This is a genomic window from Paraburkholderia sp. BL18I3N2, from assembly GCF_003001875.1.
Classification (GTDB): Bacteria; Pseudomonadota; Gammaproteobacteria; order Burkholderiales; family Burkholderiaceae; genus Paraburkholderia; species Paraburkholderia phytofirmans.
The window spans coordinates 1-115,343 of sequence record NZ_PVNC01000009.1 but is presented as its reverse complement, the minus strand read 5'-3'; the positions used below and the strand labels follow the sequence as shown (position 1 = coordinate 115,343).

The following is a 115,343-nucleotide window of genomic DNA, read 5'->3' as shown; positions in this document are numbered from 1 at the left end:
ATAGAGGCGTTTGAATGCGTAGTCCTGCTGGCCGCGCAACTGGAAGCCGCAAGCGGTCAACATCAATACGCTGCAAGCCAGCGTCAAAAACGATCTGCGAGTCACATTGGCTCCTGGTTCGCAGTAGATTCCGCAGCGCGGACAAGCGCCGCCATGCGCGGCGGCGTCCTGCCTGCTGTCATGTCTTCGTCGAAGCTCACACGACCACGTTTACGAGGCGACCCGGCACCACGACGATCTTCTTCGGCGCCTTGCCTTCGCTGAACTTCGCGACCATCTCATGTGCGGCCGCGAGCTGTTCGATCGCTTCGCGCGAGGCTTCTTTCGCCACCGTGATCGCGCCGCGCACCTTGCCGTTCACCTGCAGCACGAGTTCGATTTCGGACTGCTCCAGCGCTTTCTCGTCGACCTTCGGCCACGGCGCGTCGAGCAGCGAGCCGAGTTCGTCGGCGTAACCGAGTTCCTGCCACAACTGGAACGTGAGATGCGGCACGACCGGATACAGCACGCGCAGCAGCACGCTGTGGGCTTCGCGCAGCACCGCCGGGCGGGCGCCCTTCGCGCTGTCGAGCGCGTTGAGCATCTTCATGGCGGCCGATACCACGGTGTTGTACTGCAGACGCTGGTAATCGAAGTCGGCCTGCTTCAGCACGCTGTAGATCTCGCGGCGCAGCGTCTTCTCGACGTCGCTGAGTTGCGCGGCGTCGAACGTGCCGCCTTCGCGCAACGCAGCTTCGTTCGCCTGGCTGAAGCTCCACACGCGGCGCAGGAAGCGGCTCGCGCCTTCCACACCCGAGCCTGACCATTCGAGCGACTGCTCGGGCGGTGCGGCGAACATCACGAACAGACGCGCGGTGTCCGCGCCGTGCTGATCGATCAGCAATTGCGGATCGACGCCGTTGTTCTTCGACTTCGACATCTTCTCGACGCCGCCGAGCACCACGGGCTGACCGTCCTCATTCAGGACTGCGCCGACCGGGCGGCCCTTGTCGTCGAACGAAACGGTCACGTCGGCCGGGTTGTACCAGGTCTTTTTGCCCGCTTCGTTTTCGCGGTAATACGTTTCGTTGAGCACCATACCCTGCGTGAGCAGGTTCCTGGCCGGCTCGCTGAATTTGACGAGGCCCATGTCACGCATCACCTTCGCCCAGAAACGCGAGTACAAGAGGTGAAGAATGGCGTGCTCGATCCCGCCGATGTACTGATCCATCGGCGCCCAATAGTCGGTGCGCTCGTCGACCATGGTCTTCGCATCCGGCGACGCATAGCGGTAGAAGTACCACGACGAATCGACGAACGTGTCCATCGTGTCGGTTTCGCGTTTGGCCGCGCCGCCGCAGGTCGGGCAGGTGCAATTCACGAACGCTTCGGACTTGGCGAGCGGATTGCCCGTGCCGTCCGGCACGAGGTCTTCCGGCAGCACCACCGGCAGGTCTTTTTCCGGCACCGGCACGTCGCCGCAAGTCGGGCAGTGGATGATCGGAATCGGCGTGCCCCAGTAACGCTGGCGCGACACGCCCCAGTCACGCAGACGCCACGTGATCTGCTTGTCGCCGAGGCCGAGTTCTTTCAGGTCCGCGGCGATCTGGTCCACCGCTGCTTCGTAGCCAAGGCCGTCGTATTTACCACTGTTGATCAGCGTGCCGTTCTTGTCGGCGTACCATTCTTGCCAGACATCGGTCGAGTATTCCTTGCCCTCAACAGCGACTACCTGCTTGATCGGCAGCCCGTATTTCTTCACGAACGCGAAGTCGCGCTCGTCGTGCGCCGGCACGCCCATCACGGCGCCTTCGCCGTAGCTCATCAGCACGTAGTTGCCGATCCACACTTCGACCTGTTCCTGCGTCAGCGGATGCGTGACGTAGAAGCCGGTCGCCATGCCCTTCTTTTCCATGGTCGCGACGTCGGCTTCAGCCACGCCGCCGCGCTTGCATTCCTCGATGAAGGCCTGTAATTCCGGCTTGTCTTTCGCGAGACGCGTGGCGAGCGGATGCTCGGCGGCGATTGCGCAGAACGTGACGCCCATGATCGTGTCGGCGCGCGTGGTGAACACGCGCAGCAGCTTCTGTTCGCCGTCGATCTCGTACGGGAAGCCGAAGTTCACGCCGAAGCTCTTGCCGATCCAGTTCTGCTGCATGATCTTGACGCGCTCGGGCCACCCGAGGCCTTCGAGGTCGTTCAGCAGTTCGTCCGCGTACTGCGTGATGCGCATGTAGTACATCGGGATTTCGCGCTTTTCGACGAGCGCGCCCGAGCGCCAGCCGCGGCCGTCGATCACCTGCTCGTTGGCGAGCACGGTCTGATCGACCGGATCCCAGTTGACGGTGCCGGTTTTCTTGTACGCGATGCCCTTTTCCAGCATCTTCAGGAACAGCCACTGATTCCACTTGTAGTAGTCCGGGCTGCACGTTGCGACTTCGCGCGACCAGTCGATCGCGAGGCCCATGGACTGCATCTGCTTCTTCATGTAAGCGATGTTGTCGTAGGTCCACTTGGCCGGCGGCACATTGTTGGCCATTGCGGCGTTTTCCGCCGGCATGCCGAACGCGTCCCAACCCATCGGCATCAGCACGTTGTAGCCGTTCATCCGCAGATAGCGGTACATCACGTCGTTGATCGTGTAGTTGCGCACGTGACCCATGTGCAGCTTGCCCGACGGGTACGGCAGCATCGAGACGCAATAGAACTTGGGCTTGTCGGTGGTTTCCGTCGACTTGTACGCGTCGATGGCGCGCCATTGCCCTTGCGCGGCGGATTCGACGTCGGAGGGAACGTATTTTTCGTGCATGGTGTGATGGAGTCGCTGGGTCGGTGCTTTCGCACCGGCCGCTTTGGTGCTCTGCTGGATGAAATGGCGTCGTTTCCCCGTCGGCTGGGGAAAGGGCTGATTATACCGTCCGCGGACGGGTCCGCCGCGCGGCGTGCTGCATGCGACGGCGGGGAACCGGCTCGGCTTGGCTTGGCTCGGCTCGGCTCGGCTCGGCTCGGCTCGGCTCGGCTCGGCTCGGCTCGGCTCGGAAAGTGTTTGCGTCGCGCGGTGCGAAAGCAACTCGCACGCGACGCGGAAGCGCAACGGCCACACTAGCCGCCCGCTCCGAAGATTTCGGCGCTGCTACGGCTTTGCAGCCGGCGGAGGCGGATCCGTCACGAAACCGATCCGCTCGAGACCGGCCTGCTGCGCCGCGCCCATCACCTGCGCGATCACCTCGTAGCGCGTGGAGCGCTCGGCGCGCAGCTGGATTTCCGGCTGGTCGCTCTGCTTGCCCGCTTGCGCGAAACGCGCGCGCATCTGCTCGAGCATGATCGCGCTGCCGTCCCAATAGAGCTTGCCGGCGGCGTCGATGGAAAGGGAAATGGTTTGCGGCGTCTGGCGCGCGGGCGCGGCCGCCACTTTCGGCAAATCGAGCCGAATCGCGTGCGTGAATAAAGGCGCGGTAATGATAAAAATCACCAGCAGCACCAGCATGACGTCGATCAGCGGCGTCATGTTGATCTCGGCCATGGGCGCGGCCGTCTGCTTTTTCTCGAGTCCGCCGAATGCCATATCGCCTCCTTCCGCCCGAGCGCGCTTAGTGGGTCGGGGCCTGCTGGGCCCGCGCCGGCGCCTGCGCATGGCCCTGCTCCGCCGGCGCGCACACGTAGGCGTGCAGGTCGTGCGCGAAGCCGTCGAGTTCCTCCGACAACTGCCGCACCATCCGCCCGAGCACGTTGTAGGCAAGCACGGCCGGAATCGCCACCACGAGGCCGAAGGCGGTCATGATGAGCGCCTCGCCCACCGGTCCGGCGACGTTTTCGATCTGCGCCTGACCGCTCGCCGCGATGCTGCCGAGCGCGTGATAAATGCCCCACACGGTGCCGAGCAGGCCGACGAACGGCGCGGTGCTGCCCACCGACGCCAGCAACACCTGACCGAATTCGAGCCGCCGCTGCGACGCGCTGAGCGCCTGACGCAGCGCCCGCAGCACCCGCTCGCCGCGGTCGACACGAGCGAGCAGCGCGCCCGGAATGTCCACTTCAGACGCATGCAGCGCCGCTTCGGCCAGCGGCGTGAAGACGCGCTCGCGGTCCGCGCGCTTTAACGCCGCGACGCCTTCGGATAGCGTCGGCGCCTGCCAGAACAGCGCAATGGCGCTCGTGGCCTGGCGCTTGGCACGCGTAAGAACCCAGCTCTTGACGATCAGAAAGCACCAGCTCGCAATCGACATGGCCAGCAGCACGTACGCGACGCCATGCGTGATGGCATCGCTGGTTTGCAGGTAATGGATGATGCCGCTGCTGCCTGCCATCTGACCTCGCCGTGGAGTTGTGATTTCAGGGGCGCGAACACGGGGCGCGATGCCCCGTCGGTTCGCTCAGGACACGCTCAACGCAGGCCGAGCACGTCCTGCATGTCGAAGAGCCCGGTTGCGTGGCCTTCGAGGAAACGCACAGCACGAAGCGCGCCTTGCGCGTACGACAGACGGCTCGCCGATTTGTGCGTGATTTCGATGCGCTCGCCGACGCCCGCGAACAGCACCGTATGGTCGCCGACAATGTCGCCACCGCGAATCGCCGAAAAACCGATCGTGGACGGGTCGCGTTCGCCGGTCACGCCTTCGCGGCTGTAGACCGCGCAGTCGTCGAGATTGCGGCCGAGCGCGTTGGCGATCACCTCGCCCATGACCAGCGCTGTGCCGGACGGCGCGTCGACCTTGTGACGATGATGCGCCTCGATGATTTCAATGTCGTAGCCGGTCGCGAAATGCTTGGCCGCGAATTCGAGCAGCTTCAGCGTGACGTTCACGCCCACGCTCATGTTCGCCGAGAACATGATGGCGATCTTGTCCGCCGCGGCGCGCAGTTGCGCCTTCTGCTCGTTGTCGAAGCCGGTCGTGCCGATCACCATTTTCACGTTGTGACGCTGGGCCGCTTCGAGATGCATCAGCGTGCCTTCGGGCCGCGTGAAGTCGATCAGGTAATCGGATCCGGCGAACACGCGCTCGACGTCGTCGGTCAGCACGACGCCCGTCTGTTTGCCCAGAAATGCGCCGGCGTCCTGACCGAGTTGCGGGGAGCCCGCGCGGTCGAGCGCGCCGGACAACGTGGCGTCGGAATCGTTGAGGACTGTTTCGATGAGCATGCGGCCCATACGGCCCGATGCGCCAGCAATGGCAATTTTCATGGCTACGAGGGTTCGAAAGGCAAAACCCGGCAAAGGCGGGCAAAAGCGGCGGCGGGCAGCACACCCGGGCGCCGCGCATGACTGAAAAAACGAAGAACCGGACCGACGCTTTGCACGGTGCGGTTGCCCGCGCGCAGCGCCCGTCTTAACACACGGACAGCGAGATTAGCCGCCCGTTCCCGAAGCCGGAGTAGAGGTCAGCGGCGCGTTGTGCGTCGGGCCGCCGTTGCTGCTTTGCGGGCCCGTCGGTCCAACCGGATTGCTGTTGTCCGTACCCGGATTTTGCGGCGGCGGCGGACGGTGGAACTGGAACTGCGGCTGACCCGCGGCGGTCGGGCTTTGCTGCGGAATGCCGCCGCCGTTGGCGGTCGGCGCGCTCGGCACGCTCGGGCGCACATTGGGCGACAACTGCACGGCATTGGTCGCACGATTGGCGGCTTGCGCGGCTTCGGCGTTGGCGTCCGTGGACGGAACGCCTGCTGCGGCAGCGCCGGCAACGGTTGGCGAACGCGTGGTGTCCGGCGTAGCCGGCGCGGCAACGGCCTCCGGCGCGCTTGCCGCGCTCGCACCACTTGCCACGGCCGCTGCGGCCTTCTTCTTGCCCAGCTTGTCGCCGTCGATTTCAGCCAGCAACTCGAGGTTGGACGGCAGATCTTCGCCACCCGACCAGCTGGCGACGCGGTCGCCCGCGAACATGACTACAAAGTCGCGCTGCTGCACGACGCTAGTCGAGCCGCGCTTGAAATAGAACACGTAGTCCCAGCGATCCGCGTGGAACATGTCGGTCAGGAGCGGCGTGCCGAGCAGTTGTTTGACCTGCGCGCGGGACAAGCCGACCTGCATCTGTGCAGCCGCTTCTTTCGAGACGAAATTGCCTTGCACCACTGTAATGCGGTACGGCGTGATGCTTTGGGCAATACGCTGCGTCAGGCTGTCGTAAGTGGAACATCCGGCAAGAACCGCGACAGTCGCAACAGCGATCAAGGTACCCCGCATGCGGCTCCCCCGGTAGATCAATTGAGATTTTGAAATCATTTCACTCACCGTGCGGGCCCGCTGACGAGCCGCGCGAGTTTCATTCCATCGAAGATGACCAGAACGGCAAAAACACATTACTATGAGAGCCCAGCATTGTACTCTAGGGATCCCTTGTCATGACCAATCCAACCGATCTCAAGAATATCGGGCTCAAGGCGACCCTTCCGCGCCTCAAAATCCTTGAGATTTTCCAGCACAGCCCGGTGCGCCACCTGACGGCCGAAGACGTGTATCGCAACCTGCTGCACGAAGAACTCGATATCGGTCTTGCAACCGTGTATCGCGTGCTGACGCAATTCGAGCAGGCGGGCCTGCTCTCGCGCAGCAATTTCGAGTCGGGTAAGGCGGTGTTCGAACTGAACGAAGGGTCGCACCACGACCACCTCGTGTGCCTCGATTGCGGACTCGTCGAAGAATTTTTCGACTCGGAGATCGAGAGCCGTCAGCAGTCCATCGCGAAGGAACGCGGCTTCAAGCTGCAGGAACACGCTTTGGCGCTGTACGGCGCCTGCACCAAGGAAAACTGCCCGCATCGCAAGCATTAACGCGGTGTCGGCCGCGCTGGGGTGCGCGGTCAGGCGGGCAAAAAAAGGACCCGGCCGATGCGAATCGGCCGGGTCTTTTTGCATCCGCGGCGGTGTTTTTGCGGCAGCGGTTGCGACCTATTCCACCAACTCAGCGCCGGCTTCGAACGTCAGCCGCCACGGCTCCGCCAATGACAATTCGTCGCAATTAGGCTGCTCGCCGCCACGATCGACCACCACGAAATCGCTCACCCGATCGAGCGCGAGCAACGGGTGATGCCAGACGCCTTTCGCGTAGTTCACGCCCTGCCACGCGTCGGTCCAGAAGGCACGCATCTGCGCCGGATCGAACTCGCCGGCCGGCGCGACTACCACCAGATAACGCCCCGCAGTTAAGGGAATGAAAGCCTGGCTGCCGAGCGGATGCCGCTCCATCATCGTGATCTCGACCGGCAGCGCGCGCGGCTGCGCGCGGAACAGGTTGATCAGCGGCCGGCCGCCGTTCTCCGTCACGTCGACGCTAGCCAGGTCGTGATAGCGCTCGGTCGTGCCGCCGTTGATGGCGAAATGCCGCGCGCCGTCCAGTTCGATCACGTCGCCGAACGGCGCGAAGGCCGCGCGCGTGAGGCGTTCCATCTGCAATGCCTTCATCGACGCCACTCCGCTATGCGATTTCGCCCCACAGGCGCAGGCGCGACACGCCGCCGTCAGGAAAGATATTGAAACGAACGTGCGTAACCGGGCCCAGCGCAGCGAGGTTGTCCGCGAAGGTGTGGACGTGGTCCATCTGCAGTTTCTGTTCATCGAGCAGCACCGGCCAGAACATTGCCTGCGTGATGAGCGAATCGTCCGTGCCGCCGGTCACCGACGCGGCTTGCAGCGAACAGCGGTCCGGGAAGTTGCCCTTGAAGTGCGCCGTATCCACTTCGATCTTGCGGATCACGCCCGGCCGCGCCAACGCGACGATCGCCCAGTCGTTGCCCGGCTCGCGACGGCGCCGGGTTTCCCAGCCGTCGCCCATGTTGACGCCGCGGCCCGGCATCAGCATCTGCGAGGCCGGCCCGAAGTGCTGGTTGTTCGCCGCAACCAGATACGCGCCGTTCTCGATCGCCGCCAGATCCAGCAGCGTGCCGCGCTCCACGCGCTCCCAATCGCGCTTGGGCTGGCCGTACACGCGCAAGCGCGCGAGGCCGCCGTCCGGATACAGATTCACGCGCAAATGCGTGAAAGCGCGCGCGTCGCTCACGTCGACGTAGTGGTGCTGGTTGCCCTGCAGTGTGGTGGCCGGCACGAGGGTTTGCCAGTCGGCGTTATCCGGTGGCACGTCGCCGTCCGCGTAGCAGGCGTCGATCGACGCCGCCGGTGGGAAGTTGCCGGTGAAGTGGCTCGTATCGAGATCCACGCCATGCACGACGCCCGGGTGCGCGAGGCGGATCACACAGTAGTCGTGGCCGGTGGTGCGTTTGCGGCGGGTTTCCCAGCCGTCCATCCACTTGCCGTGGTCGTCGTATTTGCCGGGGATGAACACCGCCGGCTGCGGCTCCAGCATGCGTTCTTTCGGCGCGAAGAATTCGTCGCTGGCGAAGAGCGCCTTCGCGCCCAGACGCGGGTCGGCGAGGTTCATGTAGCGGCGCGTGAAAGCGGGAGCGTTGGGGTCGAGGATCGGATTAGCCATAGTCTCTAGTCTCGGTCAGGCAGCGAAAAAGTGAGGGAGAGCCGGCATTCTTCGGATCTGCCGGCGCTGGGAGCGCGCTGCAACGGCGCGCGGTTTCTAATGAGGTTTCTCAGGATCAGACAGCCGGAGCGTGCTCGCCGGCGGCACCGGGTTCGGCATCTTCGCCGGCCGGGACGTAACGTAACGCCGCGTCGCGATTCAGCACGCGGTGGGCGCGCGCCCGGTCGATATCGTTTTCCCACACGGCGACCACCACCGTCGCCACGCAGTTGCCGATCAGGTTGGTCAGCGCGCGGGCAATGCCGACGAACCAGTCGACCGGCAGGATCAGCACGAGGCCGAGTACGGGGATCGCCGGAATCGCGGACAACGTGGCAGCCAGAATCACGATCGCCGAGCCGGGAATGCCGTGCGCGCCCTTCGACGTCACCAGCGACACCAGCACCACCACGATCAGGTCATGCACCGACAACGGCGTATTGGTGGCCTGCGCGATGAAAATGACGGCCAGCGTGAGATAGATGGAGAAGCCATCGAGATTGAACGAGTAGCCGGTTGGGATAACGAGCCCGACGGTCGAATCCTTGACGCCCATCCATTCGAGCTTGCGCATGATCTGCGGCAACACGGCATCCGACGAAGCGGTGCCGAGCACGATCGACAGCTCTTCGCGCAGGTACCGAATCAGTTTGAAGACGCTGAAGCCGGCGAGCCGCATGACGACGCCCAGCACGACGACCACGAACACGATGCAGCTCAGATAGAACACGAGCACCAGCATGCCGAGCTGCTTGAGCGACTCGACGCCGTACGTGCCGGTGGTGAACGCGATCGCGCCGAGCACGCCCAGCGGCGCGAGCTTGATGATGAAGCCCATCACGCGGAAAAACACTTGCGACAGTTCGTCGATCAGGCTGCTCACGCGTTGCGCCTTATTGCCGAGTAGCGACAGCGCCGAGCCGAACAGCACCGAAAACACCAGGATTTGCAGAATGTCGCCGGTGGCGAACGCGTTGATCGCCGTATCGGGGATGATCTTCAGCAGAAAGCCGGCGGTATCCTTGAGGCTCTTCGCGTGCTCGGTGTAGGTCGAGAGCGAGGCCGGATCCAGCGAGTGCAGATCGATGTTCATGCCGACGCCCGGACGCGTGACGTACGCCAGGACCGCGCCGATTACGAGCGCGATCGTCGTCATCACCTCGAAGTAGATCACGGCCTTCAGACCGACGCGCCCCACCTTGCGCAAGTCGCCGGCATGCGCCATGCCGCTGACCACCACGCAAAAGACGATGGGCCCGATCACCATCTTGATCAGCTTGAGAAAGCCGTCGCCGAGCGGGCGCAGCGATTGGGCGAAATGCGGAAAAACGGCGCCGACCACGATGCCCGCCACCAGCGCTATGACGACCCGGCCAAACAGCGAATTGAAAAATTTCAACACGGCTTCCTCCTGGTTACGATTCACATCTGTTCAGACTGGTCCGACCAGTACTGTTATCTCGAATAGTAGGAAGCCGATATACTGACGTCAAGGACTCATAGAACGGTGTTTACCCGCTATTTTCATAGCGGTTTCGGGCCGGATCAGCGGCGGCGCGCAGCAAGCTACACGAGGGTTCAGAGCGCGTACTACAATGCTGGTCAGACCGCGCCACCACAGTGAGACAACGATGAAAAACGTCCCGCATACCGTTACCGACGCCGCCATCGCGACCATCCGCGAACGGATCGAAGCGGGCGCCTATCCCGTGGGCAGTTTGCTGCCGGCGCAGCGTCAACTCTCCGAAGAACTCGCGATCAGCCGCGCGTCGTTGCGCGAGGCGCTCTCGACGCTCGAAGCGCTCGGTCTGCTGGTGATCAGGCCCGGCAAGGGCGTGTACGTGGAAAGCGCGCAGGCCTCGGCCGCGCATGCATGGCGGTTTGCAGAGCAGTCGTCGTTGCCGGACACTTATCAGATGCGCTTCGCGCTGGAAGGCTTTATCGCGCGCATGGCGGCGCTGGCGGTCAGCGATTCCGACCTCGCCTGGCTCGAAGACAACATCACAGCCATGCAAACAGCGCTCGCCTGCGACGAACTCGACGAAGCCGCCCGCCTCGACTACGACTTCCACATGCGGATCGTCAACATCGCCGGCAACGCGGCGATCGAATCGATTCTGAGCAGCAGCGCCGAAATCATGAAGGAAAGCCAGCGCATGCCGTTCTACCGGCGCGAACTGGTGCTGTCCACGTACAACGAGCATCGCGTGATTCTGGATGCGCTCAAGGCGCGCGATTCCGCGGCGGCCGGCAAAGCCATCGAGACGCATATATCGAACGCCGCGCAGCGCGCCGGCGTCTATTTCCCGACACCGCAAGTGCCGGCGTAGGCGTAAGCGCACGCGCGGGCGAAAAAAAACCGCTCCGAGGAGCGGTTTTTCTTTGCCCAACCATCGCCGGCTCGACGCCGGCTTTGCAGGGCGTAATGCGCGCGAGGCGCAGTCGGTTACTTCGCGTTGGCCAGCGCCACAGCCGTGTCCAGCATGCGGTTCGAGAAGCCCCACTCATTGTCGTACCAGCTCGACACCTTCACCAGACGGCCCGACACCTTGGTCAGCGTAGCGTCGAACGTCGACGAAGCCGGGTTGTGGTTGAAGTCGATCGACACCAGCGGTGCCTCGTTGTAGCCGAGAATGCCCTTCAGCGAGCCTTCCGACGCTTCCTTCATGATCGCGTTGACTTCTTCGACCGTCGTGTCGCGTGCGGCGATGAACGACAGATCGACCACCGACACGTTGATCGTCGGAACACGAATCGCGTAGCCGTCCAGCTTGCCGTTCAGTTCCGGCAGCACCAGGCCAACAGCCGAAGCCGCGCCGGTCTTGGTCGGGATCTGGCTGTGCGTGGCCGAACGCGCGCGGCGCAGGTCTTCGTGATACACGTCCGTCAGAACCTGGTCGTTCGTGTAAGCGTGGATCGTGGTCATCAGACCGTTCACCAGGCCGATCTTGTCGTTCAGCGGCTTGACGAGCGGTGCCAGGCAGTTCGTCGTGCACGATGCGTTCGAGATCACCGTGTCCGATGCCTTCAGCACGTTGTGGTTCACGCCGTAGACGATCGTGGCATCGACGTCTTTACCGCCCGGCGCCGAGATGATCACCTTCTTCGCGCCGCCCTTGATGTGCGCGCTCGCCTTTTCCTTGGTCGTGAAAAAGCCCGTGCATTCCAGCACGACGTCCACATTCAGCTCGCCCCACGGCAGTTCAGCCGGGTTGCGGTTAGCCAGCACGCGGATCTTGTCGCCGTTGACAACGAGGTAGTCGCCGTCAACCGACACTTCGCCCGGGAACTTGCCGTGCGCCGTGTCGTATTGCGTCAGGTGAGCGTTGGTCTTGGCATCGCCGAGATCGTTGATGGCGATGATTTCGATATCATGCTTCTTGCCGTTTTCATAGAAGGCGCGCAGCGTGTTGCGGCCGATCCGGCCGTAGCCGTTGATTGCGACGCGAATCGTCATGGTCTATCTCCTGAGGGCTGAAAAAATACGTCCAGGTTCGTCTGACTGACAGCGTCGCCGCGCGTTCGCACGCCAGCGGCAACGCTTGATCAGGATCAGCCGAGGGCGGCTTTTGCCGTCTCTACCACGTGCTCGACGGTGAAGCCGAAATGCTTGAACAGCACGCCCGCCGGGGCCGATTCGCCGAACGTGTCGATGCCGACCACGCCGCCTTCCAGACCCACGTACTTGCGCCAGAAATCCGTTACGCCCGCTTCGATCGCGACGCGGCGCACGCCTTGCGGCAGCACGCGTTCACGGTACTCGGCGTCCTGCTTGTCGAACACGGTGGTCGACGGCATGGACACGACGCGCGCCGCAATGCCTTCGCGCGCCAGCGGCTCGACCGCGTTCAGCGCCAGTTCGACTTCCGAACCGGTGGCGATCAGGATGACCTTGCGCGCGACGATTTCGTCGTTCCAGTCGCGCAGCACGTAACCACCCTTCTCGATGTTGGCGATCTGCGCGTCCGTGCGTTCCGAGAACGGCAGATTCTGACGGCTGAAGATCAGGGCCGACGGACCATGATGCTCGACCGCGTGGGTCCAGGCCACCGCAGTCTCAACGGTATCAGCCGGACGCCACACTTGCAGGTGCGGAATCAGACGCAGGCTGGCAACGTGTTCGATCGACTGGTGAGTCGGACCGTCTTCGCCGAGACCGATCGAGTCGTGCGTGAACACGAAGATCGACGGCGCTTTCATCAGAGCGGCCACGCGCAGCGCGTTGCGGCTATAGTCCGAGAACGTCAGGAACGTGCCGCCGAACGCCTTGAAGCCGCCGTGCAGCGCGACGCCGTTGATCGCGGCACTCATGCCGAATTCGCGCACCCCGTAGTTGACGTAGTTGCCGGCAGCCTGGCCTTCGGCGTTCACACGCACCGGCTTGGCGGCCTTCCAGTTGGTCAGGTTCGAACCGGTCAGGTCGGCGGAGCCGCCCAGCAGTTCCGGCAGCACGGCCGACAAAGCTTCGATAGCCTGCTGCGACGCCTTGCGAGTCGCGACGGTTTCAGCCCGTTCGTTCGCTCCGGCGATGATCGCCTTGGCCTTTTCTTTCCAGTCGGCGGGCAATTGCTTCGCGTCGCGGCGCTTGAATTCAGCAGCTTCCTGCGGGTATTTGGCTGCGTACGCGGCAAACGCCTTGTCCCAGTCGGATTCGTTGCGCGCGCCGGCTTCTTTCGCGTCCCACGCTGCGTAGACTTCCTGCGGGATCACGAACGGCTCCCACTTCCAGCCGATCTTTTCGCGCGTGGCCGCGACTTCCTTGTCGCCGAGCGCCGCGCCGTGCGAATCGTGGCTGCCGGCTTTGTTCGGCGAGCCTTCGCCGATCACCGTCTTGCAGCAGATCAGCGTGGGCTTGTCGGATTGCTTGGCTTGCTTGATCGCCGCGTCGACCGCTTCGACGTCGTGGCCGACCACGTTCGGGATCACGTTCCAGCCGTACGCTTCGAAGCGCTTGGGCGTGTCGTCGTGGAACCAGTGCACCACTTCGCCGTCGATCGAGATGCCGTTGTCGTCGTAGAACGCGATCAGCTTGTTCAGCTTCAGCACGCCCGCCAGCGAGCAGGCTTCGTGCGAGATGCCTTCCATCAGGCAGCCGTCGCCGACGAACACGTACGTGTGGTGGTCGACGATCTTCGCATCAGGCTTGTTGAATTCGGTAGCGAGCAGCGACTCGGCGAGCGCCATGCCGACCGCATTCGCCAGACCCTGGCCGAGCGGGCCGGTGGTCGTCTCGACGCCCGGCGTGATGCCGTATTCCGGGTGGCCCGGCGTCTTGGAATGCATCTGGCGGAAATTCTTCAGCTCGTCGATCGGCAGATCGTAGCCGGTCAGGTGCAGCAGCGAGTACAGCAGCATCGAGCCGTGACCGTTCGACAGCACGAAACGGTCGCGATCGGCCCATTGCGGGTTCTTCGGATTGTGGCGCAGATGACGCGACCACAAAGCCACGCCGATTTCGGCCATGCCCATCGGCATGCCGGGGTGGCCGGAATTCGCTTTTTGAACGGCGTCCATGGACAACGCGCGGATTGCGTTGGCCATCAAGGAGGTGGGTGCGGGAGACGGGGTCGTCATGTCGAGTCCGGAGACAGAGTCAGAAAGCGGTGCGCGCTTGAGGCCCGGATGCTCGAATGCCGGTTCACTTTGGCGCACGGTGCGGCGCCAGGAGACGCGAAACGGGCAGAGCAAACGGACAAGGCTGAAAGCGTGACATTCTAACAGAACGTTGCCCGCGCCCCGCTCCGAAGGCCGTCCGGTCATGTGGCTCGATGCGCCCGCCCAACCGCGCCGCGCTTCGGCCTTTACAATTGCGCAATCTCGACCTACCGCGCTCCGGACGGAGCCCGCCATCCGTGAGCGCTCCACTGCTGTTCCAGCCGAGTCCCGACGCCGTCTACGGATTTCCGCATGCGAAACGCCTCGCGCGCGTCGATTCGCCTTATCAGCGGATCGAGGTTTGGGACACACCGCAACTCGGCCGGCTTTTCACCCTCGACGGCCGCCCGATGACGTCCACCGGCGACGAGTTCATCTACCACGAATGCATGGTGCATCCGGCCGCGCTCGCGCATCCGTCGCCGCAAACGGCGCTCGTGCTGGGCGGCGGCGACGGCGGGGCCGCGCGGCAATTGCTGAGGCATGCTGGAATCGGACGGATCGTGGTGGCGGAGTTGGACGCGCAAGTCGTACGTCTGACACGCGAACACTTGCCGGAGGTGCACGGCGGCGCATTCGACGATCCACGCGTCGAACTGATAATCGGCGACGCCGCGCAATACGTCGGGGCAGCCGCGCCGGCGCAGTTCGATCTCGTCGTGTTCGACCTGACGCCGCCGGATTCACCCGCCGCTGGCCTCTACACGCAAGCCTTCTACCAGCGGCTCAAACGCGTCATGAGCCCGACCGCGGCGCTCTCGGTGCATCTCGGCTCGCCGTATTTTCATGCCGAACGCGTCGCGCGCCTGCTCCACGACCTGAGAGCGGCATTCGCCATCGTCCGCACCATGAGCACTTTCGTGCCGCTGTACGGCTCGCTGTGGATGATGGCGACCGCCAGCGACACGCTCGACCCAGCGGCCCTGACCATCGATACGCTCGCGCACCGCCTGGCCGCCCGGGGAATCGACACCCTGATGCACTACGACGCGCTCATGCACGCCGGACTGTTCTCGGCATCCCGCTCAGTGCGCGATAAACTAAGTCAATTCTTAAAGCCAGCAAGCTAACGCGTGGGCAAAATGCACGGCTCCGTCGGATTGCGCGATTGCAATAGCGATACGCAAATTTCCGCCTGGACTCGCACCACGTGCCCCGCCAACCCCATCGATCCGGAGAATCGCATGACCGCCTCCCGCCCAGCCGGTGTGCCCTGGTTGACCCCCTATCTGACGGTGCGCGACGCACGTGCCGCGTCCGCGTTCTTCACAGCGGCGTTCGGCTTCGAAGTGCGTGACAGTGTCCAGGACGACGGTGTCGTCATGCATGTCGAGATGACCTATCAAGGCCAGTTGATTGTGATGTTCGCTCCGGAAGGCGCGTTCGGCTCGGCGGCGAAAACACCCAAAAGCGCGGGCGCAATCGCACCGCAATCGTTCTATGTCTATGTCGACGATGTCGACGCGATCTATGCGCGGGCGCTGGCCGCCGGCGCAAAGTCGCTGAGCGAGCCACAGGATCAGTTCTGGGGCGATCGCTTCGCCCAGGTCGAAGATCTGGACGGCTATCGCTGGGCGCTCGCTCGCCACCTTTCGTGAACCAATGAGTATTTTTCTGATGCCTCGCTTTTTCGTCGGTACGCCTCTGCAGCCCGGGGACGTCTTGCCGCTTCCCGATGACGTCGTTCGGCACGTGCTCGTGCTGCGCCTGCAGCCAGGCGATTCGATCGTCCTTTTCAACGGTGAAGGCGGCGAATACAGCGCCGAACTCGTCGAAGTCGAAAGGCGCTCGGCCATGGTGAAAATCCGCGAATTCCGCGATATCGAGGTCGAGGCGCCCTATCGCCTCACGCTCGCGCAGGGCATTGCCGGCGGCGACAAAATGGACTGGCTGATCGAAAAAGCCGTCGAACTGGGTGCGTCCAGCTTCGTGCCGTTGACCACCACGCGCAGCGTCGTGCGCCTCTCCGGCGAACGTGCGCAGCGGCGCCACGCGCATTGGCAAGGCATCGTGCGGGCGTCGTGTGAACAGTGCGGGCGCAATCGCCTGCCGGAAGTGATGCCGGTGCGCGAGATCGCCACCTGGCTCGGCTCGATGCCCCGCACGCCCGAGGAAGGCGACCTGCGCATTCTGCTTTCGCCGCGCGCGAGCATCAGCTTTTCCGCGTTGCCCTCCGAACCGCCGAAAGGACGCGTAACGGTGCTTGTGGGTCCGGAAGGCGGCTTTTCAGCGACGGAGGAAGCCGCCGCAGCCGCGCACGGTTTCACCGCCGTCGGCCTCGGCCCGCGTGTGATGCGCACCGAAACTGCCGGCATCGCCGTTCTCTCGGCGCTGGCGGCCGGCTGGGGCGGCTGGTAAGCCGCTGGCGTGACGCGCTGGTCGTCTTGCTTAAGGGCGGCAAGCCCATGCCGACATTCGCACTGAAAGCAAAAGGCCCGCCGATCGGCGGGCCTTTCTCACTTAGCCCAAGCGCGCAACGCGCGGGCAAAAACTCAAGCGAACGAGTAAAACACGCGGAACGCCACTTTGCGCTCGGCCCAGAACTCGGCCGCTTCGCGGAACACGTCCAGCAGCGTCTCGCGCCCTTCCTTGTCGAACTTCTGGGCGACCGGCAACTGCTCGAGCACGATCACGAAGCCCGGCTGAGCACCCGCCTTCTGAACCAGATCGGTCAGGCAGTCGTATAGCGCGTCGTAATTCTTGCCGAAATGTTTCGGAAACAGGAACGAGGTCGCGATAGTTTCGAGCACTTCCTGCTTCGACTGCGCGTTGGCGCAATACGCATAGAGGAAGTGCTGGCCGAGCTGGCTGGCCTCGTCGGCGAGATCCTGCACGCGGAACGCGCGGATCGACTGTACGATGTTCGGTCGTACGGTCTTGAAAAGACTCATGGGCTCCTCATTCGATGAAACCACAGTGCCTGCTTCGCTCTGGTTCTCGCGGCCCTGATCGCCGGCGCGCATCTGCATGACGCGTTGGAACAAATTGCCGTCGCCGGCCGCGAAAAGATCCGTCGCGACTCCGGAGTCGTGCGCGTAGACGTTGTCGCTCATGCCGTTCATCCCGATGTCATTCAACAATACGATTAAAACTGGTGTAGTGGTCGTCCGAGTAGTAACAATTGTCGGTTCGCTTCAGCGGACCTCCGCAGACGATGCGACGCGCCCCGCGATTACGTGAGCGAGGCGTGGGAACGGTGTATTCGTGGTAATAGCCGCGCCGATGGGCCGGCAGCAACCGTTCGCGATTGCCGAATACGATGCCGTCCTTCTCATACGGGTAAGGCCCGCCTGCGGCAATCAAGTTCAATGTATTGACCGCTTCGCGCGGCAACTGCGCCAGCGCGATGGTGCCCTGCAACTGCGCGTTCGCGTCGACGGGTGCCGTGGAGTCGCGCGCGAACGCGCCTGGCACGGGGCCGGATAAAACGCACAGCGTAATAGCACCGATCAGCACGCCTTTCATGCGTTGCCACTTGCGTGCCATGTATCAGGGTTCCCCGCTGTTAGATCACGAGTTTGACGACCATGAAAGTCGTAAGGGTATCGCTAATGGCCCCCGGAATCAACGCTCGCCGGGCAGGCGAAATCCTCAGATGGGGCGCGAAACGGCCACCGGCGCGGCTTTGACGAGTTTTGACAGAATGTTTAGCTTAGGCAAGCTAAACTTAGCTCAACGGTGCGAATCGAAGTGAGGGCGGGCAAGTGCGGAGCGGTCGGCAAGCCGCTTTGTACGAATCTGCAGACAGTTCGATTTCGTGCGGGAAGGGCAACGAGCCCTTTGAGCGTTCCGAGGCGGAATTTTCTGACTTGCCGTTTTTCTTGGGTGGCAATCCCCAGTTCACCCTAAGGCGCGCCCGTTGCAGGCGCGCCTTTTTTTTGCATGGCACACGGCATTCAAACCGGCACCATGCTTCGGCTGGACCGCAGATTAACGGGCCGCGATCACATCCGCCACCAGCAGCGCCGTCATGTTGACGATCCGGCGCACCGTTGCCGAAGCCGTCAGCACGTGCACCGGCTTGGCCGCGCCGAGCAGCATCGGACCAATCGCGATGTTGTTGCCCGCGGCGGTCTTCAGCAGGTTGTACGAGATGTTGGCGGCGTCGATGTTGGGCAGCACCAGCAGATTCGCGTCGCCTTCGAGCGTCGAGTCGGGCATCACTTCGCGGCGCAGATTCGCGTCGAGCGCGATGTCGCCGTGCATTTCGCCGTCCACCTGCAGGTCCGGCGCGCGTTCGCGCAGGATCGCCAGCGTGTCGCGCATCTTCTGCGCGGTCGGTGCGTTGCTCGTGCCGAAGTTCGAATGCGACAGCAGCGCGATCTTCGGCTCGATACCGAAACGGCGCACTTCTTCAGCCGCCATGATCGTGATTTCAGCCAGTTGCTCCGGCGTCGGATCGACGTTCACGTGCGTATCCACCAGGAAAATCTGGCGGTTCGGCAACACCAGCGCGTTCATCGCCGCGTAGACCTTCGCGCCTTCCTTCTTGCCGATCACCTGATCGATGAAGTGCAGGTGGCGATGCGTGGTCGACACCGTGCCGCAGATCATGCCGTCGGCCTCGCCCTTTTCGACCAGCATCGCGCCGATCAGCGTGGTGCGGCGGCGCATTTCGAGCTTCGCCATCTGCGCGCTGATGCCCTTGCGCGACATCATCTTGTGATATTCCTGCCAGAAATCACGATAACGCTCGTCGTGATCGGTGTTGACGACCGTGTAGTCCTGCCCTGCGATGAGACGCAGACCGTAGCGTGCAATACGCTGCTCGATCACGGCCGGACGGCCAATCAGGATCGGCTTGGCCAGCTTTTCGTCGACGATGATCTGCATCGCGCGCAGCACGCGCTCTTCTTCGCCTTCCGCGAACACGATGCGCTTCTTCTCCGGCTCGACGCCGCGCGCGAGCTGGAAAATCGGCTTCATGGTCGTGCCGCTGTGATACACGAACTGCTGCAGATGCTGTTCGTAGGCTTCCATGTCCTCGATCGGACGCTCGGCGACGCCCGAATCCATCGCGGCCTTCGCCACGGCCGGCGCGACCTTGACGATCAGGCGCGGGTCGAACGGCTTCGGAATCAGGTATTCCGGCCCGAACGAGAGATCCTGAATGCCATACGCCGTCGCGACGATGTCGCTCTGTTCCTGGCGCGCCAGCTCGGCGATCGCGTTGACCGCCGCGATTTCCATTTCCCGCGTCACCGTCGTCGCGCCAGCATCCAGCGCGCCGCGGAACAGGAACGGAAACACCAGCACGTTGTTCACCTGGTTCGGGTAGTCGGTACGGCCGGTGCACAGCACGGCGTCCGGACGCACTTCCAGCGCCAGTTCCGGCAGGATTTCCGGCGTCGGGTTGGCCAGCGCCAGAATCAGCGGCTTGTCCGCCATCTGCTTGACCATGTCCTGCTTGAGCACGCCACCGGCCGACAGACCGAGGAACACGTCCGCGCCGCCAATCGCTTCAGCGAGCGTACGGGCGTCGGTTTCACGCGCGAAGCGCTCCTTGTCCGGGTCCATCAGTTCGACGCGGCCCTTGTAGACCACGCCGGCCAGATCGGTCACGGTGATGTTTTCGAGCGGCAGGCCGATATCGACCAGCAGATCCAGACAGGCCAGCGCCGCCGCGCCCGCGCCCGAGGAGACCAGCTTCACCTCTTTAATGTCCTTGCCGACCACCTTCAAACCGTTGGTGATGGCCGCCGCGACGACGATGGCCGTACCGTGCTGGTCGTCGTGGAAGACCGGAATCTTCATGCGTTTGCGGCATTCGCGTTCGACGATAAAGCAGTCCGGCGCCTTGATGTCTTCGAGGTTGATACCGCCGAAGGTCGGCTCCAGCGCCGCGATTACGTCGACCAGCTTGTGCGGATCGGACTCGTTCAGCTCGATATCGAACACGTCGATGCCGGCGAACTTCTTGAACAGGACGGCCTTGCCTTCCATGACCGGCTTCGACGCGAGCGGTCCGATGTTGCCGAGACCGAGCACCGCGGTGCCGTTCGTGACGACGCCGACCAGGTTGCTACGCGCGGTAAAGCGCGCGGCGTTCAACGGGTTCTCGACGATTTCCTCGCACGCGAACGCGACGCCAGGCGAGTACGCCAGCGCGAGGTCGCGCTGGTTGATCATCTGCTTGGTCGGGGCGATCGCGATCTTCCCGGGGGTGGGGAACTCGTGGTAATCGAGGGCGGCTTCGCGGAGTTTGCTATTGACGGGAGTCGACATAAGGCGGGCTTCGGAGGGCAGATTAGAATAGACGTTCGACGGCATTGTAGCCCTAATTGCCGGCCCAATTCCTTCAATACGGGTACAACTGCCGCGACTGAAACATAGCGAAAGGCCGACGTGGCATGCTGTGGGCGGAATGCGACCCGAATCGGAGTCGCGGACGGATCGAATGTTTACCCTTTGTTCGCTCCGTACAATGCGCGCCGTTAGCCGAACTTCACGGCACTTGATCGTTCACCCTCGCGTCCACCCATCGCCACCATGCTCTCCGAGTTTTCGCTGATCGACCGTTTCTTTGCCCGCCGCGCCGCTGCCCGGCCATCCGATACCGCCGCCGGCACGCTCGGCATCGGCGACGACTGCGCGCTCCTCGCGCCGCGCGCCGGCGAAATGCTGGCGATATCGACGGACATGCTGGTCGAAGGCCGCCACTTTTTCGCCGATGTCGATCCCGAGGCACTGGGTCACAAAGCGCTCGCGGTGAATCTGTCGGACCTCGCCGCAATGGGCGCGCAACCGCAGGCGTTCACGCTGGCGTTTTCCTTGCCGAAGGCCGAGGAAGCCTGGCTCGCCGCGTTCAGCGAAGGGCTGTTCGCGCTGGCCGAACGGTACGGTTGCGAGCTGATCGGCGGCGATACGACTGGCGGCCCGCTCAATCTGTGCATCACGGTGTTTGGCAGCGTCCCACCGCAAGCGGCACTGCGCCGCGACGCCGCGCAGCCGGGCGACGACATCTGGATTTCCGGCACGCTCGGGGACGCACGCGCCAGTCTCGGCGTGCAGCGCGGCGAATGGACCGCGGATGCCAGCGACACTGCGACGTTTCGTCGCGCCCTCGAACGCCCGGAGCCGCGGATCGCGCTCGGCTTGGCCCTGCGCGGCATCGCCCACGCGGCACTCGACCTCTCGGACGGCCTTGCCGGCGATCTACTGCACATTCTGGAACGCTCGAACCTGCGGGCCACGGTCGACGTCGACGCCGTACCGCGTTCCGCCGCGCTACGCCGCCTTGCTCCCGAAGTCCAGCGACGCTGCACGCTGGCCGGCGGCGACGATTACGAACTCTGTTTCACCGCGCCAGTTGCGGCGCGTGCCGAAGTCGAAAAGGCCGGCCGCGCGGTGGGCATCCAGCTCACGCGCATCGGTACAATAAGCGCTCTCGAAACGGCGGCCGACCACCCGGCGATCGGCTGGCGCGATGCCGCCGGCGCGCCGCTCACTCTGACGTTGCAAGGCTTCGACCACTTTCATGCAGACTGATCCCCCGCTCGGCCCGGCCGACAAACTCATCGCTGCCGAGCCGTCCCCGGTGCCGCGCGCGCCCGATCCGCGCCCGCCTGGCCGTCAGCCGCGCCGCGCCACCGCGCGCTTCATGCTTTCGCATCCGCTGCACATTCTGTCGTTGGGGTTCGGCAGCGGCTTGTCGCCGGTTGCGCCTGGCACGATCGGCACGTTGTTCGCGTGGGCATCCTTCGCTGTGCTCAGCCGTTATCTGACCGTGATCGAGTGGGGGGTGCTGATCGTCGCGGGCTTTATCGGCGGCATTGCGATTTGCGGGTTCACCGCGAAGAAACTCGGCATCGACGATCCGTCGCCGGTCGTGTGGGACGAAATCATCGCGTTCTGGCTGGTGCTGCTGATGGTCACGCCGGTTACGCTGACCGGCCAGTTCTGGGCGTTCATCGTGTTCCGCTTTTTCGACATGGTGAAGCCGCCGCCCATCGGCTATTTCGATCGCCGTCTGAAGGGTGGCTTTGGCATCATGTTCGATGACCTTGTTGCCGCGTTTTTCACGCTGCTCGTGATCGCGCTCTGGCGCATGTCCGTTTGATTGCCGCCCGGCGCCCGCTGCGGCGCCGGGCATTCATCGCCAGCCCACGTTTTCCGGATTGACGCCATGCCTACCGATTCCGTCGTTCACCAGCTTGCGATTCGCGTGAGCAACCGTCTGCGCGACGAGCGCCTCATGCTCGTCACCGCCGAGTCCTGCACGGGCGGCATGGTGGCGACCGCGATCACCGATATTTCCGGCAGCAGCGGCTGGTTCGAGCGCGGCTTCGTCACGTATTCGAATCAGGCGAAGAGCGAGATGATCGGCGTGCCGGCCGAGCTGATCGACAAACATGGCGCGGTCAGCGAGCAGGTGGCGCGCGCCATGGCCGAAGGCGCGCTGCGCAACAGCCGCGCGCAAGTCTCGCTGTCGATTACCGGCGTGGCCGGACCGGGCGGCGGCACGGAGACCAAACCGGTCGGCATGGTCTCGTTCGGCTGGAGCAACCGGCTGCATACGTCGGTGGAAACGAAGGTTTTCAAGGGCGACCGCGAGAAGATCCGCGTGCAGGCTGCCGCGCACGCACTGCGCGGTGTGCTCGCCTTACTCGACGAACGCGAGCACTAAGCTTTATTCGAAGCGGGAAGCCCATGCCTGATTCGCACGCAGTCAAAGACGAACTGATCCGCCGGCTCGATCTCAAGCCGCATCCCGAGGGCGGATTTTTCAGCGAGACATACCGCTCAGTGGAGCGCGTGTTCCGCGACAAAGACGTCAGCGGTTCCGCGGAAACGCGCTCGGCGTCGACCGCGATTTATTACCTGCTTTGCGACGGCGCGCATTCGGCGTGGCATCGGATCAAATCCGACGAGGTCTGGCATTTCTACGCGGGCGAACCGCTGAACGTCCACGTGCTCGACGAAACGGGCGCGCTGGTGACGCATAAGCTGGGCAATGCGCTGACGCACCCGGATGCCGTGTTTCAGGCGGTGGTGCCGGCAGGTTTGTGGTTCGCGGCGGAATGCGCCGGCCCGGAGACCTTCGCGTTGGTCGGTTGCACGGTGGCGCCGGGTTTTGAATTCAGCGAATTCGAGCTGGCGGAAGTCGGCACGTTGAAAGCACGGCACCCGCAGCATGCAGCGTTGATCGAGCGGCTGGGGCCAACTTGAGTCCCAAGCGCTCATAGGCGGTCTTCAATGAAGGTTGCCTGCGCTTATGCGGACCTCGCAAATATCAACGTGTCGAAAGCGCGGCAAGCCGCAGTATGATGCGTTGATCGAGCGGCTGGGCCCAACCTGAATCCCAAGCGTTCCCAGGCAGACAGTCTTCACTGAAGGCTACCTGCGCTTATGCGGACCTCGCAAATATCGACGTGTCGAAAGCGCGCGTGCCGCGTCAATCGAGCCGTCAAGCCCAAACCGACCTCAACACGTTCGCGAACAACAACAGCCCGCAGATTACCTGAACGCGTTGATCCGATCCCGCGTTTCCATCGCGGCCTTCGCCGCGGCTTCGGCGAAATCGTTGCCCTTGCCCGCGTAAATAATCGCCCGCGACGAGTTGATCAGCATGCCCGTGCCGTTCGCGGTGCGGCCGGCGTTGACGGTCGCTTGCACGTCGCCGCCTTGCGCGCCGATGCCCGGAATCAGCAGCGGCATATCGCCGACGATCCCCCGCACAACTTCGATTTCCTTCGGGAAAGTCGCGCCGACCACCAGACTCAGTTGGCCGCTCGCATTCCATTTCTCCGCCGCCAGTTGCGCGACGACCTGATACAGCGGACGGCCACCCGTCTCCAGAAATTGCAGATCGGAGCCGCCCGGGTTCGACGTGCGGCACAGCACGATCACGCCCTTGCCTGCATGCTCCAGATACGGCTGGATCGAGTCGAAACCCATGTACGGATTCACCGTCACCGCGTCCGCCTGATAGCGCTCGAACGCCTCGCGCGCATATTGTTCGGCGGTGCTGCCAATGTCGCCGCGCTTCGCATCCAGAATCACCGGCAGACCCGGATGATTCGCGTGAATGTGAGCGATCAGCTGCTCGAGCTGGTCTTCCGCGCGATGCGCCGCGAAGTAGGCGATCTGCGGTTTAAACGACGACGCATACGGCGCGGTAGCATCGACGATCGTGCGGCAGAAGTCGAAGATCGCCTCGGGACGGCCCGCGAACGCGCCGGGGAATTTGCTCGGCTCGGGATCGAGGCCGACGCACAGCAGCGAGTTGGTGCGCTGCCAGGCGTCGTTGAGTGTCTGGGTGAAATTGGGCATGGTGGGTCTCGCGGCGAGCGGGAAAACGGAAGAGGCGCGTATTTTACCCGTCCCGCGCGGCGGGCCGCGGGAGCGTGCGGCAGCGGTGGTCCGGCGAGATGCGGACAGGCGCGGCGACCGCCCGCAACGCGCCCCTGAGCGTGCAGATGCATTGGTCAGGCGCTCGCGAAGCGTTTGAGCTGATCGTCCGCAGCGCACCAGGCCACGCACGCGTTCGCCCTGTCGCGCCACCCTCGCCCGCTACTGCCGCCGCTTTGAGCCGCGCGCGCCCGGCATCGAGCGCAAACCCGTGCGTTCCACGGTGAAGCGGAACGTGCGCGTCAGTCGCTCGCCACGTCCCAGCAAAGTCATGCCGTTTTCGCTCGCGCCGCCGGCCAGGTTCATCGCGTTGATCGGATGATCCACCGGTTCGAAGCAGAAAAAGTCTTCGCCCGGCGGCGTGTACAGCACGTAGTAATCGGTGTCGGCGGCAATGTTCAGCGACAGGCGGCGCTTCGGCCACACCACCGCCGCTTGCCCGCTCCAGCCGGTAAAAGCATGATTGACCATGGTTTCCGGCAGCGGATACGCCACGCCGAATTGCCAGGCGGGCGGCGCGGGCACATGCCGTACCGGCAGCCAGTCGTCGCCGGAGAGCCACAAACCGCCGGCCGCGGCAGATAACTCGGTGTCCGCGTCGCGCACGAAGAAGGGATGCACGCCCAGCCCGAAAGGCAGCGCCTCACGGCCGGCATTTTCGATTTCGAGCGCGACGACGAGCGTCGGGCCGTCCAGCGTATAAATTTGCGTCGCACGGTACGCGTACGGCTTGCCGTCGCGGCGGTCGAGCGTGAGGCGGACCTTTTCACGATCCGACTCCGCGACCTGCCAGGCCGATTGCCAGCCGTCGCCGTGAATCGGCAAGGGTTCGTCGGCGCGATTGCGCGGCACGTCGACGCGCCGTCCCGCCACGTTGAATTGCCCGCCGCCGATGCGATTCGAATACGGCAGCAGCGGATAACAGGCCAACTGGTTCGGTTGCGTATCGGCCGCGACGTGGCGGCAGCGGCGGAAGATCGGCGTGAGTGCGCCGTCGTTGCGCCAGTCGAAACGGGTGACACCGCCGCCGAGCGTCGGCGCGACGTCGAGCCGCAAATGCGCGTTGGCGAGCGTGATGCATGCGACATCGCCGCCGCTGTCTTCGCCGACGGCCACCGCCGACGTGCTGGGACCCGGCAGCACCGGATTGGCCGCCGCGGCGAGCCGCGAGCGTCGACTCTGTGAGGTCTGAGGGGAGGAGGAAACAAGATTCGCAACAGTCATATCTGGCTCCATCGAGAGGCTTGGGACGTTGCCGTCATTGCTGACGGATAGTGTTGGGCGATTTTTTTTAAACGGGTCGCCTCTGGGTCCGAACTGCATGCTGCCGATTTGCTGCCACTGGGATTGCACCATCAACTTGCGATTCACTTTCTGATTCACTGCCCGACCGTGCTTCATTGCTTCATGGCTGCCTCGGGAGCGAGGCAGCGTCATTCTGCGCTAAGCCGGCGCGCCTTGGAACACCGGCTCCGGCAAACCTTGCCGTCCGAGCGTGGCGATAAACACGCCGCCTGCATGCGGATCGTTGGCGAGTGCCGCTGCATCGAGATCACAGCGCGCGCTCGTAATGTACAGCGTGTCCAGCTGCGTGCCGCCCAGCGCGACGCAACTCGGCTGCGCGGTCGGCACGTCGACGCGCTCCGTTTCCACGCCGTCCGGGCCATAACGCACCACGCGCCGGCCGCCCCATTGCGCGTTCCACAGGCCGCCGTCGCGATCCACGGTGGAGCCGTCGGGTTCGCCGGTGGCGTCGGTGAGCCGCGTGAACAGGCGGTCGTTGGCGATGCCGCCGTCCGCGCGATAGTCGCACGCGCGGATTTCGCGTGTCGGCGAATCGCAGTAGTACATGGTCGCGCCGTCGGGACTGAAAGCGATGCTGTTCGAGATCGCCGGCGCGGGCAACGGCAAACGCTCCAGCGACAAATCGTGACCGAGACGGTAGAAGCCGCCGATTGCCTGCAACGGCGCGCCCTCATCTTTGGTGCCGAACACGAAGCGGCCCTGACGGTCGCAGCGGCCGTCGTTCACGCGAGTGTTCAAGCCGGCTTCGACGTCGATGATGCGCCGCGTCTCGCCGGTGGCCAGCTCGAAAAACGCCAGATGCGTGGCCAGGCCGAGCAACAGGTAACGCGGATCCGCGCACAACGCGAAGGTGGCGAGGCGTTCGGGCATGTGCCAGGACATGTTGCTACAGTCCCGCGGGTCGTAGCGCCACAGACGCGCGCCTTCGATATCCGTCCAGTAGAAACGGCCGGTCTGCGCGCACCACGTCGCACCCTCGCCGAGCGTGCATTTCGTATCGAGCAGCAGCGCGGCCGCGCCTGGTGAACCGCTCGCGCTCACGCCCAGCCTCCGTCAACGATGATGTCCTGCGCGGTGATCATTCTGCTGTCGTCGGCGGCGAGGAAGAGCGCCATGCGCGCGAGGTCGGCCGGTTCCAGCTCGGCGTCGATGCACTGCCCTTCCTTGATCGAACGACGGCCCGCGTCGTCGAGCCACAAGCGCTTCTGCTTCTCGGTCATCACCCAGCCCGGTACCAGCGTATTGACGCGAATATTGAAGTGACCGAGGTCGCGCGCGAGACCGCGCGTCAAACCCTGCACCGCGGATTTCGACATCACATAGACCGGATACCCGCCGTTCTTCAGCATCCAGCTGATCGAACCGAGATTGATGATCGAGCCGCTGTTGGCGGCTTTCATGTCGTCCATCACCGCTTGCGCCGCGAAGAACTGGTGACGGATATTCACCGCGATGCCCGCGTCGAACGACTCGCGCGTGACTTCGCCGATCGTATGGCGCTTGTCGTTCGCGGCGTTGTTCACCAGCACCTGGATCGGACCCAGCGCGGCCTTCACGTCGGCGATCGCTTTTTGCAGCGCGTCGATATCGGTCAGATCGCACGACAGGAACAGCGGCTTGTGCTTCGAATCGCCGAGCTCGTCGGCGAGCGCTTCACCGGCGCTCGCGTCGATATCGAAAAACGCGACGCGTGCGCCTTGCGCCGCGAAATGCTCGACGAACGATGCGCCGATGCCGGTCGCGCCGCCCGTGATCAACACCGTGCGGTCAACGAGGCTCGGATAACGTGCGAAGGCGCTGTCCGCGAGACGGACGTTTGCATTGGCCGGAGACGACATCGTTCGATTCCTTTTAGAGCAAGTGAGTGGGTCGCGGGTTTAATCGCGCGAGCCGCGGTTCTTCAACTGGTCGAGCAGCACGGCGGCGAGCAGGATCGCGCCACGCACGAGGTACTGATAGAACGCGTCGATGTTCATCAGGTTCATCACGTTCTCGACCGTGCCCATGATCAGCACGCCGATCACCACGCCGGAAATCGTCGCGCGGCCGCCGAGCAGCGACACGCCGCCCAGCACGCACGCCGAGATCACGTTCAGCTCGAAGCCCTGCGCGGCGTTCGGCTGACCCGACGTGATACGCGAAGCCAGAATCACACCGGCCAGCGCCGTCACCGCGCCCTGAATCAAAAAGATGTAGACGCGCGTGCGTTCCACGTTAATACCGGCCAGACGCGACGCTTCCGGATTGCCGCCGATGGCGAGCGTATTGCGACCATAAACGGTCTGATTGAGCATCACGCCGAACACGATGAAGCAGAGCAACGTGACCCAGATCGGCAGCGACACGCCGAAGAAGCTCAAACCGCCGAGCGCGATAAACGTATCCGACGACACGCCCACCGCCTGACCATGCGAGACGATAAAACCGAGGCCGCGGACGATTTCCATCGTGGCAAGGGTCGTAATCAGCGCGTTGATGCGCAGATACGCGATCACCGCGCCGTTGACGAAACCGATCACGCCGCCCGCCGCCACCGCCGCGACGATCGCGATGAAGGTGTTACCGGTCGCGTTGAGCACCATCGCGCACAGCACGCCGGCGAACGCGACCGTCGAACCGACCGACAAGTCGAAGTCGCGCGAGGCGAGACAGAACATCATCGTGCACGCGACCATGCCGATCTGCGAGATCGACAGCGCGAGACCGAGCATGTTCTCGATCGAGAAGAAGTGATCGACGGTGAGGGACATCGTGACGAACATCACGACGAAGATCACGATCAGGCTGTATTCGGTGATCTGCTGCCACCATTTGGCCTTGTCGTTCGACTGCGGAATCAGCGCGTCGGCGGCGCTCTTGGCGGCCTGTTGCGCGAGGTTTTCTCTGGCTTGCATGTTGAAGACTCCTCCCGTTCCCCACGGGTTGCCGGACTTTCGTCCGAATGATGTTCAGGCCGCCTGTTGGGCAGCGGTTTCCGTTCCGGGCAGTGCGGTCGAGCTTCGCGGCAACGCAAGGCTCAACACCGATTGTTCCGTCGCATCTTTGCGCGCCAGCTCGCCGGAAATCCGGCCCTGGCGCATCACGACGATGCGGTCGGACACGCCGAGCACTTCCGGCAGTTCCGACGAAATCATCACGATCGCGCAGCCGCGTTCGGCAAGCTGATAGATCACGTTGTAAATTTCGTGCTTCGCGCCGACGTCGATACCGCGCGTCGGCTCGTCGAGAATCACCACTTTCAGATCCGGCTCGGCCAACCAGCGCGACAGAATCGCTTTCTGCTGATTGCCGCCTGACAGGAAGCGGATTTTCTGGCGGCGGCTCGGCGTCTTGATCTTGAGCAGCTTGATGAAACGGTCGGCGGTTTCCGCTTCCTTCTTGCGGTCGAGGAACATCCCCGCGCGCAGAAAGTGACGGCGGCAACTGATATTGATGTTCTCCGACACGGTCGCCATCGCGACGATGCCCTCTTCCTTGCGATCTTCCGGGCACAGCACGATGCCGTGCCTGATCGCTTCGCCCGCGCTGCGCACCTTGATCGGCTTGCCGTCGAGCAGCAACTCGCCGCCCTTCTTGTGATCGGCGCCGTACACCAGATGCATCAGTTCGCTACGGCCCGCACCCACCAGACCGAAGAAGCCGACAATCTCGCCGCGCCGCACCTCGAAGCTGGCCGGCTGTGCGAGCGCATGGCCTTCGATTCCTTTCGCGGCGAAGCGCACTTCGCCGATCGGGCGCGCCGAGTAGTTGTAGATGTCCGAAATTTCCCGCCCCACCATCTCGCTGACGATGGTGTCGCGCGACACGCCTTCGAGCGTCGGATGCGAGGCGATCTTGCGGCCATCGCGGAAGATCGTGCAGGCGTCGCACAACTCGTAGATCTCGTCCATGCGGTGCGAGATATAGATCATCGCGCGATTGTCGGCGCGCAAGTCGCGCACCAGCTTGAACAGCACTTCGGTCTCACGGTGCGACAGCGAGCTGGTCGGCTCGTCCAGAGCGATCACGCGCGCGTTGCGCAGCAGCGCCTTGCAGATTTCGACCATTTGCCGTTGCGCAATCGAGAGCTTGCGCAGTTTCGCGTTCGGGTCGAGCGCCACGCCCATCGCTTCGAGGCGTTCGCGCACGAAGCGTTTGGCTTCGCGCTTGTTGACCCAGCCGAGCGAGTTCGGCAGTTGTCCGAGCAGCAGGTTTTCCGCGACCGTCAGATCGGGCACGTATTGCAGTTCCTGGTGAATCACCGCGATGCCCGCCGCGATCGACGACGCCGCGCTCGTGAAGCGCACCTCGTTGCCGTCGATCATCACGCGGCCCGAGTCGGGCTGATATTCACCACCGAGAATCTTCAGCAGGGTGGATTTCCCCGCGCCGTTTTCGCCCATCAGGCCGTGCACCTGGCCGACGTTGACGTCGAAGGACACACCGTCGAGCGCGCGCACGCCTGGAAAGACTTTGCCGATATTGTCAAAACGTAGCGTCGCTGACACTTCGCCTCCTAATGCTTCGAATGAACCGTCTGTCTCAACTGCTGATCTTTTATTGCTGCTGCCGGTGCGCCGATCTTTGGCAAAAGGCGCGCCGGCAGTTCACTTCATTGCGCAGCGTACTGAATCACCCCGCTCAATTCGCCGCGAGGCCCATCTTCTGGCGCACATCGGCGACGTTGTCACGCGTGGCCAGCATGCCGGTCGTGAGCGTGAGCGGCGGCGGTGCCTTGCCTTGCGTGATCCAGTCGTACATCAGCGTCGAAGTTTCTTCGCCGTGGCGCTTCGGGCTGATGATGACCGTGCCGTAGAAACCCGTCGGCGACGGCTTCTTGAACTCGTTGAGCGCCGAGTCCGAACCGCCGATGCCGATACCGATCATGTTGTCCGCCTTGAAGCCGCGGCCTTCCGCTGCGCGCACGGCGCCGAGCACGGCTTCGTCGTTCAGGCCGTAAGCGACCCAGTGCTTGAAGTTCGGATTCTTCGTCAGCGCGATGTTGGCGGCGTTGAACGCATTTTCCGTGTCGGTCTTCGCTTGCGGCGCGGCGATGATGTTCGCCTTCGGGAAGCCGGCGGCGATCAGTGCATCGGTTGCGCCGCTGGTGCGGTCATGCGCGGTCGGCAGTTGTTCGTAGGTCACGTCGATCGCGCCCACGTCTTTCATGTCCCAGCCGCGCTTCTTGATTTCCGCAGCCAGGCCATCACCGACCTGCTTGCCGATGTTGTACGCCGAGATACCCATATGCGGCACCGACGCGATCGGCTTGCCCGCGCCGTCCACCAGACGATCGTCCACCGTCATCATCTTCAGGCCATCGGCTTTCGCCTTCGCGACGATGCCCGGTCCGAGCTTGACGTCAGGCGTGCAGATCACGAAGCCCTGCGCCTTTTGCGCCGACAGATTGTCGATTGCGCTCATCACCTTCTCGCCCGACGGCGCGCCGATCTTCACCAGCGTGAAGCCCTTTTCCTTGGCGGCGATTTCGGCGAACTTCCACTCGTCCTGGAACCACGGCTCTTCCGGCTGCTTCACGAGGAAGCCGATCTTCACCGGATCGGCGGCTTGCGCGACCGGTGCGTTGAAGAGCACACCCGTCGCCGCTGCTGCCAGCGTGAGGAAAATTCTACGTTTCATGATGCGTGTCTCCTGACTAATTGATAACGAGAAGGTATTGGCCGCGTCTTCTTGTACCGGGTCTGACACACGCGGCCAGCGCGTCGTCCGGTGTACTCATTGCGCCCCTTCGCAATCCGAGTTCTGTAAATCAGTCGTGATACAGCGCCGAGCGTCCGCCATCCACGGTGATGCAGGTGGCGTTGATGAACGGCGCTTCGTCCGAGGCGAGAAACACCGCCGTCATCGCCACTTCTTCCGGGCGGCCAATGCGTTTCATCGGCTGCAGATCGAGCGTCGCCTGTTGCGCGGCGGCCGGATCGGCCTGCTCGTTCCACCAGTCGTGCGTCAATTGCGTTTCGATGTAACCCGGCGCGATCGCGTTGACCCGCACATTGCGCGGCGCGTATTCGATGCCGAGCGCGCGCGTCAGTCCGATCACGCCGTGCTTTGCAACCGGGTACGGAAAGCAGCCCGGAATGATCTTGAACGAATGCGTCGAGGCGATATTCACGATGCTGCCCGCGCCGCGTTCGACCATGCCCGGCAACGCCGCGCGGCAACCGTTCCACACGCCGTCGAGATCGACTGCGAAGCAGCGGCGCCAGTCGTCGTCGGTCATCGTGAGCGGGTCGCAGAACACGTTGATGCCGGCGTTGTTCACCAGCACGTCGAGCGAGCCGAATGCGCGTTCGGCTTCGCTCACCGCGTGCTGAACCGACGCGGACTGCGTCACGTCCGTGTGCACCGCGAGCACGCGCGCGCCGGTCTGCGCCTTGATGTGCTCCGCCGTCTGCTGCGCGGTCTCGATATCCAGTTCAGCCAGCACGACCGCCGCGCCTTCACGCGCGAAAGCATGCGCGATCGCCGAGCCGATGCCGCGTCCGGCGCCGGTGACAAGAGCGACTTTGCCGGCGAGCCGCTTCATTTCTTCGCACCCGCGCGAGCGATGCGCAAACCGTTGATGTACGCCTTCGCGTGCGAAGCCGTCACTGCCGCGCTCTGACCCGGCTTATACAGCGCCGAGCCGAGGCCGAAGCCGTTTGCACCCGCGCTCAGAAACGGGCCCATGTTGTCGGGGGTGATGCCACCGACCGGCACCAGCGGCACTTCCGCCGCGATCACCGCGCGCCATGCTTTCACGACCTGGCAGCCGAGTTGTTCGGCGGGGAACATCTTCAACACGTCCGCGCCGTTCTTCAGCGCGATAAACGCTTCGTTGGGCGTCGCGACGCCCGGCGCGCAGGCCATGCCTCGCGCCTTCGCCGCGCTGACGACTTCCGGATCGCTATGCGGCATGACAATCAGTTCGCCGCCCGCCGACTTCACGTCGTCGACGAAACTTGGATGTAGCACCGTACCCGCGCCGACGATCGCATCCGCCGGCAACACCTTGCGGATCGCCGCGATGCTGTCGAAAGGCTGCGGCGAATTGAGCGGCACTTCGACGATCCGGAAGCCGGCTTCGTACAGCGCCTGGCCGTGCTCGGCGGCATCGGCGGGCGTCACGCCGCGCATGATGGCGATCAGCGGACACACCTCGAAAGCCGCGATTAAACCGGCGTGCGGCATGTACGGAGCGGGCAGATTGATGTGAGGTTGCATGTCGGTTCCTTGTTTCGTGGGCGGCGGCGCTGCCGGTCAGGCGCGCGCCGTCTTGGCGGCCGGTTTGACGAGTCCCGCCTGCGAGGCGACGCGCCACAGGCCGCGCTCGGTGGCGTGCTTGACCGGCTCCGCCTGCGTGCAGCCGAATTGCGCGAGCGCGAGCCGATAGCGCTCGCACAGCGCTTCGTTGCCGATCAGGCGCAGGCTCTGCCCGGCGAGCGCGCTTTGCTGTTGTGCAAGCACGGCGTCGAGGCCGGCAAGTTCGTGGCCGATCAGCAACCCTGACAGATAGTCCGGTTGCTGTTCGCGGGAAAGTTGTCCGGTGAGGCCGAGCGTGCGCGAACTGAACACGGTCGCGAGCACACCCGCCTGGCCTTTTTCCCGCGCGATGTTCACGCCATGCAGGAAGGCGCTGGTGTCCGGGCTATCGGGCGTGAGCATCGTGCGGCCGAGGATCGTGTGTTCGCGCAGTGCCGCAAATACTTCGCCGGTCATGAAGGTATGAAAACGTTCGATGCGGTCCGCCTGCACAACCGCCCATTTCGCGTGGGTGCCGGGCAGGCCGATCAAGGAGCACTTGCCGCTGTCGGCGGTGTTCGTTTCTTCGCCGAGTGCGCCGAAGATTTGCGTTTCTTCGCCGCGCATGACGTTGGGCAATTCGCCGCGTTGCAGGACGCCCGGCACGATATGCAGCGTCACGCCGCACGCAGCCTTTACGCGGACGATGCCGGCCACCAGCGCATCGGCGCTCGCAGGTGTGTCCACATACGGCGCTTCCAGCCAGCCTTGCGCGCTGCCGACCATGCCTGCGGCGATCACCGGGGCGGCGGGCGCGTGTTCGAGCCAGGCGCCGCAGGTGTCGTCGAAGGCCGCGTCGAAGCCGCCCTGCTCCGCGCTGCGCGGCAGATTCATGATGCCCGCCGTCGATGCGCGCGTCGCCAGCACGTTGCCGGACGCGTCGTACAGATAGGCGCGCAGCGACGTCGTGCCCCAGTCGAGCGCGATCAGCGCGGCGTGCTCGTGGCTCGCGTCGACCGCAACGGCTGCGGCATGGCCGGCCGCCTGGGTGGGAGAACCCGCTCGCTTCATCGTTTGATCCTGCGGGTTGCCGGCTGCGGAGCGCGCCAGCCGAGTTCTTCCGAGATCGCGCGCGCTTCGCGCTGCACGACCGGAATCAGTTCGTCCATGCGTTCGAGCGACATGTACGGAATCGTGCTCGCCACCGACAACGCCGCCACGACCGCGCCCGACGCATCGCGCACGGGTGCCGCGACGCAGCGGATCGACGCTTCGTTTTCTTCGAGGTCGAAGGTGTAGCCGCCGGCCGCGTAGTTGGTCATGCGCTGCATGAAGGTCTGTGCATCCGGGCGGTTGTCCGGCTTGAAGCTGACGCTGGCGAGCGCGCGGCGCGAGGCGTCGAAGAGCGACTGCCAGACGTCCGGCGTGAGGTCGAGCATCATGGCTTTGCCGATCCCCGTTGACGCCAGCGGCATGCGGTGACCGACGCGCGAGCGCATTTCGAGGCCACGGGTGCCGGGGATTTTGTCGATGTACAGGACGTCGTCGCCGTCGCGCACGCCGAGGTGGATCGTGTCGAGCGTTTGCTCCGCGAGCGATTCGAGATGCTGGCGGGCGACCGCGGTAAGCGGCATCTGTTCGAGCGCGATGGTGCCGAGTTCGATCAGCTTCGGGCCGAGCAGGTAGCCGCCTTGCACCTGGCGCAGGTAGCGGGCTTGCACGAGGCTGCTTACCAGACGATGCGTGGTGCTGCGGGTCGTGCCGAGCGCGGCGCCGAAAGTGCGCAGGTCGCGCACGCCTGCTGCTGCGGCTTCGAGGATCGCCAGGCCACGCAGGAGCGTTTGCGTGCCGGCTTGTTGCGGGGTGATGTCGAGCAGCGTGCTGGGGAGCGCGATTCCGTCCACCGGGGCCGGGTGGATGCTGGCGTTCGCGCGCGGTGTTTTGGCGGCGGGGGACAACGGACGCGGCGGCGTGGCGCTAGTCGCGTGGTCGACGGATGGCGGCTGGTCGGCTTCGGATTCGGCTTCGCTCGCGGCGTGAGTAGGCATCGCTTTGTTCATGGCGATTCGCTTTTCGGTGGTTTTTTGCGCTTACAGCGCGGGGCCGGAGAGTGGGCCTGGGTTGCTCGCCGTGCTGCGGGCGTGGGGGTGCTGCCTCTGGTTTTTAGGCATGGTTGGGCGTTGTCTCCGGTTTTTTTTGCTGTCGCAGGTGACGCCTTGCGGTGGGTGAGTCCCTTTGCTCGCGCGGCGCTTTGTGCGTGTTGGTGTGGATTGTAGGGCGGTTTTTGAGAAAGCTCCAATATGTGAGTTTTTGATTCATATAATGGGATTTTGGGCTGGCGCGGGGTTTTGGGGCTGTGTTCTGTCGGTGGTTGGCCTTTCCTTGAATTCACGGTGGTCTATTGGCGTTGCCCCTGTGCGGGGCGGCACCTACTTTCTTTGCCGCGGCAAAGAAAGTAGGCAAAGAAAGCCGCTTCACACCGCTAGCTCAGAAGCGGGGCCCCTGGCTTGGAGGGGGTAGTGGTCCATCTGGAATCTGTCCTATCGCACATTCAGCGCGAGTGACAAGGCCGTCATACTTCCCGCCTCACGCTGCGCGTTCGCCGGAAGGGTCTGCTTCCACCAGTGTTTTTTTTGTTTGCGGTGGGCCGTCGGCTTTGCCTCGGCGCGGCGCTGAAGTGCCGTGCTTGAAGAGTCATTTGAGGTGTAGTCGTCGACAGTGTCGCGGGTTCTTTCAACTCCGCGACGCGGATTCCCGTCCAGCAGTTGCTCGCGCGTCCTCTTCTGAGCGCGGCCGTCGAATATGCGAACTCGGGTTTGCGAATATTCTGAATTGATTCCGGCACACACCTTTTAGCCTGCGCAGGTGCTCGCTTCGGGGAGACACGCATTAAACTTCTTTTGTCGTGCGTTGCACGACATACAGGTTTAACAGCCTATTAGCGTAGTACCCCGTACGATTACTCAAACAACCGTGCGGCTGCCTTTGCACGTCTTTTTACAATGGGCGGGCCTTGGCGGGGGAGCCTCACGGCTCGCCGGTTTTTGGTACTGCGCTCCGGTCTGTTAACCCCGTCAGTGTGCCCGCTCACCCACCTTGCAAATGCGTGTCGGGCGCCCCCAGTCAGCAACCGGAGATCGCGCCATGAGTAAATCTGTCAAAAGCTCTCGAATCACGTCGCGCCCATCCGTTGACGCTCTTCAATACGAAAAACTTGCCCTGTCTGCTTTCGGATTGGTCGAACGGCAATTGAGTCAACTCGACAAGTTGATCACACTCACGGCCTCGATAGTTAGGAGTCCAGCTGTGACGCTCGAGGAAAGACATCGCCAGCGGAAATTACTGGAACTGCTGCTCGACACGGCCGAGGATTACCAACGCGAAGTCAAGACGGACCGCGAGTTGTATCAGGTAATCGCGCTTGACGCGAAGGGAATTCCGCAGAGCCGCATTACAGCGCGCCACGCAGCAGACCTTCTGGCAAAGGCCACAAAGACGGCATCAGAAGACCGTGAGCGCATCGGCGCAAAAAGAATGATGCAGAACAGGCAACCTCGCTTTAGAACCATCACGCGAGCAACGACAGCAGCGCATTGACAAAGCTCCACGTCGATATACGGCGCTTCGAAGAAGCTCCGAACCGAAGCGCAGCAAATACAGAAAGTCGTTACGGCCCAAAGCCGAGGCGAAGCCGACGGCCCCACAGCGCACAGAGAAACCCATTGCTTAGGAGCGGACCCTTCCGGCGAGCGCGTAGCGCGAGGCGGGAAGTATGACGGCCTTGTCACTAGCGCCGAACGTGCGAGAACACGGATTCCAGATGCACCACTACTGCGACTGCGCGAGGGGCCCGCTTAAAGGCTGGCGGTGTGAAGCGGCTTTCTTTGCCTACTTTCTTTGCCGCGGCAAAGAAAGTAGGTGCCGCCCCGCACAGGGGCAACGCTAATAGACCACAAAGAATTCAAGGAAAGGCCAACACCTAAATCCAAACCAACCAAACCACCACGCAGCGCGAAAAACCCGCATTAATCGGGCAACTCAGCCGCCCCCATCCGCCTCGCAATAACCCGCGCCCGCTGCGTCAGATACTGCGACCCCCGATGCTCATCAAAATACTTAGGCTGCGGCAGCATCACAGCCAACCGAGCCGACTGCGCAGCAGTCAACTTACTCGCCGACGTCTTGTAGTAATAATGAGCCGCCGCCTCAGCCCCATAAACCCCATTCCCCCACTCAACGGAGTTGAGATAAATCTCAAAGATCCGCTCCTTATCCATCAAGGTCTCAAGCATCCAGGTAATAATGAGTTCCTGTCCCTTGCGGATATAACTCTTTTCCCGCGACAAGAACAAATTCCGCGCCAACTGCTGAGTAATGGTCGACCCACCGCGAACAATCTTGCCCTTAGCCTTATTCCGCTCCCAGGCCTGCAAAATAGCGTCGGTCTCATACCCGTTGTTATTAACAAAATTCGCATCCTCAGAAGCGATAATTGCGCGCTTCAGATTCCGCGAAATCTGGTCATATGACACCCAAGTATGCTGCACTGAAAGATCCGGCCGATCCTGCGACAACCGCCAAGCGTCCGACCGCATAAACGACGTACTCCGCGGATTAACGTAATTCCACACCGCGATCTGCCCGAAGTAAAACGCCTGCGTCGCCAGCCACGCAATCGCCACCACGGCGCCCAGATAGACGATCCATCGCACCGGACGTGGCCGGCTCACGCGCCGCGTTGCTGTCATCGTGCGTCGAGTCCTCGTGTCATAGGCCGCTGCAAAGTAAACGCCGCCCTTAGGCGTGCGACGGCGCCGTCAACAGCGCGCGCAATTCGGCCAGCACCGGCGCGCCGTCAGGCCGCACACCACGCCACACGTAAAACGATTCAGCGGCCTGCTCGACCAACATGCCGAGCCCATCGGCGCCGCGCGCGCCGAGCTTCCGCGCGTGTTCCATGAAGACCGTCGGATGCGCGCCGTACATCATGTCGTAGGCAAGCGTGCCGTTGCCGAACGCGCGGTCGTCGCACTCGGGCAGCGACGCGTCCAGACTGCCCGCCGTCGCGTTGACGATCACGTCGTACGTGCCCGCCTCGATCGCCCGCGCACTGCCGCCGCTCAATTGGCACGCGGCGTCACGCGCGGCTTGCGCGAATTGAGCCACCAGCGCCTCGGCCTTTTCCGCCGTGCGATTGACGATGGTCAACGTATGCGGCGCGCGGTCCAGCATCGGCAGCACCACGCCGCGCGCGGCGCCGCCCGCGCCCAGCAACAGAATGCGCGCGCCCTTCAAGGACACACCGAGATTCACCTCGATGTCACGCACGAGACCGAAGCCGTCCGTGTTGTCGCCGTAGACACCGTTCGCGTCGATACGCAACGTATTCACCGCGCCCGCCGCCGCCGCGCGCGGCGACAACGTGTCTGCAAAGGCATGCGCGTCGAGCTTGAACGGCACGGTCACGTTCAGCCCGCGCCCGCCTGCGTCGATAAAGGCCCGCACGTGCGGCACGAACGCATCAACCGGCGCGAGCAGGTGGCCGTACTCGACGGCCTCGCCGGTCTGCGCGGCGAAGCGCCCATGAATGAACGGCGACTTGCTGTGGCCGACCGGGTTGCCGATGACCGCGTAGCGGTCGCGTGAATCCTGGGTGTTCATCGTCCCGGCTCCGCAATGTGCTGATGCGTAGCGGCACCGTCCGCACCCTCGCTGCTTTCGGCGTCGTCCTTCACGGCAGCCGCGTCGTTGCCGTCGAGTTCGGCTTCGGCCTGCGCCTCGGCTTCGCCTTCGGCGCTCTCGTCCGCGGCGTCGATAATCTCCTCTTCGCCCTCGTCCGCTTCTTCAGCCTCGCTGCCGCTCGTCACCGTCGGCGCGTCGAGCACGTGCAGCAGACGCACGGACGCTTCGACGGTCAACTCATCGATCGACATCACTTCCATCTGCAAACGCGTGCCGCGCGCGTGCACACCGAGGCCCGGCACATGCAGAAGCAGCGGAATCTCTTCAAGACGCACCAGATCGCCCTTCACCACCGACGCCACCACCTGCTTTCTGTTCTCCTGCTTCAGCCAGCGCAGACACCAGAAATATTCCATGCGACGCTGATGATCGGCATACGCGGTGTACGTATCGTCGAAACCTTGCACGACGGCGAACAGATCGGCGTCTTTGGGCTTGAACGGCGCGGCCAGTTTCGCGGTCACGCCATGCTGCACGCAGGCAATCAGCTGCCACTGGTTCACCAGGTCGACGTAACGGCGCAGCGGCGACGTGCTCCACGCGTACTGCGTGACGCCGAGGCCTTCGTGCGGCGCGGCGTTGGTCTGCATGCGCGTACGCTTCGGGCCGGTCGGCGCGCCGAATGCGCGTTGCGTGCGGTAAATGCCTGGCACGCCGTGGTCATGCAGGAACGCGCCCCACGACGAATTTGCGAGAATCGCCAGTTCGGCGACGATCGTATCGAGCGGCGACCCACGCCGGCGCGGCGTGATCGTGATGTGCTCGCCTTCCACGTAGAAGTTGAAGTCGGTGTTGCGCTGCACTTCGCGACGCAAACCGTAACCGGCGCGCGCGGCCTGGCGCTTTTCGAACAGCGCCTGCGCGAACGGCCACAGCACGGCGATATCGTCCTTGTGCGGATAGTCGCCGCTGCCGGCGGCGAGCGCCTCTTCGGTGACCAGCTCGTCGAGCGTGTTGTGGCGCAGGTTGTTCTTCACGAACACGCGCTCGGCGCGCGTTTCGCTCGCGACGATCTCCTGCGTCTCGCGATTGACGATCACATACAGCGAGAGCGCCGGACGCAAGCCGCCTTCGGCCAGCGTAAACGCTTCGACCACGCTGTCGGGCAGCATGGTGATCTTGTCGCCCGGCATATACACGGTCGACAGACGCGTGCGCGCGATCGCATCCACCTCGTCGCCCCGCTGAATGCCGAGCGCCGGCGCGGCGATGTGCACGCCGATCCGCACGCGGCCATCGGCCAGATGCTCGACGGAGAAGGCATCGTCGATTTCAGTCGTGGTGATGTCGTCGATCGAAAACGCCTGCACGTTCGCTTCGGGCAGATCCTCCGGCAAGCTGCCGACGGTAACGGGGGGAAAGCCCGTGCCGTGCGGGAAAAACTCAGAGAGGAATTTCGCTTCGTGCAGCGCGCGCGCCGACGGAATGGCGCCGTTTTCCAGCATCAGACGCGCTTGCGAAATACCGCGCGCCGCCGCCGCGGCTTCGAGCGCTTTGTACTCGATCGTGTTCTTGTCCGGCTTGGTCAACAGTCCCAGCGCCTTGCTGCCAGTGAAGGCTTCAGGCAAGCGGCCGGCTTTCAGCTCGTCTTCGTAACCGGCTTGCACCAGCGCCTGCTGGCGTTTGCGCTCGAGGCCGGCGAGCGCCATCTTCAGTTGTTCCTGCGGCGCGCGCTGATACATGCCGCGGCCCTTGCGGCGGAAGTACACCGGCGAGCCATGCATGCGCAACACCAGCGCGGCGCGCTCGATCGACCCGAAGCTTTCGCCGAAATATTCGGCGCCGAGGGTCGCGAACGGAAATTCGTCGTCAGGCGCGCACTCCCACAGGAAGTCCAGATCGATCTCCTGCGCGGCGGCGTCGGCCTGTTGCATCAGCTCGGCCGCGCTCGGCTTTTCGAATTCGATCAGCACGTCTTTCGCGCGCACCTTGGCGCGCCGGCCGCCCGGCAACTCGACCTGAAAAGCATCGCCCTGGCGCGACAGCACGCTGCCGGCCTTGAAACTGCCCGATTCCTCAAAGAAAACGTTCACTCAATACTCTCGTTCTGACTTGCATCTGCCGGCGCGCCCGATCTGGTTCAGCGATCGGTCATCGCGTGCGCGGCACGGCAACGTGTTCGTGGTAGTGGATCCGCGGCGCGGTACGCGCGCGCCTGCGGCATGACTCATGATGCGCGGCAACTGCCGCGCTGCCGGAACGCCCGGCGTGACGTGACTTATCGCGACATCAAGCGGCTTCAAGCGGCTTCGCGCGGCGCCGGCGGCTCGACGTCTTCCGCGTCGCAAAAGGCCAGCACGTCGTCGACGTATTGCGCAAACTCGCTGATCGCGTGGTCGCTCCCTTCGATCAGCGTAGTCCGTGCGCCGGGATAGTGCGCAAGCATTTCGCGGTAGTCGAGCACCTCGTCGCCGGTGGCGGCCATCAAATAGTAGCGTTCGGGCCGCGTGATCTCGGCGACGCCGAGCGCGCGCAACTCATCCAGATGATGCGGCTCGACGACGATGCTGCCGCCGCCATGCCACAACGGCTGCTCGCCGAGATAGGCGCTCAGATCGCGCTGCGGCACGACCGCCGGGTTCAGTAACACCGCCGGCCAGCCGTGCTTTTCAGCCAGATGCGTGGCGAAATAGCCGCCGAGCGAACTGCCGATCAGCGTGACGTTTTTCGGCTGGGCCGCAGCCACCAGCGATTCGGCGAGCGCCACGGTCTCGAACGGCGAAACCGGCAACATCGGACAGCACCATTCGTCGCTGCGGCCGAGTTCGACGAGCCGCGCCGCCAGCACGCGCGCCTTGAACGAATTGGGTGACGAGCGAAAACCGTGCAGATAAAGGATCACGAAGCGCCTCGCGCGGAAAGGGCGTCGAGCAGTTTCTGATGCACGCCGCCGAAGCCGCCGTTGCTCATCACCAGAACCTGGTCGCCGGGGCGCGCTGCGTGGACTACCGCTTTGACCAGCGCGTCGAGATTGTCGAAAGCCTGTGCCTTGCCGCCGAGCGGCGCGAGCGCCTCGCCGAGATTCCAGCCGAGCGCGTCGCGGCCGCTCGGCGCGCCGTAGCCGAATACGAGGTCGGCGTCGGCGAGACTGGCCGGCAATTGCGCTTTCATCACGCCGAGCTTCATGGTGTTCGAGCGCGGTTCCAGCACGGCGAGAATCCGCGTGTTGTCGCGGCCGACGCGGGCGCGCAACCCGGCCACGGTCGTGTCGATGGCGGTCGGGTGATGCGCGAAGTCGTCGTACACGGTCACACCGTCGACGCTGCCGCGCACTTCCATGCGCCGCTTGACGTTGCGAAAGCTCGCCAGCGACCGGGCGGCCTGCGCCGGCGGCACGCCGACATGGCGTGCGGCGGCGATCGCGGCCAGCGCGTTCATGCGGTTGTGCTCGCCTTGCACCTGCCACTCGACCACGCCGACGCGCGCACTGTTGTGATAGACGGCGAAACGCTCGTCGACCGGCACGCCGTCTTCCGCCGGCAGGGTTTGCCAGCCGCCCTGCACGCCGAAGCGCTCCACTTCGCTCCAGCAGCCGCGCGTCAGCACGCGCTCGAGCGCGTCTTCACGACCGTTCGTGACCACTCGGCCGATGCCCGGCACGGTCCGGATCAGGTGATGGAACTGCGTTTCGATCGCGCCCAGATCCGGGAAGATGTCGGCGTGATCGAATTCGAGGTTGTTCAGCACCGCGGTCTTGGGCCGGTAGTGGACGAACTTGGAGCGCTTGTCGAAGAAGGCCGTGTCGTACTCGTCGGCTTCGATCACGAAGAAGCTGGAATCGGTCAGCCGCGCGGACACGCCGAAATTCAGCGGCACGCCGCCGATCAGAAAACCCGGATTGAGGCCGGCGTCTTCGAGCAGCCACGTCAGCATCGAACTGGTTGTCGTCTTGCCGTGCGTGCCGGCCACCGCCAGCACCCATTTGCCATTCAGCACATGTTCGCCGAGCCATTGCGGGCCCGAGGTGTACGGCAGGCCGCGGTCGAGAATGGCTTCCATCAGCGGGTTGCCGCGCGAGACCACATTGCCGATCACGAACAGGTCCGCGTTCAGGCCGTTCAACTGGTCCGCGTCGTAGCCTTCAATCAGGCCAATGCCTTGCGCCTCGAGCTGGGTGCTCATGGGCGGATAGACGCCGGCGTCGCAGCCCGTCACGGTGTGGCCCGCGCCGCGCGCGAGGACCGCGAGACCGCCCATGAACGTGCCGCAGATACCGAGAATGTGGATGTGCATAAGCCTGTCGTGCCGCGCGGGCGTTTTTCCTGGAAGGGCCCCTACTAGTCCGGCGCTTCGCGCCAGTCCCCCGAGGGGGCAAGAAAAGTGGGCGCGGCCCGGCGTTTTCCTGAGAGGGATGGGAGCGCAGAAGAGCGGCCGAAACGACCGTCTGCAAAGGACGCTATTGTAACCGACGCCTTTCGATCGCCCTATGCGCGCTCGCCCGCGCCGCCGCGCCCGGCGCGCTGCGCGACCCGCCAGGAAAGGCCGTCGTCAATCTCTAGTATGATCGGGGGATGGTTCGCAAATCACACTTCGATCCGCAGCGCGTGCGCGAGGAAATCGCCATCGCGGCTGCCCGCATGATCGCCGAAGACGGTCTGGACTACGCCACGGCGAAGCGCAAAGCCGCCCGCCAGGTGGTCGGCGAGAGCCGTGTTGCCGGCGAATGGCTGCCGGATAACGACCAGATTGAAGAAGAAATCCGCGAATATCAGTCGCTGTTCCAGGGCGACAGCCAGCCCGCGCTGCTGCGGCGGCTGCGCCGCATCGCGGTCGACTGGATGGAACGGCTTGCGCCGTTCAATCCTTATTTGACCGGCGCGGTGCTGGGCGGCACCGCCGGCGAGCACTCGGATATTCACCTTCAGGTGTTCTGCGACAACCCGAAGGAAGTCGCGATCTATTTTCTGAACGCGGACATTCAGTACGACGTCTCCGAAACGCGGCATTTCGCCGGCCGCGGCTATGTCGAGACGCTCAGCTTCCTGTGGCGCCCCACGAATGAAGGGCGCGAGGCGGAGCCGGTCGGCGTGCACGTCGCGCTCTACGAGACGGACGACCTGCGCGGCGCGGTGCGTGCCGACGCGCGCGGCCGCACGGCGCGCGCGAATCTGCAGGCAGTGCAGACGCTGCTCGACGGTAGCGGCGTCGCCCCAACAACCAACTAGACTGACCAAGATGAATACGAGACGGATTCTGGCGGGCGCGTGCGTCGCCATCGCCGCCGCGGGCGGCGGTGTACTGGCCAACCACTGGCTGAACGGCGGTGTCGAGGAAGTCGCGCACGCCGCGCAACCAGCCTCTTCTCAGAGCGCGGTCGGGCAACTCTGGACAGCCGCCGTCACGACGGTGGACGGCAAGCCACAAACGCTAAGTGTGCTTAAAGGGCACCCAATCGTCGTCAACTTCTGGGCCTCGTGGTGCGGGCCTTGTGTCGAGGAAACGCCGGCTTTGTCGCAGCTTCAACGCGACTACGCGAAAAAAGGCATCCAGTTCGTCGGACTTGGCGTCGATTCCGAGAAAAACGTTCAGGCGTTCCTGCAGAAAGTGAAAGTGGCGTACCCGATCTATATCACCGGCTTCGGCGGTGCCGACCTTGCGCGCGCGTTCGGCAATACTGCGGGCGGGCTGCCGTTTACCGTCGTAATCGACGCAAAAGGCAACATTCGCTCGACAAAATTAGGACAAATCGACCCGCAAGCGCTGAAACAGACGCTCGATACGCTTTAAATTTCACATTCTTTTAACGCTCGATTACCTGCGGAAGGCGTGAAATTACGCACAAATTCCGCGGATTTGAGAGAAGATGGGCGCCCGGCGCGGCCGCAAGGCGCCGCCCGCATCGATCCATACGTGCGCGAAACTAGACAAGTTTCTCTAATCAGCGCTAAAGTGCGCCCAATTCCACGGAAAAAGAAGCGACCATGACGCGACTGCTGGTACTGCACGGACCCAACCTCAACCTTCTCGGCACCCGGGAACCCGAGGTCTACGGTCGCGTGACCTTGCCGCAGATCGATCAGGCGCTGGCGGACCGCGCAGCGGACGCAGGCGTCGAACTCGCGTCGTTCCAGAGCAATCACGAAGGCGCTCTGGTGGACCGAATCCAATCCGCGCGGACTGAAAAAACCGATTTCATACTGATCAATCCCGCCGCGTACACGCACACCAGCGTGGCCATTCGGGACGCACTGGCGGGGGTCGGCATCCCGTTCGTCGAGATTCATCTGTCGAACGTGCATCGTCGCGAACCGTTCCGGCATCACTCGTATTTCTCCGACCAGGCCGAGGGCGTGATTTGCGGCCTCGGCTGGAAGGGATATCTGTACGCGCTCGAATTCGCGCTCGACCGGCTGTCAGCCGGCTCGTCGCGCGGCTGATTCCAAACACGTCTAATTTGCGCCGGCTGCGTACGCGCCGGCACTTTTCGCATTAAAGGGGCTGCCTGATGGACTTACGTAAACTGAAAACTCTGATCGACCTCGTCTCGGAGTCCGGTATTTCCGAACTCGAAGTGACCGAGGGCGAAGGCAAGGTCCGCATCGTCAAGAATGCGCCGCCGGTTTACGTGCAGCCGTCCGCCTCGTATGCGCCGCAATACGCGCAGCCGGCACCGGCAATCGGTGGCGAAGTGCCGGCCGCGGCGGCAGCCGCACCGGCCACGCCGGCCGCCGCCGCGCCGCAAGGCCATGTGGTGACCTCGCCCATGGTCGGCACCTTCTACCGCGCGCCGTCCCCGGGCGCCGATCCGTTCGTCCAGGTGGGCGACACGGTCAAGGAAGGCCAGACGATCTGCATTATCGAAGCGATGAAGCTGCTCAACGAAATCGAGTCGGACAAGTCCGGCGTGGTGAAGGAAATCCTCGTCGAAAACGGTCAGGCGGTCGAGTACGGCCAACCGCTGTTCGTGGTCGGCTGACGCGGCACGCTTTACGCATGCCGCCCGCGCGCCCATTGTCCCCAGGCGCGCGACCGATCCTCTGAGGCAGCCGGCGTTGTGAGCAACCCGGCGCCCATTGATGAGTCGAAAAACCGCTATGTTTGAAAAAATCCTCATTGCCAATCGTGGCGAGATCGCGCTTCGTATCCAGCGCGCCTGCCGCGAACTCGGCGTCAAGACGGTCGTCGTTTATTCCGAAGCCGACAAGGAAGCCAAGTACGTGAAGCTCGCCGACGAGGCCGTCTGTATCGGCCCGGCGCCTTCGAATCTGAGCTATCTGAACATGCCCGCGCTGATCAGCGCGGCGGAAGTCACCGACGCCGAAGCGATCCACCCCGGCTACGGCTTCCTCTCGGAAAACGCCGACTTCGCCGAACGTGTCGAACAGTCCGGCTTTACCTTCATCGGCCCGCGCCCGGAAACGATCCGGATGATGGGTGACAAGGTCACGGCCAAGCAGACCATGATCAAAACCGGCGTGCCTTGCGTGCCGGGTTCGGAAGGCGCGTTGCCGGAAGATCCGAAAGAGATCGTGAAGATTGCCCGCCAGGTCGGCTATCCGGTCATCATCAAGGCGGCCGGCGGCGGCGGTGGCCGCGGCATGCGCGTGGTCCACACGGAAGCGGCGCTCGTCAACGCGGTCAACATGACGCGCGAAGAAGCCGGCCGTGCGTTCGGTAACCCGCAGGTCTACATGGAGAAATTCCTGGAGAACCCGCGGCACATCGAAATTCAGGTGCTGTCCGATTCGTTCAAGAACGCCGTCTGGCTGGGCGAACGTGACTGCTCGATGCAGCGCCGTCACCAGAAAGTGATCGAAGAAGCGCCGGCGCCGGGTATCGCGCGCCGCCTGATCGACCGCATCGGCGATCGTTGCGCGGACGCCTGCAAGAAGATGGGCTATCTCGGCGCGGGTACGTTCGAATTCCTGTACGAAAACGGCGAGTTCTACTTCATCGAAATGAACACGCGCGTGCAGGTCGAGCATCCGGTCACGGAGCTGATCACGGGCGTCGACATCGTGCAGGAACAGATCCGCATCGCGGCCGGCGAGAAGCTTGCCTTCCGTCAGCGCGACATCGTGTTCAAGGGTCACGCGATCGAATGCCGGATCAATGCGGAAGATCCGTTCAAGTTCATTCCGTCGCCGGGACGTCTGACGTCGTGGCACATGCCGGGCGGCCCCGGCATTCGCGTCGACTCGCATGCCTACAATGGCTATTTCGTGCCGCCGAACTATGATTCGATGATCGGCAAGCTGATCGCTTACGGCGCGACGCGCGAACAGGCGATCAAGCGCATGCGCATCGCGTTGTCGGAGATGGTGGTGGAAGGCATTCAGACCAACATCCCGCTGCACCGCGAACTGATGCTGGACGCGAAATTCGTCGAAGGCGGCACCAGCATTCATTACCTCGAAAACCGGTTGGCCGCGAAGCTGCAGGCCGCGCCGGAAGAAGCGTAACTCATGAGCTACCGGGAACTGATCGCCGAGCTGGCACGCGAGCACGCGGAGGAATTCTCCGACGCGCTGCTCGAGTTGGGCGCGTTGTCCGTGTCGGTCGAAGATGCGGACGCCGACACGCCCGACGAACAGCCGCTGTTCGGCGAACCCGGTCTCACGCCGGATCGCACGGCGTGGCAGCGTTCGCGCGTGATCGCGCTGCTCGCGCCGGAGCACGAGCCGGCTGTGTTGCTCACCGCCGCGGCCAATGAAATCGGCCTCCCGGCGGCGCCGTCGTTCACCGTGCGTGAAGTCGAAGATCAGGATTGGGTGCGGCTCACGCAGTCGCAGTTCGATCCGATCAAGATCGGCGAACGCATCTGGGTCGTGCCGTCATGGCACGATGCGCCGGACCCCGAAGCATTGGTGCTGGAGCTGGATCCTGGGCTCGCCTTCGGCACCGGCAGCCATCCCACTACGCGGCTTTGCATGGAATGGCTGGAGCAGTCGGTGCAGCCCGAGCAGTCCGTGCTCGACTACGGTTGCGGCTCCGGCATCCTCGCGATCCTCGCGAAAAAGTGCGGCGCGAATCCCGTGTACGGCATCGACATCGATCCGCAAGCGGTCGAGTCGGCGCGTCACAATAGCGAGCGCAACCGCGCGGAAGTCATCTACGGCCTGCCCGACGAATGCCCCACCGGCGAGTTCGATATCGTGGTCGCCAATATCCTCTCCAACCCGCTCAAACTGATGGCCTCGATGCTCACGTCGAAGGTCAAGCCGGGCGGCAAGATCGCGCTGTCCGGCATACTGGCGCGGCAAGCGGACGAGGTCGCGCAGGTCTACTCACGGTGGATCGACATCAGCGTATGGCGCGAACACGAAGGTTGGGTATGCCTGTCGGGAACGCGTCGCGAAAGCCATTAGAATAAGGCGTATTGTCCAACCAACGGCCTTCCGGCTCACCGGCTCAATATGCTCCTGGCGACGCGTTGCCCCTTCTGCGAAACCGTCTTTCGTCTGCAAACGGAACAGCTTGCGCTGCGCCGCGGCCTCGTGCGCTGCGGACATTGCCATGAAGTATTCGACGCATCGAGCAGCCTGTTCGACATCAGCGAAGGCGGTGATTTTTCCACCGCGAAACCGGTCGCCGCGGCTGCGGCGATAGAAGCGCTCTCGGGCGTGCGGCCGAAAGGCCCCGACTTCAGCGCCGAAGCCTGGGACCCGTGGGCGGCCGCGCCCGACGCCGCCATCGACGACCGTCTGCGCCACAACGCCGGCAATGTGCCGCTCTCGCCGGTCTCGACCGGCGCGGGCGTCGCCGTCACGCCGCGCCATGCCACGGAGCCTGAACTGCCGCCCGGCGCCTCCAACGCACCGCTTCCTCCGGACGATGAACCACTGCTCGCGGACGCGCCGCTCGACCCGTTCGCGTATCACCTGGACCCGCCCGAGGAAGATACCGAAGCGCCGCGTGTGTGGCACAAGACCGAGCGGGCTCCCGACGCGGTGCCAAGCGAACCGCTCGAAGAGCCGGTTCTGGACGAGCCGGCTACCTTGTATGGCATTCCTGACAATGAGCCGCGTTTCGGTGCGGCCGGCTTAGGTGCGGCCGGCTTAGGCGCGGCCGGTGTAGGTGCGTCCGGTGTAGGTGCGTCCGGTGTAGGTGCGTCCGGTGTAGGCGCGACCCATCCACGTGCAGCAGGTGCAGCGGGCGCAGCTACAGCCGCAGCCGCGACGCCCTTTGCCCCTGCCAGCCCCGCCGCCGGCCCGGTCTCCGCCAGCGGCGAACCCTTCTTCGTGCAGCCCGTCAACGACGGCCCCGATCCCTTCCCCGTGGTGCGCGAGACCCGCCCGGCCGAACCGCGGCGCATGGGCTGGATCATCGCCGGCTCGGTGGTGGCGGCGTTGTTGATCATCGCGCTGCTCGCGCAGCTCGCCTGGTGGCAACGCGAAACGGTGATGGTGTATTTCCCGCGCTCGCAGACGCTCTATGCGAAGGCCTGCTTGACGCTCGGCTGCCAGGTCGCGCCGCCGCACGACATCGACGGCTTGCAGGTCGAACCGTCCGATCTGCGGCAGATCGACGGTCCGCACAAGCTCGAACTGAAGATGCCGCTGCGCAATCGCTTCAACATCGCGCTCGCCTATCCGGCCATCGAACTCACGCTGCTCGACGACCAGAACAACGTCGCGGTGCGCCGCGTGCTGTGGCCGCAAGACTACGTTCCGCCCGGCACGCAGATCGCGGCCGGCCTGCCCGCGCATACGACCCAGACCATGATCGTGCATCTCGACACGGGCAATGCGGTCGCTTCCAATTTCCGCGTACAGATTTTTTATCCGTAACGCTTTCCCGCGCGCCCGGCACTGACCGGGCGCGTTCACCGTCAATCCTGACGAATTTTCGGAGCACGACAACATGAGTCAAGTTACGCTGGGTGGCAACCCGATCGAAGTGGCCGGCACGTTCCCGTCGGTGGGCCAGGCCGCTCCCGCCTTCTCGCTGGTCGGCAAGGATCTGAAGCCGGTGTCGCTCGCCGATTTCGCCGGCAAGCGCAAAGTGCTGAACATTGTCCCGAGCCTCGACACGCCGACCTGCGCCACCTCGACCCGCAAGTTCAACGAAGCCGCCGCCAAGCTGACCAACACGGCCGTGATCGTCGTGTCGGGCGACCTGCCGTTCGCCGCCTCGCGCTTCTGCACGACCGAAGGCATCGAGAACGTCGTCACGGCGTCCACGTTCCGCGGCCATGAGTTCGCGCAAGCCTACGGCGTCGACGTGACGAGCGGCCCGCTGACCGGCCTGACGGCACGCGCTGTGGTGGTCGTCGACGAGAACGACAAGGTCGTTCACGCTGAACTGGTCGGCGAAATCAAGGACGAACCGAACTACGACGCAGCCCTCGCCGCGCTGAAGTAACACCTTCGCGCATGAACCCGGCGCCGCGCTTCATGCGCGGCGCTGTCACATCGTCGCGCCCATTCTCTTTATCGTTTTTACAGGAACGCTCGCCTTGGCTACGCTGATTTGCGGCTCGCTCGCCTACGACAACATCATGACCTTCGAAGGCCGGTTCCGGGAGCACATCCTGCCGGAGCAGGTCCACATCCTGAACGTGAGCTTTCTCGTGCCGACCATGCGCCGCGAGTTCGGCGGCTGCGCGGGCAACATCGCCTACTCGCTGCATCTGCTGGGCGGCGACGCGCGCATCATGGGCACGCTCGGCTCGGTCGACGCGCAGCTTTATATGGACCGCTTCGAGCAACTCGGGCTGTCGACGGAGAGCGTGCTGGTGGTGCCGGACACGTACACGGCGCAGGCGATGATCACCACCGACCTGGAAAACAATCAGATCACCGCGTTCCACCCCGGCGCGATGATGCAGGCGCATCTGAATCGCGCAGACGAGGCCAAGGGCATCACGCTCGGCATCGTCGGGCCGGATGGCTACGACGGCATGATCCAGCACTCTGAGCATCTCGCGGCCGCGGGCGTCCCGTACATCTTTGACGTGGGTCAGGGCTTGCCGCTCTTCGACAGCGAGTCGCTGCGGCGCATGATTGAACTCGCCACTTATGTAGCGGTCAATGATTACGAAGCCAAACTGGTGAGCAACAAGACGGGCTGGTCGATCGAAGAGATTGCCGGCAAGGTCGAGGCGCTGATCGTCACACTCGGCGAGCATGGCGCGCAGATCCATCACGCGGGCGGCATCGAAGAGATTCCGGCGGTCAAGGCACAGCAAGTGCTCGACCCGACAGGTTGCGGCGACGCGTTCCGCGGCGGCTTGCTGTACGGCATCGAGAAAAAGCTTGGCTGGGCCACTACCGGGCGTCTCGCGAGCCTGATGGGCGCGCTGAAGATCGAACATCAGGGTCCGCAAAATTACGCGCCCAGCCGGGCCGAGATCAACGAGCGGTTCAAGCAGGCGTTCGGATACGACCTGCCGTAATACCGAGAGCTACTGGAGTTTAGGGAATGAGAACAACGAGTCGCCTGGTCCTGGCCGCCTTGATTGCCGGTTCGCTGGCCATGTCGGGGTGTGCGTATAACAGCAGTTCTGCGGACGTCTACACGGCATCGCAAGCACAGCGTGAAGAAACGGTTCGCATGGGCACGGTGGATAGCGTGCGCGCCGTGAAGATCAGCTCGAACAACGGCCAGCCGAGCGGTCTCGGCGCGATCGGTGGCGGCGCCTTGGGTGCGGTGGCCGGCAGCAGGATCGGCGGCGGCACCGGCGCGATTGTCACGGGCATCATCGGTGGTCTGGCGGGTGCCGTGGCCGGCAACGCGGTTGAGAACGGTGTCGCGGTGCGTGACGGCCTTGAGATCACGGTCCGGCTCGATAACGGCGACATGCGCGCCATCACGCAAAGCGCCACCGGCGAGATCTTCCGCGCCGGCGAGCGCGTGCGATTGCTTTCCAGCGGCGGCGTCACGCGCGTCACGCACTAAGTTTCCCCTCTCGCGCGGCGAGGCTGTCTGCCGCCGCGACGACCTCACACGCATGCCCTCCCCTGTGCATGCGTTTTTTTCGCCTGTACGTTTCTCGCCGGGTGGTTTCTCAGGGCAAAAAAAATCCCGTCACCGGAAACCGGCAACGGGACTGACCGAGTAGCGCTCACCAAGCTACTCAAGCGCTACTCGATCATCGGACACATCACATGCGACGTGTCGAAGTACTTCTACCGCTTGTCGTCCAGCTTACGGACGGCTGCCCGTCGGGAACGGCCATGCCGCTGCCGGGTTCAGCGCGGTCTTCACCGTCGCCGCCGGTGCGCTCGAGACAGAAGTCGCTGCGGGTGCGGGAGCCGCCTTCTTGGCAACAGCCTTCTTCGCAGGGGCAGCCTTCTTGGCAGGAGCAGCGGCTTTCTTCGCGGCAGCCTTCTTGGCAGGCGCAGCCTTTTTAGCGGCAGCCTTTTTCGCGGGCGCAGCCTTTTTAGCAGCAGCCTTTTTCGCAGGCGCAGCCTTCTTGGCAGCAGCCTTCTTAGCCGGTGCAGCCTTCTTCGCTGCAGCCTTCTTAGCCGGTGCTGCCTTCTTTGCTGCAACCTTCTTCACTGCGGCTTTCTTAGCCGGTGCAGCCTTCTTAGCCGCAACCTTCTTCACTGCGACTTTCTTGGCAGCAGCCTTCTTGGCCGGAGCAGCTTTCTTCGCTGCAACCTTCTTGGCCGGTGCTGCCTTCTTTGCTGCAACCTTCTTCACTGCCACTTTCTTGGCAGCGACTTTCTTTGCCGGAGCAGCTTTCTTAGCCGGAGCAGCCTTCTTTGCTGCGACCTTCTTGGCTGCGGGTTTCTTAGCGGCGGCTTTTTTTGCAGTTGCCATCATTTTCTCCTTCAGGTTTTCAGATGAGAGTCAGTTCAAACTACACCCTTCGTCAAAACCCGCTTCCCGCGGACGCTTCTCAGGGCGCGCGCTACGAAGCGGGCTATTCATCGGCGTACGCAGGTGCTGCGCGCTTACGCTAATGAATGCGGTAAGGCGCGCCGTGCCAAAAGGCACCGCGCGCCAGATCTGTTCGGCGTGAAAGCTCAACGCCGGCAATTGCTTGATCGAGCCGCCGGCAACGACGCCAGCGGCTTTTTCCGGGGGGAAGTTTGCCCATCCCACTGAAGGGTTCGCAAAGTGCCTGTCATAGTTGTGGGCCGCGAAGGCACGCGGCGCACCGGGCATGCTTTGCATCAGGCGATTCTGCTCCTAGCCAAAATTGCCGCGGCCCAAGCCGACGGCATCCCCATCGATGAATGCATCTGCGGTACGAACCCGGATCACTCCCAGGTCAGCGCGCCGCCAGTCTGATATTCGATTACTCGCGTCTCGAAGAAGTTGCGTTCCTTCTTCAGGTCGATCATCTCGCTCATCCACGGGAACGGGTTTTCCTCGTTCGGGTACAGCGGATCGAGACCGATCTGCTGGCAACGGCGGTTGCAGATGAAGCGCAAATAGCTCTTGAACATCGACGCATTGAGGCCGAGCACCCCGCGCGGCATCGTGTCTTCTGCGTAACGATATTCAAGTTCGACCGCTTGCTGGAAGATCTCGCGGATTTCCGCGCGGAACTCAGCCGTCCAGAGTTGCGGGTTTTCGAGTTTGATCTGGTTGATCAGGTCGATGCCGAAGTTGCAGTGCATCGACTCGTCGCGCAGGATGTACTGGTACTGTTCCGCCGCGCCGGTCATCTTGTTCTGGCGACCCAGCGCCAGGATTTGGGTAAAGCCGACGTAGAAGAACAGCCCCTCCATCACACAGGCGAACACGATCAGCGAGCGCAGCAGCGTCTGGTCTGCCTCGAGCGTGCCGGTCTTGAAGGCCGGATCGGTCAGCACGTGGATGTACGGAATCAGGAATTCGTCTTTCGCGCGGATCGAGGAGACCTCGTGATACGCGTTGAAGATTTCGCCTTCGTCGAGACCTAGGGACTCGACGATGTACTGGTAGGCGTGCGTGTGGATCGCCTCTTCGAACGCCTGGCGCAGCAGGAACTGCCGGCATTCGGGCGCCGTGATGTGGCGGTAGGTGCCCAGCACGATATTGTTGGCGGCGAGGGAATCGGCCGTCACGAAGAAGCCCAGGTTGCGCTTGACGATGCGGCGCTCGTCTTCGGTCAGACCGTTCGGGTCTTTCCAGAGGGCGATGTCGCGCGACATGTTCACTTCTTGCGGCATCCAGTGGTTGGCGCAACCAGCCAGATACTTTTCCCAAGCCCACTTGTATTTGAACGGCACCAACTGATTGACGTCGGTCTGGCCGTTGATGATGCGCTTGTCGGCGACGTTGACTCGCGCTTCCGAAACAGCAGCCGTCTCGGCAGCAGCGTGGGTCACATGAGCGACGGGAGCGACAGCAATGTCGTTCGCGAAGACGTCTTGAGCCGAGGGAGCATGAGGAGCGGAACGCGTTCCGACTTGCGAACCGACAGCCGATCCCGCAGCGTTGCGCAACACATTCTGTTGCGTAGCGCTCGAGGGAGTTACGGCAGTGATCTCGTCATCCCAGTTGAGCATAAATGTCACCATCAATTTAGAACGGTTTGTACCATCTTTTCACGAGCGATAAAAGAGTTCGCTGATGAAAAATCCTGTTTTCGATTCGCGTTGCTACGTTCATACAACACTTTGTTCAACGGAGTGTGTGCATCACCTCATGTGAAGCGTGTTGAACGTGTGTCGTCGAGGTGCTTCGCGAGCTCGAGAGCAACGTGTCGATGCGACGTTTCGCTGCTCTATCTATATGTATTGCGGAGCGTGCCTGTAGCGTCTTGCGACTGCTGACTCGCGTTGCTCGTCGCGGTGGTCCGCGCTTGCTTCGCGCTTGCCCTGCGTGTGCTTCGCATTTGCCTCGCACTCGTCTGTTCGTCAGTGCCGGCGAGGTGAAGTTCAATACCATGTCGAGCGATGCATCGGGCCGGTTGCGTTGATCGACCCATCGATCGAAGCGTTTGCTACGCGCACTGTGTCGCGCGCTTCGTCTGGTGCTGCCGACTGCTGACTGCGGACTGCTGATTGACCGGCTCACGATAACCGCGTCACGAAGTCAGCGACCTGCCCTGCTTCACTGCGTCACGTCGCTTCGCTGCGCTGCGATGAACAGCGCGCTTCGAATTTCACTCGCCGCGCCGCTCATCGACTTCACTTCTGCTTCACTTCCTTCAGCTTCGCTGTTCGCTGCATGCGGGTCATTACCTACAAGCAGTCAGCAAGCAGCGATCCTGCTACCTGCGTGCTTCTTATTGGCAAGCTTCGCACTCGTCGAAACCAGGGTCGCCCGGACGCATCATGCACACCGGACCATCCGCTTCCGGCGCTGCTTCAACCGCGACTGCTGGCGCGGCCGCTGCAGCCTGAAAGCCACCTGCGGCACCACCAGCCGCGCCGTTGTTCGCACCGAAACCACCCGCCGCGCCACCCGCGGCGCCGCCCGAACCTTCACCGCCACCCGAGCTCACCGCGTTCAGCGCGCCGTGCGCCACCGTCGATTTCTCGACGTGGGTCGCCGCCATCGTGCGGAGGTAGTACGTGGTCTTCAAGCCGCGCACCCAGGCGAGCTTGTAGATCTCGTCGAGCTTCTTACCCGACGCGCCGCCCATATAAATGTTCAGCGATTGCGCCTGGTCGATCCACTTCTGACGACGCGATGCCGCTTCGACCAGCCACTTCGGATCGACTTCGAACGCGGTGGCGTAGATCGCGCGCAGGTCGGCCGGGATCCGGTCGATGCGCGAGAGCGTGCCGTCGAAGTACTTCAGGTCGGCGACCATCACTTCGTCCCACAGGCCGCGAGCCTTCAGGTCGCGTACCAGGTAGTCGTTGACCACCGTGAATTCGCCCGACAGATTCGACTTCACATACAGATTCTGGAAGGTCGGTTCGATGCAAGCCGACACGCCGATGATGTTCGAGATCGTCGCCGTCGGCGCGATCGCGACGCAGTTCGAGTTGCGCATGCCGTAGGTGGCGATGCGCGAACGCAGTTCGGTCCAGTCCATCGACTCGCTCGAATCGACTTCGACGTAACCGCCGCGTGCGTCGGCCAGCAGCTTCACCGAGTCTTGCGGGAGGATGCCGCGATCCCACAGCGAGCCGCGGTAGCTGGAGTAACGGCCGCGCTCCTGCGCCAGTTCCGTCGACGCGTAGTAAGCGTAGTAGCAAACCGCTTCCATCGACGTATCGGCGAACTTGACCGCCTCTTCCGACGCGTACGGCGTGCGCAGCAGATGCAGACAGTCCTGGAAGCCCATGATGCCCATGCCGACCGGACGGTGCTTCAGGTTCGAGTTACGCGCCTTGGCGACCGCGTAGTAGTTGATGTCGATCACGTTGTCGAGCATGCGCATGGCCACGCTGACGGTGCGCTTGAGCTTGTCGTGGTCGAGCACGAGCGTGCCGTCGGCCTGTTCCTTCAGGTGAGCGACGAGGTTCACCGAGCCCAGGTTGCAGACGGCGATTTCGGCGTCGCTGGTGTTCAGCGTGATTTCCGTGCACAGGTTCGACGAGTGGACGACGCCGACGTGCTGTTGCGGCGAGCGCACATTGCACGGATCCTTGAACGTGATCCACGGGTGGCCGGTTTCGAACAGCATGCCCAGCATCTTGCGCCACAGTTGCGCCGCCGGAATCTTCTTGAACAGCTTGATCTCGCCGCGCGCGACCTTGTCTTCGTAAGCCGTGTAAGCCTTTTCGAAATCGGCGCCGAACAGGTCGTGCAGATCCGGGCAGGTGGACGGCGAGAACAGCGTCCAGTCGCCGCCTTCCATCACGCGCTTCATGAACAGGTCGGGAATCCAGTTCGCCGTGTTCATGTCGTGCGTGCGACGACGGTCGTCGCCGGTGTTCTTGCGCAACTCGAGGAATTCCTCGATGTCCAGGTGCCACGATTCCAGGTACGCGCACACCGCGCCCTTGCGCTTGCCGCCCTGGTTCACGGCGACCGCCGTGTCGTTGACGACCTTCAGGAACGGCACGACGCCTTGCGACTTGCCATTGGTGCCCTTGATGTGGGAGCCCAAAGCGCGCACGCGCGTCCAGTCGTTGCCCAGACCGCCGGCGAACTTCGACAGCAGCGCGTTTTCCTTCAGCGCTTCGTAGATGCCGTCGAGGTCGTCGTCGACCGTGGTCAGGTAGCACGACGAAAGTTGCGAACGGCGCGTGCCCGAGTTGAACAGCGTCGGCGTGGACGACATGAAGTCGAAGCTCGACAGCACGTTGTAAAACTCGATCGCGCGGGCTTCGCGGTCGATCTCGTTCAACGACAGGCCCATCGCGACACGCATAAAGAATGCCTGCGGCATTTCGATGCGGACGTTGTCGTGATGCAGGAAGTAGCGGTCGTACAGCGTCTGCAGACCGAGGTAGCCGAATTGAAGATCGCGGTTGTTGTCGAGTGCGGCACCGAGGCGCTTCAGGTCGAACTGCAGCAGCTTGTCGTCGAGCAACTCGGCTTGCACGCCGCGCTTGATGAACTGCGGGAAGTATTCGGCGTAACGCTCGCCCATTTCGGCTTGCGTGACTTCTTCTTCGAGGATCTCGCGGCGGATCGTGTGCAGCAGGATGCGTGCGGTGACCTGGCTGTACGCCGGGTCTTTTTCGATCATGGTGCGGGCCGCCAGAATCGCCGAGTCGTAGACCTGGCTCATCGGCACGCCGTCGTACAGATTCTTGACCGTTTCCGCGATGATCGGATCGGCGTTCACCGCGTCGCCCAGATTCGCGCAGGCGGACTCGATGATGCCGCGCAGCGCAGCCATGTCCAGCGGACGCGTGACGCCGTTGTCGGTCACGTTCAGACCCGGCGTGTTCGCCACGATCTGGTCGTCATGACCGCGCGCCTGCGTGCGCTTCTCGCGATACAGCACGTACGCACGCGCGACGTTGTGCTCGCCGCCGCGCATCAGCGCGAGTTCGACCTGATCCTGAATGTCTTCGATATGGAACGTGCCGCCGTTCGGGCGGCTGCGCACGAGTGCGCGCACCACGTTCTGCGTGAGTTGCTCGACCAGTTCGCGCACACGCGCCGAGGCGGCGCCTTGACCACCGTTCACGGCCAGAAATGCCTTCGTCACGGCGATGGCGATTTTCGACGGTTCGAACGACACGACACTGCCGTTACGACGGATCACCTTGTAGTCGGCGAAGGTCGCTTGCGGCGCGAGCGCTTGTGCGCCTTGTGCCTGGCCGAAGGCCTGGCCAGTCGGTGAGCCCTCGTACCGGGTCGTCACGTTGTCGGTGGTTTGCATGTGCAAAGCTCCTGGTCCTGGAAATGTTGCGGGAAGATCCGCGGATTAAAACGAACGCTGCGCCGCCGCGTGCGCAAGCGATGGGGTGCAGGAAAGGGACCGGCTGAGCCGGTTGGCGGGATGCGAATGCGATGAAGCCTGGTTCGAATTGATAACGGTCTTCATCGTGTATGTCGCGATCACTTGCTAAGCCCCTTTCCTGAATGCTTCTGGATGCCGCCGGTGGTCTCTCCGGCCACGCCACAGGAATATTTTTTCGCTGCCTGAAATGCTTGCGGCGCCGTGCTCGGAGAGCGGACGCCGCTGACTTGTTCACCAGTTGTGCACGCGCTTATCACACGGTTATGCACATGGTTATGCACAGAGCAACACAAGATATAGTGCACAACTGGATTTGTGGCACCAAGTATAGTGGAGATTCGAGACAGGTCAAATCGTTTTATTTGCTCTGAAAGTCTTGACTTTTGCTTGGCGCGGCGCGAACACGACTCCCCGGAGAACAAGGCAGCGCCTTGCTCTCCTCGCATCACGCGAAGTCGCGCGAAGGGCCGTTACGGCCTTTTGGAAAACTTGAGATAGGGGAAATACTGAGCGTCGAGCGAGGTGTCGCGCTGCAGACGCTGCCACTCGAAATGCGGCCCTGGATCGGTCTTGCGACCGGGGGCGATGTCCGAGTGACCAGCGAGCGCTTCGACCGGATAGCGAGCCTTGAGCGCGCTCACCAGGGCGCTGAGCGTGCGGTATTGAGCCGCTTCGAAAGGCGTGGTGTCGCTGCCCTCCAACTCGATGCCGATCGAGAAGTCATTGCAGCGCTCGCGGCCGAAAAAATTCGACGGCCCGGCGTGCCACGCGCGCTCGTTGCACGACACGAACTGTTCGAGCGCGCCGTCGCGATGGATCACGAAATGCGCCGATACTCGTACGCCGCGCAGATGGGAGTCGTAGTACGGGTGAGCGTCGCAATCGAGCGTGTTGAGGAACAGCTCGGCAATTGCGGTGCCGCCGAATTCGTTGGGCGGCAGGCTGATGTTGTGAACCACGATCAGCGTCGGTACGGCCGCTTCGGGCCGCGCTTCGAAATTCGGCGATGGCAGTTTGCGTGCGGCGGCGACCCAACCGTCGGCATCGACGGTGAACTCGACGCTCATCGAGCGTCGCGGCCCATGGGTCGCGCGCCGTGACGCTGCGCGTGCGCGGCGCTGCAGAATGCCTGCCCGGCCACCACCACGGAATCGCTCTTCGGCGCGTGCACGCCGCACTCGACGCAACGGATCATCGGCTCGGCGAGTTGCGCCGGCGCGGCAGCGCGCGCACCACCGTTCGGACCATTCGCACCATTCGCGCCCTTGGCGTCAGCGGCGCCGTTCGCGCCGCTGCGTTGAGACGCCTGCGCGTCATGACGACGCAGCGCCTTCACCAGCCACTGGCCGACGATGAACAACAGGATCAGCAGAAATATTTGTCGCATGGGACACGCTCACACTACAGCTCGGTGCAACAGCACCTCGAAAACAAAACGGCTGCCGACGTACGCCAGCAACAGCGCGACGAACGACGCCAGCACCCAGCGCAATGCCGCACGGCCGCGCCAGCCGGAAACTTTGCGCGCGGTCAGCAGCGCGCCGAACATCACCCAGGAAAGAATCGCGAACACGGTCTTGTGATCGAGCCGTAATGCGCGGTCGACCAGTTGCTCGCTGAACAGAATGCCCGACACCAGCGTCAACGTCAGCAAGACAAAACCCGCGCCGATCAAACGGAACAGCAGCTTCTCGAGCGTGAGGAGCGGCGGCAGCGTATCGAGCCAGCTCGACAGCCAGCCGTTGCCCGCCGCGGCCGCGTGCCGCTGCGCCATGCCGCCGCGCATGGCGTGCAGACGCCGTTCGACCAGCAGCATCAGAATGGCGTGCAGCGCCGCGATCGCAAACAAACCGTAGGCGATGTTGGCGATCAGAAAGTGCAGCTTGAACATCGGCGCGGCCGAATACGGCAGCACGCGCACGCCGTTGAATGCGAGCGGCAGCAACGAGGCGACGCAGGCGAGCGGCAGAACCAGCAGGCGCAGACCGTCGAGCGGAAAGAAAAAGCTCTCGATCCAGTAGATGCCGGCGCCGAGCCAGAACATGGCCGAGAGCGCGAACGCGAATCCGAACACCATCGCGTTCTGCGGAAAGATGGTGGTATGCAGCAGCACGCCGTGAGCGAGCAGCGCGACGAACAGCAGCGCGCGGCCCGAGCCGCTCATGCCCGAAGCAGCCGACGGAGCCGACACGGGCGCCGCTGCGGCAGGCACCGGCGGCACGCTTTCGAGCATGGGACGCAACGCGGCGTGCCGGTGCGAGCGCCAGCCGGCCACGGCTAAACCGCCGTAGAGGAGCGCAGTGAGGGCATACAGTACAATATCCATATTCGAAGTTTACACTAGGCCCCTGCTCCGCGACGTCTCCTGCATCGCGCCCCGCTCCGGCCGCACTGTTCATCGCTCCCCATGCTCGACAATCTGACTCAACGGATGGCGCGCGTCGTCAAGACGCTGCGCGGCGAAGCCCGGCTCACCGAGGCGAACACCCAGGAAATGCTGCGCGAGGTGCGTCTCGCGCTGCTCGAGGCCGACGTGGCGCTGCCCGTCGTGCGCGAGTTCATCGCCAAGGTGAAGGAAAAGGCGCTCGGCGAAGAAGTCATCAGCAGCCTCTCGCCGGGCCAGGCGCTCGTCGGCGTGGTGCAGCGCGAGCTGACCGCGATCATCGGCGGCGACTACGAGGGCAAGGCGGTCGAGCTCAACCTCGCCGTCACGCCGCCGGCCGTGATCCTGATGGCGGGTCTGCAGGGCGCGGGTAAGACGACCACCGTCGGCAAGCTCGCCAAGCTGCTGCGCGAGAAGTACAAGAAAAAAGTACTGACCGTGTCGTGCGACGTTTACCGTCCTGCCGCGATCGCGCAGTTGAAGACGGTGACCGAGCAGGTCGGCGCGGATTTCTTCCCGTCGGAACCGGATCAGAAACCGGTCGACATCGCGCGCGCCGCGGTGGATTGGGCCAAGCGCCACTATCACGACGTGCTGCTGGTCGACACGGCCGGCCGTCTCGGTATCGACGAAGCGATGATGCAGGAAATCACCGCGCTGCATAACACGCTGAAGCCGGCGGAAACGCTGTTCGTGGTCGACGCGATGCTCGGCCAGGACGCGGTCAACACCGCCAAGGCATTTAGCGACGCGCTGCCGCTCACCGGCGTGGTCCTCACCAAGCTCGACGGCGACTCGCGCGGCGGCGCGGCGCTCTCCGTGCGTCACGTCACCGGCAAGCCGATCAAGTTCGTCGGCGTCGCGGAAAAGCTTGACGGCCTCGAAGTCTTCTACCCGGATCGCATGGCGAACCGGATTCTCGGCATGGGCGACATTCTCGCCCTCGTCGAAGAAGCGCAACGCGGCGTGGACGTGCAGGCCGCACAGAAGCTCGCAGACAAGGTCAAGAAGGGCGGCGACTTCGATCTGAACGATTTCCGCGCACAGCTCACGCAAATGAAGGGCATGGGCGGCCTGTCGTCGCTGATGGACAAGCTGCCCGCGCAGTTCCAGCAAGCCGCCGCGGGCGCCAACATGGGCCAGGCCGAGAAGCAGATGCGCCGCATGGAAGGCATCATCAATTCCATGACGCCGCAGGAGCGCGCCAAGCCGGATCTGATCAAGGCCACGCGCAAGCGCCGTATTGCCGCTGGCGCGGGCGTGCAGGTGCAGGAAGTCAACCGCATGCTGAACCAGTACGACCAGATGCGCACCATGATGAAAAAGCTCAAAGGCGGCAATCTGCAAAAGATGATGCGCGGCATGAAGGGCATGTTGCCCGGCATGCGCTAAGCTTTAGCAAGACGGCGACGCGCGTTCCGCGCATGAACCACGGAACGCGCCCCTGACTCCGCTGGGCCGACTCCCGCTTTGTGCGGGTTTATTCTGTACCGCGCGCCGCCGTCCTCACTCACACTATGTATACAGTCACCGCCCGTCAGACGTCATGAACCGCGAAGAAGCTCTCCACATTTTTACCCACTCCGAAGAAATCGTTTCGGCCGACGACGTCAACGCGTCGATCAGCGGCATGGCGGCCGCCATCCGCAACGAGATGAGCGAGGACTTCCCGCTCGTGCTGTCGGTCATGGGCGGCGCGGCTGTGTTCACCGGCATGCTGTTGCCGCACCTCGATTTCCCGCTCGAGTTCGACTACATCCACCTGACCCGCTACCGCAACACCACCAAGGGCGGCAACGAGATGCAGTGGCGCGTGGCGCCGGCGGAGTCGGTGAAAGATCGCGTCGTGCTGGTGCTCGACGACATTCTCGACGAAGGCGAGACGATGGCCGCAATCCGCGACCGCATTCTCGCGATGGGCGCGAAGCGCTTCCTGAGCGCGGTGCTGTGCGAGAAGATCATTCCGAAGGCGAAGCCGCTGCGCCCGGATTATTGCGGCTTCGAAGTGCCGGACCGCTATGTGTTCGGCTGCGGCATGGATGCGAAGGGTTACTGGCGTAACCTGCCCACTATTCGTGCGCTGACTGAAGGGGCGTAATTGCCTGCTTTTCTCGCCGCCGCGTAACTGTTTTGCGGCGTGTCGAAGAGACGAAAAAGCGGCCCTCATGGAGCCGCTTTTTTTATGTGAAATTGCTGGGCTTTGCGCTGTGCTGTGCGCGTTGCGTCGCGCTGCATTGCGCCAAGAGCCGCAAGTCGCGGATTACCTGGCGCGGCGGCGAACGCCTTTCAAAGTTGATGCACGAACGACCGAATCCCGCCGAGCATCATCTCCACCGAAATCGCTACCAGCACCAGACCCATCAGCCTTTCGAACGCCATCATCGCGCGCTCGCCGAGCCACGCCTGAATGCGCTCCGCCAGCATCAGCACGATCGCGCAGACCACCATCGTGACAGTCAGCGCGCCGATCCACTCGAACATCTTGCCGGGCGCCTGCGACGTCAGCAGCATCACGGTGGCCAGCGCCGACGGCCCCGCTAGCGCCGGAATGGCGAGCGGCACGATGAGCGGCTCGCCGCCGCGCGTGTCGCCGCCGAACGGACCGTCCGGATGCGGAAACACCATCCTCAGCGCAATCAGAAACAACACGATCCCGCCGCCGATTCGCAACGACTGGTCGGTCAGGCTCATCATGCGCAGAAAACGGTCGCCGACCACCATGAAGATCAACAGGATCGCAAACGCAATCGCCACCTCACGGAGAATGACGATCGTGCGCCGCTTCGGCGACACACCGCGCAGACAACTTATGAAGAGCGGAATGTTGCCGAGCGGATCGGTGATCAGAATCAGCAGGACGGTCGCGGACAGGAAGGTGTACTCCACCGTCCGCTCCGCTTAACGCGCCAACGCTGCGCGAACCTTCCCGATCACCGTTTGCGCGGCGTCTTCGACCGGCAGCAGCGTCGCTTCAGCGTCGCGGCGGCCCTGGTATTCGAGCTTGCCTTCCTTCAGGCCACGGTCGCCGATCACGAGACGATGCGGCACGCCGATCAGTTCCCAGTCGGCGAACATCACGCCCGGGCGCTCGCCGCGGTCGTCGAGGATCACGTCGATACCCGCTTCGACCAGCGCAGCGTAAAGCTTGTCGGCTTCCGCGCGCACGGCTTCGCTGCGGTCGTAGCCCATCGGGCACAGCACGACTTCGAACGGCGCGATCGATTCCGGCCAGATGATGCCCTTGTCGTCGAAATTCTGTTCGATCGCGGCGCCCAGGATACGCGTCACGCCGATCCCGTAGCAGCCCATTTCCATGGGACGCGGCTTGCCGGTTTCGTCGAGGCAGGTCGCGCCCATGGCTTCGGAATACTTGGTGCCGAGCTGGAACACGTGGCCCACTTCGATACCGCGGCAGATGTCGATCACGCCCTTGCCGTCCGGCGACGGATCGCCCTTCTTCACGTTGCGAATATCGGCGACGACAGGCTCCGGCAGATCACGGCCCCAGTTCACGCCAGTGGTGTGGTAATCCACTTCGTTCGAGCCGACCACGAAGTCGCTCATGTTTGCGACCGTGCGATCCGCGACGACCTTGATCGGCTTCTTCGTGCCGATCGGACCGAGGTAACCCGGCGGCGTACCGAAGGTTTCGATGATTTCAGCCTCGGTCGCCATGCGAAAGTCGGCCAGACCGGGTAGCTTGCTCGCCTTGATCTCGTTCAGATCGTGGTCGCCGCGCAGCATCAGCAACCAGATGGTCGGCTCGGCGCCTTCATTTTCGGTGGCGAGGATGATCGACTTGATCGTGCGCTCGAGCGGAATGTTCAGCAGTTCGGCCACCGCTTCGCACTTCGCCTTGCCCGGCGTGGCGGTCTTCTTCATCTCTTCGGCGGGCGCCGCGCGTTCCGCGTAGAGCGGCAGCGCTTCGGCCGCTTCGACGTTCGCCGCGAAATCGGAGGTCGGGCAGTAGGCGATCGCATCTTCACCGGTCTCGGCGATCACGTGGAATTCGTGCGAACCGCTGCCGCCGATCGAACCGTTGTCCGCCGCCACCGCGCGGAAGTCCAGACCGAGGCGCGTGAAAATGCGCACGTACGCGTCGTACATCTTGCGATACGACTCGCGCAGACCGTCCATGTCCTTGTCGAACGAGTACGCGTCTTTCATGATGAATTCGCGGCCGCGCATCACGCCGAAACGCGGACGGATTTCGTCGCGGAACTTGGTCTGAATCTGGTAGAAGTTCACCGGAAGCTGGCGGTAGCTTTTGATCTGATTACGCGCAATATCCGTGACCACTTCTTCGTGGGTCGGTCCGATCACGAAATCGGACTGCCTGCGATCCTTGAAGCGCAGCAGTTCGGGACCGTACTTTTCCCAACGGCCCGATTCCTGCCACAACTCGGCCGGCTGCACCGCCGGCATCAGCAATTCAATACCGCCTGCCCGGTTCATTTCTTCGCGCACGATGGCTTCCACCTTGCGGATCGAGCGCAGGCCGATCGGCAGGTAGTTATAGATACCGCCGGCAACGCGGCGGATCATGCCGGCGCGCACCATGAGCTTGTGGCTGACGATCTCTGCGTCGGCGGGAGCTTCTTTGAGGGTACCGATAAAGAAACGGGAAGCTTTCATTCAGATTATCCAAAAGCGGCGGCTCCGGAGGGACCGCCCGAAAGGTGAAAACGGTGGGGAAATCGACACAGATCCGGCTCTGAGCCGGCATGGCTCACCTGACAATACACTGACACCGGTGCAGCGCAATCCGACCGCAGCGCCGAAGCCGCCGCGCAAAGCCTTTGCACAAGGGATAAGGCACGGAAAGACTGACAGGCTACCGCAAACGCGGGCCTTTGGCGGCGAATCGTTCCAATCTGGTGCGAATCGGTGCGTCAGACCCGTTATCTGTTTATAATCAAAGCAATTTTAAAGGATTCGAAGGTGGTTGTATGCTGGATCGTGAAGGCTTTCGCCCGAACGTCGGCATCATCCTCTTGAACGCGCACAACGAGGTGTTTTGGGGCAAACGGCTCCGTGAACATTCCTGGCAGTTTCCGCAAGGGGGCATCAAGTACGGAGAGACCCCCGTGCAAGCGATGTATCGGGAGTTACACGAAGAAACCGGGCTGCTTCCTGAGCACGTCAAGGTGATCGGTCGCACGCGCGACTGGTTGCGTTACGAGGTGCCTGACAAGTTCATCAAGCGCGAAGTACGCGGTCATTACCGCGGCCAGAAACAAATCTGGTTTTTGCTCCGGATGGTTGGACGCGACTGCGACATCTGCTTGCGCGCCACCGACCACCCTGAGTTCGATGCGTGGCGCTGGAACGAGTACTGGGTGCCGCTCGACTGTGTGATCGAGTTCAAGCGGGATGTATATCAGTTGGCGCTGACGGAGCTATCCCGTTTCATGCGCCGGGCTGCGCCGCGTGCGGAAAAACCTGGCGGGCACCATGGGCCGCGTTATCCCCGGATAGCGTCGTCAATGGAAAGTCCGCCGGATTCCACGGTAATGACGGTGACTTCTGTGACCACCGTCAGCATCGAAACATCGGTTCACGTAACGATCGCGTCCGATTGCGGTCCGGAATCCGGGTCAACGGCAGAAGTCGATGCCGCGCCGGATCACGAAGACGAATCGGCAGGCGAAACGGCCGGCTCGCTGTTCCGCCCGGGCGTGCGCAATTAACAACTCTGAGCGGCTGTCCACGCCGCCTCTCTCTGGCGCGGCTCGACGAGCCGCGCCAGTGTTTCGAGGAAACCATATTGAAAGCACTTGCTCTCGTCGTGGCGTGCGTCGCCACCGGCGCCCTGCTGGCTGGTTGTTCGAGCGCCGGCAAACCTACTAATAAAGACGACAGCGCGTTTACCTATTTGCTGGATCGTCAGGGCACTTGGGTTGAGAACAAGGTGGACGCTCTGCCGCCGCTGCCGCAAGAGTCGAATCTGCTGCCTTTCGAAGTCTCCGGCAATACGCCGCTGCAATTCGCAGTCGACCGGAAGTCGCTGACTGTCGGTACGGACGGAGTGGTTCGCTTTACCGTCGTCGTGGCAAGCCCGAGCGGCGCTCGTAACGTAATCTACGAAGGGATTCGCTGCGACACGTACGAATGGCGCCAGTATGCGGGCCTGAATTCGGATCACGACGGCTGGGACACGACGGTCGCAAACAACTTCACGCGCATCGAGAACGGCGCGCTCAACGCTTATCAGGCTGCGCTGTATCAGGACTATCTATGCGCGAACAAGATGCCCATGGGAAACGCGGCCTCGATTCTGGAAAACATCCGCTATAAGCGCACAGCGAGTTCGTTGATCCACTGAGCTTTGGATCCTTGGCGGGTTGTGGGCGTAAAAAAGCCGTTCCAGCTTTCGCCGGAACGGCTTTTTGTTTGCCGTATCCGTATTCCCGCGCTTGGGACTATCGGTGACTTAGACCAGCACCAGGTTGTCGCGGTGAATCAGCTCCGGCTCCAGCATATAGCCGAGCACCGATTCAATCTCGCCACTTGGGCGCCGCTGAATCAGCTTGGTTTCCGCGCTGCTGTAGTTCGTCAGACCGCGCGCCACTTCGCGCCCAGCGGCGCTCAGACAAGCAATCACTTCACCGCGCGCAAAGGCACCCTGAACGCCGACGATGCCGATAGGCAGCAGGCTCTTGCCCCCTTCGGTCAGCTTTTCGACGGCGCCGTCGTCGATCACCACATGGCCGCGCACCTGCAGATGATCCGCCATCCATTGCTTGCGCGCCGCCATGCGCGCCGTGCGCGCGATCAACTGCGTGCCGATCGCCTCGCCCGAGGCCAACCGTGACAGCACATCTGCTTCGCGCCCGCTTGCGATCACCGTATTGGCGCCGCTGTGCGCCGCGCGCTTGGCGGCGAGAATCTTGGTCAGCATGCCGCCACGACCGAGACTCGAACCCGCGCCGCCCGCCATCGCTTCGAGCTCCGGCGCGCCGGCATCGGCTTGCTGAACCAGCGTGGCAGTCGGATCCTTACGCGGATCGGCGGTGAAAAGTCCTTGCTGATCCGTGAGGATGACGAGTGCGTCGCCTTCGATCAGGTTTGCGACGAGCGCGCCCAGCGTGTCGTTGTCGCCGAATTTGATTTCGTCGGTGACGACCGTGTCGTTCTCGTTGATGATCGGCACCACGCCCAAGCGTAGAAGCGTGAGCAACGTCGAGCGCGCATTCAGATAGCGCTCGCGATCGGCCAGATCGGCATGGGTCAGCAGAATCTGCGCGGTCTGAATGGAATGCTCGGCAAAGCGGCTTTCATACACCTGCGCAAGACCCATTTGGCCGACGGCCGCGGCCGCTTGCAGTTCGTCGATCTCGCGTGGCCGCTTGGTCCAGCCGAGCCGTTGCATTCCTTCGGCAATGGCGCCCGAGCTGACGAGCACCACTTCCTTGCCCTGCGCGCGCAGCGCGGCAATCTGTGCGGCCCAGCGGCCGATAGCAGCGTGATCGAGGCCCCGCCCGTCATTCGTGACGAGGCTCGAACCGACTTTCACTACCAATCGCCGTGAATCTGCGATGACGGAACGCATTGTGCGCGGTCTCCCAAGATGACGCGTGATGCATACCGGCAGCCCGCTCGGGCGCCGGCGCTCGAGCTTTTTATACCTGCGGGTCGATGCCGGCGTCGTCTGCGGCGGCAGGGGCTTGCGGCTTCTCGCGGAAGCGCACGTCCGCAGCGAGATCTTCGGCTTCCGCCGCGCGCTGTGCGTCAGAATGCGCGGAAATGTGGTCGAACACCGCGTAGCAAAGGTTTTCGCAGCCCCGGCCAGTCAGCGCCGAGATTTCGAACACCGGACCATCCCAGCCGAAGCCTTCGAGGAACGCCGAGACACGCGCTTCGCGCTCGTCTTCGGGCACCATGTCCAGCTTGTTCAGCACTAGCCAGCGCGGCTTTTCATACAGCAGCTCGTCGTACTTGCGCAGTTCGTTGACGATCGCCTTGGCTTCCGCGACCGGATCGACCGCGTCGTCGAACGGAGCCAAGTCGACGATATGCAGCAACAAGCCCGTGCGCTGCAAGTGCCGCAGGAACTGGTGGCCGAGGCCCGCGCCTTCCGCCGCGCCTTCAATCAAGCCAGGAATGTCGGCGATCACGAAGCTGCGGCTCGGCCCGACACGCACCACGCCGAGATTCGGCGCGAGCGTCGTGAACGGGTAGTCGGCGATCTTCGGCTTCGCGTTCGACACCGACGCGATGAAGGTCGACTTGCCGGCGTTCGGCATGCCGAGCAGGCCGACGTCCGCCAGCACCTTCAACTCCAGGCGCACCATGCGGCGTTCGCCCGGCTTGCCGTCCGTTTTCTGACGGGGTGCGCGGTTCGTACTGGATTTGAAATGCAGGTTACCGAGACCGCCCGCGCCACCCTGAGCGATCTGCACGCTCTGGTTGTGCTCGGTCAGATCGGCGATCAGTTCGCCGGTCTCCATGTCGGTGATCGTGGTGCCGACCGGCATGCGCAACGTAATGTCGTCGCCGCCTTTGCCGTAGCAGTCCGCGCCGCGGCCGTTTTCGCCGTTGCGCGCCAGGTGTTTCTTCGCGTAGCGGTAGTCGATCAGCGTGTTGATGTTGCGGTCCGCGACCGCGATCACGCTGCCGCCCCGGCCGCCGTCGCCGCCATCCGGGCCGCCGAACGGAACGAACTTCTCGCGGCGCATCGACGCGCTGCCATCCCCTCCGTCGCCGGCGATGACTTCAATCCTCGCTTCGTCAATGAACTTCATGCGTAACTCCGTCCCGTGGTGTGCTGCCAGATGGTGCTGCTTAATTTGATGCTGCTTTTGGTGCCGCCGGATGCTGCTATTTTGCCGCGACCGCCGTGCGCCGATCAATCGGCCGAACGGCATAGGACACATCGGCATGAAGGGCGTTCCTGCCCATTCATCCGGCGAAAACCTGCCGGAATAAAAAAAGCCCCGCTAACTTCGCGGGGCCTTTTCCGGTCCTGAAGCCCGTGCCTGAGTAAACTCAGACTGCTGCCGGGACGACGTTGACCATGTGCTTCTTCGCTGCGCCCTTCGTCGAGAAATTGACGTGGCCGTCCGTCAGCGCGAACAAGGTGTGATCCTTGCCGATGCCAACGTTTTCGCCCGGGTGCATACGCGTGCCACGTTGACGAACGATGATGCCGCCAGCGTTGATAGCCTGACCGCCGTAAACCTTCACGCCAAGGCGTTTCGATTCGGAGTCGCGGCCGTTGCGGGATGATCCGCCTGCCTTTTTGTGTGCCATTTGATTTGCTCCTTAACCGGTGCGCTTACGCGTTGATCGCGTCGATGTGCAGTTCGGTATAGTTCTGGCGGTGGCCGCCATGCTTCTGGTAGTGCTTCCGGCGACGCATCTTGAAGATGGTCACTTTTGCGTGACGACCTTGCGACACGACGGTAGCCTTGACGGAAGCCCCACTGACCAGCGGCGTACCGAACTTAATCGATTCGCCTTCGCCCACTGCGAGAACCTGGTCGAGCGTGATTTCAGCGTCAATGTCTGCCGGTATCTGTTCTACTTTAAGTTTTTCGCCGACGGCAACTTTATACTGCTTGCCACCGGTTTTTATGACCGCGTACATTGAGAACCTCACTCTGTGTTCATTTTTCCCACGCACCGCGCGCGGAAACCCGTGATTATACATAGAGTTAGCTGCTCGGTCAAAACTCATTGAGGGGCACCGCGCGTAGCGCCCGGCGCCTTGCCGCACAGCCCCGGCGCGCGGTTCTGCCGCCGCCCGGAACGCGCCGCGCCGCAGCCTGCGACCCGGAACTGTCGCGATTCGCCTTATAATTCGCGGCACTACCCAATTCAGCCATCATGTCGTCGACTGCCACCCCCTCCTCCAACGCCGCCAGCCTGCTCGCTCCGATCGCCGAAGACATGCAGCAGGTCAATCGCGTCATACGGCACCGTCTTGCGTCCGACGTGATGCTGATCAACCAGATTTCCGAGTACATCATCAGCGCCGGCGGCAAGCGGCTGCGGCCCGCGTTGCTGCTGCTGGTGGCGGGCGCGCTGGGCGAAACCACGGGGCACCGGCATGAGCTGGCCGCGGTCGTCGAATTCATCCATACGGCCACGCTGCTGCACGACGACGTGGTCGACGAATCCGACCTGCGGCGCGGCCGCCAGACCGCCAACGCGCTGTTCGGCAACGCCGCGAGCGTGCTGGTGGGCGACTTCCTGTACTCGCGCTCGTTCCAGATGATGGTCGGTGTGGGCAAGATGCGCGTGATGGAGATTCTGTCGGAGGCGACCAACATCATCTCCGAGGGCGAGGTGCTGCAGCTCCTGAACATGCACGACGCCGACGTGGACGAAGCCCGCTACATGCAGGTGATCCGCTACAAGACCGCCAAGCTGTTCGAAGCAGCCGCCCAACTCGGCGCGGTGCTGGCCGGCTCGGACGCGAAAACGGAAGCCGCCGCCGCAGAGTTCGGCCGGCGCATCGGCACCGCATTCCAGATCATGGACGACTGGCTCGACTACACGGGCACGGCTGAATCGATGGGCAAGAACGCCGGCGACGACCTTCGCGAGGGCAAACCCACGCTGCCGCTGATCTATCTGATCGAACGCGGCACGCCGGAACAATCGGCGCTCGCACGAGAAGTTATCGAGCAAGGCGGCACGGACCGTTTCGACACCATTTTTGAGGCGATCACGCGCTCCGGCGCGCTGGATCACACGCTCGAATGTGCGAAAAAGGAAGCTCAGGCCGCGGCAGCAGCAATTTCTTCATTTCCGGATTCCATTTTTAAAGAGAGCCTGCTAGAATTATGTTCTTACTCGACGGCAAGACAGTCTTGAACGAGACTGAAACGCTGACATAGTCTGAATCGAGTCTGCAGTACACATCGGGGTGTAGCTTAGCCTGGTAGAGCGCTACGTTCGGGACGTAGAGGCCGGAGGTTCGAATCCTCTCACCCCGACCAGATTCGCCTTGTTAGTTCAAGGCTCAAAAAACCGCCCAGCTTGCTCGGCGGTTTTTTGTTTTTTGGGTCGCGCGGGGCGTGTTGTTTCCCTCACGCGCCCCGCACCGCCATCGCCGCCCTGTCTTTTGCCGCCAGCCCGGACGGCGCGCACAAGCCCCTCTGCTATATTCTCTTCATCCTTCCCCTATCCTTCACGACGCGTGGAACAACTTCCCTTATGGGCGCAGATTGGCGCCGTCTTTCTGCTGCTTATCTGCTCGAGCTTCTTTTCGATTTCCGAAACGGCGATGATGGCGATCAATCGCCATCGCCTGAAACATCTGGCCAACCAGAACGCGCTCGGCGCAAAGACCACTCAAGGTCTCCTCGCGCAGACGGATCAGCTTTTGAGCGTCGTGCTGATCGGCAACAATCTGTTCAACACCATCATTCCGGTGCTCACCACCTCGATCGCGCTGCACACGTTCGGCCGCAACAACCTGGTGCTGTCGATCGCGACCGGTATTGTCGCGTTTCTGATCATCGTGTTCGCGGAAATAACGCCGAAGATCGTAGGCGCGACGTTCCCTGAGAAAGTCGCGCTGCCGGCCAGCTTGCTGATTGCGCCGATGATGCGCGTCGCCAGACCGCTGGTGTGGTTCGTCAATCTTTTCGCAAACGGCATTCTGCGCGTGCTGCACATCAATACGAAGGGCGCGCACGACCAGCGACTCTCGACCGAAGAGCTGCGCACCATCGTGCTCGAGTCGGGCAGCTTCATGCCGACCAAGCACCGCAGCATTCTGCTGAACCTGTTCGACCTGGAAAACATCTCCGTCGACGACGTGATGATCCCGCGCCGCCGCATCGAGGCGCTGGATTTCGACGCGCCGTTCGAACAGATCCTGCATCAACTCGAAACCTGCTATCACAACAAGCTGATCGTCTATCAAGGCGACATCGATCGGGTGCTCGGTGTGCTGCACGTCCGCAAGACACTGGCGGCGCTGCACAACCAGGAGCTCGAGCGCGAGACGCTTCGCGAACTGCTGGCCGAGCCGTACTTCGTACCGAGTGGCACGCCGGTTTTCCAGCAACTGCAATTCTTCCAGGAGAGCCGTCACCGCACGGCGCTGGTCGTCAACGAATACGGCGAGTTGCAAGGCCTCGTCACGCCGGAAGACATCATCGAGGAACTGATTGGCGAGTTCACCACCTCGATTCCGCGCGGCGCCAATTCGCGCGGCGGCTGGAACGAGAAAGGCGAATGCATCGTGGCCGGCAGCATGCCGCTGCGCGAGTTGAACCGCTGGCTGCATCTCACGCTGCCCACCGACGGGCCGAAAACGCTCAACGGCCTGATCCTCGAAATTCTCGAAGATATTCCCGACGGCGACGTGTGTGTGCAGATCGGCGACGTCAAACTCGAAGTGATGCGAAGCGACGATCAGGCGATTCGTACGGTCAAGTTGTTCAGACCGCCGACGCGTGCGAAAGCCGGCAAGGTATTGCGCGGCTAGGTTCGCAGACTTAACTGGGCAACTCCGCAATGCGGCGCGCGACAGCCTGGTACGCCAGGCAACAGCGCGAAACGGGCAAGCACCACAGCCAAAGAAGGCAGGCAGCAGCAGGATACGCGCAGAGTACAGCGGCCAAACTTGTAGCAGCATCGCACACAGACACCGCGCCCGCCATTAGCCGATTGGCCGAATAGCGGCGCCCGCCACCTTGCCGGAAGATGAACCCGTCGTGTTCTACAGGCGGTTCATCACCGGTCTCTCATGCAAGCATCTTTCCAACCCGCGGCAGCGTCGCCGCGTCCCATCGCAAGTGCCCACGAAAGCGCCGTCAGAGCGAAGCTGAAACCATTCGCACCCGACCTCAACGCAGCAAATCCCGCCGACACCGACAACGCTCCCGCCGTGCGTCTCCTGACTGACACATTGCAGGAAGCAACTCGCCGAAACGCGTCGGACCTTCACATCGAGCCAGCGGAACACGGCTGGCGCGTGCGCTTGCGAATCGACGGCGTGTTGCACGAAATCCCGCCGCCGCCCGCGCATCTGCGCGACGCATTCATTACTCGGGTGAAGGTGCTGGCTCGTATGGATATCGCCGAGCGTCGCGTACCGCAAGACGGCCGGCTGCGCATCTCCAATTCGCCGGGACGCGTTGAAGATTACCGCGTCAACTCGCTGCCCACGCTCTTCGGAGAAAAACTGGTGCTGCGCAGACTCGACGCGCTGCCCGCCGATCTTTCACTCGACTCGCTCGGCCTCGATCCGCATCAGCGCAAAACAGTGGACGCCGCGATTCGCGCGCCGCACGGCCTCATGCTTGTCACCGGCCCCACCGGGAGCGGCAAGACATTGTCGCTGTACTGCTTTCTGAATCTGCTCAACGGTGAGGCCCGCAATCTCTGTTCGGTGGAAGACCCCGCGGAGATCCAGTTGGCCGGCATCAATCAGGTCAGCGTGCGCGAAAAAGCCGGGCTCACTTTCGCGGTCGCGCTGCGTGCGTTTCTTCGCCAGGATCCCGACGTGATCATGGTCGGCGAAATTCGCGACGAAGAGACCGCTGACGTCGCCGTGAAAGCTGCGCAAACGGGCCACCTCGTCCTGTCGACCCTGCATACGAATGACGCGCCGGCAGCCGTCGCACGTCTGATCGATATCGGCGTCGAGCCGTATAACCTCGCGGCCGCGTTGCGGATGGTCACCGCGCAACGGCTGGTGCGGCGGCTCTGCGCCGCGTGCCGAGTGCCGGCGCCGCAGTCGGTCGCGGCGCTCCGAGCGGCGGGTTTCAGCGAGCATCAACTCGATGGCTGGCAGCCTTACGCCGCCGCCGGATGTGCCGCATGTCACGGCATCGGCTATCGCGGCCGCGTCGGCGTTCATCAGGTGATGCCCGTCTCCGATGCGATGCGCGAGCTGATCGTCGCGAGCGCCGGCACGCATGAACTCGCGCGGCTAGCGCAAACCGAACAGGTGGGTACGTTGCGCGACGCGGCGTTGACGCGCGTGCGCGACGGCACCACCAGCCTCGCCGAAGCGCTCGCCGCCACCGAGGTCGCATGAACACGGCGACGATCCAAAGACCACCGGCCTCCGACATGCGTTTCAAATGGCGCGGCGTCGATGCCGACGGCGTGCGGAAAAACGGCGCACTCATCGCGCCGGACGCAGCCGTCGCGCGCTCGGTACTCAAGCGCGACAATCTGTTCATCCTCGAACTGACCGTGCACGGACCGGCGCCGCGTCCCACCACGCGCGCCGCGGACATCACGCTATTCACGCGACAGCTCGCCAGCCTGCTACGCGCGGGTCTGCCACTCGCGCCCGCGCTGGACCTGCTCGCGCAAGCCGAGACTTCGCGGCGTCAAGGTATGGCGCGGATCGTCGGCGCTCTCGCACGCGACATCACCGGCGGCCTGCGTTTTTCCGCGGCATTGCAGCGGCATCCCGCGCAATTCAATGCGCTGTACTGCCAGCTGGTCGAAGTTGGCGAGGCGGCTGGTGCACTCGCGGCCGTCCTCGCCCGCATCGCCGATGACCGCGAACGCGCCGCCGCGCAGCGCGCCAAAGTACGCGCGGCACTGACCTATCCCGTCGCGATCCTTGTGCTGGCGATGGCAATCACCGCGGCATTGCTCGTGTGGGTCGTGCCGACCTTCAAACAGATCTTCGACGGCTTCGGCGCCAAGCTGCCCGCACCCACGCAGTTCGTGCTGGCATTGTCGTCCGGTGTGGCGCGATGGAGCATACCGGCGTTCGCCATGATCTTCGCAACCGGATCAGCAGCGACGTTTCTGCTGCGACGTTCCGAAGCCGCGCGCATCCGCTTTGCGCGCGTATCGCTGACAATACCGGTCGCCGGTCCGCTGCTGCGCACGTTGTGCGCGGCGCGCTGGAGCCGCGCGCTCGGCACGTTGTTATCTGCCGGCACGCCGCTGGCCGACGCGTTCGATTCGCTGACTCACGCCACCGGCAACGCCTACTTCGACCGCGCCACCGTGGAAATCGCCGTGCGGCTGCGGCGCGGCGAGCGGCTCGCCGCCGCAATGCGCGCGGCACGCTGCTTTCCACCGGAGGTCGTGCAGCCGATCGCGGTTGCCGAAGAGTCCGGAGCACTCGACACCATGCTGATCGACGTGGCGTCGCTGGCCGATCGTCAGGTAGACGAAAAGATCGGCACGCTGTCGAGCCTATGCGAGCCGCTCGTCATCGTCGTGCTCGGCGCGCTGGTCGGCGGCCTCGTGATCGCGATGTATCTTCCCATTATTCAACTCGGCAACGTGGTGTAGGATCGCAGCCGAATCCATCCTTAATCTATGCGGGCTACTCTTCCACTCGTGCCAGACACCTCTTCCAGCCTGCTCTCGGGCTTGCTGCCCGACCACTTCGCGACCGGCCTCGGCCAGGCGTTCGGCAGCTTGCCCGCAGCACTGCAGATGACGTTCGCCATTGTGTTCGGCCTCGTGATCGGCAGCTTCCTGAACGTTGTAGTGCATCGGCTGCCGATCATGCTCGACCGCGCCTGGCGCGCTGAAGTCAGCGAGGCCGCCGATCAACCACAGGAAGAAGACGGCTTGCCGGCACGCTACAACCTGTGGGTGCCGCGCAGTGCGTGTCCTCATTGTGGCCACGTGTTGAGCGCATGGGAGAACCTGCCAGTGCTGAGCTATTTATTGCTGCGCGGCCGCTGCTCCGCGTGCAAGGCGCGCGTGAGCCTGCGCTATCCGGTGCTCGAAATCGCCAGTGCAGCGTTTGCGGCTGGCGCACTCGAGTTGTTCGGTCCGACCTTCACGGCGCTCGCCGCCTTTGGTCTGTGCGCTACGCTGCTCGCCATGAGCGCGATCGACATCGACACGCATCTGCTGCCCGACTCCATGACGCTGCCGTTGCTGTGGGCGGGCATCATCGTCAACTTCAACGGTATGTTTACGAACTTGCATGATGCGGTGCTCGGCGCGATCTTCGGCTATCTGGTGCTGTGGGTCGTGCATTGGGCATTTCTACTCATACGCGGCGTCGAAGGCATGGGTCATGGCGATTTCAAACTGCTGGCGGCGCTCGGCGCGTGGCTCGGCTGGGCTGCGCTGCCGCAGATCGTGCTGGTCGCCGCGGTGACCGGCGCAGTCGTCGGCCTGCTGGCAACATGGCGCGGCCGTATGCGCTTCGAAGAGCCCCTGCCCTTCGGGCCGTTTCTCGCCGCGGGCGGCGCACTGACGCTGTTTCTCGGCACGCCGCTTTATCTGGCTCTGGGAGGCTGAAGCATGTTTGCTGTGGGATTGACCGGCGGCATCGGCAGTGGCAAATCGACTGTCGCCGACCTGTTCGCGGCGCACGGTGTGCCGCTCGTCGACACTGACCTGATCGCGCACCGCATAACCGCGCCGCACGGCATCGCCATGCCGCCAATCGCAGCCGAATTCGGTGAGGCGTTCGTCGCCCCTGACGGCTCACTCGACCGCGCCCGCATGCGCACACTCGTATTCAGCGACGACAGCGCGCGCAAACGCCTCGAAGGCATCACGCATCCATTGATTCGCGCGGAAACCGAACGCGCGCAGCGCGACGCGCGAGGGCCTTATGTGATCGTCGTGGTGCCGCTGCTGGTCGAATCCGGCAAATGGAAGACGCGCGTGAATCGCGTGCTGACGGTGGATTGCAGCGTCGAAACGCAGATCTCGCGCGTGATGAGCCGCAATAATTTCAGTCGCGAACAGGTGCTGGCGATCATCGCCCGCCAGGCCACGCGCGAAGCGCGCCTCGCCGCGGCCGACGACGTGATCGACAACGACAACGCGCCGCTCGACGCGCTAACAGCGGAAGTCGGCGCGCTGCATCGCGTGTATCTGTCGCTCGCCGGCGCATGACGCCGACGTGAAGCCTCGGGAAATCCCGGTTGAACTTCGCAGCGATGCGCATGCCAAAAGTGCGTTGAAAACCGCCCGAAATACGTGAAAAAAGTTGCAAATGCGTGCTGAAAAAGTGCGTGATTGCTAGGGTAGTCTCACGGCATTAGAATGTTCTGCATTCCCGTCACCGACCACGCCCGAGGCGAGCCCGCTTGATCCTTTACGAGTATCCCTTCAACGAGCGAATCCGGACGCTATTGCGCCTCGAAGATCTGTTCGAGCGCTTCACGTTCTTTCTGACTCAGGAAGACGCCAGGGAACATCACGTCGCACTGACAACGTTGTTCGAAATTTCAGAGGTTGCGGGCCGCGCGGATCTGAAGTCGGATCTGATGAAAGAACTCGAACGCCAACGGCAAACACTGGCGCCGTTTCGCGGCAATCCGGGAATCGAACAGAGTGCGCTCGAGGCCGTACTCGGCGAGATCGAGCAAACTCTCGCGGGGCTTTCGCAGATGCAGGGCAAGACCGGCCAGCATCTTGCCGACAACGAGTGGCTCGCCAGCATCCGCAGCCGCGCGATCATTCCAGGTGGCACCTGCAAGTTCGATTTGCCATCCTATTACGCCTGGCAGCAGATTCATCCCGATCAGCGCCGCCAGGACATCGCCAAGTGGGTGACACCGCTGCTGCCGCTACGCGACGCGGCCATCATCGTCTTGCGGCTTGCGCGCGAATCCGGCCAGGCGTCCAAGGTCATGGCCATGCAGGGCAGCTATCAGCAGATGCTGTCGGGTCGTTCGTATCAATTGATGCAAGTGCGGGTGGCACCGGAATTGCGCGTGATCCCCGAAGCCAGTGCGAACAAGTACATGCTGTGGGTGCGCTTCACGGTGCAGGACGGCGATTTACGTCCACGTGCGGTCGATGTCGACGTGCCTTTCCAGCTCACGCTTTGCAGCCTGTAAAACACGCTCGCAAGCCTGTCACGTTCACCGGGTAAATCAGAAAGGAAGGGGCGCGCCTTTAAAGCGGCGAAAAATGCCCCTATATTCGTTACTTGTCCCGTTTGCGATTTGATTGCCTGACCGTATGCCTACTGTCGTCAAATGCCCCACTTGCGGAAAGGACGTCCGCTGGACCCCTGAAAACCGCTTCCGCCCCTTCTGCTCCGACCGTTGCAAGCAGATCGACCTCGGCGCCTGGGCCGCTGAGAAGTACAAGATCGGCGGGTCCGAGCAGGAAGCGTCGTCGGACGAGACGCCCGGCGGGGATTACACCCCGCATTGAGCAGCGCCCACTGGGCGGGCCATGCCGATCGGCGCTGCGCCAGAGCAGCGCCCGGTATCGCGCGTCTTCTCTTTCCGCTTCAGTTCTTTTCGGCTGCGAGCCATTCCAGCACGGGAATGGTCGCCGGTAACAGCGGCTCGACATCCGCGGGCAGCGTCTGCCAGACAAAAGCCTGACCTTCGCGGCCGTGCGGCTCGCCGGACCACTGCGTCACTTTGCAGAAAAAGAGCCGCACATACGCGTGCGGGTAGTCGTGTTCGAGCGTATGCCAGAGATGGCTTGCCTCGACATCGATACCCAGCTCCTCGTGCAGCTCACGAGCGAGCGCGGCTTCGACCGATTCGCCCGCTTCCAGCTTGCCGCCCGGAAACTCCCAGTAGCCCTCGTACGGCTTGCCTGCCGGGCGCTGCGCCAGCAGATAGCGCCCGTCGGGCTTGACCAGCACGCCGACCGCGACTTGCGTCACCTTGCGGCCGGCGGCGTTCTTCTCGACGTCGTCGTTCATACCGACGCTCACGCTGAGGTTTTGCGGCCGGACCAGTCGCGCGCGAATTGCCACGCGACACGTCCTGAACGCGACCCGCGCTCGAGCGCCCACACTAGCGCATCGCCACGCGCCGCTTCGACTTCGGCGTCATCGCAGCCGAAATGGCGCAGCCAGTGGCCGATGATCGACAGGTAGTCGTCCTGTTTGAACGGATAGAAGCTGACCCACAGCCCGAAACGCTCGGACAGAGAGATCTTTTCTTCCACCAGTTCGCCAGGGTGAATCTCGCCGTCGGACGTGTGCTTGTACGTTTCGTTGTCGCTCATGTATTCGGGCAACAGATGGCGGCGGTTCGACGTCGCGTAAATCAGCACGTTGTCCGATTGCGCGGCGATCGAGCCGTCGAGCGCAACCTTCAGCGCCTTGTAGCCCGACTCGCCGTCTTCGAACGAGAGGTCGTCGCAGAACACCACGAAGCGCTCCGGCCGCTGCGCGATCAGGTCGACGATATCGCCGAGGTCGTGCAGATCGTCCTTATCCACTTCGATCAGACGCAACCCGTCTTTGGCATACGCGTTCAGACACGCCTTGATCAGCGACGACTTGCCGGTGCCGCGCGCGCCCGTCAGCAACACGTTATTGGCCGGCTGCTTGTGCACGAATTGACGCGTGTTCTGCTCGATCAGGCCTTTCTGGCGATCGATGTTTTGCAGGTCGTCGAGCGTGATCGCCGAGATGGCCGGCACCGGCTGCAGGTAGCCGCGCCCCTGGCGCTTGCGCCAGCGGAAGGCCACTGCCGTCGACCAGTCGATATCAGGCGAAGCGGGCGGAAGCATCGCTTCGAGGCGAACGAGCACGGCTTCGGCCCGGGTCAGAAACTGTTCGAGTTTATCCATGGCTGGAAAGTAAGCGGCCCTGAGGCCGCGTTGAACCCCTGGTGAGGAACCTGGTTACGAACGATAGTCGGCGTTGATGCTTACGTAGTCGTGCGACAGATCGCAAGTCCAGATCGTGGCTTGCGCATCGCCGCGGCCGAGTACGACACGAATGCCGATCTCGCTCTTTTTCATGACGCGCTGGCCGTCTTCTTCTCGGTAGGCCGGATTGCGGCCGCCGGCAGTCGCAACCAGCACGTCGTCCAGATACAGATCGATCTTGCCGACGTCGAGATCGTCCACGCCGGCATAGCCGATGGCCGCGAGAATGCGGCCGAGATTCGGATCCGATGCGTAGAAGGCCGTTTTCACGAGCGGCGAGTGGCCGATCGCATACGCGATCTGGCGGCATTCGCCGACGCTCGAGCCGCCTTCCACTTGCACGGTCATGAATTTGGTCGCGCCTTCGCCGTCGCGCACGATCAGTTGCGCGAGGGTCTGGGCGACTTCGGTCACTGCGTCGCGCAGCGCTGCATAAGCGGGCGAGTCGGTGGACGTGATCGCCGGCAGGCTCGATTTGCCCGACGCGATCAGAATGAACGAGTCGTTGGTCGACGTATCGCCATCGATCGTGATGCAGTTGAACGAGCGGTCCGCCACATGCTTGACCAGCGCGTCGAGCACCGGCTGGGCGACGGCGGCGTCGAACGCGAGGAAGCCGAGCATGGTCGCCATGTTCGGCTTGATCATGCCCGCGCCCTTGCTGATGCCGGTCAGCGTGACCGTGTGGCCCTCGATCGTGACCTGCCGCGACGTGGCCTTGGGCAGCGTGTCCGTGGTCATGATCGCCTGCGCGGCGTCGTACCAGTTCGCTTCCTTGCGGTTCGCCAGCGCGGCCGGCAAACCCGCTTTCAAACGATCGACCGGCAGCGGCTCCAGAATCACGCCCGTCGAAAACGGCAGCACCTGTTCCGGCGTAATGTCCGCGAGACGCGCGAGTTCGGCGCAGGTGTCGCGCGCCGCCACGAGGCCCGGCTCACCCGTGCCCGCGTTGGCGTTGCCGGTGTTGATCACCAGCGCGCGAATCGGCTTGCCGCCGGCGCGCACGCGTTCCAGATTCTCACGGCACACCGTGACGGGCGCCGCGCAAAACCGGTTCTGCGTGAACACGCCGCCCACCGTGGCGCCATCGCCCACGGAAATGACGAGCACGTCCTTGCGGTTCGGCTTGCGGATATTCGCCTCCGCCCAGCCGAGCGAGACGCCGGCGACGGGGTGGAGTTGAGCGGGATCGATCGAGGGAAAATTGACAGCCATGGTCGCGACCTGTCGAAGAAAATGCCGGCAGGCGCCGGCATCGGGGAAACGGAACTGATGGCCCGGGCGTGCTGCCGGACCACCGCGAAATCAAGGCAACCTAACGCGTAAAACGACGCGGCGCGCCTCTCAGCGCGCCGCATTCGGCATTACACGATCTTGCCGTGGCACTGCTTGTACTTCTTGCCGCTGCCGCACGGGCACGGGTCGTTACGGCCGACCTTCGGCACGTTGTCCGCGCTCAGGTTCGCTGCTGCCGTATGCGACGAGCCGTGGCTCATTGCATCGCCGATCATGGCGGCGGTGGCTGCCTCCGCGGCAACAGGCGCTGCGGCGGCTGCTTCGGCGAATTCGGCGTGGCGGAACTCGACGTTTTCGAGGTGGCCGCCCTGCTCTTCGAGCTGTTCGGCAGCCTGCTCCAACTGTTCCGGCGACTGGATCTGCACGTTCATCACCACACGGGTGACTTCGAGCTTCACCGCGTCGAGCATGGCGGCGAATAGTTCGAACGCCTCGCGCTTGTATTCCTGCTTCGGATTCTTCTGCGCATAGCCGCGCAGATGGATGCCCTGACGCAAGTGATCGAGCGCGGCCAGATGTTCGCGCCAGCTACGGTCCAGCGTTTGCAGCATGATCGAGCGCTCGAACGCGCTGAACGATTCACGGCCGACCAGTTCGACCTTCGCTTCGTAGGCTTCGTCCGCGGCGGCTTCGACCGCTTCGAGAATCTCGTCCGCGCTGATCGAGTTCGACTCGTTGATCATTTCCTGGATCGCGAGATCGAGCTGCCATTCGTTGCGCAGCACTTCTTCCAGCTCGGGCACGTCCCACTGCTCTTCAATGCTGCCCGCCGGCACGAACTGGTGAACGATTTCGGCGATCACACTCTGACGCATCGCGCCGATCGTTTCGGTGATGTCGTTCGCTTCGAGCAATTCGTTGCGCTGCTGGTAGATTACCTTGCGCTGATCGTTCGACACATCGTCGTATTCGAGCAATTGCTTGCGAACGTCGAAGTTGCGCGCTTCCACTTTGCGCTGCGCCGATTCGATCGAGCGCGACACGATGCCCGCCTCGATCGCTTCGCCTTCCGGCATCTTCAGGCGGTCCATGATCGCGCGCACGCGATCGCCGGCGAAAATGCGCAGCAGCGGATCTTCCAGCGATAGATAGAAGCGCGACGAACCCGGGTCGCCCTGACGGCCGGCACGGCCGCGCAACTGATTGTCGATCCGGCGCGATTCGTGGCGCTCGGTGCCGATGATGTGCAGACCGCCCGCGGCCTTCACCTGATCGTGCAGCGCTTGCCATTCGTCGTGCAGCTTCTGGATGCGGCGTTGCTTGTCGTCTTCAGCCAGCGTTTCGTCCAGTTCGAGGAACGACGCCTGCTTTTCCGCGTTGCCGCCGAGCACGATGTCGGTACCGCGACCGGCCATGTTGGTGGCGATCGTGATGCGCTTCGGACGGCCGGCTTCGGCGACGATTTCGGCTTCACGCGCGTGCTGCTTGGCGTTCAGCACTTCGTGCGGCAAGCCGGCCTGCTTCAGCAGATGCGACAGCAACTCGGAGTTTTCGATCGACGTCGTGCCGACCAGCACCGGCTGTCCGCGCTCGTAGCAATCGCGGATGTCGCGGATCACCGCGTCGTAACGTTCCTTGGCGGTCTTGTAGATCTGATCCTGCTTGTCGATCCGCTTGGGCGGACGGTTGGTCGGGATCACGACCGTTTCGAGACCATAGATCTCGTTGAATTCGAAGGCTTCCGTATCCGCCGTGCCGGTCATGCCGGACAGCTTCGCGTACATGCGGAAGTAGTTCTGGAACGTGATCGACGCGAGCGTCTGGTTCTCGCTCTGGATCTTGACGTGTTCCTTCGCCTCGACCGCCTGGTGAAGACCGTCCGACCAGCGGCGGCCCGACATCAGACGGCCGGTGAATTCGTCGACGATCACCACTTCGCCGTTCTGCACCACGTAATGCTGGTCCTTGAAGAACAGCGTGTGCGCGCGCAGCGCGGCGTACACGTGGTGCATCAGCGTGATGTTCTGCGGCGCGTACAGGCTCTCGCCCTCGCCGATCAGGCCCCACTCGGCGAGCAGGCGCTCGGCCTTTTCGTGGCCCGATTCCGTCAGGAACACCTGGCGGCCTTTTTCGTCCAGCGTGTAGTCGCCCGGCTTTTCAACGCCGGTGCCGTCCGCTTTCTCTTCGCCGATCTGGCGTTCGAGCAGCGGCGGCAGCGCATTCATGCGCACGTACAGGTCGGTGTGATCTTCGGCCTGGCCGGAGATGATCAGCGGCGTACGGGCTTCGTCGATCAGGATCGAGTCGACCTCGTCGACCACCGCGAAATTCAGGGCTCGCTGCACCCGCGCGTCGGTCTCGTAGACCATGTTGTCGCGCAGGTAGTCAAAGCCGAATTCGTTGTTCGTGCCGTACGTGATGTCCGCCGCGTAGGCTTCCTGCTTCGCGCCGTGATCCATCTGCGACAGGTTGATGCCGACCGACAGACCGAGGAAGTTGTACAGGCGCGCCATCCATTCGGCGTCGCGCTGGGCAAGGTAGTCGTTGACCGTGACCACGTGGACGCCGCGGCCCGACAGCGCGTTCAGGTACACCGGCAGCGTAGCGACGAGCGTCTTGCCCTCACCGGTGCGCATTTCGCCGATCTTGCCGTAGTGCAGAACCATGCCGCCGATCAGCTGCACGTCGAAGTGGCGCATTTTCAGCACCCGCTTGCTGGCCTCGCGGCACACCGCGAAGGCTTCCGGCAGGAGCTTGTCGAGCGATTCGCCGCTCGCGATTCGCTGGCGGAATTCACCCGTTTTGGCGCGCAGTTGATCGTCCGTCAATTGCTCGATCTGCGGCTCGAGCGCATTGATCGCCGTGACGGTCTTTTGATATTGCTTGACTAGCCGCTGGTTGCGGCTGCCAAAAATCTTCTGTAGAAAACCGGTGGTCATCGGATCGGTGTCTGCGTCGCGGCTTCGGCTGGGTCGCGGCGTGCAGTTCATGCACGTGCGCTCCGGGGTCGGAAGGGCCTCGGCGGCTTAGTCCAAGAGTGAATTGTCGGGTAGCCCGACCTTCTTACGAAGATCGGGCCCCCCGAGAACCGTACGTGCGAGTTTCCCCGCATACGGCTCAAATCTACGAACAAAGTTCTGTCTACGACAGAACCGGCTTAGTTACTACAAGTTTACCAACGTGTACCTGCTGGTGACAGTGCGGGTGAAGCAAGACCCGGTTGGACAACTTGTCTGATCCGCCACGCATCCTATATTCCAGATGATGGTCGTGCCAGCCTGTTTCGTCCGTCAAGGCACAGCCGCAGTGCGCACACAGCCCGCTCTGCGACATGTACAGCTTTGCCCACTGCTTCCGGTAGCGCATCGAATCCCACAGACGCGTCTGCCGCAGTTGCTCGCCATATTGCTCCCACTTCGGATCAAAGGGATTGAATTCTCCTTGGATCTTCTTGTGTCTCCTGATCGCCGTACCGCTGAGCTGGTACAACTCCATCAGGCCCCAACTGCCATCGTCTCGAACCGTCCGGACCGCAAACACCCACTGTCGAGCGTCGATTGAGTGGAAGTACTTCTGTCGCACCCAACCACTGCTCTTTCGCGGATGTCGCCGCTTGGACCACCACCAGAGCCTCCGGAACACCAGATGCTCCATGTGGGTGTACGCCTTTTTGGCCGTAACCGGATGGTGATACTGCGCCCATCCGCGCAACATTGGATTTAGCAGTCGGATCATCTCCTCCTGCTTCACCGTCTTGTTGCTGCGAATCGTTTCCGCCACCTTGCTGTAGAACGCTTTTGCGTTCTTCTTGCTCGGTTTGATGAGCATCTTTCCCGAGTACTTCCGGAAATTCCACCCAAGGAAATCGAAGCCGTCGTCAATGTGAGTGACACGCGTCTTCTCCTCCGATAACTGCAGTCCTCGAACTGCAAGGAATGCCTCTACCCAAGGTCGGACCTCGCACTCCAGCAGTTCACGCGAGTCGCCGGTGATTACAAAGTCGTCCGCGTACCGCACCACATTCACTTTGAGCCTTCGAGCTTTCATGATTCCTAGTTTTGCACCGAGATGCATTTCCAGTTCTCGCTCCAGCCCATTCAGCGTTACGTTTGCCAACGTCGGGGAGATGATGCCTCCTTGCGGCGTACCGGCCTCAGTCGCCTGTAGCTGCCCCTTATAAATCAGGCCAGCCTTCAACCATTTCCGGAGGATCACTCTGTCCATCAGGACGTTGTTTTCCAACCAGTCATGACTGATGTGGTCAAAGCATCCCTTGATATCCGCTTCAAGGACCCATTTGGCAGAAGCCTCTTGGGACATACAAACGCGGATTTGGGCCATCGCATCAGCTGTCGAACGATTTAGCCTGAACCCATAGGAATTCAGGTCACTCGTCGACTCCGATACTGGCTCCAAAGCCAGCAGATGCAGAGCTTGCATCGCCCTGTCCCGCATGGTCGGAATGCCCAGAGGGCGTTCCTTCCCATTGGCCTTGGGGATAAAGACTCTCCGTAATGGCAGAGGCTTGTATCCGCGCCGCTTCAACCTGCCGATGGCTTCCCATCGGCTCTCAGGCGAATCCCATAGCTCGCGATCGACTCCAGCCGTTCGCGCACCCTGGTTTTGCGTAACACGTCGTACCGCATACAGCTTCGCAGACAACGTGCGGGTCAGCATCCGTTGCAGGGCTTTCACCCTTCTCCAGTCGCCTTCCCGCGTCGCCTTCGCAATTCGAATCTGCATCCCTCTCACGTTCCGCTCAACCCGTTGCCAATCTATGGCGTACCAGTTGTCCGGCGCGTGGAAAAGCGCAGATCCGGTCTTTCGACCAGATACTTTCATGCTGCTCTCCTACCTGGAAAAGTCCCCAGACAGAAGGCGCATCTCCCCCAGCGGGGTAGATACACCCCGCTGGGGAACAACAAAACTCAATGCAGGCGCATGCACCTGCATCTGACCAAGTTACAGAGGGTAGTCAGCCGTCTTGCGACGGTAGACCAGACGGAAGTCTGCCCGCTTTCGCGTGGGGTGATGTTCCAACCCCTATCCGAACCATTACAGCCCGGCTTTCGCTTTTTCCGTCCTCCCATACCTGCACAATCAACAGCGTCCCTTGCGGTTCGCCTGCCAGCCTTACTGCGCTGGCAACCATACAGGCTTACCACGTTCCCGGCATGTCACACGACTGACTTAGGTTCTGCCTATTCCCCGGCGGTATCACGAACGACGTAACCCGAGATTCGAGCGGGCTATCCAACCGCATACCTTTTGGTCAGTGCCTATCAGCAGCTTTGGCACACAATGCTAACGAGGTTTATCAGCAGTTCACTTCCGTTAACCCTATCAGCCAGCCTAGCGCCTTACCCCCTTGCTGCTAGGAGTATCCAGACCGCCTCCTCGCGGAACCAATCTGCCCGAAACGTCCGGGGGCTACATTGTCAGAAGAGCTTCACACCCCACCGTTGCCAGTGACGCATGTCTTCCTAGGCTACTGCTGGTCGTACAGCAGGTTCACTACCCTCGTCTTCCAACAAACGAGGTCGAACAATGACACACCGAGCTTTCGCTCGTATCGTTTAGCGAAACCCTTGCCTGACGGCTCGGGAATTGCAAACATCACCCCGCCCTGTCGGCGGAGGTGAAGCCGCTGACCGGGCGGGACCTGACGGTGATCAAGCCCATGCAACAAGGTTCCCGGCTGATTGCTCCGGTTTCCAATTTCGCTACAAAGATGCTTCCCATAGGGTTGCATCTGCTTCCTAAAGTGCGGCCCACAAGGGGACCGCCTGCGGAGGGCATGGTGAGTTACCTCAATAACCCTCTAGTCGATACTCCGTAACGTGGAGCAACCGGACACGAGCGTGCGTGTCGCACCGAATCGCGCATTTTAGCACGCGCCCCCGCCCACGCTTATGTCAGCAGCGAGACCGCGGCAGGGCATCGGAAGCCCGCCGCAGCAAGCTCTGGCAGTCCGCATTGAGGCGGGCCCGCGTGCGTCCTGCGCGGTACAATCGCGGCGTGAACGCGCATAGGGTGCGGACACGCCGTTACCCATCGAAAATGAGCCGTTTTCCTTCCTTTTCAAGGCCGCCGCCCCAGCAGTTCAAGGCGCGCCGCCCGCAGCCGGTCGCCGAGGTGCTCAATCGCACGGACGCGTTCGCGGCCCTGCGCGCGGGCGTCGAGCAGATTGCGGCGTTGGAAAAGGATCTGCGCGCGCTGCTGCCCGACTATCTGGCGACGAGCGTCGAACCCAGCTTTATCAAGGAAGGCGTGCTGGCCCTGTTCGCCGGCCATAACGCGCTGGCGGCGCGGCTGCGGCATCTGGAGCCACGGCTGCTGGCGGATCTGCAGCAGCGCGGCTGGCCCGTGAATTCCCTGCGGATTCGCGTGCGGCCGCAGGCGGTCAAGGAACCGCCGCCGGTCAAACAGGCGCGCATGACGCCGGCTGGCGCCGATGCGCTCCACGCGCTGAGCGAATCGCTGGCACCGTCGCCGTTACAGGAAGCGCTGGCGAAAATGGCGGCCCGGCATCGGAGAAATCGCTAGGCAAAAGAAAAGCGGCCCAACTGGGCCGCTTACTTTTCACGCACTCGCTTCGGAAATTTCACCCGAAGGCGTCAGGCAAAAGCCGTCTGAGTCTCATAGGCAAAACCGCGCGGCGCCTTCTGCGTGTCGTCGAAGGTGACGATTTCGTACGAATCTTCGTGCGCCAGCAGTTCGCGCAGCAGCGCGTTGTTCAGGCCGTGGCCCGATTTGTACGCGTCATACGCTGCCAGCAACGGATGGCCGACCACATACAGGTCGCCGATCGCGTCGAGCATCTTGTGCTTCACGAACTCGTCGTCGTAGCGCAGGCCGTCGTTGTTCAGAATGCGGTATTCGTCCAGCACGATCGCGTTGTCCATGCTGCCGCCACGCGCCAGACCCAGTTCGCGCATCATTTCCACTTCATGCGCAAAACCAAAGGTGCGAGCACGCGCGATTTCGCGCACGTACGACGTATTGGCAAAATCCACTTCCAACGCCTGACCGGTTTTATCCACAGCCGGGTGACGGAAATCGATCGTAAATTTGAGCTTGAAACCGAAATACGGGTCGAGACGCGCGAACTTATCGCCGTCACGAATTTCGACCGGCTTGGTGACCTTGATGAATTTCTTCGCCGCGTTCTGCTCTTCAATACCGGCAGACTGAATCAGAAACACGAAAGAACCGGCGCTGCCGTCCATGATCGGAATTTCTTCGGCGGTGACGTCGACATAAAGATTGTCGATGCCGAGACCGGCGCAGGCGGACATCAGATGCTCGATGGTCGAGACGCGCGCGCCGTCCTTCTGCAACACGGAAGCCAGACGCGTATCGCCAATCGCCATCGCCGAAGCGGGAATGTCCACCGGCGTGGCCAGATCCACGCGCGAAAACACGATGCCCGTGTCCGGCCCGGCCGGACGGAGCGTCAGTTCGACTTTGCGGCCCGAGTGCAGGCCGATGCCGACCGTCTTGACGATTTGTTTGATAGTGCGCTGCTTCAGCATGGTGATCTTCTATTCGATTGAAAATCCCAATCGGGACTTTTTATTCCATAGCGCGAATTATACTCCAATACCCTAAGAAGCGTCTTTTCGCGGAACGTATCAATCTGTTTCGCTGCATTACCCTTGGGCGTCCGTCAGGGAAAGCGTGACGGGCCGATGCCCCGGAACGGAGGCGTTTCCGGTCATCGGCCCGCGTAACGGCCTGTCACAAAAGCGTCTTATCGACCGTTGCCCTGGCACAACGCGCGAACCGCGTGTGCCTGTGGCGAAGGCCACGACGCCAGCGTGCCTAGCTCAACGTAGCGAGAATACTCCCTGCATCGCTGACTTCGAATTTGCCGGCAGCCTCGACGTTCAACGTCTTGACCACGCCGTCGTCGACCACCATCGCGTAGCGCTGGGAACGGATTCCCATGCCGCGCGCCGACAAATCCTGCTCGAGACCGAGCGCTCGCGTGAAAGCCGCACTGCCGTCCGCCATCATGCGCACCTTGCCCGAGGCGTGCTGATCGCGTCCCCACGCGCCCATTACGAACGCGTCGTTGACGGACACGCACCAGATCTCGTCGATGCCAAGAGCGCGCAACTGCTCGGCGTGCTCGACATAACCCGGTACATGTTTGGCCGAACAGGTGGGCGTGAACGCGCCGGGCAATCCGAAGATCACCACACGCTTGCCCGCCGTCTGCTCGCGCACGTCGAAGCTGTTAGGCCCGATCGTGCAGCCCGCCCGCTCGTCTTCGATCAACTCGAAGAGCGTCGCGTCGGGCAGCTTGTCACCTGCCTGAATCATGCTCAGTCCTTTGCATCGATGCGAAGCACGCTCGCACGTCGTCGTGTCGCAGTGAAAAATCCGGCGTGGGCACCAACCACTTCACGCTCCGCCGTCCGGCGACGGTCGCCCACTCCGCTTCGCGAATCCGAAGAGGGCAGTTGTCCTTATCGCGAATCCTCAACGATACGCGACTTGTTCGCCGTTCACCCGCCACGCTCGTGCATTCGTCCGCCAGCGCCAGAATCGGCGCCGCAACGAAAGCCTGCCCGTGCGCTCAGTCCGCCTGCTTGCGCAGGAATGCCGGAATGTCGTACGTGTCGACGCCCTTTTCCTGCAGCGCCTGCACATGCGAAGCGGCCGTATCGCGCGACGTGCGCCACACTGCCGGCGTATCCAGCGCGCCGTAATCGGCGGTGCTGGCGTGCGACGACTGCGGTGCGTAGGCAGCGTGTGCGCTGATCGGCTGGTTGTCGGTGCCGGTGCGCAGCAGCGTCATCGGTGCCGATTGCTGCTTCTTCGCCGCGCGGCCCAGACCCGTTGCCACGACCGTTACGCGCAGCGCGTCGCCCATTGCATCGTCGTACACTGCGCCGAAAATCACGGTTGCGTCTTCCGCAGCGTAGCTTTTGATCGTGTTCATCACTTCGCGCGTTTCCGACAGACGCAGCGAACGGCTCGACGTGATGTTCACGAGCACGCCACGCGCGCCCGACAGATCCACACCTTCCAGGAGCGGGCTTGCAACAGCCTGCTCAGCAGCGAGGCGTGCGCGATCGACGCCGGCAACAGTCGCCGTGCCCATCATCGCCTTGCCCTGTTCGCCCATCACCGTCTTCACGTCTTCGAAGTCGACGTTCACCAGACCGTCGACGTTGATGATTTCCGCGATGCCGGCAACTGCGTTGTTCAGAACGTCGTCTGCGCACTGGAAGCACTTGTCCATCTCGGCGTCATCGCCCATCACCTCGAACAGCTTGTCGTTCAGAACGACGATCAGCGAGTCGACGTGATCCTCCAGTTGCTGCGAACCGGCTTCTGCCACGCGCATCCGCTTGCCGCCTTCGAATTCGAACGGCTTGCTGACGACGCCAACGGTCAAGATACCCATTTCCTTGGCGATCTGTGCGACCACGGGTGCCGCGCCCGTGCCCGTGCCGCCGCCCATGCCGGCCGTGATGAAGACCATGTGCGCGCCGCGCAGTGCGTCGGCGATGCGCTCACGTGCTTCTTCCGCTGCGGCGCGGCCCATTTCCGGCTTGGCGCCGGCGCCCAGACCCGTGTTGCCGAGCTGGATCACCGCGGTGGCGCGCGAACGCGACAAAGCCTGCGCGTCCGTGTTCATCACGATGAAGTCGACGCCTTGCACGCCTTTGTTGATCATGTGCTGAACAGCATTGCCGCCAGCGCCACCTACTCCGACCACCTTGATGATGGTGCCGTTCGTTTCGGTTTCCAGCATTTGGAAATCCATGATGCCTCCGTCAAGATAAAAATTTACAGCCACTTCGGCCGTTATTCGGCAGGAGATCGGGCAACCCCCTGTCGCGCGCCGGCCGCCGGCACCAGCGCGTATTTTGAAACTCGTTCGACAACCCGTTCTGTGCAGCGGTGCTACGAATGCTTTAGAAATTGCCGAGGAACCAGTCCTTCATGCGCGTGAACACCTGTCCCATCGAGCCCGACTGCACCGCGACCTTGCGGCCGCGCATGCGCTGCGAGCGTCCTTCGACAAGCAGGCCCATCGCCGTCGAGTAGCGCGGATTGCGCACTACGTCGGCGAGACCGCCCGCGTATTCCGGCACGCCGATACGCACCGGCTTCAGGAAAATGTCCTCGCCCAGTTCGACCATGCCGAGCATCATCGACGCGCCGCCGGTCAGCACCACGCCGGAGCTCAGCAGTTCCTCGTAACCCGACTCGCGCACCACCTGCTGCACGAGCGAAAACAGTTCTTCGACACGCGGCTCGACCACCGCCGCCAGCGCCTGGCGCGACAACGTACGCGGGCCGCGCTCGCCGAGACCCGGCACTTCGATCATCTCGTCCGGATCGGCAAGCGCCTGCTTGGCGATGCCGTAATCGACCTTGATGTCTTCGGCATCCGGCGTCGGCGTGCGCAACGCCATCGCGATGTCGCTCGTGATCTGGTCGCCGGCGATCGGAATTACCGCCGTATGGCGGATCGCGCCTTCGCTGAAAATCGCGATGTCCGTCGTGCCGCCGCCGATATCGACCAGCACCACGCCGAGTTCTTTTTCGTCTTCCGTCAGCACCGCCAGCGACGACGCCAGCGGCTGCAGAATCAGATCGTTCACTTCGAGCCCGCAACGGCGCACGCACTTCACGATGTTCTGCGCCGCGCTCACCGCGCCGGTAACGATATGCACCTTCACTTCGAGACGAATGCCGCTCATGCCGATCGGCTCGCGCACATCTTCCTGACCGTCGATGATGAATTCCTGCGTCAGGATATGCAGCACCTGCTGGTCGGTCGGGATGTTGATCGCCTTCGCCGTTTCGATCACGCGCGCCACGTCCGCCTGCGTGACTTCCTTCTCCTTGATCGCCACCATGCCGCTCGAATTGAAGCTGCGGATATGGCTGCCGGCAATCCCGGTAAATACGTTGGTGATCTTGCAGTCGGCCATCAGTTCGGCTTCTTCGAGCGCGCGCTGAATGGACTGCACGGTGGCCTCGATATTCACCACCACGCCTTTCTTGAGCCCCTTTGATTCGCTCTGGCCGAGGCCGATCACCTCGTAGTGACCTTCGCCCTTCAACTCGGCGACGATGGCCACGACCTTCGACGTCCCAATGTCGAGGGCGACCAGCAGATCTTTATAGTCTTTACTCATAGCGTGCTCATTGCGTGTGATGTCCGTTTACTTCTTGCCCTTGTCGGGTTCGGTGATAAAGCGCATCCCTGCCGCGCGAATCGCGAAACCGTTCGGATAGCGCAAGTCCGCATACTCGATATCCTTTCCCCAACGTTGCGTCACCGCGCTCCACGCCGCGCTCAGACGTTTGCTCCGATCGAGCAGCGTGTCCTGATTGCGTTCGCGCCCAAGTTCCACCTGCGTGCCGTTCGAGAGCTTCACCGTCCACGCATAGCGCGGCGACAGCGTCACTTCTTCAGGCGTCGCGCCCAACGGCGCAAACCATTTCTGGAAGTCGTGATAACGCGCGACCACCTCTTTTGCCGTACCGTCCGGACCGTCGAACGCCGGCAGGTCTTCTTCGAGCTCGCCCTGGTTCGCGGTGAACAGCTCGCCGTCGACGCTCACGAGCTGATCGCTGCCCCACGTCCCCAGCGGTTTGTACTCTTCCAGCGTGACAGCCAGTGCATTCGGCCAGACGCGCCGCACGCTCGCATGACGCACCCACGGCATCTGCTCGAATGCTTGACGCGCCACGTCGAGATCCACCGTAAAAAAGTTGCCCTTCAAGCGCCCAACCACACCTGCACGCACCGTCGGCGAATTGATGTGCTCGGTATCGCCGTCGATCTGAATTTCGCGCAGCGCGAAATTCGGGCGCTGGATCAGCCAGTAACCGCCAGCCGCCAGCAGCACGAGCACCAGCAACGCATGCAATGCGTTGGCGGTGAAATTGAGCTGGCGAACGTTGTTCCACATGGTGTTGCTTTCGGGTCGCCCCGGTTAGTCCCGCAATTAGTCCTTCAGCGTCAGCGCCAACACGCCGACAACCAGTTCCTGATAGCTGATGCCCACCGCGCGCGCCGCTTTCGGCGGCAGCGAGTGATCGGTCATGCCAGGCGCCGTGTTCACTTCCAGGAAATACGGGTTGCCGTCTGCGTCGAGCATGAAATCCGCGCGGCCCCAGTCGGTGCAGCCGAGCACGTCGAACGCACGGCGCGCCAGCACTTTCAGGCGCGCTTCCTCGTCCGCCGCCAGACCGCACGGAATCAGGTACTGCGTGTCGTTCGCGATGTACTTCGCGTGATAGTCGTAAAACTCGCCGGCCGGCACGATGCGAATCACCGGCAGATCCAGATTGCCGGCGATGCACGCGGTGTATTCGCCGCCGCCTTCAACGCTCTTTTCGACCACCACGATCTTGTCGTACTTGACCGCTTCGATCAGCGCGGCCGGGAGTGCGTCGGCGCTCTTCACCTTGATCACCGCGACGCTCGAACCTTCGCTCGCCGGCTTCACGAAAAGCGGCAAGCCGAGCTTCGCGACGATCTCTTTCGAGCGCGCTTCGTAGTCGTCGCCGCGCAGCACGGCTTCGAACGGCGGCGTCGGAATGCCGAGTTGCTGCCATACGAGCTTGGTGCGGAATTTATCCAGACCGAGCGCCGAGCCGAGCACGCCGCTACCCGTGTACTTGATGCCGTAAAAGTCGAGCGCGCCCTGAATCTGGCCGTTCTCGCCGTAACCGCCATGCAGCGCGTTGAACGCGCGCACGAAGCCTTCTTCCTTCAATGCGGCGAGCGGACGCTCGGCCGGATCGAACGGATGCGCGTCGACGCCGGCGTCGCGCAAACCTTGCAGTACCAGGCGGCCGGAGTTGAGCGATACCTCGCGCTCGGCGGAATTGCCGCCGAGGAGTACTGCCACTTTGCCGAATTGTTTCGGGTCAATACTGCTCATCTCACACCTTCGTTTCCTGCGCGAGGCGACCCGGCACACCGCCGATCGAACCCGCGCCCATCGTGATCACCACATCGCCGTCGCGCACCACTGCTGAGAGCGCGTCCGGCACTTCATCCACCGTATCGACAAATACCGGCTCGACCTTGCCCGCCACCCGCAGCGCACGCGCCAATGCACGGCCGTCCGCGGCGACGATCGGCGACTCGCCGGCCGAATAGACTTCGGTCAGCACGAGCGCGTCGACGGTCGACAGCACTTTCACAAAATCCTCGAAGCAATCACGCGTACGCGTGAAGCGGTGCGGCTGGAATGCCAGCACCAGACGACGCCCCGGAAATGCGCCGCGCGCCGCCGCCACCGTGGCCGCCATTTCGACCGGATGATGACCGTAGTCGTCCACCAGCGTGTAGGCGCCGCTCGCTTTGCCTTCGCTTAGGACAGGCACTTCGCCGTAGCGCTGGAAGCGTCGGCCCACGCCGTTGAAATCCGCCAGCGCTCGCTGGATATCGGCATCTTTCACTTCAAGTTCAGTCGCAATTGCAATCGCGGCCAAAGCGTTCTGCACGTTGTGCTCGCCCGGCAGGTTCAAGACGATGTCGATCGGCGCCGCGTCTTCGCGCATGGCCGTGAAATGCATCTTGCCGTCGTGCGCTTTTACGTTGACCGCGCGCACCTGCGCATCCGGCGCGAAACCGTAGCGAATGATCGGCTTCGACACGAACGGCAGAATTTCCTTCACGTTCGGATCGTCCACGCACAGCACCGCGATACCGTAGAACGGCAGACGGTGCGTGAATTCGATGAACGCCTGCTTGAGCCGCGCGAAGTCGTGGCCGTAGGTGTCCATGTGATCGGCGTCGATGTTCGTGATGACTTCGATCACCGGGAACAGATTCAGGAACGACGCATCCGACTCGTCGGCTTCCGCGACGATGAAGTCGCCCGTGCCGAGCCGCGCGTTCGCGCCCGCGCTGATCAGCCGGCCACCGATCACGAAAGTCGGATCCAGCCCGCCCGCTGCCAGCACGCTCGCCACCAGCGAAGTGGTCGTGGTCTTGCCGTGCGTGCCGGCGATCGCGATGCCTTGTTTCAGGCGCATCAGTTCCGCGAGCATCACTGCGCGCGGCACGATCGGAATGCGGCGATGACGCGCGGCCAGCACTTCCGGATTGTCGCTACGCACTGCCGTGGAAACGACCACCGCGTTCGCGCCTTCGATGTTCTCCGCCGCGTGACCGATCGCGATCCGCGCGCCGAGTGCGGCGAGGCGATCGGTGATCGCGTTGCTCGTGAGATCCGAGCCGCTCACCTGATAGCCGAGATTGACCAGCACCTCCGCGATGCCGCTCATGCCGACACCGCCGATGCCGACAAAGTGAATGTGTTTGACGATGTGTTTCATTGCTTTCCTTCTGGGCTCGCGCCCGAAATCGAACCCGCCACGGTCGCGCAAATCTGCGCGACCTGTTCAGTGGCGTCGGGTTTCGCGAGCGAGCGCGAACGCTCCGCCATCTCCGCGAGGGTCTCTCGCGTCTGGCTGCGCAACCAGTCAGCGAGGGTTTCCGCCGACAGATCGCGTTGCTGCACGACCAGCGCCGCGCCGTTGTCGGCGAGGAACGCTGCATTAGTGGTTTGGTGATCGTCTACTGCATACGGGAACGGCACGAAGAACGCCGCCACGCCTACTGCTGAAATCTCGGATACCGTCATCGCGCCAGACCGGCAAATCACCAGGTCCGCGTTCGCATAGGCACTCGTCATGTCGTCGATGAACGGCACGAGTTCGACGTCAGCGCCTGCTTGCAGACCTGCTGCCGCGTAGTTCTCGCGCAGCGCTTCGATATGCTTCGCGCCCGCCTGATGCACGATGCGCGGACGCTCGTTCGGCGCGAGCAAAGCCACCGCACGCGGCACGACTTCATTCAACGCCGCCGCTCCCAGACTGCCGCCCACGACCAGCACATTCAGCGGACCGCTGCGTTGCGCGTAGCGTGCTTTGGGTGCAATTGCGCGCGCAAGTTCCTCACGAATCGGATTTCCCGTCCATTCACCGTGCGGCAATGCATTCGGAAATGCAACCAGCACGCGTTTGGCGACCTTCGCGAGCACCTTGTTCGCGAGACCCGCAATCGAATTCTGTTCATGCAACACCAGCGGACGGCCGCTCAGCGCTGTCATCAAGCCGGCTGGAAACGTGATGTAACCGCCCATGCCAAGCACGACGTCGGGTTTCACGCGACGCAGTACGGAGAGACTTTGCGTGCAGGCACGCAAGAGATTGACCGGCAGCATCAGCTTGGTTTTCAAGCCCTTGCCGCGCAGGCCGCCGAAGCGCACGTATTCCATCGGGATGCCGTGCTTCGGCACCAGCGTCGCTTCCATGCCCGCGGGATTGCCGAGCCATACGACCTTCCACCCCCACGCCTGCATCAGATGAGCGACCGCGAGCCCCGGGAACACGTGTCCCCCGGTGCCACCGGCCATCACCATCAGCGTGCGTTGCGGCAGAGCGGTCATACTTTCCCTCCGCGCATGAGCACCCTGTTCTCGTAATCGACACGCATCAACACAGCGACGGCAACGCAGTTCAGCACAATGCCCGAGCCGCCGTAACTGACGAGCGGCAACGTAAGGCCCTTCGTGGGCAGCAAGCCGAGGTTCACGCCCATGTTGATGAAGGTCTGCGCGCCGAACCAGATGCCGACGCCCTTCGCGACCAGGCCGGCGAACGTGCGATCGAGTGCGAGCGCCTGACGGCCGATCTCGAACGAGCGGCGCACGATCCAGTAGAACATCAGGATCACGACCAGCACGCCGACAAAACCCAGCTCCTCGCCGATCACCGCGAGGATGAAGTCGGTATGCGCTTCCGGCAGATAGTTGAGTTTCTCGACGCTGCCGCCAAGACCCACGCCGAACCACTCCCCACGCCCGAACGCGATCAGCGAGTGCGTCAATTGATAAGCCTTGCCCTGCGCGTAACGGTCGTCCCACGGATCGAGATACGCGAAAATCCGTTCACGACGCCACGGCGACGCCCACACCAGCAAACTGAACGTGCCGACCGCGGTTGCCACCAGGCCGCCGAACAGCTTGCCGTTCACGCCGCCGAGAAACAGCACGCCCATCGCGATCGCCGCGATCACCATGAACGCGCCCATGTCCGGCTCGAGCAGCAGCAACGCGCCGACGAGACCCACCGCAACCGCCATCGGCAAAAAGCCTTTGGCGAAGCTGTGCATGTATTCCTGCTTGCGCACCGTGTAGTTCGCCGCGTAGATCGTCACCGCGAGCTTCATGATTTCCGACGGCTGCATGTTCGTGATGCCGAGCGGAATCCAGCGACGCGCGCCGTTCACGCCCTTGCCGACGTGCGGGATCAACACGATCACCAGCGCGACCAGCGAAATCAGAAACAGCTTCGGCGCGTACTTGTCCCACGTCGCGATCGGAATGCGGAACGACACGATACCGATCACCGAACCCATCACCACGAAGACGATCTGGCGCACGAGGAACGCGTAGTCGCGGTACGACGCGTACTTGGGCGAATCCGGCATGGCGATGGACGCCGAATACACCATCACGACACCGAGCCCGAGCAGCGCGACGACCACCCACAGCAGCGAGTGATCGTAGTCGAGCATGCGCGAGCGCAGCGGACGCACGCCGTTGACGGCGCTCGCGAGACCACTGCCGCCCGTGCGGCCGCCGACGCGAGCCGCGCCGCCCGAACCACCCGCGTCGCCGCCAGCGGCCTGACGCGAACCGAAACGTTCCGACCAGCTCATATCGTCGTCCCCCGTTCGGCCGCGATGTCTTCTACCGTGCTGCGGAATACCGCGGCGCGGTGCGCGTAACCTTTGAACATGTCGAAGCTCGCGCAAGCCGGTGACAGCAGCACGGCATCGCCCGGTTCCGCAAGCGCGGTTGCCGCGCGCGTCGCTTCTTCGAGCGTGGCGTGATCCGTCATGGCGATGCCAGTGTCTTCCAGCGCGGCGCGAATCAGCGGCGCGTCACGGCCGATCAGCATCACGGCGCGGCACCAGCGCATGACCGGCGCGGCCAGCGGTTCAAAATCCTGGCCCTTGCCGTCGCCGCCGGCAATCAGCACGATGCGCTGCGCGAGCCCGTCGAGCGCGGCAACCGTCGCGCCGACATTGGTGCCCTTGCTGTCGTCAACGTAGTCGATACCGTCGATCGATGCGATCAGTTCCACGCGATGCGGTTCGCCACGATATTCGCGCAGTCCGTGCAACAGCGGCGCGCCCGGCAGACCGATTGCGCGTGTAAGCGCGTAAGCGGCGAGTGCGTTGGCGGCGTTGTGCAGGCCGCGAATACGCAAGGCGTCCGCGGGCATCAAGCGTTTCAGTGCGATATTCGGCGGCGTAACCACTTCGTTCTTGCGACGGCGCTTCGGCACCGGTTCGTCGCTGGCGTCGCGATCGTGCGCCTGCACGAGCCAGATCATGCCGTTGTCGCGCAGCAGACCGTAGTCGCCGTCGTTTTTCGGCTCGGTAACGCCGAACGTGACCATCTCGGCTTCGCTGTCTTCCGCGGGCGCCAGCTTCATGACGCGCGAGTCGTCGCGATTCAGCACGCGCACAGTCTGCGCACCAAAGATGCGGCCCTTCGCGGCGGCGTAAGCGTCCAAACCGCCGTGCCAGTCCAGATGATCCTGGGTGATGTTCAGCACGACCGCCGCATCCGGCGAAAACGTGTGCGCGGTTTCCAACTGGAAGCTCGACAGTTCGAGCACCCACACGTCGGGCAACGCGGTGTTGTCGATCGCTTCCGAGAGTTTGTCGAGCAGCGCCGGGCTAATGTTGCCGGCCACCGCGACCTTCTTGCCGGCGCGCTCGCACAACAAGCCCGTCAGGCTCGTGGTCGTGGTCTTGCCGTTGGTGCCGGTAATCGCGATGACCTTCGGCGCGTAGCCGCTTTCGCCGAGCGTCTTCAGCGCTTGCGAAAAGAGTTCGAGTTCGCCCCACACGGGAATGCCCTGCTCGCGCGCCGCCGAGATCAGCGGCACCAGATCGGCGGCAAGCGGCGACAAACCCGGGCTGATGGCGACGAGTTCGACACCTTCGAGCAACACCGGCGAAAACGGGCCGCCGACGAATGCGGCGTCGATGCCGTGCGCTTCCAGCGCGGGCAGGTTCGGCGGCACTTCGCGCGTATCGGCCACACGCAGCCGACAGCCGTGCCGCGCGCACCAGCGCGCCATAGCGAGACCGGATTCACCCAGTCCCAGCACGAGCACCATCGGCTTTTGCCGATCCCGAAACTTCTCGCCGAACATCGCCTGCTTCCTTAATGACCTGCTGCTTAACGCAGTTTGAGCGTGGACAAACCAAAGAGACACAACATCAACGTGATGATCCAGAAGCGCACGACCACCTGCGTTTCTTTCCACCCCGACAATTCGAAATGGTGATGCAGCGGCGCCATCTTGAAGAGACGCCGCCCTTCGCCGAAACGGCGCTTGGTGAACTTGAACCAGGTGACCTGCAACATCACGGAGAGCGTCTCAGCGACGAAAATGCCGCCCATGATGAAGAGCACGATTTCCTGACGCACGATCACCGCTACCGTGCCGAGCGCGCCGCCGAGCGCGAGCGCGCCGACGTCGCCCATGAACATCTGCGCCGGGTGCGTGTTGAACCAGAGGAACGCGAGTCCTGCCCCGCCCATCGCCGAACAGAAGATCAGCAATTCGCCGGCACCGGCGATATGCGGAAACAGCAGGTATTTCGAGTAGACCGAGCTGCCCATCACGTAAGCGAACACACCGAGCGACGCGCCGACCAGCACGACCGGCATGATCACGAGGCCGTCGAGGCCATCGGTGAGATTGACCGCGTTGCTCGCGCCGACGATCACCAGATACGTCAGCACGATGAAGCCCCACACGCCGAGCGGATAGCTGATCGATTTGACGAACGGCAGCATCAGGTCGGCGCGCGCCGGCAAGCCCATCGAGAGGCCACTCCTCACCCACGCCATGAACAGGTCGAACACGCGCACATTGCTCGCTTCGGACACGCTGAAGGCCAGATAAACCGCCGCGAACAGGCCGATCACCGACTGCCAGAAATACTTTTCACGCGACGACATACCGCGCGGGTCCTTGTAGACCACCTTGCGGTAATCGTCGACCCAGCCGATCACACCGAAACCGAACGTGACAAGGATCACGATCCAGATGAAGCGATTGGTCAGATCCGCCCACAAAAGCGTAGCCACGGCGATGCCGAGCAGAATCAGCACGCCGCCCATGGTCGGCGTGCCGGATTTCACGAGGTGAGTTTGCGGGCCATCTTTACGAACAGCCTGACCGACCTTCATGGCGGTCAGCTTGCGAATCACCGCCGGGCCGCAGACGAGCCCGATCAGCAGCGCGGTGATGGTCGCCATCACCGCACGGAAAGTCAGATAACTGAACACGCGCAAGAAGCTTGCGTCATTCTGCAGCCATTGCGCCAGCGCCAGTAGCATGCTTCGGTCCTTCTATTTCAATGTGCGGCGGGCGTACTGCCCGCTGCGTTGGGTTGTGGACTCGTTACGGCGTCCACCACGCGCTCCATCTGCATGAAGCGCGAGCCTTTCACGAGAAGCGTTGCGGCAGGACCGAAAGCGGCCTGCTGCAATTGCGCGACCAGCGTGCCGATATCGGCGACGTGATGCGCGTTCGCGCCATATGCGGCGCAGGCATCGCGCGAGGCGTCGCCCATTGCGTACAGCGCATCGATACCGCGTTCCTTGGCGTAAGCGCCGATTTCGCGGTGGAACGCCGGACCGTTGTCGCCGACTTCGCCCATGTCGCCCATCACCAGCACGCGCGGCGCGGCGCGTGAGGCGAGCACGTCGATCGCGGCGCGCATCGAATCGGGGTTGGCGTTATAGGTGTCGTCGATGACGGTGGCGCCAGCGAGCGTGCCGAGCACAGCTTGCTTCACCTGCAAGCGGCCCTTCACGGCGCCGAACGATTCGAGACCGCGCTTGATGGCGTCGAGCGATACGCCCGCAGCCAAAGCTGCTGACGTTGCGGCCAGTGCGTTGTGCGCGTTGTGGTCGCCGAGCACTTGCAGCGTGACTTCGATGTGGCCTTGCGGCGTGTCGATGCTCAGGACGTTGTCGGCGAACGTGCCTTTTACTGCGGCTTCGGTGATGCGCTCGGCGGTGTTCAGCGCGAAGTCCATGATGCGGCTGCCGGTTGCGGCCACGCGCCAGATGCTCGCGTAGGCGTCGTCGGCCGGGAACACCGCGACGCCTTCCGGGGTCAGCGCGTGAATCACGCTCGCATGTTCGAGCGCGACCGCTTCGACCGTCGCCATGAACTCCTGATGCTCGCGCTGCGCGTTGTTCACCACGGCGACCGTCGGCTCAGCGATTTTCGCGAGCTCCGAGGTTTCGCCCGGATGGTTCATGCCGAGTTCGACTACCGCCAGTTGATGTGCTGCGTGCAGACGGAACAGCGTGAGCGGCAAGCCAATGTCGTTGTTGAAGTTGCCCGCGGTCGCGAGACGCGCGTCGGCGCCAACCGCGGCGGCGAAGATCGACGCGATCATTTCCTTGACCGTGGTCTTGCCGTTGCTGCCCGTCACGGCGACGAGCGGCACGCTGAACTTGCGGCGCCAGCCGCGTGCGAGCGCGCCGAGACCCACGCGCGTGTCCGTGACTTTGAGCGCCGGCACAGTCCAGTCTTGCGGCGTGCGCGTGACGAGAACGGCCGTCACATTGCGCGCGGCGACGTCCGGCAGAAAGTCGTGGGCGTCGAAGCGGTCGCCCTTGATCGCGACGAACAGATCGCCGGGACCCGCGCTGCGGCTGTCGGTTGAGACGCGTTCGAACGTGACGCTCTCGTCGCCGATAACGGTTGCGCCGGAGATCAGCGCGGCGGCCTCACGCAGCGAGAACATATTCATTCGCCACCTCCGCGTGCGTGCGTCGCGCGTGCGGCCAGCGCGAGGCGAGCGTGGTCCTGATCGGAGAAAGCGCGTTTCTTGCCCATGATTTCCTGTGTTGCTTCGTGCCCCTTGCCGGCCAGCACGATGACGTCTTCGCGCGCTGCGCTGCGGATCGCTTGCAGGATCGCGCTCGCGCGGTCCTCGATACGGCGCGCCTTCGACGCGTCTTTCATTCCAGCCGCGATCTGCTCGATGATGGCTTGCGGATCTTCGCTGCGCGGGTTGTCGCTGGTCACTACGACGCCGTCGGCGATTTTCTCGGCGATCGCGCCCATCAACGGACGCTTGGTGGCGTCGCGGTCACCGCCGCAGCCGAACATGCAGATCAGTTCGCCGCCGCGCGCGGCGGCCATCGGGCGCAACGCTTCGAGTGTTTTTTCCAGCGCGTCCGGCGTGTGCGCGTAATCGATCACGACGAGCGGTTCGTCGTTCTGCAAGCGGCCACCGAGACGCTGCATGCGGCCGTTCACCGATTCGAGCTTCGCGAGTTCGGCCACGGCGGCGTTGAATGGGACGTCGGCGGCGAGCAATGCGCCCAGCACGCCGAGGAGATTGCTCACGTTGAACGCGCCGAGCGTTTGCACTTCGACTTCGGCATCGCCCCAATCCGAGGTGCTCAGATGGAACGCCGTACCCGTGGCGGTGGCGCGCACGTTTGAAGCGAGCAGAAGCGCGTCGGCTTGCGGCGCGTCTTGCAGTGTGTCGTCGAGCCCGTAGGCGATCGTGCGTGCATGGCCTTGCGTGCTCGCGAGCAAGCGGCGGCCAGCGGCATCGTCGCGATTGATCACGGCCGCGCGCAGGTCCGGCCACGCGAACAGACGCGCTTTGGCGGCTTCGTAGGCTTCGAACGTGTGGTGATAGTCGAGATGGTCTTGCGTGAGATTCGTGAATACGGCGATGTCGAATGCCGTGCCGTTCACGCGCCCCTGATGCAGCGCGTGCGACGACACTTCCATGGCCACCGCCTGCGCGCCCGCGTCGCGCAACTGCGCGAGACTGCGCTGCAATTGCGGCGCGTCGGGCGTAGTAAAGCCGGTGTGCACCAGGTGGCCTGGCAAGCCGGTGCCGAGCGTGCCGATGATCGCGCAGCGCGTGCCGAGCGCCGTCAGCGCCGCCGAGATCCACTGGCTGCACGAGGTCTTGCCGTTCGTGCCGGTGACGCCAAGCGTCAGCATGCTGTCGCTCGGATCGTTGTACCAGCCGCTCGCGATCGAACCCGCAAGTTCGTTCAACGCCGGCACGGCCAGCGTGTTCGACGGATCGATTGCGCCGCTGAAGCCTTCGGGCTGAACCAGCACGGCAGCGGCGCCACGTTCGATCGCGCCGTCGATGAACGGACGGTTGTCCGCGCCATCCACGGCGTAGGCGAAAAACGCGTCGCCGGCCGCGAGCGAGCGCGTGTCGGCGTGCAGATGCGCGCCTGGCTGCACGTGAGCATGCAGCCAGGCGAGCGCGTCGGCGATCTGCCGCTGGGCGGGATGCTGCTTCCGCAACCTGCTCATCGCACGACTCCCGGATGGCTTTTCGCGTTCGCGGAAATCGTCATCTTCTTCGCGCCGGCGCTGGTGGAGAGTTTCTTGGCCGTAGCTGGCGTGGCCGGCGCGGTCGGCGCGGCCGGTGCCGAATCGTCCGACACCACCATTTGCTTGACCGGCATGTCCGGCGGCACATTCAACGAGCGCAGCGTGTCGCCGACGATGCTCGAGAACACCGGGCCCGACACCTGACCGCCGAAGTGGCTGCCCGCCGTCGGTTCGTCGACCGAGACGGCGACGACGATGCGCGGATTCGGCATCGGCGCCATGCCGACGAACGAAGCGCGATATTTTGAGTGGTCGTAGCCGTGTGCGCCGTGCTTATACGCCGTACCGCTCTTGCCGCCGACGCGATAACCCGGCACCGCCGCATCCGGCGACGTGCCGCCCGGCGCCGTGACGGTTTCGAGCATTGCGCGCACCTGGCGTGCGGTGGTCGGCGCGAAGATCTGCGGACCGGTGGCCGGCTGATCGCCAGGCGTACGGAAAATCGACACCGGCATGATCTCGCCGTCATGGGCGATCGCGGTGTAAGCGCGGCCCAACTGGAACAGCGACACCGACAGGCCGTAGCCGTACGACATGGTGGCCTGCTCGATGCGGCGCCAGCCCTTCCACGGGCGCAGGCGGCCGGCCGCCGCGCCCGGGAAACCGACCTTCGGCGCCTGGCCGAGACCGATGCTCGTGTACATGTTCCACATCTCTTCGGGCTTGAGCTGCATGGCGATCTTGGTCGCGCCGATGTTGCTCGACTTCTGGATCACGCCGCCCACGGTCAGCACGCCGAACGCGCTGTCGTCGGTAATCGGCGCACCGTCAAGCACGAAGCGGCCGCCGCCTGTATCAACCAGTGTAGTCGGCGTGACGCGGTGCAGATCGAGCGCGAGCGAGACCGTGAACGGCTTCATGATCGAGCCGGGCTCGAACGTGTCGGTCAGGATGCGATTGCGCAACTGATCGCCGGTCAGGTGTGAACGGTCGTTCGGGTTGTAGGTCGGGTAATTGACGAGCGCCAGCACTTCGCCGGTGCGCACGTCGATCACCATGGCCGCGCCGGCCTTCGCCTTGAATTTCTCGACGGCCGCCTTCAGGTTCGTATAGGCGATGTACTGAATCTTGCTGTCGATCGAGAGATCCACGTCCTGGCCGTTGTGCGGCACGACCTGCTCGTCCACGTCTTCGATGATGTGGCCCATGCGGTCCTTGATCACGCGGCGGCTGCCCGACATGCCGGCGAGCAGTTTCTGGTCGCCGAGTTCGACGCCTTCCTGGCCTTCGTCCTCCACATTGGTGAAGCCGATCAGGTGGGCCGTGATCTCGCCTTCCGGATAGAAGCGCTTGTACTCGTCGCGCGCGTAAATGCCGGGAATCTCCAGCGCGGCGACCTTTGCGGCGACGTCAACCGGCACCTGGCGCTTTACGTAGACGAAGGTCTTGTCTTCCGAGAGCTTGGCGCGCAGCTCCTTATTAGTCATGCCGAGCAGTTTGCCGAGCGACGTCAGCTTGTCCGCGCCAAGGTCGTCAGGCACCGATTCGGGAATCGCCCAGATCGCGCGCACCGGCAGACTCGTGGCGAGCACGAGACCGTTGCGGTCGAGAATCTTGCCGCGCGTGGCCGGCAGTTCGAGCCGGCGCTGATAGCGGATTTCGCCCTGCTTCAGATAGAAAGCGTTGCCCGGGCCCTGAATCCAGAACGCGCGCGCGGTGAGCGCGACGAACGCCATGAACAGCATGAACACGACGAGCTTGGAGCGCCACATCGGCAGGCGCACCGAGAGGATTGGATTGGCCGAGAAGGCCACGCTCTTACGAGTCGACGATTTTTTCATCGCACGCCTCCGCGACGGGTCGCCGCCGGCGCCGATGCCGGGCCGGAGGTCGGAATCGGTGCGTCCTGGGCTTTCGCCGCGCCCGGGTCGAGTGTGAGGTACTGGGTGCGGCCGGTGGTGACCGATTGCATCTTCAGGGAATCAGTGGCGATAGTCTCGATGCGCGACGTTTTCGACAACGCGCTCTGCTGATATTGAAGCTGCGAGTAATCCTGCTGCAGCTGGCGCTCCTGCGATTGGGCGCGCTGCAACTGGATAAAGATCTGGCGCTGCTGATTGGTAGCGTTGACGACGGACAGAGCGCAGCCCATCACGATGATCAGCAGGAAGATGTTGAGACGATTCATGGTGCGATCCGCTCCGCCACACGCATCACGGCAGAACGGGCGCGCGGATTCGCGGCGACTTCAGCGTCGCTCGCGAATACGCGGCCGATGATTTTGAGCGGAGGGCTCGGCAGATCGACGGCGCGAATCGGCAGACGGCGATCCACCGCAGGCGCACTCGCGTGCGCCTGCATGAATCGCTTGACGATCCGGTCCTCGAGCGAATGAAAGCTGATGACCACCAGCCGCCCCCCTTGCTCCAACAGCGACAACGCTGCTTCTAAAACGACTTGCAGCTCCGCAAGCTCTTGATTGATGTGAATCCGTATAGCTTGAAAGGTGCGGGTTGCCGGATCCTTGCCCTTCTCACGGGTTTTGACGACGTTAGCCACGATTTGGGCAAGCTCGCCCGTGCTGACGAGAGGCCCAAGACGGTCGGACTCTGCCCGGCGAGCAACAAGCGCCTTTGCAATCTGAAAAGCAAACCGTTCTTCCCCATAATCTCGTATCACCTCCGTCAATTCCTGCACCGTGGCCCGCGCCAGCCAATCAGCCGCCGATTCGCCGCGCGTCGGGTCCATCCGCATGTCGAGCGGGCCGTCGGCGCGAAAGCTGAAGCCCCGCTCCGGATCGTCGATTTGCGGCGACGATATGCCCAGATCCAATAAAACGCCCGACACCCGTCCTACGCCGCGCTCCGCAATCGCGGTGCGCAGTGAAGCAAAACTCTCGTGCACGATGCCGAAGCGCGGATCGGAAATCTGCTGCGCCGTGGCGATGGCGAGCGGGTCTTTGTCGAAAGCGATCAGACGCCCCGACTCTGCCAGCTTCTCCAACACCAGGCGGCTATGCCCGCCGCGCCCGAACGTGCCGTCCACGTACACGCCGTCCGCGCGCGTGACCAGCGCTTGAACCGCTTCTTCCAGCAGCACCGTGCGATGCTGCAATTCGTTTCCCATCGCAGGTGCCATATATGTAAACCGCGATCAGAACGTGAAATCTTTTAACGCGTCGGGCATGCCCTCGGCCATTGCCGCCTGTTCCTTCGCGGCGTATGTTTGTGCATCCCACAACTCGAAGTGACGACCCATGCCTAGCAAGGTCACTTCTTTTTCCAATCCACCAGCCGTGCGCAATTCCGGCGACACGAGCACGCGCCCTGCGCCGTCCATTTCCACGTCCATTGCATTGCCGAGAAAAATGCGCTTCCACCAGGTCGCGTTCATAGGCAGCTTGTCGACCTTGTCGCGGAAGATCTCCCACTCCGGGCGCGGAAAGAGCAACAGGCAGCCGTCCGGGTGCTTGGTGATCGTCACCCGGCCCTCTGCCTGTGTCTGCAGCGCATCTCGATATCGAGAGGGAATAGACATCCGCCCTTTCGCATCGAGCGTCAGCGCCGACGCCCCTTGGAACACTTCGCTCTCCCCATTTGGCGCATTGACGCGCCAGCTGCCCGACCCATGAAAATCTACCCGAAACCGCTTGCGAGATCACACAAAAATACACTTTCTCACACTGTCTCCCACTTTAGAGGAACGCTAAACAGGGGTCAAGGGAGATACGTGCTTTTCCGGCGAATTTTGTTTGTTAGAACAAGGACTTAGCGCGACTCGTTCACGTCACGCATAAAACGGAAAACCGTTATAAATGAATGAGCTAGTGCAGCTTGTGAAGGTGATACGTGAAAAGTGCGGGGGAAAGGCGTGGAATGAAAGAGATCGTTAAGCGGGATCGGCAGGTGTGGGATGGCGTTTCCGGGTACTTCAGGCGGACGGCGCGTAAGGCGCCGTCCCACTTCCGAGAGGTGCGTGAACGAGTGGCTTTAACTTATATGTAATAGGCGGTGCGGGTCATGACTTTCGACACCGCGCGCATCAGTGCGCGCGCGGGAAAAGGTAGCTCGAGGCCGCCGGCTTCCATCGCCGCCTTACCGTGTTCCGCCTCGTCCACGCGCATCTGCTCGACGATCGCACGGGACTCGTGATCGGCTGCCGGCAACTCGTCCAGATGGCTGTCGAGATGCAGTTCCACCTGACGCTCGGTCTCGGCCATGAAGCCGAGGCTGACACGGTCGCCCATGCGCCCTGCCGCGAGGCCGATAGCTAGTGCGCCCGTATACCAGAGCGGGTTCAGCAGACTGGGACGCGAGTCGAGCGCTTCAAGACGTTTGGAAGTCCACGCGAGATGATCTTCTTCCTCAATTGCGGCGCGATCGAACACGGCCCGCAAGGACGGCGATTTGGTGGCGATTTTCTGAGCCTGATAGAGCGCCTGGGCGCAGACTTCGCCGACGTGGTTCACGCGCATCAAGCCAGCCGCGTGCGCACGCTCGGCCGGTGAGAGTTCGACCGCCGGTTCCGTCACCGTGGATTCTTGCGGAACCGGCAACGGGCGACTCATCCGCGACACGCCGGTCATTGAGCGTAAACCCCGATCAAACTCGCTAATCAACTCGTCCAGAAACATTCAGCACTCCCTCATTCAACAACCGCCTCACCGATCCGCCAGGTCCGCTCGACAAGGCTTTGCAGTGCAAAACCGGCTTCGCGGAAACCTTCAAAGCGCATGAATCGGGCGGCCAATTTCTGATTTTAGACCATGTTGCGTAAACGAAACAGGAGCCTTCGCGCCCCGCTCCTTTTTCTTTGTGCCATGTATGCCTTTTGTTACATTACGTGCAACTTCTCGCGAAGTTGGACATGCAAGGCCTCAACGCTAGATAAATATTCTGCCTTGTACAAAAGATTCGTAATCCTTGGAGATCATTCGATGAAAAAGTCGCTTCTCGCTCTCGCAGCACTGGGCGCATTCGCAGGCGTCGCACATGCTCAGAGCAGCGTGACCCTGTACGGTATCATTGACGAAGGCTTCAACATCAACACCAACTCGGGTGGCAAGCACCTGTACAACCTGTCCAGCGGCGTTCTGCAAGGTTCGCGTTTCGGCCTGCGCGGCACGGAAGATCTGGGCGGCGGTCTGAAGGCAATCTTCGTGTTGGAAAACGGCTTTGACGTCAACAACGGCAAGCTGGGTCAAGGCGGCCTGATGTTCGGTCGTCAAGCTTACGTCGGCCTGTCGAGCCAGTTCGGTACGGTCACGCTGGGTCGTCAGTACGACTCCGTCGTCGACTACGTCGGTCCGCTGGAAGCCGGCGACCAGTGGGGCGGCTACATCGCTGCTCACCCGGGCGACATCGACAACTTCAACAACGCGTACCGCACCAACAACACGGTCAAGTACACGAGCGCGAACTACGGCGGCCTGACGTTCGGCGGCACGTACAGCTTCGGCGGCATCGCCGGCAACGTCACGTCGAACCAGATCTGGTCGTTGGGCGCTGGCTACAACAACGGTCCCCTCGTCTTGGGCGTTGGCTACTTGAACGCACGCACGCCTGCAGCTGCTGGCGGCCTGTTCAACACCGGCAGTACGGCTGCAGCACCGGCCGCGGCTGTGACGTCGCCGATCTACGCTGGCTTCACGTCGGCTAACACGTATCAAGTGATCGGTGCAGGCGGCGCGTACACGTTCGGCGCAGCAACGGTTGGCTTGACGTACTCGAACATCCGCTTCGCCAACCTGGGCGCTTCGTTCGCATCGCCGTTCAAGGGCCAGTCGGCTACGTTCAACAACGCGGAAGTGAACTTCAAGTATCAGTTGACCCCGGCATTGCTGGTCGGTGCAGCGTATGACTACACGCGCGGCGCGGAAATCAACGGCAACTCGCGTGCTCAGTACCACCAAGGCGCAGTTGGCGTGGACTACTTCCTGTCCAAGCGTACCGACGTGTACGTGACGGGTGTATACCAACACGCTCTGGGCGACACGATCACCGCAACGGGTGCTACGGTCGACGCAACGGCAGGCATCAACGGCCTGACGGGTTCGTCGAACCAGAACCAGTTCACGGCTCGCATCGGTATCCGGCACAAGTTCTAATAAGTCGTAAAAAAGCAGTCTGCCTCAAAGGCGCCTTCGGGCGCCTTTTTTTATGGCGCGCGCCGGCAGTGGGTTTCGCGATGCGATTGCCGCGCGAAAGAAAAGCCCGGCAGACTTTCGTCTGCCGGGCTTTTTCGCTTGCCCGCCGCTCCGTGCCGGCTTGATGCCTGATAAGTGTGCGATTCTGCCTAAGCCCGTCCGTCACGCAACTCGCGACGCAGAATCTTGCCGACGTTGCTCTTCGGCAGCTCGGTACGGAACTCGACGATCTTAGGCCGCTTGTAGCCGGTCAACTGCTGCTTGCAGTAGGCGAAGATGTCGGCATCGGTGAGCGCCTGATCTTTCTTCACGACGAACAGCTTCACCGCTTCGCCCGAATGCTGGTCGGGCACGCCGACTGCGGCAACCTCGAACACGCCCGGCAGCTTGGCGACCACGTCTTCGATTTCATTCGGATAGACATTGAAACCGGACACCAGAATCATGTCCTTCTTGCGGTCGACGATCTTGACGAAGCCGCCGTCATTCATCAGGCCGACATCGCCCGATTTGAAGAAACCGTCCGCCGTCATCACTTTCGCGGTTTCGTCGGGCCGGTTCCAGTAGCCCGCCATCACCTGCGGGCCGCGGATGCAAATCTCGCCGGGCTGGCCGAGCGGCACCTCGTTGCCTTCGTCGTCACGAATCGAGATTTCCGTCGACGGCAGCGGCAGGCCGATCGTTCCGCTGTATTCGGTGACCGTGACCGGATTGCAGGTCACGCACGGCGACGTCTCCGACAAACCGTATCCTTCGATAATCGGCGTATGAGTCTGCTCGTACCAACGTTTAGCGACGGCTTCCTGCACCGCCATGCCGCCGCCGTTCGCGGCGATCAGCTTCGAAAAATCGAGCTTATGGAAATCCGGGCTGTTCAACAACGCGTTGTACAGCGTGTTGACGGCGGGAATCGTCGTGATCGGATAGCCTTCCAGCGCCTTGATCATGCCAGGAATGTCGCGCGGATTCGGAATGAGCACACCGAGGCCGCCGGTACGGATTGTCAGCAGCCCGCACACGGTCAGCGCGAACACGTGATACAGCGGCAACGCGACGACGGTGACGAACTGATCGACATCCGTGCGATTCGCGCGAACCGGATCGAGCCAGATCTCCGACTGCAGCACATTGGCGATCAGGTTCCGATGCAGCAGCGTCGCGCCCTTGGCGACGCCTGTCGTTCCGCCCGTGTACTGGAGAAAAGCGACGTCTTCAGGGCCTTGCTGGACCGCTTTGAAATTCTGACGTGCGCCTTCCGCGACGGCGGTGTTGAATTTGACGTGCCCCGGCAGACTCCAGGCCGGCACCATCTTCTTCACCTTGCGCACGACGAAATTCACCAGCGTGCCCTTGATCCCCATCAGGTCGCCCATTGCCGCCACGACGACATGCTTGATCGACGTGTTGCGTACGATCGCCTGCAGCGTAACCGCGAAATTCTCGAGCAGAATGATCGCTTCCGCTCCGCTGTCCTTGAGTTGATGCTCGAGTTCACGCGGCGTATAGAGCGGGTTCACGTTCACGACCACATAGCCCGCGCGCAAGATGGCTGCAATGGCCACCGGATATTGCAGCACGTTGGGCATCATGATCGCGATGCGCGCGCCGCGGGCCAAGCCTTTTGACTGAAACCATGCGGCGAGTTTGCGGGAAAGCGCGTCGAGTTCGCCGTAGCTGATCTCCTTGCCCATGCAGACGAACGCCGGTTTGGCGCGGTGCTCGCGGAAGGCTTCTTCGAGCAGTTCGCCCACCGACGAATAGCGGCTCGGGTCGATCTCTGCGGGAACGCCGGACGGATAAGATTTCAGCCAGATTTTGTCCATGCAGCGTCTCCTCCTTTATTTTCGAATGGTCGTGCTAAAAACGCATCGTAGCATGGGCACCTCGGTGCTATTCGCGAAAAGCGGCCTGGTTAGACTGCAGCCTCGAACCCGTGAGGGACGCGCGCTGCGGGATGGCTGAGCGGGTTTCAAACGCGTTCGACTTCGACCAGGCAGTCGTAGAAAGTTGCCGAGCCGCCCAGATCGGTGAGCGCCTGGCTGGTGAGTTGATTGGCATTGCGGCCGTCCGGCGCTAGCTTTTTCCACCAGATCGACAGGCCGACCACGAGCCCTTCGCGGGCTTTATCCGTGACGCGCACGCGCGCCTGCATCGAACCGCGATCGTTAAAGATACGCACCTGAGCGCCATCGACGATGTCTCGCGATTGTGCGTCGGCTGGGTGCATGTCGAGATGCGGCTCGCCTTCCGTCGATCGCAGGCTTTCGACGTTCACGAAGGTGCTGTTCAGGAAGTTGCGGGCCGGCGGCGAAATCATCGCAAGTGGATACCGGGCGGCGAGTTCCGGTGCGCCGTCGGCGGATTCGTAGGGCGGCAGATAGTCCGGAAGCGGGTCGAGTCCCTGCTGCGCGAGCCGTTCACTATAGAACTCACATTTGCCGGACGGCGTTCGGAAGCCGCCTTCGGCGAAAGGCGCGTCGGGCAGGTTCAGCCGGGCCCAGCCGGTTTGCTTCAACGTCTGCCAATCGACGCCTTCGAGCGTTTTGTCCTGCCAGCGGAACGCAGCCTGTGCGACGGTCTCGTCGCTCTCGAACAGTGCCGGTTCGTCGAGCCCCATGTGACGCGCGAAGCCGCGAAAAATCTCGGTGTTTGGAAGTGCGCCGCCGACGGGTGCGATTGCCGGCAGGTTGACCATCACGTGCGTGTGGCCGTATGACTTGTGGACGTCGAGGTGTTCGAGTTGGGTGGTCGCGGGCAGGAGCAGATCGGCGTAGTCGGCGGTGTCGGTCTGGAAATGCTCCAGCACGATCGCAAACAGATCCTCGCGCGCGAAACCGGCTGCGACTCGCTCGGAATCCGGCGCGACGGCCACGGGATTCGAGTTGTAGACAACGATCGCTTCGACTTTAGGGCCGAACGCAGCGTCGCCCTTGTGCAGCAACGCGTCGCCGATTGTATTCATATTGATGACGCGGCTGACCTTGGACGGCCAGCCAGGCATCAGGTCCGGACGCTGCAATGCATGCGTGTCGACCGGCGCCCAACCGCCCGAGGACAGCAGCACGCCCCCCGCTCTTTCGCGCCACGCACCCGTCAACGAGGGCAGGCAGGCGATCGCGCGCACGGCATTGCCGCCGCCACGCACGCGCTGCAGACCGTAGTTCATGCGGATCGCGGCCTTTTTGGTACCACCGTAAAGTCGCGCAAGATCAACGATAACGTGTTCATCAATGTCGCAAATTTCAGCAACGCGCGACGGCGGGTAATTCAGCGCGCGTGCCTTCAGCTCATCGAAACCTAGTGTGTGGGCCGCAATGTAAGCGTGATCGAGCAGATTTTCCGTGATCAACACGTTCATCATGCCGAGCGCCAAGGCGCCGTCGGTGCCGGGTTTCAGGGCAATATGCTGATGACATTTTTCGGCGGTCAGCGACCGGTACGGATCGATCGCGATCAGCCGTGCGCCGCGGCGTTTGGCCTGTTGGGCGCGCGTCCAGAAATGCAGGCTCGATGCGATGGGATTGGAGCCCCAGATGAGGATGACTTCGCTCTCGTCGAAAAACTCGGTGAGCATGCCGAGGCTCGCGCCATAGGTGTACTTCAACCCGGCGGCGCCGGCGGACGCGCAGATCGTACGGTCCAATTGCGAGGCGCCGATCTTGTGGAAGAAGCGCTGCGCAATGCTGTCGCCCTGAACTAAACCCATCGTGCCGGCATAGCTGTAGGGGACGATCGCTTCTGGCGCGCGGCGCGCAATCTCAGCGAGACGGTCAGCAGCGATCTGGAACGCCTCGTCCCAACTGATCGGTTCAAAGCGGCCCTCGCCTTTACGGCCGACGCGCTTCATCGGCGTCGTCAATCTTTGCGGATGATGCACACGCTCAGCATAGCGGCTGACCTTGGTGCACAGCGCGCCTTGCGTGGGCGGATGCTCGGGATCAGCAACAACCTTGATCGCACGTCCGGCCGCGACCGTCACTCGCATCGCGCAGGTGTCGGGGCAATCGTGCGGGCATACGGCGCGAGCGAGTTCAGTCGGGGCATTCATCGGCGATCCGTCCAAGAAGGCGGTGAGCGGTGGAGCAATGCGGAATTCTATTACGCCAGTTGCTGCCTGGTCTGCGCGGTGCCGCCAAAAAGGCCTTGGGCGTAGAATCGGTTATTACCGTGCCCGGGCCAATGGGGCCCCGAGCGATTCCACGCAAGTCAAAGCACAGACGCGTCACCACTCCATCATGAAACTGATCCCCGAAATCCAGGCCGCTCACGGCGAAATTCAGACCCTCCGACGAACCATCCACGCCCATCCGGAACTGCGTTACGAAGAAACGGCGACGGCCGATCTGGTGGCACGAACCCTCGAGTCCTGGGGTATCGAAACTCATCGAGGGTTGGGCAAGACCGGCGTCGTCGGCGTGCTGAAACGCGGCAATGGCTCACGCTCCATTGGCCTGCGGGCCGACATGGATGCACTGCCGATACAGGAACTGAATAGCTTCGACCATCGGTCGAAAAACGACGGCAAGATGCACGCGTGCGGCCATGACGGACATACCGCGATGCTGCTCGGTGCCGCGCGGCACCTGGTCAAACATGGTGAATTCGATGGCACGATCGTGTTCATTTTCCAGCCTGCTGAAGAAGGCGGCGCTGGCGCGCAAGCCATGATCGACGACGGCTTGTTCGTGAAATTTCCGGTCGACGCCGTGTTCGGCATTCATAACTGGCCGGGCATGCCGGCGGGGCACTTCGGTGTGACCGAAGGTCCGATCATGGCGTCGAGTAACGAGTTTCACATTGAAATCAAAGGCGTGGGTTCGCACGCCGCGCTGCCACACAACGGCCGCGATCCGGTCTTCACTGCGGTGCAAATCGCGAATGGGCTGCAGAGCATCATCACGCGGAACAAGAAGCCGCTCGACACCGCAGTGTTGTCGATCACCCAGATTCACGCCGGCGACGCAGTCAATGTTGTTCCGAACAATGCGTGGATCGCAGGCACAGTGCGGACGTTTACGACCGATACGCTTGATCTGATCGAAGCGCGCATGCGCAAAATTGCGGAGAGCACGGCTGAGGCCTACGATTGCTCGGTCGATATTCAATTCCACCGAAACTACCCGCCGACGATCAACAGCAGCGAAGAGGCCCGCTTTGCAGCGACGGTGATGAAGGAAATTGTCGGCGCAGATAACGTCGACGACGCGGTCGAGCCGACGATGGGCGCAGAGGACTTCTCTTTTATGTTGCTCGCCAAACCGGGTTGTTACGCGTTCCTTGGTAACGGCGATGGAGGGCACCGAGATTCGGGCCATGGCGCGGGTCCGTGCATGTTGCATAACGCGAGCTATGACTTTAACGACGAGTTGTTGCCGATCGGCTCGACATACTGGGTACGACTGGCACAGCGCTTCCTGGCGCAGGGCAAATAGAATGCTTTCGAGCGGGTTGGCGGCTGTGATTGGTCGTCGCCGGTTGTCTCTCGCGCAACGGGTGATTGACGCCCGTTGCCGCTCGCCCGCATAAGCCAGCGTTTTGCGGCTGGGCGGGGAGTGAAGGCGGCTGATCGTGCGGGATTTTTGCGTGTAGGGCGGCGGTGTAAACGCAGAAACCCCACCTTGTTGGGGTGGGGTTTCTGATGCTGCTGGGGAGCCTGACGATTACCTACTTTCACACGGGTAATCCGCACTATCATCGGCGTGGAGTCGTTTCACGG

Annotated in this window: 103 protein-coding genes and 1 tRNA gene (1 of these 104 running past the window's edge); 36 read left to right on the top strand and 68 right to left on the bottom strand. The window is 62.9% G+C overall.

Annotation, left to right across the window (positions count from 1 at the left end):
- The 6 genes from lptE to B0G75_RS23440 form a co-directional block, all read right to left on the bottom strand.
- On the bottom strand, window positions 1–105 hold the beginning of the coding sequence (gene lptE, locus B0G75_RS23470) for an LPS assembly lipoprotein LptE (protein ID WP_106311070.1). 447 nt of this gene lie to the left of the window's left edge; only the first 105 of its 552 coding nucleotides appear in the window; the start codon lies at window positions 103–105; its stop codon lies off the left edge, out of view.
- A gap of 91 nt (window positions 106–196) precedes the next feature.
- Window positions 197–2,788, bottom strand: coding sequence for a leucine--tRNA ligase (gene leuS / locus B0G75_RS23465; RefSeq protein ID WP_106311067.1), 2,592 nt, complete (start codon window positions 2,786–2,788; stop codon window positions 197–199).
- 324 nt (window positions 2,789–3,112) lie between these two features.
- Window positions 3,113–3,544: a biopolymer transporter ExbD gene (locus B0G75_RS23455; RefSeq protein ID WP_106311060.1), complete on the bottom strand. Its 432-nt coding sequence runs from the start codon at window positions 3,542–3,544 to the stop codon at window positions 3,113–3,115.
- Window positions 3,545–3,569: 25 nt separating this feature from the next.
- A complete protein-coding gene (locus B0G75_RS23450) occupies window positions 3,570–4,286 on the bottom strand; it encodes a MotA/TolQ/ExbB proton channel family protein (protein WP_106311057.1) in 717 nt (238 codons plus the stop codon).
- Between the two features lie 77 nt (window positions 4,287–4,363).
- Window positions 4,364–5,161: a 4-hydroxy-tetrahydrodipicolinate reductase gene (gene dapB, locus B0G75_RS23445; protein ID WP_106311054.1), complete on the bottom strand. Its 798-nt coding sequence runs from the start codon at window positions 5,159–5,161 to the stop codon at window positions 4,364–4,366.
- A gap of 165 nt (window positions 5,162–5,326) precedes the next feature.
- Window positions 5,327–6,157 carry an outer membrane protein assembly factor BamE gene (locus tag B0G75_RS23440; RefSeq protein WP_012434339.1) on the bottom strand — a complete coding sequence of 277 codons (831 nt, stop codon included), beginning with the start codon at window positions 6,155–6,157 and terminating at the stop codon, window positions 5,327–5,329.
- Window positions 6,158–6,315: 158 nt separating this feature from the next.
- On the opposite strand from B0G75_RS23440, the gene fur reads away from it, so the two are divergent.
- Window positions 6,316–6,744 (top strand): ferric iron uptake transcriptional regulator, encoded by a 429-nt coding sequence (gene fur, locus B0G75_RS23435; protein ID WP_012434340.1) that lies wholly within the window; start codon window positions 6,316–6,318, stop codon window positions 6,742–6,744.
- A 117-nt stretch (window positions 6,745–6,861) separates the two neighbouring features.
- On the opposite strand, the gene B0G75_RS23430 is transcribed toward fur, so the two are convergent.
- From B0G75_RS23430 to B0G75_RS23420, 3 genes are all read right to left on the bottom strand, one after another.
- The gene (locus B0G75_RS23430) at window positions 6,862–7,374 is read right to left on the bottom strand and encodes an ureidoglycolate lyase (protein WP_106311375.1); all 513 of its coding nucleotides are present in this window, start codon (window positions 7,372–7,374) and stop codon (window positions 6,862–6,864) included.
- Between the two features lie 13 nt (window positions 7,375–7,387).
- A complete protein-coding gene (gene alc, locus B0G75_RS23425) occupies window positions 7,388–8,398 on the bottom strand; it encodes an allantoicase (RefSeq protein WP_106311051.1) in 1,011 nt (336 codons plus the stop codon).
- A 115-nt stretch (window positions 8,399–8,513) separates the two neighbouring features.
- Complete coding sequence (locus B0G75_RS23420; RefSeq protein WP_106311048.1) at window positions 8,514–9,839, bottom strand: C4-dicarboxylate transporter DctA; 1,326 nt, start codon at window positions 9,837–9,839, stop codon at window positions 8,514–8,516.
- A 229-nt stretch (window positions 9,840–10,068) separates the two neighbouring features.
- Between B0G75_RS23420 and B0G75_RS23415 the strand changes: the two genes are divergently transcribed.
- Window positions 10,069–10,767, top strand: a complete 699-nt coding sequence (locus B0G75_RS23415) for a FadR/GntR family transcriptional regulator (RefSeq protein WP_106311045.1) — start codon at window positions 10,069–10,071, stop codon at window positions 10,765–10,767.
- 116 nt (window positions 10,768–10,883) lie between these two features.
- Here B0G75_RS23415 and gap read toward each other — a convergent pair whose 3' ends face one another.
- Window positions 10,884–11,894: a type I glyceraldehyde-3-phosphate dehydrogenase gene (gene gap, locus B0G75_RS23410; protein ID WP_106311042.1), complete on the bottom strand. Its 1,011-nt coding sequence runs from the start codon at window positions 11,892–11,894 to the stop codon at window positions 10,884–10,886.
- A gap of 95 nt (window positions 11,895–11,989) precedes the next feature.
- Window positions 11,990–14,011 carry a transketolase gene (tkt, locus tag B0G75_RS23405; protein ID WP_106311372.1) on the bottom strand — a complete coding sequence of 674 codons (2,022 nt, stop codon included), beginning with the start codon at window positions 14,009–14,011 and terminating at the stop codon, window positions 11,990–11,992.
- A gap of 278 nt (window positions 14,012–14,289) precedes the next feature.
- On the opposite strand from tkt, the gene speE reads away from it, so the two are divergent.
- The 3 genes from speE to B0G75_RS23390 all read left to right on the top strand — a co-directional run bounded on the left by speE (window position 14,290) and on the right by B0G75_RS23390 (window position 16,450).
- Window positions 14,290–15,162 (top strand): polyamine aminopropyltransferase, encoded by an 873-nt coding sequence (gene speE, locus B0G75_RS23400; RefSeq protein WP_106311039.1) that lies wholly within the window; start codon window positions 14,290–14,292, stop codon window positions 15,160–15,162.
- 114 nt (window positions 15,163–15,276) lie between these two features.
- Complete coding sequence (locus B0G75_RS23395) at window positions 15,277–15,690, top strand: glyoxalase/bleomycin resistance/extradiol dioxygenase family protein (protein ID WP_011489849.1); 414 nt, start codon at window positions 15,277–15,279, stop codon at window positions 15,688–15,690.
- Between the two features lie 19 nt (window positions 15,691–15,709).
- On the top strand, window positions 15,710–16,450 hold the full coding sequence (locus B0G75_RS23390) for a 16S rRNA (uracil(1498)-N(3))-methyltransferase (RefSeq protein ID WP_106311036.1): 741 nt from the start codon (window positions 15,710–15,712) through the stop codon (window positions 16,448–16,450).
- 134 nt (window positions 16,451–16,584) lie between these two features.
- On the opposite strand, the gene B0G75_RS23385 is transcribed toward B0G75_RS23390, so the two are convergent.
- The 3 genes from B0G75_RS23385 to B0G75_RS23375 form a co-directional block, all read right to left on the bottom strand.
- Window positions 16,585–17,154: a barstar family protein gene (locus B0G75_RS23385; protein ID WP_106311033.1), complete on the bottom strand. Its 570-nt coding sequence runs from the start codon at window positions 17,152–17,154 to the stop codon at window positions 16,585–16,587.
- A 7-nt stretch (window positions 17,155–17,161) separates the two neighbouring features.
- Window positions 17,162–17,578, bottom strand: coding sequence for a ribonuclease (locus B0G75_RS23380; protein WP_012434350.1), 417 nt, complete (start codon window positions 17,576–17,578; stop codon window positions 17,162–17,164).
- Between the two features lie 444 nt (window positions 17,579–18,022).
- A complete protein-coding gene (locus B0G75_RS23375) occupies window positions 18,023–20,362 on the bottom strand; it encodes an NADP-dependent malic enzyme (RefSeq protein ID WP_106311030.1) in 2,340 nt (779 codons plus the stop codon).
- A gap of 219 nt (window positions 20,363–20,581) precedes the next feature.
- On the opposite strand from B0G75_RS23375, the gene thiL reads away from it, so the two are divergent.
- The 4 genes from thiL to B0G75_RS23355 all read left to right on the top strand — a co-directional run bounded on the left by thiL (window position 20,582) and on the right by B0G75_RS23355 (window position 23,260).
- Window positions 20,582–21,580, top strand: a complete 999-nt coding sequence (gene thiL / locus B0G75_RS23370; RefSeq protein ID WP_106311027.1) for a thiamine-phosphate kinase — start codon at window positions 20,582–20,584, stop codon at window positions 21,578–21,580.
- Window positions 21,570–22,151: a phosphatidylglycerophosphatase A gene (locus tag B0G75_RS23365; RefSeq protein WP_012434354.1), complete on the top strand. Its 582-nt coding sequence runs from the start codon at window positions 21,570–21,572 to the stop codon at window positions 22,149–22,151. The genes thiL and B0G75_RS23365 overlap by 11 nt, the downstream gene beginning before the upstream one ends.
- Window positions 22,152–22,217: 66 nt before the next feature.
- The gene (locus B0G75_RS23360) at window positions 22,218–22,718 is read left to right on the top strand and encodes a CinA family protein (protein WP_012434355.1); all 501 of its coding nucleotides are present in this window, start codon (window positions 22,218–22,220) and stop codon (window positions 22,716–22,718) included.
- Between the two features lie 23 nt (window positions 22,719–22,741).
- On the top strand, window positions 22,742–23,260 hold the full coding sequence (locus B0G75_RS23355) for a cupin domain-containing protein (RefSeq protein WP_106311024.1): 519 nt from the start codon (window positions 22,742–22,744) through the stop codon (window positions 23,258–23,260).
- A 288-nt stretch (window positions 23,261–23,548) separates the two neighbouring features.
- Here the strand turns inward: B0G75_RS23355 and pyrF are convergent, their stop codons facing one another.
- The 11 genes from pyrF to B0G75_RS23300 all read right to left on the bottom strand — a co-directional run bounded on the left by pyrF (window position 23,549) and on the right by B0G75_RS23300 (window position 35,028).
- Window positions 23,549–24,364 carry an orotidine-5'-phosphate decarboxylase gene (gene pyrF / locus B0G75_RS23350; protein WP_106311022.1) on the bottom strand — a complete coding sequence of 272 codons (816 nt, stop codon included), beginning with the start codon at window positions 24,362–24,364 and terminating at the stop codon, window positions 23,549–23,551.
- Window positions 24,365–24,604: 240 nt separating this feature from the next.
- Entirely contained in the window at window positions 24,605–25,666 is a 1,062-nt protein-coding gene (locus B0G75_RS23345) for an aldose 1-epimerase (RefSeq protein ID WP_106311018.1), read from the bottom strand.
- A gap of 219 nt (window positions 25,667–25,885) precedes the next feature.
- Entirely contained in the window at window positions 25,886–26,788 is a 903-nt protein-coding gene (locus B0G75_RS23340) for an SMP-30/gluconolactonase/LRE family protein (RefSeq protein ID WP_106311015.1), read from the bottom strand.
- Window positions 26,785–27,585, bottom strand: a complete 801-nt coding sequence (locus tag B0G75_RS23335; RefSeq protein ID WP_106311012.1) for an SDR family NAD(P)-dependent oxidoreductase — start codon at window positions 27,583–27,585, stop codon at window positions 26,785–26,787. The genes B0G75_RS23340 and B0G75_RS23335 overlap by 4 nt, the downstream gene beginning before the upstream one ends.
- Window positions 27,586–27,624: 39 nt before the next feature.
- A complete protein-coding gene (araH, locus tag B0G75_RS23330) occupies window positions 27,625–28,641 on the bottom strand; it encodes an L-arabinose ABC transporter permease AraH (RefSeq protein ID WP_106311009.1) in 1,017 nt (338 codons plus the stop codon).
- A 54-nt stretch (window positions 28,642–28,695) separates the two neighbouring features.
- Window positions 28,696–30,234 carry an L-arabinose ABC transporter ATP-binding protein AraG gene (gene araG / locus B0G75_RS23325; RefSeq protein WP_106311006.1) on the bottom strand — a complete coding sequence of 513 codons (1,539 nt, stop codon included), beginning with the start codon at window positions 30,232–30,234 and terminating at the stop codon, window positions 28,696–28,698.
- A gap of 133 nt (window positions 30,235–30,367) precedes the next feature.
- Window positions 30,368–31,366, bottom strand: a complete 999-nt coding sequence (locus tag B0G75_RS23320; RefSeq protein WP_106311003.1) for an arabinose ABC transporter substrate-binding protein — start codon at window positions 31,364–31,366, stop codon at window positions 30,368–30,370.
- Window positions 31,367–31,496: 130 nt separating this feature from the next.
- The gene (locus B0G75_RS23315; RefSeq protein ID WP_106311000.1) at window positions 31,497–32,273 is read right to left on the bottom strand and encodes an SDR family oxidoreductase; all 777 of its coding nucleotides are present in this window, start codon (window positions 32,271–32,273) and stop codon (window positions 31,497–31,499) included.
- On the bottom strand, window positions 32,270–32,950 hold the full coding sequence (locus B0G75_RS23310; protein WP_106310998.1) for a 2-dehydro-3-deoxy-6-phosphogalactonate aldolase: 681 nt from the start codon (window positions 32,948–32,950) through the stop codon (window positions 32,270–32,272). The genes B0G75_RS23315 and B0G75_RS23310 overlap by 4 nt, the downstream gene beginning before the upstream one ends.
- 36 nt (window positions 32,951–32,986) lie before the next feature.
- Window positions 32,987–34,039: a 2-dehydro-3-deoxygalactonokinase gene (locus B0G75_RS23305; RefSeq protein ID WP_106310995.1), complete on the bottom strand. Its 1,053-nt coding sequence runs from the start codon at window positions 34,037–34,039 to the stop codon at window positions 32,987–32,989.
- On the bottom strand, window positions 34,036–35,028 hold the full coding sequence (locus B0G75_RS23300) for an IclR family transcriptional regulator (RefSeq protein ID WP_106310992.1): 993 nt from the start codon (window positions 35,026–35,028) through the stop codon (window positions 34,036–34,038). The genes B0G75_RS23305 and B0G75_RS23300 overlap by 4 nt, the downstream gene beginning before the upstream one ends.
- 1,084 nt (window positions 35,029–36,112) lie before the next feature.
- Between B0G75_RS23300 and B0G75_RS23290 the strand changes: the two genes are divergently transcribed.
- Window positions 36,113–36,565, top strand: a complete 453-nt coding sequence (locus tag B0G75_RS23290; protein ID WP_106310989.1) for a hypothetical protein — start codon at window positions 36,113–36,115, stop codon at window positions 36,563–36,565.
- 428 nt (window positions 36,566–36,993) lie between these two features.
- Here the strand turns inward: B0G75_RS23290 and mtgA are convergent, their stop codons facing one another.
- The 5 genes from mtgA to mpl all read right to left on the bottom strand — a co-directional run bounded on the left by mtgA (window position 36,994) and on the right by mpl (window position 42,943).
- Window positions 36,994–37,716: a monofunctional biosynthetic peptidoglycan transglycosylase gene (gene mtgA, locus B0G75_RS23280; protein WP_106310987.1), complete on the bottom strand. Its 723-nt coding sequence runs from the start codon at window positions 37,714–37,716 to the stop codon at window positions 36,994–36,996.
- Between the two features lie 49 nt (window positions 37,717–37,765).
- Window positions 37,766–38,629: a shikimate dehydrogenase gene (gene aroE / locus B0G75_RS23275; RefSeq protein WP_106310984.1), complete on the bottom strand. Its 864-nt coding sequence runs from the start codon at window positions 38,627–38,629 to the stop codon at window positions 37,766–37,768.
- Complete coding sequence (locus B0G75_RS23270) at window positions 38,626–40,743, bottom strand: ribonuclease catalytic domain-containing protein (RefSeq protein ID WP_106310981.1); 2,118 nt, start codon at window positions 40,741–40,743, stop codon at window positions 38,626–38,628. Before B0G75_RS23270 ends, aroE begins: the two co-directional genes overlap by 4 nt.
- Window positions 40,744–40,949: 206 nt before the next feature.
- Entirely contained in the window at window positions 40,950–41,552 is a 603-nt protein-coding gene (locus tag B0G75_RS23265) for a YqiA/YcfP family alpha/beta fold hydrolase (RefSeq protein ID WP_106310978.1), read from the bottom strand.
- Entirely contained in the window at window positions 41,549–42,943 is a 1,395-nt protein-coding gene (gene mpl / locus B0G75_RS23260; RefSeq protein ID WP_106310975.1) for a UDP-N-acetylmuramate:L-alanyl-gamma-D-glutamyl-meso-diaminopimelate ligase, read from the bottom strand. Before mpl ends, B0G75_RS23265 begins: the two co-directional genes overlap by 4 nt.
- A 278-nt stretch (window positions 42,944–43,221) precedes the next feature.
- On the opposite strand from mpl, the gene B0G75_RS23255 reads away from it, so the two are divergent.
- The 10 genes from B0G75_RS23255 to B0G75_RS23210 all read left to right on the top strand — a co-directional run bounded on the left by B0G75_RS23255 (window position 43,222) and on the right by B0G75_RS23210 (window position 51,550).
- A complete protein-coding gene (locus B0G75_RS23255) occupies window positions 43,222–43,875 on the top strand; it encodes a UDP-N-acetylmuramate--alanine ligase (protein WP_106310972.1) in 654 nt (217 codons plus the stop codon).
- A gap of 10 nt (window positions 43,876–43,885) precedes the next feature.
- A complete protein-coding gene (locus tag B0G75_RS23250) occupies window positions 43,886–44,437 on the top strand; it encodes a TlpA disulfide reductase family protein (RefSeq protein ID WP_106310969.1) in 552 nt (183 codons plus the stop codon).
- A gap of 194 nt (window positions 44,438–44,631) precedes the next feature.
- Window positions 44,632–45,087 (top strand): type II 3-dehydroquinate dehydratase, encoded by a 456-nt coding sequence (aroQ, locus tag B0G75_RS23245; RefSeq protein WP_063497372.1) that lies wholly within the window; start codon window positions 44,632–44,634, stop codon window positions 45,085–45,087.
- A gap of 68 nt (window positions 45,088–45,155) precedes the next feature.
- The gene (gene accB, locus B0G75_RS23240) at window positions 45,156–45,626 is read left to right on the top strand and encodes an acetyl-CoA carboxylase biotin carboxyl carrier protein (protein WP_106310966.1); all 471 of its coding nucleotides are present in this window, start codon (window positions 45,156–45,158) and stop codon (window positions 45,624–45,626) included.
- 118 nt (window positions 45,627–45,744) lie between these two features.
- Window positions 45,745–47,112, top strand: coding sequence for an acetyl-CoA carboxylase biotin carboxylase subunit (gene accC, locus B0G75_RS23235; protein WP_020071265.1), 1,368 nt, complete (start codon window positions 45,745–45,747; stop codon window positions 47,110–47,112).
- Window positions 47,113–47,115: 3 nt separating this feature from the next.
- The gene (gene prmA / locus B0G75_RS23230; RefSeq protein ID WP_012434381.1) at window positions 47,116–48,018 is read left to right on the top strand and encodes a 50S ribosomal protein L11 methyltransferase; all 903 of its coding nucleotides are present in this window, start codon (window positions 47,116–47,118) and stop codon (window positions 48,016–48,018) included.
- A gap of 48 nt (window positions 48,019–48,066) precedes the next feature.
- A complete protein-coding gene (locus B0G75_RS23225; protein ID WP_106310963.1) occupies window positions 48,067–49,440 on the top strand; it encodes a zinc-ribbon and DUF3426 domain-containing protein in 1,374 nt (457 codons plus the stop codon).
- 73 nt (window positions 49,441–49,513) lie between these two features.
- Window positions 49,514–50,014 carry a thiol peroxidase gene (gene tpx, locus B0G75_RS23220; protein ID WP_106310960.1) on the top strand — a complete coding sequence of 167 codons (501 nt, stop codon included), beginning with the start codon at window positions 49,514–49,516 and terminating at the stop codon, window positions 50,012–50,014.
- Window positions 50,015–50,108: 94 nt separating this feature from the next.
- Window positions 50,109–51,047, top strand: coding sequence for a carbohydrate kinase family protein (locus tag B0G75_RS23215; RefSeq protein WP_106310957.1), 939 nt, complete (start codon window positions 50,109–50,111; stop codon window positions 51,045–51,047).
- A gap of 26 nt (window positions 51,048–51,073) precedes the next feature.
- Window positions 51,074–51,550 carry a glycine zipper 2TM domain-containing protein gene (locus B0G75_RS23210; RefSeq protein WP_106310954.1) on the top strand — a complete coding sequence of 159 codons (477 nt, stop codon included), beginning with the start codon at window positions 51,074–51,076 and terminating at the stop codon, window positions 51,548–51,550.
- A gap of 249 nt (window positions 51,551–51,799) precedes the next feature.
- Here the strand turns inward: B0G75_RS23210 and B0G75_RS23205 are convergent, their stop codons facing one another.
- The 7 genes from B0G75_RS23205 to B0G75_RS23175 all read right to left on the bottom strand — a co-directional run bounded on the left by B0G75_RS23205 (window position 51,800) and on the right by B0G75_RS23175 (window position 60,231).
- Window positions 51,800–52,417, bottom strand: a complete 618-nt coding sequence (locus tag B0G75_RS23205) for a histone H1-like DNA-binding protein (protein WP_012434386.1) — start codon at window positions 52,415–52,417, stop codon at window positions 51,800–51,802.
- 30 nt (window positions 52,418–52,447) lie between these two features.
- A complete protein-coding gene (locus B0G75_RS23200; RefSeq protein WP_012434387.1) occupies window positions 52,448–52,774 on the bottom strand; it encodes a hypothetical protein in 327 nt (108 codons plus the stop codon).
- Window positions 52,775–52,860: 86 nt separating this feature from the next.
- Window positions 52,861–54,096 (bottom strand): ribonucleotide-diphosphate reductase subunit beta, encoded by a 1,236-nt coding sequence (locus B0G75_RS23195; RefSeq protein ID WP_106310951.1) that lies wholly within the window; start codon window positions 54,094–54,096, stop codon window positions 52,861–52,863.
- Between the two features lie 722 nt (window positions 54,097–54,818).
- A complete protein-coding gene (locus B0G75_RS23190) occupies window positions 54,819–57,824 on the bottom strand; it encodes a ribonucleoside-diphosphate reductase subunit alpha (RefSeq protein WP_106310948.1) in 3,006 nt (1,001 codons plus the stop codon).
- Between the two features lie 551 nt (window positions 57,825–58,375).
- The gene (ampD, locus tag B0G75_RS23185) at window positions 58,376–58,972 is read right to left on the bottom strand and encodes a 1,6-anhydro-N-acetylmuramyl-L-alanine amidase AmpD (RefSeq protein WP_106310945.1); all 597 of its coding nucleotides are present in this window, start codon (window positions 58,970–58,972) and stop codon (window positions 58,376–58,378) included.
- Window positions 58,969–59,292, bottom strand: coding sequence for a PP0621 family protein (locus B0G75_RS23180; RefSeq protein ID WP_106310942.1), 324 nt, complete (start codon window positions 59,290–59,292; stop codon window positions 58,969–58,971). The genes ampD and B0G75_RS23180 overlap by 4 nt, the downstream gene beginning before the upstream one ends.
- A gap of 9 nt (window positions 59,293–59,301) precedes the next feature.
- The gene (locus B0G75_RS23175; RefSeq protein ID WP_106310939.1) at window positions 59,302–60,231 is read right to left on the bottom strand and encodes an inner membrane protein YpjD; all 930 of its coding nucleotides are present in this window, start codon (window positions 60,229–60,231) and stop codon (window positions 59,302–59,304) included.
- Window positions 60,232–60,312: 81 nt separating this feature from the next.
- Here B0G75_RS23175 and ffh point away from each other — a divergent pair, with 81 nt between their 5' ends.
- On the top strand, window positions 60,313–61,680 hold the full coding sequence (gene ffh / locus B0G75_RS23170; RefSeq protein ID WP_012434393.1) for a signal recognition particle protein: 1,368 nt from the start codon (window positions 60,313–60,315) through the stop codon (window positions 61,678–61,680).
- Between the two features lie 154 nt (window positions 61,681–61,834).
- The gene (locus B0G75_RS23165; protein ID WP_106310936.1) at window positions 61,835–62,386 is read left to right on the top strand and encodes a hypoxanthine-guanine phosphoribosyltransferase; all 552 of its coding nucleotides are present in this window, start codon (window positions 61,835–61,837) and stop codon (window positions 62,384–62,386) included.
- A gap of 188 nt (window positions 62,387–62,574) precedes the next feature.
- Here the strand turns inward: B0G75_RS23165 and B0G75_RS23160 are convergent, their stop codons facing one another.
- Complete coding sequence (locus B0G75_RS23160) at window positions 62,575–63,174, bottom strand: MarC family protein (RefSeq protein ID WP_106310934.1); 600 nt, start codon at window positions 63,172–63,174, stop codon at window positions 62,575–62,577.
- A gap of 12 nt (window positions 63,175–63,186) precedes the next feature.
- On the bottom strand, window positions 63,187–64,923 hold the full coding sequence (locus B0G75_RS23155; protein ID WP_106310931.1) for a proline--tRNA ligase: 1,737 nt from the start codon (window positions 64,921–64,923) through the stop codon (window positions 63,187–63,189).
- Between the two features lie 314 nt (window positions 64,924–65,237).
- Here B0G75_RS23155 and B0G75_RS23150 point away from each other — a divergent pair, with 314 nt between their 5' ends.
- Both B0G75_RS23150 and B0G75_RS23145 read left to right on the top strand, forming a co-directional pair.
- On the top strand, window positions 65,238–65,978 hold the full coding sequence (locus B0G75_RS23150; RefSeq protein ID WP_106310928.1) for an RNA pyrophosphohydrolase: 741 nt from the start codon (window positions 65,238–65,240) through the stop codon (window positions 65,976–65,978).
- 77 nt (window positions 65,979–66,055) lie between these two features.
- Window positions 66,056–66,613 (top strand): CNP1-like family protein, encoded by a 558-nt coding sequence (locus tag B0G75_RS23145; RefSeq protein WP_106310926.1) that lies wholly within the window; start codon window positions 66,056–66,058, stop codon window positions 66,611–66,613.
- Between the two features lie 108 nt (window positions 66,614–66,721).
- On the opposite strand, the gene proB is transcribed toward B0G75_RS23145, so the two are convergent.
- From proB to rplU, 4 genes are all read right to left on the bottom strand, one after another.
- Entirely contained in the window at window positions 66,722–67,840 is a 1,119-nt protein-coding gene (proB, locus tag B0G75_RS23140) for a glutamate 5-kinase (RefSeq protein ID WP_106310923.1), read from the bottom strand.
- A 70-nt stretch (window positions 67,841–67,910) separates the two neighbouring features.
- Window positions 67,911–69,032 carry an Obg family GTPase CgtA gene (gene cgtA / locus B0G75_RS23135; protein WP_106310920.1) on the bottom strand — a complete coding sequence of 374 codons (1,122 nt, stop codon included), beginning with the start codon at window positions 69,030–69,032 and terminating at the stop codon, window positions 67,911–67,913.
- A gap of 244 nt (window positions 69,033–69,276) precedes the next feature.
- Window positions 69,277–69,540 carry a 50S ribosomal protein L27 gene (gene rpmA / locus B0G75_RS23130; protein WP_007180330.1) on the bottom strand — a complete coding sequence of 88 codons (264 nt, stop codon included), beginning with the start codon at window positions 69,538–69,540 and terminating at the stop codon, window positions 69,277–69,279.
- A gap of 25 nt (window positions 69,541–69,565) precedes the next feature.
- Complete coding sequence (rplU, locus tag B0G75_RS23125) at window positions 69,566–69,877, bottom strand: 50S ribosomal protein L21 (RefSeq protein WP_106310917.1); 312 nt, start codon at window positions 69,875–69,877, stop codon at window positions 69,566–69,568.
- A gap of 239 nt (window positions 69,878–70,116) precedes the next feature.
- On the opposite strand from rplU, the gene B0G75_RS23120 reads away from it, so the two are divergent.
- The 9 genes from B0G75_RS23120 to yacG all read left to right on the top strand — a co-directional run bounded on the left by B0G75_RS23120 (window position 70,117) and on the right by yacG (window position 78,363).
- Window positions 70,117–71,109 carry a polyprenyl synthetase family protein gene (locus B0G75_RS23120; RefSeq protein WP_012434401.1) on the top strand — a complete coding sequence of 331 codons (993 nt, stop codon included), beginning with the start codon at window positions 70,117–70,119 and terminating at the stop codon, window positions 71,107–71,109.
- Window positions 71,110–71,157: 48 nt separating this feature from the next.
- Window positions 71,158–71,234, top strand: a tRNA-Pro gene (locus tag B0G75_RS23115).
- Window positions 71,235–71,434: 200 nt separating this feature from the next.
- Window positions 71,435–72,733: an HlyC/CorC family transporter gene (locus tag B0G75_RS23110; protein WP_106310914.1), complete on the top strand. Its 1,299-nt coding sequence runs from the start codon at window positions 71,435–71,437 to the stop codon at window positions 72,731–72,733.
- 261 nt (window positions 72,734–72,994) lie between these two features.
- Window positions 72,995–74,290 (top strand): GspE/PulE family protein, encoded by a 1,296-nt coding sequence (locus B0G75_RS23105; RefSeq protein WP_106310911.1) that lies wholly within the window; start codon window positions 72,995–72,997, stop codon window positions 74,288–74,290.
- Complete coding sequence (locus B0G75_RS23100; protein WP_106310909.1) at window positions 74,287–75,516, top strand: type II secretion system F family protein; 1,230 nt, start codon at window positions 74,287–74,289, stop codon at window positions 75,514–75,516. The genes B0G75_RS23105 and B0G75_RS23100 overlap by 4 nt, the downstream gene beginning before the upstream one ends.
- A gap of 27 nt (window positions 75,517–75,543) precedes the next feature.
- Window positions 75,544–76,485, top strand: a complete 942-nt coding sequence (locus tag B0G75_RS23095) for an A24 family peptidase (protein WP_106310906.1) — start codon at window positions 75,544–75,546, stop codon at window positions 76,483–76,485.
- A 3-nt stretch (window positions 76,486–76,488) separates the two neighbouring features.
- Window positions 76,489–77,091, top strand: coding sequence for a dephospho-CoA kinase (gene coaE / locus B0G75_RS23090; protein ID WP_106310903.1), 603 nt, complete (start codon window positions 76,489–76,491; stop codon window positions 77,089–77,091).
- Between the two features lie 194 nt (window positions 77,092–77,285).
- The gene (zapD, locus tag B0G75_RS23085) at window positions 77,286–78,041 is read left to right on the top strand and encodes a cell division protein ZapD (RefSeq protein ID WP_012434407.1); all 756 of its coding nucleotides are present in this window, start codon (window positions 77,286–77,288) and stop codon (window positions 78,039–78,041) included.
- 124 nt (window positions 78,042–78,165) lie between these two features.
- Window positions 78,166–78,363: a DNA gyrase inhibitor YacG gene (gene yacG / locus B0G75_RS23080; protein WP_106310901.1), complete on the top strand. Its 198-nt coding sequence runs from the start codon at window positions 78,166–78,168 to the stop codon at window positions 78,361–78,363.
- A gap of 79 nt (window positions 78,364–78,442) precedes the next feature.
- On the opposite strand, the gene mutT is transcribed toward yacG, so the two are convergent.
- The 5 genes from mutT to ltrA all read right to left on the bottom strand — a co-directional run bounded on the left by mutT (window position 78,443) and on the right by ltrA (window position 85,905).
- Window positions 78,443–78,868, bottom strand: a complete 426-nt coding sequence (gene mutT, locus B0G75_RS23075; RefSeq protein WP_106310898.1) for an 8-oxo-dGTP diphosphatase MutT — start codon at window positions 78,866–78,868, stop codon at window positions 78,443–78,445.
- A gap of 8 nt (window positions 78,869–78,876) precedes the next feature.
- Entirely contained in the window at window positions 78,877–79,746 is an 870-nt protein-coding gene (locus B0G75_RS23070; RefSeq protein WP_106310895.1) for an ATP-binding protein, read from the bottom strand.
- A 54-nt stretch (window positions 79,747–79,800) separates the two neighbouring features.
- Window positions 79,801–81,042 carry a bifunctional glutamate N-acetyltransferase/amino-acid acetyltransferase ArgJ gene (gene argJ / locus B0G75_RS23065; RefSeq protein WP_106310892.1) on the bottom strand — a complete coding sequence of 414 codons (1,242 nt, stop codon included), beginning with the start codon at window positions 81,040–81,042 and terminating at the stop codon, window positions 79,801–79,803.
- A gap of 149 nt (window positions 81,043–81,191) precedes the next feature.
- On the bottom strand, window positions 81,192–84,002 hold the full coding sequence (gene secA / locus B0G75_RS23060; RefSeq protein WP_106311369.1) for a preprotein translocase subunit SecA: 2,811 nt from the start codon (window positions 84,000–84,002) through the stop codon (window positions 81,192–81,194).
- Between the two features lie 202 nt (window positions 84,003–84,204).
- Window positions 84,205–85,905 (bottom strand): group II intron reverse transcriptase/maturase, encoded by a 1,701-nt coding sequence (gene ltrA, locus B0G75_RS23055; protein ID WP_106310889.1) that lies wholly within the window; start codon window positions 85,903–85,905, stop codon window positions 84,205–84,207.
- A 1,218-nt stretch (window positions 85,906–87,123) separates the two neighbouring features.
- Between ltrA and B0G75_RS23040 the strand changes: the two genes are divergently transcribed.
- Window positions 87,124–87,609 carry a DciA family protein gene (locus B0G75_RS23040; protein ID WP_041758585.1) on the top strand — a complete coding sequence of 162 codons (486 nt, stop codon included), beginning with the start codon at window positions 87,124–87,126 and terminating at the stop codon, window positions 87,607–87,609.
- Between the two features lie 71 nt (window positions 87,610–87,680).
- On the opposite strand, the gene lpxC is transcribed toward B0G75_RS23040, so the two are convergent.
- The 18 genes from lpxC to coq7 all read right to left on the bottom strand — a co-directional run bounded on the left by lpxC (window position 87,681) and on the right by coq7 (window position 108,115).
- Complete coding sequence (gene lpxC / locus B0G75_RS23035) at window positions 87,681–88,598, bottom strand: UDP-3-O-acyl-N-acetylglucosamine deacetylase (protein ID WP_106285167.1); 918 nt, start codon at window positions 88,596–88,598, stop codon at window positions 87,681–87,683.
- Between the two features lie 289 nt (window positions 88,599–88,887).
- Window positions 88,888–89,391, bottom strand: coding sequence for a peroxiredoxin (locus B0G75_RS23030; RefSeq protein ID WP_012434415.1), 504 nt, complete (start codon window positions 89,389–89,391; stop codon window positions 88,888–88,890).
- Window positions 89,392–89,647: 256 nt separating this feature from the next.
- Window positions 89,648–90,844 carry a cell division protein FtsZ gene (ftsZ, locus tag B0G75_RS23025; protein ID WP_012434416.1) on the bottom strand — a complete coding sequence of 399 codons (1,197 nt, stop codon included), beginning with the start codon at window positions 90,842–90,844 and terminating at the stop codon, window positions 89,648–89,650.
- 151 nt (window positions 90,845–90,995) lie between these two features.
- Window positions 90,996–92,228, bottom strand: coding sequence for a cell division protein FtsA (gene ftsA / locus B0G75_RS23020; protein WP_012434417.1), 1,233 nt, complete (start codon window positions 92,226–92,228; stop codon window positions 90,996–90,998).
- Window positions 92,229–92,255: 27 nt separating this feature from the next.
- A complete protein-coding gene (locus B0G75_RS23015; protein WP_106310883.1) occupies window positions 92,256–93,008 on the bottom strand; it encodes a cell division protein FtsQ/DivIB in 753 nt (250 codons plus the stop codon).
- 36 nt (window positions 93,009–93,044) lie between these two features.
- Window positions 93,045–93,986 (bottom strand): D-alanine--D-alanine ligase, encoded by a 942-nt coding sequence (locus tag B0G75_RS23010; RefSeq protein ID WP_106310879.1) that lies wholly within the window; start codon window positions 93,984–93,986, stop codon window positions 93,045–93,047.
- Window position 93,987: 1 nt separating this feature from the next.
- On the bottom strand, window positions 93,988–95,391 hold the full coding sequence (gene murC, locus B0G75_RS23005) for a UDP-N-acetylmuramate--L-alanine ligase (protein ID WP_106310875.1): 1,404 nt from the start codon (window positions 95,389–95,391) through the stop codon (window positions 93,988–93,990).
- Window positions 95,388–96,506: an undecaprenyldiphospho-muramoylpentapeptide beta-N-acetylglucosaminyltransferase gene (gene murG, locus B0G75_RS23000; RefSeq protein WP_106310872.1), complete on the bottom strand. Its 1,119-nt coding sequence runs from the start codon at window positions 96,504–96,506 to the stop codon at window positions 95,388–95,390. Before murG ends, murC begins: the two co-directional genes overlap by 4 nt.
- Window positions 96,503–97,780 (bottom strand): putative lipid II flippase FtsW, encoded by a 1,278-nt coding sequence (gene ftsW, locus B0G75_RS22995; protein WP_106310869.1) that lies wholly within the window; start codon window positions 97,778–97,780, stop codon window positions 96,503–96,505. Before ftsW ends, murG begins: the two co-directional genes overlap by 4 nt.
- A complete protein-coding gene (gene murD, locus B0G75_RS22990; protein ID WP_106310866.1) occupies window positions 97,777–99,291 on the bottom strand; it encodes a UDP-N-acetylmuramoyl-L-alanine--D-glutamate ligase in 1,515 nt (504 codons plus the stop codon). Before murD ends, ftsW begins: the two co-directional genes overlap by 4 nt.
- Before the next feature lie 26 nt (window positions 99,292–99,317).
- Window positions 99,318–100,487 carry a phospho-N-acetylmuramoyl-pentapeptide-transferase gene (mraY, locus tag B0G75_RS22985; protein WP_006053209.1) on the bottom strand — a complete coding sequence of 390 codons (1,170 nt, stop codon included), beginning with the start codon at window positions 100,485–100,487 and terminating at the stop codon, window positions 99,318–99,320.
- 17 nt (window positions 100,488–100,504) lie between these two features.
- Window positions 100,505–101,917, bottom strand: coding sequence for a UDP-N-acetylmuramoyl-tripeptide--D-alanyl-D-alanine ligase (gene murF / locus B0G75_RS22980; protein ID WP_106310863.1), 1,413 nt, complete (start codon window positions 101,915–101,917; stop codon window positions 100,505–100,507).
- Window positions 101,914–103,461: a UDP-N-acetylmuramoyl-L-alanyl-D-glutamate--2,6-diaminopimelate ligase gene (locus B0G75_RS22975; protein ID WP_106310860.1), complete on the bottom strand. Its 1,548-nt coding sequence runs from the start codon at window positions 103,459–103,461 to the stop codon at window positions 101,914–101,916. The genes murF and B0G75_RS22975 overlap by 4 nt, the downstream gene beginning before the upstream one ends.
- Window positions 103,458–105,323, bottom strand: coding sequence for a penicillin-binding protein 2 (locus tag B0G75_RS22970; RefSeq protein WP_106310857.1), 1,866 nt, complete (start codon window positions 105,321–105,323; stop codon window positions 103,458–103,460). The genes B0G75_RS22975 and B0G75_RS22970 overlap by 4 nt, the downstream gene beginning before the upstream one ends.
- A complete protein-coding gene (ftsL, locus tag B0G75_RS22965; RefSeq protein WP_012434428.1) occupies window positions 105,320–105,670 on the bottom strand; it encodes a cell division protein FtsL in 351 nt (116 codons plus the stop codon). The genes B0G75_RS22970 and ftsL overlap by 4 nt, the downstream gene beginning before the upstream one ends.
- A complete protein-coding gene (gene rsmH / locus B0G75_RS22960) occupies window positions 105,667–106,620 on the bottom strand; it encodes a 16S rRNA (cytosine(1402)-N(4))-methyltransferase RsmH (protein WP_106310854.1) in 954 nt (317 codons plus the stop codon). Before rsmH ends, ftsL begins: the two co-directional genes overlap by 4 nt.
- Before the next feature lie 15 nt (window positions 106,621–106,635).
- Window positions 106,636–107,064, bottom strand: coding sequence for a division/cell wall cluster transcriptional repressor MraZ (mraZ, locus tag B0G75_RS22955; RefSeq protein ID WP_012434430.1), 429 nt, complete (start codon window positions 107,062–107,064; stop codon window positions 106,636–106,638).
- Window positions 107,065–107,476: 412 nt separating this feature from the next.
- Window positions 107,477–108,115 carry a 2-polyprenyl-3-methyl-6-methoxy-1,4-benzoquinone monooxygenase gene (gene coq7, locus B0G75_RS22950; protein ID WP_106310851.1) on the bottom strand — a complete coding sequence of 213 codons (639 nt, stop codon included), beginning with the start codon at window positions 108,113–108,115 and terminating at the stop codon, window positions 107,477–107,479.
- A 303-nt stretch (window positions 108,116–108,418) separates the two neighbouring features.
- On the opposite strand from coq7, the gene B0G75_RS22945 reads away from it, so the two are divergent.
- Entirely contained in the window at window positions 108,419–109,588 is a 1,170-nt protein-coding gene (locus B0G75_RS22945) for a porin (protein ID WP_106310848.1), read from the top strand.
- Between the two features lie 188 nt (window positions 109,589–109,776).
- Here B0G75_RS22945 and B0G75_RS22940 read toward each other — a convergent pair whose 3' ends face one another.
- Both B0G75_RS22940 and B0G75_RS22935 read right to left on the bottom strand, forming a co-directional pair.
- Entirely contained in the window at window positions 109,777–111,450 is a 1,674-nt protein-coding gene (locus tag B0G75_RS22940) for a long-chain fatty acid--CoA ligase (protein ID WP_106310845.1), read from the bottom strand.
- Window positions 111,451–111,596: 146 nt separating this feature from the next.
- On the bottom strand, window positions 111,597–113,675 hold the full coding sequence (locus B0G75_RS22935) for a molybdopterin-dependent oxidoreductase (RefSeq protein WP_106310842.1): 2,079 nt from the start codon (window positions 113,673–113,675) through the stop codon (window positions 111,597–111,599).
- A 187-nt stretch (window positions 113,676–113,862) separates the two neighbouring features.
- On the opposite strand from B0G75_RS22935, the gene B0G75_RS22930 reads away from it, so the two are divergent.
- Window positions 113,863–115,059, top strand: a complete 1,197-nt coding sequence (locus tag B0G75_RS22930; RefSeq protein WP_106310839.1) for a M20 aminoacylase family protein — start codon at window positions 113,863–113,865, stop codon at window positions 115,057–115,059.
- Window positions 115,060–115,343 lie beyond the last annotated feature (284 nt).

Coding starts and splice junctions, on each gene's coding strand:
- leuS (WP_106311067.1), bottom strand. CDS start 2,788: ATGCACGAAAAATACGTTCCCTCCGACGTCGAATCCGCCGCGCAAGGG.
- B0G75_RS23455 (WP_106311060.1), bottom strand. CDS start 3,544: ATGGCATTCGGCGGACTCGAGAAAAAGCAGACGGCCGCGCCCATGGCC.
- B0G75_RS23450 (WP_106311057.1), bottom strand. CDS start 4,286: ATGGCAGGCAGCAGCGGCATCATCCATTACCTGCAAACCAGCGATGCC.
- dapB (WP_106311054.1), bottom strand. CDS start 5,161: ATGAAAATTGCCATTGCTGGCGCATCGGGCCGTATGGGCCGCATGCTC.
- B0G75_RS23440 (WP_012434339.1), bottom strand. CDS start 6,157: ATGCGGGGTACCTTGATCGCTGTTGCGACTGTCGCGGTTCTTGCCGGA.
- fur (WP_012434340.1), top strand. CDS start 6,316: ATGACCAATCCAACCGATCTCAAGAATATCGGGCTCAAGGCGACCCTT.
- B0G75_RS23430 (WP_106311375.1), bottom strand. CDS start 7,374: ATGAAGGCATTGCAGATGGAACGCCTCACGCGCGCGGCCTTCGCGCCG.
- alc (WP_106311051.1), bottom strand. CDS start 8,398: ATGGCTAATCCGATCCTCGACCCCAACGCTCCCGCTTTCACGCGCCGC.
- B0G75_RS23415 (WP_106311045.1), top strand. CDS start 10,069: ATGAAAAACGTCCCGCATACCGTTACCGACGCCGCCATCGCGACCATC.
- gap (WP_106311042.1), bottom strand. CDS start 11,894: ATGACGATTCGCGTCGCAATCAACGGCTACGGCCGGATCGGCCGCAAC.
- tkt (WP_106311372.1), bottom strand. CDS start 14,011: ATGACGACCCCGTCTCCCGCACCCACCTCCTTGATGGCCAACGCAATC.
- B0G75_RS23395 (WP_011489849.1), top strand. CDS start 15,277: ATGACCGCCTCCCGCCCAGCCGGTGTGCCCTGGTTGACCCCCTATCTG.
- B0G75_RS23390 (WP_106311036.1), top strand. CDS start 15,710: ATGCCTCGCTTTTTCGTCGGTACGCCTCTGCAGCCCGGGGACGTCTTG.
- B0G75_RS23385 (WP_106311033.1), bottom strand. CDS start 17,154: ATGAACGGCATGAGCGACAACGTCTACGCGCACGACTCCGGAGTCGCG.
- B0G75_RS23380 (WP_012434350.1), bottom strand. CDS start 17,578: ATGGCACGCAAGTGGCAACGCATGAAAGGCGTGCTGATCGGTGCTATT.
- B0G75_RS23375 (WP_106311030.1), bottom strand. CDS start 20,362: ATGCCGTCGAACGTCTATTCTAATCTGCCCTCCGAAGCCCGCCTTATG.
- thiL (WP_106311027.1), top strand. CDS start 20,582: ATGCTCTCCGAGTTTTCGCTGATCGACCGTTTCTTTGCCCGCCGCGCC.
- B0G75_RS23365 (WP_012434354.1), top strand. CDS start 21,570: ATGCAGACTGATCCCCCGCTCGGCCCGGCCGACAAACTCATCGCTGCC.
- B0G75_RS23360 (WP_012434355.1), top strand. CDS start 22,218: ATGCCTACCGATTCCGTCGTTCACCAGCTTGCGATTCGCGTGAGCAAC.
- B0G75_RS23355 (WP_106311024.1), top strand. CDS start 22,742: ATGCCTGATTCGCACGCAGTCAAAGACGAACTGATCCGCCGGCTCGAT.
- pyrF (WP_106311022.1), bottom strand. CDS start 24,364: ATGCCCAATTTCACCCAGACACTCAACGACGCCTGGCAGCGCACCAAC.
- B0G75_RS23345 (WP_106311018.1), bottom strand. CDS start 25,666: ATGACTGTTGCGAATCTTGTTTCCTCCTCCCCTCAGACCTCACAGAGT.
- B0G75_RS23335 (WP_106311012.1), bottom strand. CDS start 27,585: ATGTCGTCTCCGGCCAATGCAAACGTCCGTCTCGCGGACAGCGCCTTC.
- araH (WP_106311009.1), bottom strand. CDS start 28,641: ATGCAAGCCAGAGAAAACCTCGCGCAACAGGCCGCCAAGAGCGCCGCC.
- B0G75_RS23320 (WP_106311003.1), bottom strand. CDS start 31,366: ATGAAACGTAGAATTTTCCTCACGCTGGCAGCAGCGGCGACGGGTGTG.
- B0G75_RS23315 (WP_106311000.1), bottom strand. CDS start 32,273: ATGAAGCGGCTCGCCGGCAAAGTCGCTCTTGTCACCGGCGCCGGACGC.
- B0G75_RS23310 (WP_106310998.1), bottom strand. CDS start 32,950: ATGCAACCTCACATCAATCTGCCCGCTCCGTACATGCCGCACGCCGGT.
- B0G75_RS23305 (WP_106310995.1), bottom strand. CDS start 34,039: ATGAAGCGAGCGGGTTCTCCCACCCAGGCGGCCGGCCATGCCGCAGCC.
- B0G75_RS23300 (WP_106310992.1), bottom strand. CDS start 35,028: ATGAACAAAGCGATGCCTACTCACGCCGCGAGCGAAGCCGAATCCGAA.
- B0G75_RS23290 (WP_106310989.1), top strand. CDS start 36,113: ATGAGTAAATCTGTCAAAAGCTCTCGAATCACGTCGCGCCCATCCGTT.
- mtgA (WP_106310987.1), bottom strand. CDS start 37,716: ATGACAGCAACGCGGCGCGTGAGCCGGCCACGTCCGGTGCGATGGATC.
- aroE (WP_106310984.1), bottom strand. CDS start 38,629: ATGAACACCCAGGATTCACGCGACCGCTACGCGGTCATCGGCAACCCG.
- mpl (WP_106310975.1), bottom strand. CDS start 42,943: ATGCACATCCACATTCTCGGTATCTGCGGCACGTTCATGGGCGGTCTC.
- B0G75_RS23255 (WP_106310972.1), top strand. CDS start 43,222: ATGGTTCGCAAATCACACTTCGATCCGCAGCGCGTGCGCGAGGAAATC.
- B0G75_RS23250 (WP_106310969.1), top strand. CDS start 43,886: ATGAATACGAGACGGATTCTGGCGGGCGCGTGCGTCGCCATCGCCGCC.
- aroQ (WP_063497372.1), top strand. CDS start 44,632: ATGACGCGACTGCTGGTACTGCACGGACCCAACCTCAACCTTCTCGGC.
- accB (WP_106310966.1), top strand. CDS start 45,156: ATGGACTTACGTAAACTGAAAACTCTGATCGACCTCGTCTCGGAGTCC.
- accC (WP_020071265.1), top strand. CDS start 45,745: ATGTTTGAAAAAATCCTCATTGCCAATCGTGGCGAGATCGCGCTTCGT.
- prmA (WP_012434381.1), top strand. CDS start 47,116: ATGAGCTACCGGGAACTGATCGCCGAGCTGGCACGCGAGCACGCGGAG.
- B0G75_RS23225 (WP_106310963.1), top strand. CDS start 48,067: ATGCTCCTGGCGACGCGTTGCCCCTTCTGCGAAACCGTCTTTCGTCTG.
- tpx (WP_106310960.1), top strand. CDS start 49,514: ATGAGTCAAGTTACGCTGGGTGGCAACCCGATCGAAGTGGCCGGCACG.
- B0G75_RS23210 (WP_106310954.1), top strand. CDS start 51,074: ATGAGAACAACGAGTCGCCTGGTCCTGGCCGCCTTGATTGCCGGTTCG.
- B0G75_RS23205 (WP_012434386.1), bottom strand. CDS start 52,417: ATGGCAACTGCAAAAAAAGCCGCCGCTAAGAAACCCGCAGCCAAGAAG.
- B0G75_RS23200 (WP_012434387.1), bottom strand. CDS start 52,774: ATGCAAAGCATGCCCGGTGCGCCGCGTGCCTTCGCGGCCCACAACTAT.
- B0G75_RS23195 (WP_106310951.1), bottom strand. CDS start 54,096: ATGCTCAACTGGGATGACGAGATCACTGCCGTAACTCCCTCGAGCGCT.
- B0G75_RS23190 (WP_106310948.1), bottom strand. CDS start 57,824: ATGCAAACCACCGACAACGTGACGACCCGGTACGAGGGCTCACCGACT.
- ampD (WP_106310945.1), bottom strand. CDS start 58,972: ATGAGCGTCGAGTTCACCGTCGATGCCGACGGTTGGGTCGCCGCCGCA.
- B0G75_RS23180 (WP_106310942.1), bottom strand. CDS start 59,292: ATGCGACAAATATTTCTGCTGATCCTGTTGTTCATCGTCGGCCAGTGG.
- B0G75_RS23175 (WP_106310939.1), bottom strand. CDS start 60,231: ATGGATATTGTACTGTATGCCCTCACTGCGCTCCTCTACGGCGGTTTA.
- ffh (WP_012434393.1), top strand. CDS start 60,313: ATGCTCGACAATCTGACTCAACGGATGGCGCGCGTCGTCAAGACGCTG.
- B0G75_RS23165 (WP_106310936.1), top strand. CDS start 61,835: ATGAACCGCGAAGAAGCTCTCCACATTTTTACCCACTCCGAAGAAATC.
- B0G75_RS23155 (WP_106310931.1), bottom strand. CDS start 64,923: ATGAAAGCTTCCCGTTTCTTTATCGGTACCCTCAAAGAAGCTCCCGCC.
- B0G75_RS23150 (WP_106310928.1), top strand. CDS start 65,238: ATGCTGGATCGTGAAGGCTTTCGCCCGAACGTCGGCATCATCCTCTTG.
- proB (WP_106310923.1), bottom strand. CDS start 67,840: ATGCGTTCCGTCATCGCAGATTCACGGCGATTGGTAGTGAAAGTCGGT.
- cgtA (WP_106310920.1), bottom strand. CDS start 69,032: ATGAAGTTCATTGACGAAGCGAGGATTGAAGTCATCGCCGGCGACGGA.
- rpmA (WP_007180330.1), bottom strand. CDS start 69,540: ATGGCACACAAAAAGGCAGGCGGATCATCCCGCAACGGCCGCGACTCC.
- rplU (WP_106310917.1), bottom strand. CDS start 69,877: ATGTACGCGGTCATAAAAACCGGTGGCAAGCAGTATAAAGTTGCCGTC.
- B0G75_RS23120 (WP_012434401.1), top strand. CDS start 70,117: ATGTCGTCGACTGCCACCCCCTCCTCCAACGCCGCCAGCCTGCTCGCT.
- B0G75_RS23105 (WP_106310911.1), top strand. CDS start 72,995: ATGCAAGCATCTTTCCAACCCGCGGCAGCGTCGCCGCGTCCCATCGCA.
- B0G75_RS23100 (WP_106310909.1), top strand. CDS start 74,287: ATGAACACGGCGACGATCCAAAGACCACCGGCCTCCGACATGCGTTTC.
- B0G75_RS23095 (WP_106310906.1), top strand. CDS start 75,544: ATGCGGGCTACTCTTCCACTCGTGCCAGACACCTCTTCCAGCCTGCTC.
- coaE (WP_106310903.1), top strand. CDS start 76,489: ATGTTTGCTGTGGGATTGACCGGCGGCATCGGCAGTGGCAAATCGACT.
- yacG (WP_106310901.1), top strand. CDS start 78,166: ATGCCTACTGTCGTCAAATGCCCCACTTGCGGAAAGGACGTCCGCTGG.
- mutT (WP_106310898.1), bottom strand. CDS start 78,868: ATGAACGACGACGTCGAGAAGAACGCCGCCGGCCGCAAGGTGACGCAA.
- B0G75_RS23070 (WP_106310895.1), bottom strand. CDS start 79,746: ATGGATAAACTCGAACAGTTTCTGACCCGGGCCGAAGCCGTGCTCGTT.
- argJ (WP_106310892.1), bottom strand. CDS start 81,042: ATGGCTGTCAATTTTCCCTCGATCGATCCCGCTCAACTCCACCCCGTC.
- secA (WP_106311369.1), bottom strand. CDS start 84,002: ATGACCACCGGTTTTCTACAGAAGATTTTTGGCAGCCGCAACCAGCGG.
- ltrA (WP_106310889.1), bottom strand. CDS start 85,905: ATGAAAGTATCTGGTCGAAAGACCGGATCTGCGCTTTTCCACGCGCCG.
- B0G75_RS23040 (WP_041758585.1), top strand. CDS start 87,124: ATGAGCCGTTTTCCTTCCTTTTCAAGGCCGCCGCCCCAGCAGTTCAAG.
- lpxC (WP_106285167.1), bottom strand. CDS start 88,598: ATGCTGAAGCAGCGCACTATCAAACAAATCGTCAAGACGGTCGGCATC.
- B0G75_RS23030 (WP_012434415.1), bottom strand. CDS start 89,391: ATGATTCAGGCAGGTGACAAGCTGCCCGACGCGACGCTCTTCGAGTTG.
- ftsZ (WP_012434416.1), bottom strand. CDS start 90,844: ATGGATTTCCAAATGCTGGAAACCGAAACGAACGGCACCATCATCAAG.
- ftsA (WP_012434417.1), bottom strand. CDS start 92,228: ATGAGTAAAGACTATAAAGATCTGCTGGTCGCCCTCGACATTGGGACG.
- B0G75_RS23015 (WP_106310883.1), bottom strand. CDS start 93,008: ATGTGGAACAACGTTCGCCAGCTCAATTTCACCGCCAACGCATTGCAT.
- B0G75_RS23010 (WP_106310879.1), bottom strand. CDS start 93,986: ATGAGCAGTATTGACCCGAAACAATTCGGCAAAGTGGCAGTACTCCTC.
- murC (WP_106310875.1), bottom strand. CDS start 95,391: ATGAAACACATCGTCAAACACATTCACTTTGTCGGCATCGGCGGTGTC.
- murG (WP_106310872.1), bottom strand. CDS start 96,506: ATGACCGCTCTGCCGCAACGCACGCTGATGGTGATGGCCGGTGGCACC.
- ftsW (WP_106310869.1), bottom strand. CDS start 97,780: ATGAGCTGGTCGGAACGTTTCGGTTCGCGTCAGGCCGCTGGCGGCGAC.
- murD (WP_106310866.1), bottom strand. CDS start 99,291: ATGTTCGGCGAGAAGTTTCGGGATCGGCAAAAGCCGATGGTGCTCGTG.
- mraY (WP_006053209.1), bottom strand. CDS start 100,487: ATGCTACTGGCGCTGGCGCAATGGCTGCAGAATGACGCAAGCTTCTTG.
- murF (WP_106310863.1), bottom strand. CDS start 101,917: ATGAATATGTTCTCGCTGCGTGAGGCCGCCGCGCTGATCTCCGGCGCA.
- B0G75_RS22975 (WP_106310860.1), bottom strand. CDS start 103,461: ATGAGCAGGTTGCGGAAGCAGCATCCCGCCCAGCGGCAGATCGCCGAC.
- B0G75_RS22970 (WP_106310857.1), bottom strand. CDS start 105,323: ATGAAAAAATCGTCGACTCGTAAGAGCGTGGCCTTCTCGGCCAATCCA.
- ftsL (WP_012434428.1), bottom strand. CDS start 105,670: ATGAATCGTCTCAACATCTTCCTGCTGATCATCGTGATGGGCTGCGCT.
- rsmH (WP_106310854.1), bottom strand. CDS start 106,620: ATGGCACCTGCGATGGGAAACGAATTGCAGCATCGCACGGTGCTGCTG.
- coq7 (WP_106310851.1), bottom strand. CDS start 108,115: ATGTTTCTGGACGAGTTGATTAGCGAGTTTGATCGGGGTTTACGCTCA.
- B0G75_RS22945 (WP_106310848.1), top strand. CDS start 108,419: ATGAAAAAGTCGCTTCTCGCTCTCGCAGCACTGGGCGCATTCGCAGGC.
- B0G75_RS22940 (WP_106310845.1), bottom strand. CDS start 111,450: ATGGACAAAATCTGGCTGAAATCTTATCCGTCCGGCGTTCCCGCAGAG.
- B0G75_RS22935 (WP_106310842.1), bottom strand. CDS start 113,675: ATGAATGCCCCGACTGAACTCGCTCGCGCCGTATGCCCGCACGATTGC.
- B0G75_RS22930 (WP_106310839.1), top strand. CDS start 113,863: ATGAAACTGATCCCCGAAATCCAGGCCGCTCACGGCGAAATTCAGACC.